The following is a 115,343-nucleotide window of genomic DNA, read 5'->3' on the forward strand; positions in this document are numbered from 1 at the left end:
GCGATTGGTATACTAATGACCGAGTGGGATTTTACCATACCCAGATTCTGAATAACGGCCAGAAACTGGAGCTGACATTGGAAAAAGATTTTGTCTGTTTGGATAATCGGACGGAAGACGAATCCGATAATTACCCCAATCCGAGAGGTCAGGAAAACATCGATTCGAAAGTTTTCAATCCCGAATAAAAATATTCTTTAAGAGTTTCGCGCCAATTCCGAAACTTGGAGATGGGTACCTTTGGAGTTTACCGCTCAATGAGTCGCCGTATTGATTTCTATCCAATAGCCATCCGGATCCTGTATATAAATTTGGTCCACCCCGTCAGAACGGTGTTTAATCGTGTTCTTCTTCCCCGTCCAGTCGTCGAAAATAACATTTTTGGTTTTTAAATGGGCACTAAGTCCACCCAAATCCTGTGTAGCCAAGGCCAGATGCATGGACTTATTTTTTTTAAAAGGTGCGAATTCTTTTTAGATGAGATGATTCTGGGTATTGTCGTTTATCATGAATCAACGAAATCCCGGTGTTTTATCAGGGTGGGGCATTTCTTCTAAATTCAGGACGCTAGCATAGAATTCCGCACTTTTATCTACATTGTCAACGACTATAGCGAAATGGTCGAACTGAAAATCGAAGGATTGGGCTTGGGTCAATAGGCAGTTTGCGGTCGCAGTTAGCAATACCAATATTTTCAAGTGTGATTTCATCGGCATGTTTTAGGGGTGTTTTTTAAAGAGGAGGAAGATAATAAAAAAACCTTTTGCATTATTTGACAGGTATTGAACAATATAAATACCATAGTAGCTGTTTAGTATCAAGGCGTTGGCCATAATCCAAATCGACCGACAGCGAACCAAACCTCATTTTATGAAAAATTTTAAAGGGCTTATCATTGTCCTATGTCTTTCAGTAGTTTTCTTCTCTTGCAGTTCAACGAATAGATTGACCATGAGTGCGGTAGAACCCGCTCGGATTTCTATACCCTCTGAGATCGTGAAAATCGGAATTATCAATCGCAGCTTACCATCGGATGCCAACCAAAACATCGATAAAATTGATAAAATACTTTCGTTGGAAGGGATTAATTTGGATAAGGAAGGTGCTGAATCTGCCGTATTAGGGCTGTTCGACGAGCTATCACAAAATGACAGGTTCGAATCAATTCGCATGATCGACAGTATCTGGGTACAGCGAAAGGGACTTGGCGTGTTCCCCGCCGCCCTTAAATGGGAGGATGTACAACAAATTTGTGAGGAATTCCATGTGGATGTCTTATTCTCCTTAGAATTTTATGATACGGATACTGAGGTCGATTATGAAATGGCCATGGTTCCCGTTCCAAATCAATTGGGTATCGACGTATCGCTTCCCGGGCATAAGGTCACCCTGAACACTTTGATTAAAAATGGATGGCGTGTCTATGATCCAAAAGATAAAAGGCTGCTAGACGAATTTGTTTCGAACGACAGAATTGTATCCGTTGGGCAGGGAATAAATCCGGTCAAGGCCATAGAAGCGGTTATTGGTCGAAAAGAGAGCGTTATGCAGGTAAGCTCCAATCTAGGGAATTTCTACGGATTGGATGTGCGACCACTACGAAAGCGTATTTCAAGAAACTATTTTGTTAGGGGCACGAATAATTTCAAGATGGCACAGCGTAGGGCCCAAACTGATGATTGGGAAGGAGCGGCGGATCTTTGGGAAAAGGAGTTGGACAACAAAAAGGAAAAGGTTGCCGGGCGCGCCCATTACAATATGGCCATCATCAATGAAATCAACGGCGATTTGGAAAGAGCGGTGGAGTGGGCATCTAAATCGTATTCGGATTACAGAAATAAAGATGGATTACGGTATGTAAATATTCTTCGGAACCGAATGGCAGAAGAACGGTTGCTAAACCAGCAATTATCGCGATAGAGCGCGTTGGGTTGAATGAGGGGTAATGAATATTAGATGCTCAATACGGAGAGTATGAAATTCAGCTCAGAAATTTTGGGGGTAATGTTGGTTTCTGACTATATTCAGCCCGCTTAAGACTTAGGTTGAGTATAAAAGATTTGGAATTTAGGGATTAGCTCACGGCTTCCTTGTAAACCTTTAGACAACGTTCCCGTGCCTCTTTATGGTCCACCATCTTATCCGGATAGGATTCTTGGTCATGTTCGGGCACCCATTTCGATATATACTTTCGATCTTTATCGAACTTGTCAACTTGCGTCATCGGGTTAAATATGCGGAAATAGGGAGCGGCATCAACACCACTTCCGGCGGCCCATTGCCAATTACCGACGTTGCTGCTCATTTCGTAATCCAACAATTTTTCGGCGAAATAAGTCTCGCCCCAGCGCCAGTCGATCAACAAATGTTTGCAGAGAAAACTGGCAACTAACATGCGTACGCGATTATGCATATAACCAGATCGGTTGAGTTCGCGAATACCGGCATCGACCAGTTTGAATCCCGTTTCGCCCTTTTTCCATTTTTCGAATTCCTGCTCATCGTTACGCCATTCGATACGGTCGTATTTTTTTCGGAAGGCCTCATTTGCGGTTCGGGGAAAATGCCAGAGAATCTGCATAAAAAACTCGCGCCAGATCAACTCGCTCCAAAACACCTCGTTTTTCTCACCAATGGCCTTTTTCATCATTTTACGAACCGATACGGTACCAAATCGCAAATGAGGACCCAGTCGGGAAGTCCCGTTTTCCTTGGCGGGAAAATTCCGGGTCTTTTCATAATTATCGATTAAGGTGGGTGTAACGGTGTACTCCGGGACTTTTATGGATGAGGTTTCGAAACCCATATCCGATAAAGACAGGTTGGGCAAGCGGGAATGCTCGATCAGATTGTTGAGATACTGGCTCGTATAGTGTATGGTCAAATGGGTGTCGGCATCGAAATGTTCTTTCCATTTGTTTTTATAAGGAGTATATACGACATATGGGTCTCCATCGTTTTTGACCACTTCATCTTTTTCAAAAATTACCTGATCTTTAAAGGTTTTGAATTCGACGTTTTTGTTCGTCAAAAATTCCCCGATTTTTTTATCCCGATCTTTGGCGTAGGGTTCATAATCATGATTGGTATAGACCTCTTGAACCTCATATTCGTTGAGTAAACCTTCGAAAATGGCTACCGGTTTCCCGTGAAATAAGGCTAGCGAACTACCCTGCTCTTTCTGAAGTTGGTCGCGCATACCCTGAAGTGTATTGTAGATAAAGGTGACCCGTGCGTCATCTTTGGGCAGTTTTTCTAAAATCTCGGTGTCAAAAATAAAAACGGGCAGCACAGGAAAATCACCCTTAAGCGCCGCCAGAAAACCGACGTTATCATCTAGACGTAAATCCCTTCGGAACCAAAAAATAGATATTTTATTGTTCATGTCTTGTTGCTATACGCATGACGCCGAACGCCATACGCTTTAATACATTTTTTTTTGAAATCGGTCGAATTCATGGGCGCACGGCGCTATGCGCTTAGCTAATGTTCAACGTAGACATTCCGCCATCGACACCGATAATCTGTCCGGTCATCCAAGTGCTGTTATCGCTGAGTAAAAATTGGGCAATATCGGCAATATCTTTCGCTTCACCAACCCGTTTCAAGGGATGTCTTTCCGCCATTTTCTCTTTCTTTTTATCATTGTTCAGCAAGCGTTCGGCAAGCGGCGTATCCACTAATGAGGGCGCGATCACATTAACCCTTAATTTCGGTGCATATTCTGCGGCCAATGACTTGGCAAAGCCTTCGATTGCGCCCTTGGCAGCAGCTACACTGGTATGGAAAGGCATCCCAACACCTACTGCGACGGTACTAAAAAGAACTATACTGCCACCATCCGCCATTTTGGGCAAGATTCCCTTAAGGACTTTGACCATCCCAAAAAAATTGAGTTGCATGTCCTCTTCAAAGGTGTCCATGCTCATCATTTTAAAGGGTTTCAGATTGATATTTCCGGGGCAATATACAAACCCATGCAGCTCGTCGGGTAGGGAAGAGGTGTCCAGTTCGTCGGAGGTAGCATCAAATTTGATGTATTCGACATCCAGACTTTCAAGGTCATCATTCGTGCGGGAAGCGATATAGACTTTATGATTTTCAAGTAACTGTTTCGCCAAGGAAAGTCCTATGCCGTGTGATCCGCCGATTAATAATATGTTCTTTTTCATGTATCAGTTTTATGAGTTTACAAAAGTTAGTGAGTGCTCGTTGGGCAGGTTCCCACGTTTATGAGTTAGGTGAGAAGGGTATTGCGTAGGTACAGGTTATTTAGGAGTTGATAATTTTCAATGTTAAAAACTGCAACTGCGAAGTTTTTTTATACCGAGGTAAAATGCAGCTCCTTTATGCTTCCTTCAATTGTACCAAAAAGCTCGATCAATTTTTGTTCCCGATGAGAGAAAATTTGCTGCAATTGCTTTTTAACTAAGATGGGATGCGCCAATTGGCCTAATATACCCAAAGGGAGCTTATAATCAATGATATCTTCCATCTCCGTTCCTCCCTGGATTTCATGTAGAAAATGCTTATGGTGCCATAACGCATACGGTCCAAAACGCTGCTCGTCGACAAAATAGTCCCCCTCCTTAACATGTGTAATTTCCGTCACCCATTTGGTGGAGTACACTGGAAAAGGGGATACATTATAGGCTATAATCTGACCGGCGAACATCGGCCTATCGCCTCCCGACAAAATGTTGAACCCCATGTGTTCGGGCGTAATGATCTTTAAATTATTGGGGTCGGAAAGAAAATCCCATGCCTCCTGTTTTGAAACGGGTAAAGATTGTTTGGAGTGTAATTGATAGAGCTTCACAATATTGTTTTTACAAATATAAATCCAATTTTGTTTAACGAAAAATTATAGTGGTTAAACAAATAATAAAGTCGGCTGGTGCCAATAGTAGGAAGGCCACATGAATCACGCTATCTAATCGGCAGATTACTCGGAACACCGTATGGAAGCGGAGTGAAATATGAATCGGATTTTACCCAAACGGGATTGATTTAAGATATCATTAACAGCTGTACTGGCTGTTTAGAGTAGCTTTGTCAAAACTTAAAAACGAACAGATGAAAAAATTATTACTATTAACAGCTTTTATTTTAGCGTCCTTGTCTTTGCAAGCGCAAATAGAGACTCCGGCGCCCAGTCCCTTCTCAAAAGTGGAGCAGAAGGTGGGCTTGACCGACATAACCTTGGAATATTCCCGCCCTGCTATGCGCGGCCGTACAATTTTTGGAGATTTGGTGCCTTATGATAAATTATGGCGCACCGGGGCCAATGCCAACACTAAAATCACCTTTGGCGACGATGTGACCATCGATGGCCAAGATGTAAAAGCGGGTACTTACTCCATATTCACCAAACCGGGAGAATCCAGCTGGGAAGTATTTGTGTACGCCCAAGACGAAGGTGGTTTGCCCAAGGAATGGGATGAGAGTAGGGTTGCGGCCAAGACCGTTTCGCAAGTGGTTTCTTTGCCTATGAAAATTGAATCTTTCACTATAGGTTTTGATGATCTGGAATCGGGTTCCGCTATTTTGGGAATGATGTGGGAAAATGTCTATGTACCGGTAAAAATCGAAGTGCCCACCGAAAAAATGGTCTCTGAAAGTATAGAAAAAACGATGGGGGGAAATCCTAAAGCTGAAGATTATTACACCGCTGCCGTATATTACCTAGACTCGGATAAGGATATCAAAAAGGCCCAGGAGTGGATGGGCAAAGCTATGGAAATGACCGATGATCCGGCATATTGGCAATTACGTCAGCAGTCATTGATCCAAGCCAAGGCAGGTGATACAAAGGCCGCCATCAAAACCGCTAAAAACTCCCTTGCCAAAGCCAAGGAGGCCGGTAACGATGACTACGTTAAACTAAATACGGATTCATTGAAAGAATGGGGCGCAGAGTAAAAGGCATCCTTTTTTAAAAAACAAGTTAAGACGAGTTCATTATAAACCCTGGTTTTTACAAGCCAGGGTTTATTGTTTTAGTGACCAAGTGGCTATTTCAAGAACATCCATTGGAACTAAATTTTCTGATTCAAGGACTTCTATTTCTTTGGTGTTGTTTTCATAGAGGGCAATTGCCAGTTTGCTTTTCGAATTAGTATCACCCGAAGTTTCTTTCAGTTTTGAAATATAGCCGGACAGCTTCCGATCTTCCCCCGATTTTTTCATCGCCAATAAACCGTATAGATGGTTTAAAGAATTTGAGTTCAGGTGATTTTGAGAGTATTCAACAATTCCATTAAGAAGCTCTTTACTTTTTTCGGTTTCCCCGGTTTCTTTTAGCGCTAAAGCCAATAGATAATCCTGTGCCCGTTCATCGGGAGTATAGGGCTTTCCCACACCGATGTTTTCAGGCCATTCTTTGGACTTTTCCAATATTTGTATCGCCTTCTTATAATTCTTACGCTCCAAATGCGATTTCGCAACACCTATATACGCCCTTTCGTATATATCACGACTTTCGCTGGCATGTTCGTAGGGCAGTACTTGAATATCCTTCAAAACAGATAGCACTTTTTCGAACCGACCTGTGTTTAGCAAAGCTTTGGCGTGGGCCAAACCGATAGTGTAGTTTTTCGGAAATTTTGAAAAGGCTTTGTTTGATAATCCATAGGCTTCTTTGTAATTGGCATTTTTAAGCTGGAATTGAATATTCTCTTCCCAGACCTTCCAGTCATTGGGCTGCACATCCAAAGCTTTGGTTAGGTCTTTCGATGCGCTTGCGGCATCATCATCCCCTGTCATCTTTGCTCGGAACCTGTAGAAAATATCGGAATCAGGTTTATCGCCCAAAGCCTTTAAGAGGGACTTCCCCTTTTCAATCTGTCCCACGGCCAAGTAGTTTTGTGCTAGGTAGTATACCACCTTCCAGTTATCGGATTGCTGTGCGGCCCATTCCATAACCGGAAGGGTTTCCCGGCGGTAGGGGGATACAAAGTCCACCTTCTCATTTGCGGTATCTTCCAGAAGCTTGCTGCTTTTTGTGGCATCCGTTTTTTGTAGTAAAAAGGCTTTCCAAATCTTATTTTTGGTATCTTTTTTATCTTGGTCCAATAGGTGAAGAGCTTCTTCCTCTAAGCCAAAACGTATGTATTGAATCGCAAGTCCCAAAAGGTTTTCCGACGGAAATTCATTGGTAAAGGCCAAGACGGAATTTTCTCCTTCCATAAAACTTTTTTCCGTTTGTATGAAATAATCCAAGGGAGCGATTTCTGAAATCGCGGTTATTTCTTTTTCGAATTTCTCTTTTTGTTGGTTCTTTCGTGCGGAGACGGCCAATACTTTTCTGGCATTTAGGGCATACCGGTTGAAATCTAATGCTTTTTGGCCATATATTTCAGCCCTTTGGTAGTTTTTCGATGCCAAATAGAGTTCCGCCATTTGCGCAAAGGCGACGGATCGGTATTTGACATCCCTGGCCGCCCAACCTAATGATTCTAGGGCGTTGATGGTATCGTTCATTGCGCGGTAAGTGATTCCCGCAATGTAATTGGCGCCGGAATTGTAGGTGTCCATTTTCAGCACGCTATTGGTATGTTGCAGGGCGGCACTGTAATCCGCTTTTCGATATTCGAGTTGAGCCAATTTGATAAGGCCAACCCGATGCGAAGGGTCCAACCGGACCAGTTCCGATAATTTCCTACGGGCCAGATCGTACTCGCGGAACTCCATGGCTTCCGTACCCTCGGCAAGTAATTGTTCCGATGGGGATACCTGTAGTTTTTGATCAGGATTAAAAGGCCTTTTCAGAAGGTTTGTCTTCGGATTGTTGGTATAAGACAGTTCGGTACCTTCGATAAAAACCCGTATGCTATCGGATGCCCGTACGGGAAGGGATTTGGAGAAAATTTCCATGGGCCGTAACTTCAGTTTTTCGGTGAGGGATGTTTCTCCATTGAGGACGACTGTAATTTTGGAATCGAGATTTTGCAAGGCGTTCAGTCCGATTTTAAGCTGACCCCCATCCTTTTCAACATTTAGGACCCCTTCCTCGGAAGCATCTACCATGCCCCCAATCTCTTTATAGGGAAACCAGATTTCGTGCCATTTGTCCATCATATAGGGGTCAAACCCGACTTGACTAATAGGGTTGATGGCCCCACCGGAATACTGGTCGAGCAACCTGCCCGCCTGAAATTCGATGTATTGCCCGTCGGAATCGGTCAGCAAATCTTCCCAAATACCACCGGAGCGGGACAAGGCCCACAGCCATAATTTTTGTCCTGGCATTTCTTCGTAAGGGGCCCATTGGCCGAAACCGAAGTTGCGATCGTGGTAATAGCCACCGAAAAAATCATTGTATTCCCCGACGACATGGTAAGATTTTGCAGGTCCGAAATCATTGTTTTTGTACAACGACAGGTTTCGGCCGTCCTCATCAATAGGCCAGGTATGGGCATTTCCATTATGCCCTACATAGGTATTGCCGGGAATGAAGAATTCAAGGTCATTGGTAGCCACCGCCGCGGCCGTCATCCAATTGTAATAGGATTCCGTTAAGGGGGATGCGTTATACCAAGAGGCGTTAGTCTCGAAATAGGCCTTGTCCTTTTCTAAACGGATTTCGACCGTCCAAGAGGTGTTTGACGGAAGGTCGGTAGCGCCCACAATACAGCTTACGCTGCCATCGGCATTGGTCCGAGTGATATAATCGACCGGGGTAGCCGTAGAAGGATGATGTCCGATAATACCGAAATTGAATTCGATACCGCCCGAGGTCCATGGGCCGCGCATGGCGATATTACGGAATTTGACGACTTCGTTCTTGTATAGAAATTCTTCCCCCGTACTTTTTTCGATGGCGCCCCAGACCTTTCCCCCAATTTCGGGAAGCACCATTACTTTGATATATTCATTTTCCAAGGTGACGACCTTCCAATCTTTCTTCTTGGACGTATGTTCGTATTCCTCGAACTTGAAATACGGGTATATTTTTGGATTCTCGGCAAGGATGGGCACGGGATTTGGTTTTGAGAACCCGTAGGTTTCCAAGGATTGTATTTCTTCCTTTATAGTTACGGATTGTGCCCGGGTTGCCGAACCCATTAGAATGGTCATAAAAAGGAATGCAAAGTAACTTAGCTGTCGAATCATTTTGATTGGGTTTGAAATTGGTAGAATTATACGAATTATTTCACTTCATAGGTTTTCACTCCCTCATCGTTTCTTGCAAAAAGGAGAAGTTGTTTTCCGTCTGCCATTTGAATGGAGGAGATATCCCTAATTTCCCCATCGATATTGAGTCCGCTTTCTTGCGTACTTACCGGTTCAAAATTGCCCTTGCCATTTCCTAATAACAGCAAGCCTTTATTGGCATCGTACCGACCGTACTTTACTCGGGTACCAAAGAAGTTGCCGGCGAGAATCACATCCAAATTTCCATCGGTATTAAAATCTTGGGCAAGTATGCCGTAAATAGGGGAAAACTGTGCGGGAGCGGGTAAGGGGCTTACTTTAAATTTATTGTTGCCCAGGTTTTCGATATAGCTGGTCGCGAAATTTTTGGCTTTCAGAATTTTTGCGTCGGAAAGTTCTTCGGATGTAAAGATGTCCGTGATTTTTTCATCGGCGTAGTCGGAATAATTCACGTACTTTCTTTTAAGGCCACTGAGCTGTCCCAGCAGGTCATCCTTTGAGAATACGGGATAACTCTCGCCCATGATATAGGAAGTCATAATCGGGTCAAGCGAACCGTTACCGTCAAAATCTTTATAGTACATCTGCACGGGTTCGTCAGGGGATGCTTTCAATTGGGAGTTGAGCCCGAAATTCCCCACGATATAGTCCATATCGCCATCGTTGTCAAAGTCACCTTGCGCGATGCGGTTCCACCAGCCTTGGGAATCCGTTAATCCGGAATTCACATTTAGTTCGGTCAATCGACCGCCCGTATTTTCAAAAGCGCGGATGGCCATAAACTCCCCAACTAGCATCAAGTCCGCTTTACCATCCCCGTTAAAATCGGTCCAAATCGCATCGGTAACCATTCCGGGGGATTCGAGAGCAGCGCTTACCGATGCGGTGATATCCTTAAAATTTCCATTCCCGTCGTTTTTAAGGATATAACTTCTTGTAGCGATCGGATATTGGCCGGGTATGCCCCTTCCACCAACGAACAGATCTTGGTCACCATCATTGTCAAAATCGTTGGCGGTCACGCATGAACCGCTAACGGCCATCGGTGGGAGGGAAGTGGGGTTGTTTTTAAACCCGCCCTTCCCGTTGTTGAAGTACAACCGGTCTTGTAGTTCCGGGGCATCGATTTCAAATTCGTTGCTTCCGCTGACCACGTAAAGGTCGAGATCACCATCGTTGTCGGCATCAAAGAAAAGGGCGTCTATGTCTTCCGATCCGGAATCGGCATCGAAAGCCTCCCTTGTTGTCTTGAATTCACCTTTTTTGGTCTGTAACAGCACTTCACCGGGACTTCCTTTGGCCCCTCCTATAAAAATATCATCCAGGCCATCGCCATTTACATCGCCCTTGGTCAATTTCGGGCCTTGGGTCGAGAGTTTGTGGGGCAGCAGTTGTTCGCGCTTAAAATCGGTATAGTTGTCCTCTATATGTATATATGGGATCAGACTATCTTGGGAAACATCTTTAAAATATATTTGATTGGATGCTTCTACCGTATTCTGAGCTTCTTTGTTCCGCACTTTTTTGGATTCACTTTGTTGGACCAAAAGCGTTTGATTCGTCTTGACATTTGTTAGGGTCTGTTTTCTGGTATCGGGCCATAACACGGTAAGACTATCAACCTGTTTAGCATCACTCAGACCGAAGACCAAGGTATAATCTACCGAAGATTGGTAGCCCCTGGTAGGTATCAGTTCTTGCACGAGCTTTTGTCCCCCGTTGTGAACGGTAACTTTAGATCCGATACCAAAAGTATTTTTGCCATCCCCTTTCAATTGAATTTTCAGGTAGTGGTTGTCAGTAAACTTTTCTGTATTGTTACGGTACACAAAGGCTGCGGACTCAATATTGTTGACCACCAGATCAAGATCCCCATCATTGTCCAGATCACCGTAGGCCGCACCGTTGGATAATGACTTTTGGTCAAGGCCCCAAGCGGAGTTTACCTTGGTAAAGGTCAAGTCGCCGTTGTTGTGATAGGTGTAGTTTTCTTCGATTGTAGACGGTATGTTTTTTAGGAGTTCCGTTATCGCGGTTTGTTTTCCGGTCTTGTTCTCCTTAAGCTTTTCTTGAACCGCAAAGTTCATAAAATCCATGTTTGTATAATCGCGTTTGTAACCGTTTGTAATGAATACGTCTTTAAAACCGTCGTTGTCGAGATCGGCAAAAAGGGACGCCCAGCTCCAATCTGTATTCGAAATGCCGGAAAACTGACCGATTTCGGAAAACGACTGTCCCTTATTGTTCAATTGTAACATGTTACGCATGGTCTGATTGTAAAATCCCGATTGGACCAATAGTTGGTATTTGTCGTAATTATCAGGTCCAGAAACCATTTTTTGACGGATATTGCCCTCGGGTAGCATATCCAATGTCATGATATCTGTGTAACCGTCATTGTTGATGTCGGCGATGTCGGATCCCATAGAGAACAAGGAGGTATGTCCGATAAAGTGCTCCAAGTTTTCAGAAAACGTGCCGTCTTGATTATTGATGTAAAGATAATCCTGTTCGTTATAGTCGTTGGATATGTATATATCTAACCAGCCATCGTCGTTGATGTCTGAAATGGCCAGGCCCAATCCGAAACCAAGAACGTTCGAAATTAACCCCGCCGCTTCACTTACATCCGTGAATTTTCCGTTATCGTTTCGATACAGTTTGTCTGAAAAGGACGGATTTTTTTTATTTTTTAAGGAAGCTGTTATATGGCCGAACCCAGCAAATTCTTGGGTGGAATGGTTCAAGACGTAAAGGTCAAGGTCACCATCTTTGTCATAATCAAAAAAAGTGGCCTGAGTGGAATACCCCGTATCGTCTATTCCGTATTCAGATGCTTTTTCCGTAAAAGAGACTTGTCCCGATTCCGCAGAAGGGCCGTTATTGATAAAGAGTAAATTTTTACGTTTGGAAGGGTTGGGAGCAGCCGAGCGACATACATAGATGTCCAACAATCCATCGGCGTTGACATCGGCCATTGTCGTTCCTGTGTTCCATAAACCCGCTGCGAAAACACCTGCTTCTTTCGCGATTTCCACAAATTCGAAATTTCCTTTATTTAGATAAAGATGGCTGCCGACCATGTTGCCCGTGAAATAAATATCGGGTAGACTATCATTATTGATGTCCCCGATGGAAACACCACCTCCATTATAAAGATAACCGTAGGTCAGTACATTGAATTCTTCGGTTTCCTGAACAAGGTTTTTGAAGTTTATACCTGTTGTTTTGGGGGATAGCAGCGTGAATTGTTTGTTGTCATCTTCCTGTTGGCAAGAATAGATTAAGGTGATTAGTAGACAAAGTTTTAAGATAGTACGCATAACATATTGAATAAGGGTACTGTAAATTTACTAGTTGGCAATTTCATTTTACAAAAAAGACCGCTTTAAAGCGGTCTTTTATTTAATAAAAATCTGAAATATTAGTTTTTTGCATCCCACCATAGTTTGGTTGTGCCCAAATCAGGTCCTCCCAATAAATTGGCAACCGCCGCTTCTGTTGCGGCGGTATTGTCAGCATATTCAGTTGCAGTATAGGTCACCCTTCTCGGTAACTTGTCTACTGGAATATTGGGGTTGATACTATTCAATCGATTATAAAGTGTAGGGTAGCCAGTTCTTCTACGCTCCGCATACGCTTCTTCACTATCCGGCCACAGTGCAATCCATTTTTGGGTAATAATCTGTTCCAGCTGTTCTTCTTGGGCGCCCCCTGCATTATAAGCCACGGGTACAGTAGATACAGGCGGCGTAGTGCCGTCAAATGATGATGGTGTCAACATACTGGTCACGTAATCTTCACCGGACAGGTTATTTCCGTCGTAACCGAGTTGTAAATGACTGGCAACGATACCTTGATTGTACAACTCTTCGGCCGTTCCTCCCATAGCCCAACCTCGAAGTGCACCTTCGGCTCTCAAGAAATAAGGCTCTGCTGAAGCCATCACCACCCATGCAGGGCCTGGATCTCCTCCCAATGTATATGGAGCTGCCATGTTAGAGGCCAAATCATTAAAATTAGTGGTTGCTTTAGATTCAGATGTTTGTCCGTTACGCATTCCTTCATAAGGAAAGTCAACACCAGCAGGGTCATCTGTCGGGTCTGGAATAACGGCAGGAGCAAAATAGCTAGCCATTCGGGGATCTTGATATCCTTTTAAGATACTTTCCATATCTGCACTCATTCGGAATTCTCCCCATTGAGTAATCGTGGTATAACTATTCTGGAAATTAATATCGGTTTTAATCATGGCATTATCGTCGTTAGATAGCATTACACCATCGGCGACCGCTTTTTCAGCATTACTTTGTGCAAGAGCTGGAGCCACATACGACACGCGCATTGCCAGACGCAAGCGTAACGTATTGGCAAACTTTAACCAAGAGTCTACATCGCCACCAAAAATCACATCATTTCCACCTAAAAACGAGGTTCCACCGGCATTGGCCTTAAGAACGGTCGCGGCCTCTTCCAGGGAAGTAAAGAAATCATTATAAATCGCTTCTTGTGAATCGTAAGGAACTTCTTTCTCCAAATTCCCGAAACTTAAGTAAGGGATAGGACCCCATAAATCCGTAATTCTATGATAGGCATAGACTCGCCAAACTTTCATCATTGCGTTTTCGACGGTAAAACCGAGCTCTTCAGCAGAGTCTTCGGAAAATTTAATAAGTGGAGCTGGTCGTTGATAGAAATAACTGTAAGCCCCGTTCAACCAACCTCCGACCAATTCAAATTGATCACTGCCAAAATTGGCCGCGGTAGTAGCAAAATAGTTGGCATAGATGTCCGGAAAAAGTGAGTGTCCCAACTGAAAAGGCCCCCTGGCCTGATCAAAAGGTAAATAATTTGGCGTATATAAAGCCCTTTTAAAAAACAAAGGATATTCAGCTGCCGTAACCGCATCTTCAGTAAAATTCTTGGGATCGGTGTTCAATTCGGTGAAATCATCGGTACAACTTGTGACATATGTTAGCAGTAATATGCCTAAACACAGTTCTTTTATTCTTTTCTTCATGTTTTTTCTTTTAAGATATTACAATTTTTTTTTAAAATCCAAAGTTGATCGAAACACCCACGCTGCGGGAAGTCGGTAGTGCGAAAGCCTCACGTCCTTCACTATCATTACTGACACTGTTAACGATTTCCGGATCAAAATTTTCTGCTTTGTTGGTAATAAAGAATAAGTTTCTTCCCACCAAAGAAAAATTGGCCGAGGTCAAAAAAGTGTCTGATAACATTTTTTGTGGTAAGGTATAGCCGAATACCATTTCCCGTAATCGTATATTGGAGAGTTCCCTGACAAATGCCTCACCTACAGGTGTATTTCTACCCCCTACCCGGTTGTAGTAGTCCTCTGCACTAACGGATATTGTATTTGGCGAGCCATCTTCCCTTACCGCTGTTTCCCCTGAAAAAATATTTTCGCCAAAGATAAGGCCTCCATCACGACCATTGGCAGTATAGTCCAGAACTCCATCTCTTGCAAGAATGGCCTCGGAAAAACTGGTTACACTACCCCCTTGTCGAATATCGATTAGCGTACTAAAATTAAAGTTCTTGTAACGGAACGAATTTCGAATACCACCCAACCAGTCGGGATTGAAGTTTGCCACCTTAACGGCATCGCGTCCAGGAGTAATCAGAGGAAGACCCAAAGCGTCTACGATTACTCGACCTTGATCGTCACGCTCAAAACCTCTTGAATAGATGTCGCCGTATTCACCGCCAACTTCCAGTACGTAATCACGGATAAAGTCGCTGTTAACCGTTAATTTGTCAAATCCTTCGGCTATTTCGAGAACCTCATTCTGATTGGTTGCAAAGTTCAAGTCTAAATCCCAAGAAAAGTTGTCATTGTTGACTATGGTTGCGCCCAATACAACCTCAACCCCTCTGTTTTCGATATTGGCGCCATTTTGAAAAACGTTGGCGATACCAGAGGCTACCGGTGTTGGTGTACTAAAAATCTGATCAAAGGTATTGGTCTTATAGTAGGTAACATCGAAACGCAGTCGGTTGTCGAAAAACCTTGAATCAAAGCCAAGTTCCAAAGACTGTGTACTTTCCGGTCTTAAATTTGTATTGGGTTGCGTTGGGTTGATATCTAAAGTACCGTTACGGATGTCTGCCCTTCGTGACAATCGAAAAGACCCCGTATCATTACCCACTTCGGCCCAGTTGGCCCGTAACTTCAAAAAGCTTAAACCACTTCCGAAATCGACCAAATCGCTCACCACCGCGGTGAGACCTACAGAAGGGTAGAAATAAGAGCGGTTACTTTCAGGTAAGGTAGAGCTCCAATCGTTTCTTGCCGTCAGGTTGAGAAAAATTGCATTTTTGTATGAAAATTCACCAAGGCCATAAATCGATTGTACCTCGAACCTGTCAAGAGCTTCGCTGGCGACTGGGTTTTGCGTGTTGCTTAATGCAAAGAAATTCTCTATGGTAAAATTAGTTCCTGAACCCGTCAACTCGTTCCTTTTATAAACTCTTTGGTTGGCTCCAGCATTTAGGCCTATTTTAAAATCTTCCGAAAGGTTTTTATTGTAGGTGATTAGCACATCAGTGTTCCAGTCGTACGAATTACTGGCTCTTTTGGTGTACTGTCCCAATGGTGCCTGCGTATAGGTGTCGTTATACCAAATCTGTTCTTCAGATCGACTGGTTCGATCCATCGCCGAGCGGGCAAATATCGCTAGGTCATCTGTAATATCATATTTAACGGACAGCATTGCCAAAACCCTTTCGTCCAATCGAGGTCTAATAACATTATTAATAGTCCAATATGGATTTCCGCCTCCGTTAAACTGTGGTAAGAAATAATGCTGTCTAAGTTTGCCCTCATCATTGATGAATTCGTAATGTTCAAAATCTTCCGTACGAATGTTCCTTGGTGTTTTATACAGATAACGAACTGGATTGTCGAAACCTTCCCCTGCGGAAAGTACATTTGAAAAATCGTCACGAATGTAATTGAGTTTAGCATCTATCTCTAATTTTTCGGTGACATTCGAATTCACCCTAGCAGAAATACTATGTCGTTTCAAATCGTTTCCTGGTACGAGACCTCCCGCATCAGTGAACGTATATCCTAAAAACACATTGGACTTTTCAGAATTGATATTGACCCCTAGATTTGTCGCCAACTCATGCCCCAGTTGAAAAAAGTCCTTAACATTATCGGGTTGGGCTTCATAGGCATACGTACCACCAAACGCGGAATAGTTGGGGTCATTGGACCAATGGGCTACTTGGCTACCATCAAAACGTGGGCCCCAAGAAGTTGTTGCTGTTGGGGAATAGGTTCCTGCGGAACCTTGCCCATACTCATTCTGAAAGTCTAACAAATGTATAGCACTTGTTATTGTAGATGCGAAACCCAGTGTGGCGGAAACCCCCTCGCGTGCTCCTTTGCCGGATTTAGTGGTGACGATAATTGCACCGTTCGCAGCCCTACTACCGTAAAGTGCTGCCGCGTTCGCACCTCTTAGTACGGAAATTTCCTGAATATCGTCCGGGCTAATATTATTAATATCACCATCGAGCAATATCCCATCTACAACGTATAAGGGTTGACTGCTTCCATCAATCGATCTATTCCCTCTCATGACTACCTTTACAGGGGCACCGACCCCCGAAGATGATCTAGTTACCGATACACCGGCAACTTTACCGCTTAATCCTTCCAAAACGTTAACCGATCTGGCTTTTGTTAGTTCGTCGGTATCTACCTGCTGATTGGCATAGGTTAGGGATTTTTCTTGTCGTTCCAAACCCAATGCAGTAACGACAACCTCTTCTAATTGGCTCGCATCTTCAACTAAAATCACGTCAATTGTACTCGAGTCCCCGATGTTCACACTTTGGCTTTTTGTGCCAATATAGGAAAATACCAAAATATCGCTGTCGGTGGCGTCGATGGCATAATTACCATCAAAATCTGTTTGGGTACCGTTCGTGGTACCTTGTACTAAAACATTGACCCCTGGCAGAGGCATTCCGTCCGCAGCGGAAGTTACCGTGCCGGTAATCGTTTTCTCTTGGGCATAAGTGCCCAAGCATAGAAACAACGCCCCGATAAAAAAGAAATAATTGAGTTTTCTGTTCATCTTAATGATGTTTAAGTGAGTTTTAGCTTTAAAGAATACGTTGGTTTACGAGCACGAAATTAACAACTTTTTAGGATTATGTATTATGTATGTTAATAAAATATAAGATCACCTTAGCACGTTATTTTTTAAGAATCTGATTAACAATTAGTTAATGTATTATAAACTTTTGTGATTTAGTTAAAAATACTTAAAATTTAGATTTTTTTTGGTTTTTAAAAACCAATTGAAATATTTTTCTTACCCTAGGGTTTGAATTTTGATTATTTGTCATAGGATAATTTTATATTTTCTGTAACACCTTGACTGCAAAACCCCCAGAGATCGCAAATTTTTCCCCACAGCCGATTTCATAGCCCCTTGTTCCCGGTATAATCTGATAACAGCTTATCATGGGGTAAACCTTCAGTTTCCTTAATCTTCCTGCGCACCTGTTTTTAAATGGTCATTTTCAGGTCATGATCTTATTTAGGGTTCGAATCCAATTGCCCCTGAAGATATTTTCCCTGTCCTTAGTTGCGTATCCCCTTTTTTCAAGAATGGCGTCGAATTTTTGGAGGTCGGCAATGGTATCGATATCATGCGGGGTTTGTTCCAAACCGAAAAGTCCGTCTAGATCACTCCCAAAACCGATATGCTCGCTATTGCCTGCCATTTGGCAGATGTGGTCGAAGTGGTCGACCAAAAGTTCCATGTGAATGTCGCGTTCCTTGGGATTGTCCCTGCCCAATTGAAAATCGGGATAGAGCATCCACGTATCCAAGGCACCTCCAATAATCCCGTTGCGTTCAAGAATACATCGGATCTGGTCATCAGAAAACTGGCGTTCTCCCGGAACGATGCTCCTACAGTTCTGGTGGCTGGCGACTACCGACCCCTGAAAGATGTCCAAAGCTTCAAAAAAGCCTTTGTCGGTAAGATGGGTCAAATCTAATTGAATAGGAAGTTGGTTCATTTCCCTCAATAGTTCCTTTCCTATGGGTGTCAGCCCGGTTCCGTCGGAATGTGTGCCGGCGGCATATCTGCCCGGACCGAAATGCGAGATTCCGATGGAACGGAGTCCCTGGTCATGATAGGTATGTAGATACTCGAGATCGACAATGGAATCGGCCCCTTCCAAGGCTAGGATATAACCAATAGGTTTTTTACGATTGTCATCGGGGCTTTGCGTCCACAGTGCTACATGTTCGGTCAATCCTTTTTTTGTGGTAATCTGCACCATTTCACCCAAAGCTTCCATTTCACGGTACCATGCCAACTGGCATTGCGCATGGGCATACGCCTGCCGGGGCGAGTGCCAGCCTTTCAAAGCCATGGTGTGCAAAGGACTTCCGTTTTCGGAATAGCGGGAAATGAGCGTGGCGAGTACAAGACCGACATTGCCTTCACGAAGTTCGGGCAAGGCTACGGTGCCTTGTCCGCGGTCTTGATACTCTTTCCATCCCAACAGTTGTTCCTTTTCCCTGATTTCATGTACCGTTTGTGTCAGGTCGCGGTTCAGGGTCATGGCATTGGTGGCTAGGTCTAAATGCCCGTCTACGATAAGAGGTACTTTGAGCGAATTTTTCAAGGTTACGTATTTGGAAAAAAATGATTAAAAAAATACTTTTATAATTTTGGCACATCTATTTTGCATCCTTATATAGAGTTGCCATAGATGGCTCATTCCGGTATCTCTTGGGAAGGAATTTTGGCTATTTCAGCGGCGTACTTTGCGGACAAGCGGTTCATGTCAAAGGCAAACCGATCAAAAGTTTCTGCCCATTTTTTCGCCTCCTCCGGGGTATATTCATAAAAGCCTTTCCCGTTAAAAACGCCATTGCCGTCCGCTTGAGCGATGTCGTCGATCAGTTTCGGAACGCTGGTCTGGCTGCTCAGTTCTGGAAAAAGATCTTTCATTACCGCGTGGTACGCTTGTAATCCCGTTAAATCCATATATCGGAAAGGTCCACAGAACGCCATCCATTGGCCCCCATTCTTGCAGGCGCGGTCGACATCGGCAATGGTTGCATGGCCCTTTTCTACCAAATGAAAAGCCTCTCGGTACATGGCATACATTATCCTATTGGTAATAAAACCCCTGATATCCTTTCGTACCAAGGTGGGTTCCTTTCCCCATTGTTTTGCGATTTCATGTAGTTGTTCGCCAATTTCAACCGGACTTTTATCACCACATATGATTTCTAAAAAACGGGAGGTATAGGCGGGGACGGCCCAGTGTATCCCAAAAAAACGTTCTGGAACCTTAAAAAAATTTTGTAGTATACTTATGGGTATGGCCGAGGTATTCGAAGTAATAATCACGTCGTCGGCCACATGGTCTTCTATTTTTTTAAAAACTTCTTGCTTGATATTCAGGTCTTCAAAAACAGATTCCATGACCAGCCAACAGGGTTGCAGATTGGCATAATCTGAGGTAAAGGTGATGTTCACCATCAGCTCTTCCGGTGTTTCTAGGGTCATGCCCTCCCGGAAACATTCCACCAAAGCTTGCCGTATACGATGGGGGGCTGATTTGTCTAAATCGGAGACTATCGGTGCCACGGCAATTACCTTTTGGCCATTTAGCAATAATGCCACAGCTATGCTGGTGCCCATCAGCCCTAGACCGACGATACCAATGGTAGCATTGTTATTCATTTGGGTTTTATTTTTGACGGTCCTTAGGTTTGTTTAGAAGCGGCTCATTCCTTGATCACTTTATAGGCAACCGCTGTATTACCGTAAAAAGTGGGTACTACCAAAAGATTTTGTTCGGGCAAATAAATGAGATCGGCCGCATTGAGGTGTTCGGCTTTGGTATCCAACAGCTTCTTTGTTTTACCGTTTGCCCAGACATAATAAACCTCCCCGTTCCAGTTTGAAATAATAAAATCGTCGCCAATGGGCGCTATACCGTCCCCACCCTGCAGACCCTCGGCAATTTTTCTCAAGGATTTTGTTTTTTTGTCTATTTCGTAAAAAATGCCTGCATTCATATCGATCATGTAAAACTTATTTTGATATGCCAAGAGGCCGTTCGGCTTTTGAAAGAAATCTTTTTCCAACCATACGCTGGCCTTATCGTTTTTAATTTGGTAGATTTTTTTGTTGTCGGAATCGGAAACATATACGATTCCTTTTTTGTCCACGGTAATATCGTTGAGCATACCAGCGCCCTCTACTTCGATCGTCTTGACCAATTTCCCCGTTTTGGTGTCGATTACTACCACTTTTTTCAGATCGGCTACATATAATAAGCCTTTGGAAAGACCAAGACCTTTCGGGGAATCCATTCCGCCGATCGCCCATTCTACTTCCAAAATTTTTCCTTCAGGTGAAATGCGTCCTATAGATCCATTACCATCCTTGCCGGCCTTTGGGTCATTGATATTCGACACATAGATTACGTTGGACTTCGCATCGAAAAGCACCGATTCCGGTTCTTTTAAAGTGGTAGGGGTTTCCCATTTTTTTTCCAAACGTATGTCCGTTTGGCCCATAACCGGCTCATAAAATGCTGAGCAGAGTGTGCATAGGCAGAAAAGCAAACTATTTTTAGGAGTAAGATTCTTCATGGTAAATTGATTTAGAAATGATAGTTAAAATCCGAAAAAATTTATGAACTTGTACGTGTCAACGAATATACAAAATGGATGCAACATAATATATAATAACATTGTGGCATATACCATAGACTACTGGTGGAATGCATGTGGGTCCTTATTACGAAGAGCGGAGGGGCGTTTGCACTTGAAAACATTTTCGGCTTGATATATACATGAAATAATGGTACTATGAAAACAGTAATGCTACTGGCAGGCTTTTTTATTCTAGCCAGTCAAAATCCATTGGAAATGCAAAAGGATAAAAAACTAATAGTAAAGGAAATCGAGCACAAGGGTGCGGCCAGTTTGAAAGAGGTTTCCACTTTACTGGAAGAGCAGACCGAACTGAACAGCATTGGCGTATTGAATTGGGAGGCATTCGCCTACGCTCCCAAGGTCCAATTCAGGATCGCCCGTAACAAAAATGACATTTGGTTGAAATACTACGTGACCGAAGATAATATTCTGGCCAAACATACCGACACAAACTCGGCTGTTTCAAAGGATAGTTGTGTTGAATTCTTTTTTGATCCGTTAGGGAACGGTAACTATTACAATTTTGAGATCAATTGCATCGGAACCATCCATTTGGCTTATGGATCTGGTCGAAATGATAGGAAATATGTGGATCCCATGGTGATACAAAAATATATCAAGGCCGAATCCAGTTTGGGAAACCGCCCCTTTGCAGAAAAAACGGGCGGCCATACTTGGGAAATGACTATCGTTATTTCGGCAGAAGCCATGACCCATAACAAAGGCATTTCATTAAAAGGCCTGTCTTCTAAATCGAACTTTTACAAATGCGGCGACGATACATCCCAAAAGCATTATATCACTTGGAATCCGATAAAGACCGCAAAACCCGATTACCACAGGCCCGAATATTTTGGGGATTTGGTTTTTGAATAAAGTATCCTTATTTAACGCTTTCAACTCTCCAGACGCGGATTCTTCAGCATCCTATCGAAGCCTTCAAAAACAAAGGCTACAAAAATAACCAGACCGCATCCGATAAAGTTGAGCCAAAGATACCCAAGTTTTTCCTCACCTTCGGGATAGTTGAATATCAGGGTGTAGAAGAGTACGAAAATGATCAGCTGGGTCAAGATGGCAGCAAAAAAGACGGCGTTACCTTTTACGAATTTGAAGAAAATGGCTAAAAGGAATATCCCGAGTACATTTCCGTAAAATATGGATCCGATGATATTGACCAGTTGGATCAGGTTATCAAAAAGATTGGCGATGCTAGCAATGCCGATGGCGATCAGCCCCCATACTAACGTAAAACCTTTAGTAGCTATGACGTAGTGTCGCTCGGTGAAATTTCCTTTTTTGTTTCTTTTGTAAAGATCCAGCGCGGTGATGGTACCCAATGCGTTGAGTTCAGAGGCTGTAGATGACATGGCTGCAGATAATATGACGGCCAGAAGGAGTCCGATCAATCCTGTAGGTAGGTTGTTGAGTATAAAATGAATGAACACATAATCCTTGTCGTTGGTTTCCACGACACTGTCGGACTGCGAAATTAAAGTCTTAGCGGCCTCGCGGTTGGCCCTGTCCTTTTTGTTCAAGGCGATGATCTGTTGTTTGGCCTCTTCAACGGCCGTATATTCCTTAAGCTCAAGCGCAGATGAAAATTTGTTCTGGGCCATTTTCTTTTCCTGCTCAAGTTTGGTCTGTCCCTCTTGAAGTATCTTATAATCCTTGGCATAGACCGAATTCATGACTGCGTTGGTCGCGGAAGGATTGAAGTTAAGGGGCGAGGGGTTGTACTGGTAAAAAACAAATACCATGATGCCGACCAAAAGGATAAAGAATTGCATGGGAATCTTTAAGATACCGTTAAATACAAGCCCCAATTGACTTTCGCGCACCGATTTGCCCGAAAGATAACGTTGTACCTGGCTTTGATCGGTCCCGAAATAGGCCAAGGCCAAAAAGAGACCTCCGGTAATACCGCTCCAGAAGGTATATCGGCTGGTGGTGTCAAAACTGAAATCAAGAATTTGAAGCTTATTGCTGGCACCGGCAATTTTTAGAGCTTTGCCGAAGTTAATATCCGCAGGGAGATATCCCAAAATATAAAAAAAGGTGACGAACATACCGGTCATGATGATGAACATCTGCTGCTTTTGTGTCACACTAACTGCCTTGGTGCCTCCGGATACCGTATATATAATAACCAAAACACCGATGATGACGTTCAGGGTGCGCAAATCCCATCCCAACACAGCGGATAATATAATGGAAGGAGCAAATATGGTGATGCCGGCGGCCAAGCCTCTCTGAATCAAAAAAAGGATGGCGGTCAACGAGCGGGTCTTTAGGTCGAACCGGCCTTCTAAAAATTCATAGGCGGTGTAGACCTTGAGCCGATGGTAAAGCGGTACGAAGACCAAGCAGATGATAACCATCGCCAAGGGTAGTCCGAAGTAAAACTGCACAAAACCCAGGCCGTCGTGAAAGGCCTGGCCGGGTGTGGACAAAAAGGTAATGGCACTCGCCTGCGTGGCCATGACCGATAGGCCGATGGTCCACCATTTGGCATCTTTACCGCCACCGACATAGTCGTCGACGTTTTTGCTCCCTCGCGTCCTCCAAACGCCGTAGCTTACTATAAATAGCAGGGTACTTGACAGTATGATCCAATCGAGTGTGCTCATATTAAGTAAAAGCGGTCATTATATAACTAAAGATCAGTACATACAATATGTTCAAAATAAGTACCAAAGTATATTCTTTTTTCCAATCGAATTTATCAAGCATTTTTTGGAAATTAATTGTTCGTTATCTTCAAATAAAGGAGCAGGTGTTCTAGAAATTTGTCGAGCACAAAAGTTTATGAGTTTATAGGTTTATGAGTTTATTATAAATAACATTGGCTATTGGCTACTATCCTTACCAACTGATAGCATATTAGCAAACAACTTGTAGGCTCCCGGAACTCCCGCCGGCAATTCCCTGAAAAAACTCAGTCCCGTGTAAATATAATGGCCCTTTCCGTACTTTGCTATCAAAAGGCTACCCTCTTTAGCGGATTCCCCATCATCTTTCATGGATAGTACAGGCGTAAATTCCTTGGCCCATTCGTTGGGGAAATACAGTCCCCGTTCCTGTACCCAGCCCTCGAAATCTGCCGGGGTAATGGTATTGGGAAAATTAATCAGCGGACTATCTTTTGCCACTATGTCCACTTCCGAATTTTCATCCGTCACCCTATCATGGGAAAGGGTAAGCGGGTAGGGCGCGATGTTCTCGAATTGCTCTTTCCATCGTCCAGCTGTATTATACTGCACAATCAACGTGCCACCATTTTTGACATAATCCATTAAAAAATGCTGTTTGAACTGGAGTTCGTCGACCACATTGTAGGCACGGATTCCAATAACCACCGCATCGTATGATTTCAAACTGCCCGCACTGATAGCGCTGGGCGAAATGGTTCGAACGCTATAACCGATTTGCCGCAGGCTTTCGGGCACTTCGTCTCCTGCACCGACAATATATCCGATCTGTTCCCCTGCCTTTTTAATATTAATCCTCACCGTTTTTGCTTCTGAGGGCAACAACACGGATTGCTTGGGTATATGATCGTAGGCTATGGTAACCAGTTCTTTAGTCGTTTCTTTGCCGTCAATTTTGAGAATCGGCGAAATGTAGTTCTCGTTTTCCTCGGCGGGAGGGGATAGGGTAAAGAAAACGGTTCTTTTGTCCCCTTTTTTGGCGATTTCAAATGTTTTGGTATCCGTATCGACCGACCAGCCTTCGCCGTGAATAAGTTGTATTTCTCCTTTGATGTTATCGGCGTGGGCCTCGATAGTAACAGGCACCTGTTTTGGTTTTCCATCGGCAAAGATCAAAACCTTATCCGAAAAGCTAGCCGTTGCCTTGGGCAGAACTTCAAAAGGCTGGTACAGTTCCCCTTTTTCCGGTTTTGCGTAATGGTAGATCACTGGTTTTTCAAAGTTGATTGTTGTGCCGTTGAAATCAATTTCGAACGCAGCCGTGAAAGCTCTTGGGGTTTCCGGTTTGCCGATAAGTTGCTGATCGAGGACTTTATACATGCCCAGACTTCCTTTTTCTTTTAACCAATAGGGGCTGGTGTATTCCGTATCCGAGGGCACATTTAGCGTCAATTCAAAGTTTTGTTTTGTATTGTTTTTCAGGGGGATGTTCGGATTCAAGGCGGCATCCGAAGAAGAAATCTGAATTGATTTTAGAACCATATCGGTATTACTTCGATTGATGGCCTCAATAGTGACTTTGACCTTCCCACCTGGATTTGTAGCGGCCGATTCCGAGGAAGCTTCCAGATAGAGTCCCGTTACATCGGCGATTAGGCTCTTCAATGCTTTGGATTTTACTTTTTTCCAATGATCATCCTGTATATTTTGGAGCAGGACATAGGCTTCCAAAAGCTGGGGCAGATGTTTTGTAGGATTTTCGAAATCGAAGTTTTTCTCCAGGGCGTTCAAGATAGTCCCGATAGCTTCACCGCCTTCGATACGGGACCACGACGTATCGATACCATCGAAAATGTTTGTTTTATCCTTGGGCAGGTCTCCCTTTAACAATTCCAGATATTCGTCTTGCACTCCTCGTTCCGACAACCTTCCAAAACCTTGGGACAGATGCTGGCTGCTGGCCAAAGCGGCAATTTCGTTGTTGGATGTTCCCAGAACGGGGTAGTAGTTTCCGACATCCAAATTCAGCATATTCGACTTGTCGGCTTTTTCAAATTTCTCCTCGCTACCATAGAACCACCAAGAGGTGTTGAAAAATAGGCGTTGGGGCTGCCATGTATCGGTAAGTTTCAGTTGTTCGGGGTAGGCGGTCTTGTCATTGGCCAGGTCAAAGGCCTCCACACTCAGCATGGCGGAAGAAGTGTGGTGCCCGTGGGTGGTACCGGGACTGCGATGATCGAAGCGGTCGATGATTACATCGGGCTTGAAATGGCGTATGGCCCATACCACATCCCCTAGAACGGCTTCCTTATTCCAGATTTCCAATGTTTCCTCGGGATTTTTGGAGTACCCAAAATCGTTCGCACGGCTAAAAAATTGTTCCCCGCCGTCGATCCGTCGGGCCGCCAACAGCTCTTCGGTACGCAGTACGCCCAAAAGTTCCCTAAGTTCTGGGCCAATAAGATTCTGCCCCCCATCGCCGCGAGTCAGTGAAAGGTATCCGGTGCGGGCGTGCATTCCGTTCGATAAATAGGATATGAGGCGCGTATTCTCATCATCGGGATGCGCCGCAACATAAAGCGCGGTACCCAAAAAATTCAGTTTTTGAAGGGAATGGTAAATCTCTGAAGAAGAAGGCTGGTGGGGCTTTTGGGCAAAAGCGGTATTGGAAAGGAAGAATATTCCTATCATACATACCAAAAAATGACGCATAGTGTTGGCTTTTTGCGGTAAACTATTAGTTAGGGAACCTTTTCAAATATAAGAAGAATACAAAGCTGCCCCGTTTTTTTGTATTTCTTTAACAAAAATCGTTCCGAGTTGTTCAAATACAACGTTAAGTTTTTTCGCTATACGCTATACGCTATACGCTATACGCTATACGCTATAGGCTATACGCCTTGAGCTTTGCGCAGCTTTTATAGCTTCAAGGGGGATGAATGGAAAAGCAAAAGGCATTTATCGAAATGGTTAAAGCCTAACTAGGTACCCTCTTCGTACATCACTTCATCTTTATATAATAGAGTAACCGCCTTCTGCATCATCAGGTTGTTGGGATAGACCAGCAGTTCGCCATTGTCTTTTCGAAGGCTTACGTGAAAGGCCCTGATATCTTCGATGAGGTAAGGTTCTTCCCCTTCAATATCCTTATCCATGATTTTGACGCGATCCCCTATTTTAAAGGGGAAGGAAAAGAAAAGAACGACCCCGGCCGTAATGTTGCTCAAAATGGACCAGCTGGCAAAAAGGGCGACCCCGATAATGGTAAAGACCGAGGCGAAGGCGATGCCGACGTCCTTGAATTTGATGTTCCAGATAAAAGTTAATAGTCCAAAGCCCAATATCGTAAGTAAAATCGAAACATATTTGGTAATCAACAAGGTACGGGCCTCGACAATATCGCTCATACGCCCCACCTTGCGAATGGCCTTCGTCAACACCAGTTTCAATATAAACAAAACTGCAATGAGAATGACGGTTGCTAGCAATTCCTGTTTGTAGGCAGCAAAAAATTCTTCCAACGATATCATAATTCTAAACTATCGCGCAAAGATAAATCCTTATTTCCGTTTTGTTGCCAATATGGGGTCTTTAAAGTTTTCATCTTGGTCGCTGTCGACGTCATCTGTTTCGCGTTTTTTCCAGACCCGCTTGTAGCGGTTTCCGTCCAACCTTGAATGGCGTAAGGAAAATCGGTGGAGAAATCGATTTTGAGTGTGCGTTCAAGTTCAGAATAGTTGATTTCATACGTGCTGATCCCTTCTGATTCGGTAAGGGCCAAACTAGCTTTGTAGGCCTTTACTTCTTTATGGGATAACCGAATATACTCCAAAGACGGAATCACATCGAAATCACCTGTGGGTAGACCTGCTGGGTCGATCCTGATTTTATTCCAAAGTTCGTTTTCCAGAATGGTCTTATCCAATTTCAGGTCTTGATCGGCCTCGCCTTCAAAATAGGAATGCGACATCAAATCAAACTGTTCCCTGTTGTTCAATTGTGCATAGACTTGTCCGCACCATTCCTGGGATGAAAAAGCGACCTTGATGGCGTGTTGGTTATCGTGTACGGGATAAAAGGTGCTGGTCATAATGGAGTAGGGGTAGATGCCCGTCACATAGTTTTTTGTCGCGTTCAGTTTGAGCACCGGAACATTATCCGGATGGCTTGCATCCGCTTTTACCTGAATTTCTGGCAAAAAAGGCTCGGTGACGTAAATAAGCACCGCTTCCCCATCGCGTGTTTCACCGTAACGCGCCTGTTGTAGTTTGTAGGAGGTGATTTCGGCTTCCCCCGCATACCAGTAGGTTTTGAAGGCTTCGGATAGTTGTTTTTTGGATGTTGACTCCGCTTTTTTCTCTTTTTGCGTTGTTTCTTGATTCTTAGCGGATTCTTTTTCGCTGCACGATGTTACTGACAGCGAAAGGGCGGCCAGGGTTAAAACAATGCGGTCTAATTTGATGTATGTTTTCATGTATTCATATTTTATTTTTCCGTAAGGCTTTGTGTTTCTCCACGAATTTCGGTGTAAAAGCTTACCTATTTAGGACACCGGGATTTGCCAAAGTAAAGTAGCCGAGTTTTCCGTCGGTATAACAAATTTACGAAATTACCCGCAAGCCATTATATCTAAAAGTGTCTCATAAACCAAATGCGTCGGCAGCCCGACCACATTCGGATACGATCCTTCGATTTTCTCGATACCGATTAATCCTATCCATTCCTGAATGCCGTAGGCTCCCGCTTTATCGAAGGGCTTGTAGTTTTCGATATAGAAACGGATTTCCTCGTCCTTCAATACGTTGAACTTGACTTTGGTGGTCTGGTTTACTGTCTTTTGGTAGTCTTTTGTAGTAAAACAGACCGAAGTGATGACTTCGTGCCAATCGCCAGATAGTGTTTTTAACATGGCGAAAGCTTCCCCCGCACCCTCCGCCTTTGCCAGCGAGATATTCTTGTGCCAAACTACGGTATCGGAAGTGATCAAGATTTCATTTGAAGCCAGGGTTCCCTCAAAAGCGGATGCCTTCAATTCGGCCAAATAATCGGAAATAGCGCTTCCTTCCAATTGATTTGGATAGATTTCCTCCACCGATTTGATACGGATCTCGAAATCCAATCCCATTTCCCGAAAAAACTGCTGTCTTCTTGGGGAAGCTGAGGCTAGTATGATTTTGTGATTTTTTAGTTTATCGGATAGCATACGTCTCGAATGGGATTACTGGATTTTTTCTCAATCATTCGCTGCATCAAAATTCGTCATCCAATCTCCCCTGACCTTCAAAACCTGTTCGATAACATCACGAACGCAGCCCTCACCCCCGTTTTTATGGGATACGTACTTTGAAATGGCCTTCACTTCCGGAACCGCGTTCTGCGGACAGGTGGGCAACGCCACCACTTGCATCGGGGGAATATCAGGAATATCGTCGCCCATGTACAACATGGTACTTGTGGATATTTCGTAGATATCCATATATTCTTCCAAAGCATCCATTTTATGGTGTGCCCCTAAATAAATATCCGTAACGCCCAAAGCCTTCAGGCGATTACGGACACCTTCGTTGGTGCCACCGGAGATAATACACACCTTATATCCTTTTTGAAGGGCCGTTTTTAGGGCATACCCATCCTTAACGCTCATTCTACGCAGCATTTCGCCCTCGGTAGTGATAATTAAGGTACTGTCGGTAAAAACCCCATCCACATCAAAGACGAACGTATCGATATGCTGCAGACTTTCTTTATAACTTTTTTCCATGTATTGGTTTCAGGTTAATGATGTTGCCCGTTGGTATCCTTCCCATATAATTTCCCTATCGACTTACTCAAAACCCCATAAACCTCCCCAAATCCGGATTTTTTCAACTCCTCCAAATGCTTTGAGATGGTCTCGGAATCTCCCCGACGTGCCGGTCCGGTCTGCGCTTGGTAAGGCGTCAACTGCTTCGTTTTATCCAAAGTTTCTTGAATTAAAGGTTGTAGAATCGCAAACGGTAATCCCTTTTCATCGCAGATTTCTTTTCCGATATGATAAAGATGGTTCGTAAAATTATTGACGAACACCGCTGCCAAATGAAGCACCTTCCGTTGTTCGGAATTCACTTCGTACACTTTGTCCGATAGTTTGCCCGCAAGATTTTTAAGCAGGTCCAGATCCGTTTCATCATGGGCTTCCAAACAATAGGGAACGGAATTCTTGGCTACTTTTCGGTCGTCGGTGAAGGTTTGTAAGGGATAGAAAACGCCATGGCGCCTTTGGCCTGATAATACATCCATCGAAACACTTCCAGAGGTATGCGCGATCAATCCTTTCTTATTTCTAAGATATTCGGAAACCGCTGCGATGGCATCATCCTTTACGGCAATAATGAAAATATCGGCATCCGAAATTTTTGAAAAATCCGAAAGGGTATCCACGGAGTTTCCGAAAATCTTTAAGGCAATTTTATTCCTTCCGATAATTTGGACAACTTTCACGTCCTCAATTTTCATAAAAGTAGCGAACAAGTGTTTCGCCACATTGCCGGTACCTAAAATACTGACGCGTATCATACGGCGAAAATAGGGAAAAATCGAGTTTATGGGTTTATCGGTTTACGAGTTTATTTTCAACGTTCAAGATTCCCAATTCACGAATTTGGCAATTCTCCTATGAATTATCGAATCCTGATTCAAATAAGACACATCGCTCATCTGGCATCTTAAATCCATTAATACCACACAGCCCAATTCCAAAATCACACTAAGGGAATCGGGCACCCAGCACCAAGCATCCATCGTTCCATCAAAAAACTTTCACTTAGAATTAACATTGCCATTCCACCGAATATGGCATTATCATCCCCAAAAATTACAAAAAGACCCGTATTTTTGCATCCTGAAAACCAATTCAGCTGCTGATGAAGGATTTGCTCAAAAATTTTTTCTTTTCCACTCGCCTAATGGCCATCCTTTTTATCGTTTTTGCCACCGCAATGGCCTTTGGTACTTTTATCGAAAGTAAATATAGTACGGAGACCGCCCGAATTTGGGTCTACAATGCTTGGTGGTTCGAGGCCATTATGGTATTTTTTGTTATCAATTTTATGGGTAATATGTTTCGTTACCGGCTTTTCCGATGGGAAAAATGGCCGGTACTGACCTTACACCTCTCTTGGATATTGATTATCATCGGTGCTTTCGTTACCCGCTATATCAGTTTTGAGGGAATGATGCCCATCCGTGAGGGCGAGACCGAAAAGGTGTTCTATTCCGATAAGACCTATCTGACCGCCTATGTAGATGGTCAAATCGACGGGCAACCGAGACGGAAGACCTTGCAGGAAGACCTAATCGTTACCGCCGAAGGGATCCAATCGGACCTGCCTTGGGATTCGGATTATAAGGGACAGCCCTTTACGATTTCGTTTGTGGATTTCATCGATGGCGCCAAGGAAGGCTTGATTCCCGATGAAAACGGCAAGCAGTATTTAAAAATCGTTGAAGCTGGCGACGGCCAACGCCACGAACATTTTTTGGAAAACGGACAGGTAGCCAGCATCCATGGGGTGCTTTTTGCCCTAAACAAAGACACGGAAGGCGCCATAAATATCATTTCAACCGACAGCATTTATCAAATCATTTCCCCGTTTGAGGGCAGTTTTATGCGGATGGCGGACCAGTTTCAAGGTCAGGTCGCCAAAGACAGCCTACAAGAATTTCAGTTGCGCTCACTTTACAATATGGCCGGGATGCAGTTCGTAGTTCCTGAATCCATTGTCAAAGGTTCGTATGGGGTGGTCAAGGTGCCCAAGAATGAAATGAACGAAGGTACCCTTGATGCCTTGATCGTTGAGGTAACGGCTAATGGCGAAACCGTGCAAAAGAAATTATTGGGCAGTAAAGGAACGGCCGATTTTTCCGAAAAATTCAATGTTGGCGGCCTTGATTTCAGTTTAAGTTATGGCTCGAAAGTATACGAACTGCCTTTCGGTATCAAATTGAACGATTTTATTGCGGAAAAATATCCCGGAACCGAAAAGGGCTACAAATCGTTTATGAGCAAGGTTACCGTAGAAAACGATCGTCCGTACGATTACGATATCTTTATGAACAACATTCTCGATCAAGGCGGATACCGCTTTTTTCAGTCCAGCTTCCATCCCGATGAAAAAGGTACCGTTCTATCGGTAAATCACGACCAATGGGGTACTCGAATTACTTATTTAGGCTATTTCTTGCTATATGCAGGATTAATGGGCATCATGTTTTTCGGAAAGACCCGTTTCAAAGATCTGGGCACATCCCTTGAAAAATTAAAATCCAAAAAAGCGGCACTGACTTCGGTCTTGGTATTTGCAGGATTGTTCGGACTGCAAGCGCAAGAGCCACAAAAGGCGACGGCCGGCAATGAACCTGAACAAGTATCCCTAGAACAGGCGGCCGATCTACAGGAGCATGCTATCGGTGACGGTCATGAACACAACACTGAGATGCCCACACAGGCGCAAATCGACTCGTTGATAAAGACTACCATTGTTTCTGAAGCACACGCCGAGAAATTTGGAAAGTTGGTTATTCAGGATGACGCGGGTCGTATGAAACCGATTCACACCTTTTCGTCGGAACTCTTGCGCAAACTGAGCCTCGACGACAAGTTTAAGGATATGAACGCCGATAAGGTATTTCTTTCGATGATGCTAACGCCGGCGGCGTGGTATAATACCGAATTTATAATTCTGGATAAATATGCTAAAAACGATAGTATTAGGCACGTAATAGGTGTTCCAGAGGGGCAGAAATATGTAAAGGCAACCGATTTTTTCACCAAAGAGGGTTCCTACAAATTGGAGCCCTTTTTGAAGCGGGCCACTACTACGAATATCCCCACGGAATTTGATCGGGATTTTAAGAGTGCGAATGAAAGAATAAGTCTTCTAGATCAGGCCTTAAGTGGCCGTATAGTGAAAATTTTCCCTTTGTTGAACGATGAAAATAACAAGTGGATTTCCGCGTTGGAATATCGTGGGGGGCAGTTCCAGATTCCCGACTCTTTGTATGCGAATTTTATTAAAAATTCCATTCCTTACTATTTGATGACCCTAAGAAGGGCGAACGAAACCGGGGATTATACCGATGCCGACAAGCTTTTGGATGCCTTTAAGCAAAACCAGAAAAACCATGGTAGCGAAGTACTGCCCTCGGAAGCGAAAATAAATACCGAGGTAATCTACAATAAACTGAACATTTACAGTTGGTTATGGAAAGCGTACGCAGTAGTAGGATTACTCATGTTTTTCATATTGATATTCCAGATTTTTAAGGACCGATCTATTTGGCGGATAGCCGTTTATTTTTTCAAAGGAACCATTTTACTTTTGTTTCTATGGCATACCGCGGGCTTGGTATTGCGTTGGTATGTCTCCGGCCACGCCCCTTGGACCAACGCCTACGAAAGTATTCTCTATGTTTCTTGGGCAACCATGGGCATCGGACTTCTATTTATAAGGAAAAACGATATGACGGTCGCCGCAACCGCATTCGTGGCCTCGATTCTTTTAATGATAGCCCATGGCAATTGGGTAGATCCAGCAATCGGCACCCTTGTGCCGGTACTTGACAGCTATTGGTTGATGATTCACGTGGCCGTAATCGTCGCCAGCTACGGCCCCTTGATCGTAGGCGCCATTTTAGGTCTGGTCTGCCTGCTTTTGATGATTCTCACCAACAAAAAGAACAAGGTCCGGATGGAAATGAACATTAGGGAGTTGACGATTATCAACGAAATCGCCCTCACCGTAGGCCTGATCATGCTGACCATCGGTAATTTCTTGGGTGGCCAGTGGGCCAACGAAAGCTGGGGCCGGTATTGGGGCTGGGATCCCAAGGAAACGTGGGCCTTGATTTCCATTATGGTCTATGCCTTCGTCATCCATACCCGTTTAGTACCCGGACTTCGGGGAAAATGGACGTTCAACTTTTTGAGTATGATTGCCATCGGTAGTATCATGATGACCTATCTAGGCGTTAATTTTTACTTGGTAGGCCTTCACAGCTACGGCCAAAGTGGCGGAGCGGCTATAACGCCCGATTATGTTTGGTACATTGTCTTGGGTGCCTTGATTTTAGGAGGCATCAGTTTTTGGCGGTATCGGGTGAATTATGGAAGGTAATATTAATCCAGAAATTGAGATTCATTCGCACTTCGGCAACTAAAACCTTTTCTCCCGAAAAAAACAAGCAAAAACGTTTGATACTCCGACCCTAGTTTTTTGCGTAGTACGCCAAAAGCTTTGGTAAGGTGCGCCTCTACTGTCTTGATGGAAACTTTAAGGTATTCTGAAATTTCAATATTGGTCAATCCCTCTTTTCTACTTAGGAGCAAAACCTCTTTACATCTTGGCGGTAGGTTTTCAATTTCGAGAGTTATTCGTGTCATCACTTTTTCCCAAGAGATATCATCGTGTTTTTGTACCGCTTTGTCCAAAGCCTCGAAATACTTCTGTTCCAACACCATGGTCGATCGGTTTTTCTTGTACTGGTTGATAAACTGGTTGAAAACTGACTTGAACAAATAGTTCTGAAGGGAGGTTGTGATACGCAGGGTTTTGCGCTTTTCCCACGTATTAAGAAAAACATTTTGAAGAATATCCTCTGCCAAAGTATGGTCGTTCGTCAATGTCAGGGCATACCCGAACAGTCTGCGGTTGTAAAGGTCTATTAGATGTATGAACGCCTTTTCTTCTCCATTTGTTAATCGTTCGATCAATTCTATATCTTCATTATCCATCGTCTACCATTGCTTTAAACACGATAAATATACTGGGACAAAATGTAATTGTGAAAGAAAAGTCAACTAAAAGTTAGGGTTATGAAAATTAGCTTTGTCTTATCAATATAGACCAGGCTAATTATGCTCGTCCGAGACACAGAAAATCGAATTGTCAAATATCTTCTGAACGAAGCAACAATTCAAGACTTGGATTTTTTATCCGATTGGATCTTGGTCGGGGACAACGAGCGGATTTTCGAAGAGTTCGCCCAGTCGCACTATGAAGCCACCACCGTTATGAACGAACCGGATAAGCATAAAATCAAGGAAGTCCTGATGCGGAGGATGAAGAAGGATAAAAACATCTTCCAACGCCAAAAAATTCGTTCGCTGTTGAAATATGCCGCAGTAGGGATGGTTTTCGTGACACTTGGTTATATTTTCCATGAGAACCAAACAAAAGACCCTGTTTCGGGTCTACTCGTACCCAAAGAAGAAGCGATAACCATCACCTTAGAAAACGGTACCGTTGAAACCCTAGATCCGTCGGCGAATAAAAATGTAATGGATTCACAAGGAAACATAATCGGGAACCAGAAAAGGTCTAAACTTACTTATAGTGGGTCTACTTCCAGTTTTGCCGAGTACGGCAATTCCAAAACTTTAGTTTATAACACCATAAAAGTGCCCTACGGCAAACGCTTCGACGTGATATTGTCCGACGGCACCCATGTTTTTTTGAACTCCGGTACGTCCTTGCGTTATCCGGTGCAGTTTCTAAAGGGACTTGGTCGAAGAGTATTTTTAACTGGGGAAGCCTATTTCGATGTGGCGAAAGACAAAGAACATCACTTCACGGTTCAAGCCGACGAACTGGACATCGAAGTGTTGGGCACCAAGTTCAACGTTTCCCATTATCCCGAAGACACCAATATCAATACCGTTTTGGTCGAGGGATCGGTTGAAATCAATATAAAAAATGAGAAGGATAAAAGCAGGGCAGGTATTTTGTTAGAACCAGGCTTTAAGGCCGAATGGCGAAAAGTGGGCGACGATATCTCTATCGAAAATGTTGATACCGAAATCTACACCGCTTGGGTACAGGGAAAACTCGTGTTTCGCAACACCCCATTTCGAAAAATCCGACAGGCCTTGGAACGCAAATACAACATAACTATCAAGAACAGGGATAAAGATTTGGACAAGCAATTGTTCGATGCAACCTTTGATATCGAGACTATTGAAGAAGTTTTGGAATCGTTTAATAAAAGTTATGCTATTTATTACAAAATAAATAACAATAAAGTAATAATCGATTAATATAAATTAAACAGCTTATGGATAAATTTGAATAGCTAAAAATCAATTCAAAAAGAAAAATCGGAAAATGCAGTCACATTTCCCGATTTGGTAAAACCGATTTAAATAAAACCGATAACACCACTTAATTATGAAAAAACGCTTTAAATTTTGGGATATTGCATGCAGTCTTCCTAAACTAAGCCGGAAAATGAAACTCACTTTATTGCTTACCATAATTTCTATGTTTCAGATTCAGGCGAACACCTATTCGCAAAACAAGAAAATCACGCTGGATATGCCAGATGCGACGGTCGAAGAAGTGATTCAGGAAATAGAATCCCTTTCAGATTTTAAGTTTTTATTGAATAGAAGGGATGTCGATATACATAGGGAGGTTTCCATAAAAGTTGAGAAGGAAAAAATCGCTACTGTGCTATCAGAACTATTTGCTGGTACTGACGTCGATTATGAAGTTTTGAAGAAACAGATAATTTTAAGGAAGGATGCTAAAAACACAACTCCGACCAAAGTGTCGAAAACTTTGCAGCCTAACAATACGGCAATACAATTTCAAGTCTCGGGTACCATATCCGATGCCAATGGAGCACCTCTACCCGGTGCGAACATTCTAGAAAAAGGTACGACAAACGGGGTACAGACCGATTTTGACGGTAACTTCTCCATTGAACTTTCCGACGAAAATGCAGTTTTAGTGGTCTCTTACATCGGTTTTGCTGAAGAGGAGGTAGCTGTCAATGGACAGACTACCATTAACGTGCAACTGGAGGAAAGTGCGCAAGGATTGGACGAGGTTGTTGTTGTCGGGTATGGTACAACAAACAGGGAAATGCTCTCTACGGCGGTTAGTACTGTCGAAACTGCCAACATTGCAGAACGCCCAATAGCCGATGTTTCTTCCAGTTTGCAAGGTCTTAGTCCCGGTCTAAACGTAACTCAGTCCACGGGTAAAGTTGGTGATGAACCAAGAATCAATATCCGCGGGTTTACGTCTATAAATGGTGGCCAACCATTAATATTGATTGATGGGATTGAAGGCAGTTTGAGTAACCTAAATCCAAACGACGTAGCATCCATTAGTGTATTAAAAGATGCAGGAGCGGCTGCAATATACGGTGCCAGAGGTTCTTTTGGGGTAGTTTTAGTTACCACAAAAGATGCTAAACAGGGTAATATTCAAGTTAATGTCGGTGTCACCACGGCCATCAGTTCACCGACCAACAATACCGATTTTGTTACTGACCCTTACCAAGCGGTATCTATCGTTGATGAAGCTTTTAGGAATAACAGCGGGGCTTCGTATACCGGTTATACGGAAGCTGATATGGCCGAGCTTTTAAAGGTCTCCCAAAATCCGTCACTGGCAAGGGTCATTGTCGATCAAAGGAATGGACGGGATCAGTATGTGCATTACGGGCATACGGATTGGTGGAACTATTTTTTTAGAAAAAACTATCCATCGCAAATCTATAATGCGTCAATTTCTGGAGGTTCAGAAAAAATAAAGGCAAATTTTTCTTATAGAAACTACAGGTCTACAGGTATCCTCAAAGTTCAGGATGATACGTATAAGAAATACAATCTAAGGGGGAAATTGGATATTGAGGCTACAGCTTGGATGACGTTTTCCAATAACATGCAATATAATAGTTCAGCGGATTTGGAACATGGCGGAAGCCAATACGGAAGCTATGGAAGGCCTTGGGGCAGCTTGATCTGGGTTCATGCCTTACCTTCTTATGTGCCCGTAAACCCGAACGGCGGAGCTCTCTGGCGTACAGAGTTGAACAACTACACAATTGGGGACGGGGTATATGCGGGGTTATTGCAGGGTACTTCAAAACAAGTAACGAATGCCGACGAATTTTCGAACATTGCTTCTGTTGAGATAAGGCCTTTTTCTTCAACTACTATCAATATGAACTATGCTATACGTAGAAATAATTTTAACCGGTATCAGCGTTCCACTAGAATTCCATATTCCATTTACCCCGAAGAGATAGGGCTCTTGGGCAACGATTATTTGAACGAGTACCGTACCGAAAGCAGCTATGATGCCTTTAATATTTATGGAGAGTACAGAGGGTCGTTCGGCGACCATAGTTTAAAAGTAACGGCCGGTTTTAACCAAGAGACATTTTTGACAAAAAGTATAGAGGCAAGCAAACAAAACCTGATTTCCAACGACCTGAATTCATTAGGATTGGCAACTGATAATCCCGAGGCGGGCGGCAGTGCTTCCGAATGGGCACTACAAGGTTTGTTTTATCGACTTTCTTATGATTTTAAGGATAAGTATCTTTTGGAATTCAATGGAAGATACGATGCTACCTCACGATTCCCGTCCGATTACCGTTGGGGCTTTTTTCCATCTGTCTCCGCAGGATGGTTAATCAACAGGGAAGGTTTCTTCGGGGAATCCAAAAACCTAAATCTTTTTAAACTAAGGGCTTCCTATGGCTCTTTGGGCAATCAAAATATTGATGATTATGCGTATTATCCCACCTTACCAAACGGTACTTATAGTTATCCTTTGAACGGCACGCGTTTGAATTATATAGAATCGCCCGGTCTGAATCCCTCCGAAATTACCTGGGAAGAAGTCAGCACTTTGAACTTGGGAACCGATATTGCCATGTTCAATAACCATTTGACCATGAATTTTGACTGGTTCCAGCGCGATACCAAGGGTATGTTGGCCCCGGGCGCAAGCCTACCGAGTGTTCTTGGGACGCAATCCCCTCTGGAAAACGCTGCTGATTTGAGAGCACGGGGTTTTGAACTTTCTTTGGGTTACCAAGATTCATTTGATTTAGATAATGACCCCTTCTCTTTTTCTATTACAGGAAATTTATCGAATTCCATAACTAAGATAACTAGGTTCGAAAATCCAAATAAAAGTCTTATAGACTTTTATGACGGTATGACTATCGGGGAGCTTTGGGGCTATCGAATCGAAGGCCTATTTCAGTCTGAACAAGAAATAGCCGACCATGCCGATCAGAGTTTTGTCTCTAATCGTATTTCATCTGGGGGTGGACTTAAGCCAGGCGACGTGAAGTATATAGATTTAAACGGGGACGGTTTTATCGGCGAAGGCGAAAACACGGTGAACGATCCCGGCGACAGGGAAGTTTTAGGTAACTCGGCACCCCAATATCTATATAGTTTTATTTTGGATGCCAAATGGAAAGGTTTTGATATTTCAGGATTTTTTCAAGGCGTGGGTAAACAGGATTGGTATCCCAATTCGGATTCCCGGTTCTTTTGGGCTCAATATAACCGGCCCTACAACTCTTACATTAGAAAAGATCTTGTTAACAATATGTGGTCACCGGATAATCCAGATGCTTATTTTCCACGGAACTATGGATATATTGCGTTGGGCGGTTCTTTGGAAAAAATAAACGACAGGTATTTACAAAGTGTGGCTTATCTTCGGTTAAAGAACTTGACGATTGGGTACACCCTACCCGGAGGAATAATTTCAAAATCCCCTTCCACAAAGCTAAGGCTTTATCTCAGTGGGGAAAATTTGTTCACCTTTTCGCCTTTGACCGATTATATCGATCCAGAAGCGGCCAGTTCTTCCGTGAACCTTAATAGTCCATCGGCATCTTCCAACAGGAGTACGGCACAAGTAAATCCTTTTTCCAAAACATATTCCTTGGGATTAACCTTTCAATTTTAAAAAAATCAAGTTATGAAAATTAAGCATATACTATCGATTGCGGCCCTTGCGCTGGGTTTATACGCCTGTAGCGATGATTATTTGGATAAGGAGCCCTTATCCGAGATTACAGCAGAAAATTTTTTCAATACCGAAGCTGATCTAAAACTGTATACCAATAGTTTTTACAGGATGTTTCCAAGCACTTCAATTTACGATGGGGATGCCATTACGGATAACATCATCCAGAATGAATTAAGTGAAGAGATGAGGGGCGCCCGTTTGGTACCAACTTCCGGAGGAGGTTGGGATTGGGCCTATTTAAGGGATATCAACTTCTTTCTTCAAGAATATGAAAAATCCGAGGAGGAAAATGCCAAGGCGCATTATGGCGGTGTTGCCCGCTTTTTCAGGGCCTATTTTTATTTTGATAAGTTACAACGTTTCGGTGCAATTCCTTGGTATGGTGAACCAATTGACCCAAAGGACTCCGAAACTTTGACAAAACCAAGGGATTCCAGACAATTTGTCGTTGATAAAATTCTGGAAGATCTTGATTGGGCAATCGCAAACATGAGAGCGGAACAGAATGTGTACGAGATTACTAAATACACCGCGTTGGCCTTAAAGTCTAGGGTCGGACTTTATGAAGGCACTTTTGAAAAATACCGGGGTATCGAAGGCTATGGGAAGTACTTAAACGCATCTGTAGCGGCTTCGGAAGAGTTGATCAATGACTCGCCCTATAAGCTCTATAGCAGCGGAAGCCCTGATGATGATTATAGGAACCTGTTCAATTCGCATGATGCCATAGCCGACGAAATAATTCTCTCGAGGGCCTATTCAGAGACCCTGAATATTGGCCATAATGTAAATTACTATACTACAACCAGTTCCTATGGTAGGCCTGGAATGCCTAAAGACCTTGTAGATAGTTATTTAAATGCGGACGGTTCCCGCTTTACCGATCAGGCGAATTTTGACCAGATCTTCTTTACGGAAGAAGTGGCCGACCGTGACCCGCGATTGTTCCAAACGATAAGGACCCCCGGCTATACACGGAAAGGGGAAGCAATCGAACGTGCGCCCAATTTAGGAGCAACGGTTACCGGTTACCAGATTATTAAATATGTGACCGAGCCCGTTTACGATACCAATGGCCAGTCGATTACCGATTTGCCTTTGCTCAGGTTCGGTGAAACACTTTTGAACCATGCCGAGGCAAAAGCGGAATTGGGGACTTTGACCCAGGAAGACCTCGATAAATCTATAAACCTATTAAGGGCGCGGGTTGATATGCCCGGTTTAATACTGGATGCGGCCAATAGCGATCCTGATTCCTTTATAGCCGATCAATACGTAGGGGTAGTGGGCGCAAATAAGGGCGTCATCCTGGAAATTCGGAGGGAAAGGCGTATCGAGTTATATATGGAAAATTTTCGGTGGGACGACATTGTCCGCTGGAAAGCGGGCGAAACCTTGACCCAGCCCATTCGTGGCCTATATTTTTCCGGTCCGGGGGAATATGATCTTACAGGTGATGGCGAAATTAACGTAGTATTATATGAAGGGGAACGACCGGACAATGTAATTACGGGAATCCAGTATTACCAATTGGAATCCGATACGTTTTTGGACAATCAAGGCTTAATAACGCCCCACCCCGATTATGAGAACAGGACCTTTGACGAAAACAAGGATTATCTCTATCCTATTCCAAGGGTAGAATTACAATTAAATCCGAACTTGGAACAAAATCCTGGATGGCAATGAAAAATATAATAGGTATCTTATGTCTCATTTGTGGTATTGTCGGATCTGCACAAAATACCGAAAAAAACCTGACGGTCATGACCTTTAATGTGAGGTATAATAACCCTGACGACGGCATTAATATTTGGGATAATAGAAAGGAATGGTTGACCAAGAGTATCCGGTTCTTTGAAGCAGACCTCGTTGGGGCGCAGGAGGTCACCTATTCCCAATTACAGGATATGGAGGCGTTATTGCCTCAATATGACCATGTGGGAGTCGGTCGGGAAGGTGGTAAAAAGGGAGAATTCACTCCTATTTTTTATAAGGAAGATCGTTTTGAACTTTTGGAGCACAATACCTTTTGGCTCTCGGAAACCCCGGAAAAGGTAAGTTCGAAAGGATGGGATGCCGCCCTGCCACGAATCGTAACCTGGGCAAAATTCAAGGATCAAAAAGGGGGCGAAGTTTTTTATTTTTTCAATACCCATTTTGACCATAGGGGCCAACAGGCAAGAAAAAAGGGCGCGGAATTGATTGCAATGGAAATCAAGCGCATTGCCGGTGAAAATACGGTGGTACTGACCGGGGATTTTAATACACCTCCAGATTCCGACCCCTATACGGTATTGACGGACCATGCCCTAAAAGATCCATTTTCTATGCTGGATGCCGAGAATACATATGGTACGAAATATACGACCAATGGTTGGGACATCGAGGCGGGGGAGGAACGCAATAGAATCGATTATGTTTTTTATAAAGGAAAACAAATAATTCCGATTAAGTACCATGTGCTTGATGGGCAGCGGGGAAAGCGATTTATCTCGGACCACTTTCCGATACTTGTCGATTTTAAGCTCAATGCCGTGAAATAAAGTTTGACGAACGTCGTATATTACAAACAATGAAATATCTATATCTAATCTTATTTTTCGGTACTATAGGTATCGCGAGCTTTTCCGGAATTTCAAAATGTTCCGGTTTTGATGAGACCAATAACCGCTTACATGGGGAAGAACGGCCGCTATGGATTATGGCTTACAATATCCACCATGCCAATCCGCCTTCCACGCCCGATTCCATCGATATTCCGGCCATTGTCCGTACCATAAGGGCACAGAATCCCGATATTCTGGCCCTACAGGAAATTGATGCGAACACCAAAAGGTCTGGACGGGGTAACCAAGCGGATATAATAGCGGACAGCCTTGGTATGAATGTATTTTTCGGCAAGTCCATCGATTTTGAAGGGGGAGAGTATGGCGTCGCCATTCTGTCAAAATTCCCCATTTCGGAAGGAACGGTTTATAGACTTCCCACGGCGTCCGGCACCAATGGCGAAAAAAGAATTCTGGCTACCGTAAAGATAGCTTTGCCCAATAATAGGTTTATCCGGTTCGGAAGTACCCATTTGGATTCCCAAAAGGAGAATACCAATCGTCTTCTTCAAATAAGGGAAATACAGCGCATTGCCTCGGAAGACGGTTTGCCCATGATAATCGCGGGCGACTTTAATGCTCCGCCCAGCTCGGAGGTCATCACCATTTTGGACCAAGGTTTTAAAAGAACTTGTGATACCTGTCAACCTACCATTCCCGTGGACCATCCGGAAAAGACCATTGATTTTATCGCTTTTAGACCCGAAAATTCATTTAAAATAATTAATCATAAGGTTATTAATGAAACCTATGCTTCAGACCATTTACCTATTGTGGCGTTACTTGAACATTAGCATATGATCATTTACTAAGCCATACGCTTGTACAAATCCTCCTTAAGTCCATGCCAACTTGAATTTTGACCCTACATGAACAAAAATCAAAAAATATCCCCAGAGAACAATGGCAGGAGAGGTTTTATAGGAAAGCTTTCTAAAGCTGCAATCATGGGCGCCTCTCTGCCTTTGAACCCGGTCATTGCCATGCCCACGATTTCGGAAGGGAACGGGGGCGGTCCATCAGAGGATTTGTTTGAGCTGTCGACCGCCCCCTATCTTCAGAATTTAACGGAAAGTTCCGTAACTATACTCTGTATTACAAACGCCAAAGCACATAGTTGGATAGAATTTGGCCCGAAAACCCTTAATCTCAGAACAGAAACCCATTCCGACGGTTTCGTGCAGGCAAATAACAGTCTACACAAAATACAATTATGCGGATTACAAGCGCATACTACCTACAAATATAGAGTGGCGAGCAGACCAATCGTCAAATTTGACCCATACGACCTTGTCTTTGGAGAAACCGTATTTAGCAACATGTTCAGTTTTACTACCCCAGCTACCCATGCGGATTCTGTTTCCTGTATAATTCTCAACGACATTCACGACCGCCCGTATTCTTTTTCAGATCTTCTTTCCCTATGTGGCGATTTCAAATATGATTTTGTAGCGCTAAATGGCGACATGTTCGATTTTCAGACCGATGAAAAGCAACTGATAGATCATTTAATTGAGCCATGCACAACACTTTTTGCCAGCGAAAGGCCTTTCCTAATGATAAGGGGAAATCATGAAACTCGGGGCAAATACGCAAGACATTTCAAAGATTACTTCACGTACAAGGATAATGAATATTACTTTTCATTTAAACAAGGCCCGGTGCATTGGATAGTTCTCGATACAGGGGAGGACAAAGAAGATAGTGCACCCGCTTATGGCGAAATCGTTTGCTTCGACCAATTTAGGGAGACACAAGCCATTTGGTTGGAAACGGAATTGGAGAAATTGGAATTCAAGGACTGTAAATATCGCGTCGTCCTCATGCATATTCCTGTATTCCATTCGGGAGATTGGCACGGCACTATGCACTGTCGGAAACTCTTCCATCCTATTTTCGAAAAACACGGGGTAGATGTGGTTATTTCAGGCCATACTCATACGTATGGCATTCACCCGCCAAACAATGAACATAGGTATCCGATTATTATAGGCGGAGGGCCTAAAACAGATACTCGGACCGTAATTCAGTTAAAGGCCGACAACCGGCAATTACAACTAAAAATGATACGGGATGATGGTTTAGTGGTTGGTGAGTATAGTATTGATTAGGAAATATGAAGAATTAGGAGTTCGGAATTGATGATAAACGATTTATATTTACGGAAATAAAACCTTGTTGATTGTCGAAAAAAGGACAAATACCGATATTGTTAGAAAATAAAATTAATATTAGCGAGATTCCACAATCCTTCTGATAGCCGTGCTGATTGCCACGGCGGACTTCCAACAATCTCTAATGCCTTCATTTCCGATTACGCTAAATTTGTACATGGACGTATTGCAACAACTTCTCGGCCGCTTACATCCCTTGATTGTGCACCTTCCCATTGGTTTTATCCTGTTGGGTCTGCTATTGCAATGGCATGACAGAAAAACCCGGCAGTACGGCAAAGTAATAGGTCTTATTTTTCTATGGGCGGGAATCAGTGCCGTTCTGGCTTGTAGCACGGGCTATTTGCAATATTTGGGAGAAGGCTATGGGTTCGATACCGTGAAATTGCATTTGTGGTCCGGTATCGCAACGGCCCTTTTTTCGTTCATAATGTACGCCCGCTTGAGGAAATGGAAACCAGCGGATTTCCTTGCTAAAATTCCGATGGTCGCATTTTCCATCCTCCTTTTTGTAATGATTTCATTTACGGGACATCAAGGCGGGAACATCACGCACGGCGAAGATTATTTGGTGGAACCTTTGCCCAACTCCATAAAATCGGCCTTGGGCTATGCGACTTTCGAGGAAAAGAAAATCGTGCTGAACGAACAAAATTGGGACGAAGCCCAACTTTATGAGGAGGTAATCGATCCTATTTTGAACAATAAGTGCATAAGCTGCCATAATCCCAAAAAAACTAAGGGCGAATTGCTTTTAAATTCAGAGGAAGGCATTTTGACCGGAGGTGAAAACGGCGAGGTGGTCGTGACCAACAGTGCTTCCGATAGTGAAATCTTTATTCGTATGAACCTGCCCAAGGACAATGACGACCATATGCCGCCGGAAGGCAAAACCCAGCCGTCAAAGGAAGAGATTGCCCTGATCGGTGCCTGGTTGGATGCGGGGCATCCTTTCGGGGGAACGATTGCGGAAAGTGGTCTGGGAAAGGAACTGTTCCGTCCATTTTTCCCCAAAAAAGTGGATAATGATTATCCTAATTTGGATATCGTCGCGGCATCCCAAGACAGTATCGACGCTATTAAAGACCAGGGCATCCATATCGATAAAATCAGTACGGCGGTTAATTTTCTTAAGGTTTCCTGCCTCAACAAGCCCTCATTTTCAGATTCGGATTTTGTCCTTTTGAATTCCTTAAAAAAACAGATAGCCGTTCTGGATCTGGGCGGCACCCGAGTATCCGACGCTATCTTCGAAAAGCTGGCGACCCTTCCCCATTTGACTATTTTGAATTTGGATGATACGGATATCACCGGAAAAGGTATCGAAAAGCTGGCGGACGCATCCGAACATCTAAAATCCATCAACCTCACCAACTCAAAATTCCAGGAGCCCTATCTGGAAAAATTGGCGGATTTCAAAAAATTGAAAAAGGTCTATGTCTTCAATAGCCAACTGGACGCCGACGGCACGAAAAGTCTAAAAGACGGACAGATTACCATTGATTATGGCAATTACGAACTGCCGGCAATCGCTTCCGATTCCATTGTTTATTGAAAAGAGTCGAGTTGAAAGAGGGCTAGCGGTTGCATTAGGCATCAGGGTCAGAAATCCTGCTTTATATTGAGAAGCTCATCGGTAAACCCGACCTCATTTTCGGGTGATATTTAGTAACTTTACGCCTTGCAAAAAATCAAACTCATGAATCCAAACAAAAAAGGTCTCAACACCATCTGCACCCACACCGGCGAAGTAAAGGACAAGCAGTTCAAGGGAGCGATATCCCCCTTATATATGAGCACTTCCTATGCATTCGAGGATGTAGACGTCAAACGCTATCCCCGTTATTTCAATACGCCCAACCAAGAATCCCTCTGCAAAAAAATCGCCGCTTTGGAACATGCGGAATCCGCCTTGATTTTCGGTAGTGGCATGGCGGCCATCAGCACTGCTTTGATGGCTTTTTTGAAAGCAGGCGACCATATTGTGCTGCAGCAGACCTTATACGGGGGTACCTATAATTTGGTGACAGAGGAGTTCCATAAATACGGCATCGAATATTCCTTTACCGAGGGATGGCAACCTGAGGCTTTTGAGGATAAAATTCAGGAGAATACCAAGGTCCTCTATATCGAGACCCCATCTAACCCGCTGTTGACGGTAACCGATTTGGATGCCATCGGCAAACTATCGAAAAAACACGGACTTATTTCCATGATCGACAATACATTCGCCAGTCCTGTCAATCAGAATCCCATTGATTTCGATATCGATATCGTCATCCACAGTGCCACGAAATATATGGGCGGGCATTCCGATATCTGTGCGGGTGCGGTGGCATCGACCGAAGAAAATATCAAACGGATATTTGCCCTGGCCAAGAATTTCGGGGGAAGCCTTAGTGATTACACGGTCTGGCTGTTGGAACGCAGTATGAAGACGATGGGCATTCGCGTAAGAGCACAGAACGAAAACGCACAGCGGATGGCCGAATACCTTGACGCACATCAAGATATCGGAGCGGTGTACTATCCCGGCCTACCAAACCATCCCGGTCATCGGGTTGCCAAAGCACAAATGAAAGGTTTCGGAGGGATGTTATCCTTCGAACTCCATGAAGGTCTGGACGCTTCCCAGTTCCAAAAATCCTTGCAACTAATAAAACCCTCCATGAGCTTGGCGGGCGTTGAAAGTACCGTACTTTCGCCATCGCAAACCTCGCATGCCCTTTTAGGAGCCGAAGAAAGGAAGCGACAGGGCATCAAAGATGGCCTGATCCGTTTTTCGGTGGGTATCGAAGAGACCGAAGATTTGATTGCGGATATCGAACAGGCACTCAATAAAATAAAATCAAAAGGTACTGCGGTAACCCGTTCATGACCTGTAAAATGTATCTCGGCCTTAAACCTGAGGGTCAAATATTGAACTTGAACTTAACATGAAACTAGACATAGTAGTATTCGGCTCCCACCCCGATGATGCCGAACTCGGTGCAGGGGCAACCATCGCCAAGGAGGTCGCCAACGGAAAAAAGGTCGGTATCGTCGATTTGACCCGGGGAGAACTTGGAACAAGGGGCTCTGCCGAAATCCGGGATAAGGAAGCGGCCAAATCCGCAAAAATTTTGGGCGTTTCGGTACGCGAAAATTTGGCATTTGACGACGGATTCTTTGTGAATGATAAAGCACATCAGTTGGGAATTATTCGTATGCTGCGAAAATATCGACCCGAAACTGTGCTTTGTAATGCCATCGACGACCGCCACATTGACCATGGAAGAGGTAGTAAACTGGTCAGTGATGCCTGTTTTTTAAGTGGATTGGTGAAAATCGAAACAAAACTTGATGCCAACGCTGAAGTACAACTTCCTTGGCGCCCAAAAGTGGTCTACCATTATATCCAGTGGAAAAATATCAAGCCGGATTTTGTAGTCGACGTTTCGGGTTATATCGAAAAGAAAACAGAGGCTATTCTAGCCTATTCCTCGCAATTTCACGATCCCAATAGTAAAGAACCCGAAACCCCGATTACGAGTAAGAATTTTCTAGATAGTGTAGCATACCGCGCAAGGGATTTAGGACGCTTGGTTGGCGTAGGGTACGGAGAAGGGTTTACCGTAGAACGGCACGTTGCCGTTAATCGCTTGGGCGATTTGAAATGAAACATAAATTTTAACCTGCTTCCCGTGACTAAAATTACACTAACTGCCACTAACGACCGAAATCACCCCGTCTTCCGATATGACTTCTTCGCCCGAGGCACTGTAAAATGAAACGTACTACCTTTTCTGAGTAAACTCTCCGCCCAGATGCTACCCCCATTTTTTTCGACCATTTCCTTACATAGCGAAAGTCCGAGTCCGGTGCCTTTTTCATTGTTGGTACCATAGGTAGTGTGATTGGAGTTCAATGCAAAAATCCTTTCGATGGTCTTAGCGTCCATGCCGATGCCCGTATCCCGAATGGAAACTTGCCAGTATTGACCTTTCTCTTGGGCCGAAATGGTTACCATTCCGTTTTTGGGCGTGAACTTAAGGGCGTTGCTGATGAGGTTCCTGATGACGATATCGATTTGATCACTATCTGACCACACCAGGGTATTCGTAGGTATTTGGCTTACGAGTTTGATGGACTTGTTCTGCGCGATTTCGGACAATAAATGGATGTTGTCCTTTACTATCGATTCCAGACCCACTACCGAAGGTTTCGTTACGGCACCGTTCATCTGCGTATGGCCCCATGTCAGTAAATTGTTCAAAGTAAAGGAGATATGGTCAATATCGTGCCGCAGTTTGGGTATGTATTCCATGAATTCGCTTTGGCTTATATCGCCTTCCTTGAATAGTTTTAGCAGCCCTTGGAATGCGCCGATCGGACCTCGCAGATCGTGACCAATGATAGAAAACAACTTGTCTTTCGTCCGGTTGATGTCTCGCAGTTCTTGCTCACTTTTCTCTAAATCTGTAGTTTTCCCTTTCAGTTCGGTGTTGAGATTCTTTTGTATTTTTTCACTTCGGCGTACCAAGAAGGTAATTACAACAAATATTAAAAGAATGGCCAACGCTGCGTTTACGTAGTTTCTTTGTTGTGCCAATTGCTTTCTGTTCACCTCGATCAGATCTTGCTTTTGCTTTTGATGTTCCATTTTGGTTTCTAGCAGGGTAAGGCTTTTTTTGTTCTCGTTGCTGGATAGGGAGTCCGACAATCTCTGATAAAGCTCGTGATATTCCAGCGAAGCGGCGAAGTTCTTTTTGTTCTTATGGATTTTGTACAAGGTTTTGGCACATTTTTGTTTACCCTCCATAAACTGTAGTTTGTCGGAAACTTCAAAGGCCTCGAGCGCATAACGTTCCGAAATATCATCCTGTTTTAGTCCGAAATAGGCTTCCGCCATTCCGTTGAGCAAATCGATTCTTCCACGATCGTCATCGAGATTTTTGTGCAACATTTCGCTTTGACTATACCAGTAGATGGCCCATTTGAACTTATTTTCTTTGAGATAGGTTTTCCCTTTTACTTGATAGGCAAAGGCGAGCCAATCCATAATTTCAAGCTTTTCGAAAACCGTGATACTACTATTGACGTTGTACATGGCATAGTCAAGTTGGCCCATATCGGCGTATAGCGATGCGATATTGCTCATGGTTTCCGCAGAATAGATTTCGTTACCGATTTCCTGATTTATTTTTTTTACTATTTTATAGAACTCAAGGGCTTGAACGTAATCTTTTTGCGAGATATAAAGATTGGCGATGTTTTCGCTCATTACAGAAAGCATTAAGGAATCGCCGTAGGCTTTCGCCAAATCAATTCCTTCCAAATAGCCGATCAAGGCTTTGGCATAGTCTCCTTTGTAACCGTATTCCCCTGCCAGGTTGTTTTGCGATTTCAAGATCAGTTCTTGGTTTTTAGTAGTTTTACCAAGTGATAGTGCCTTTTTATAATAAGTAATGCCCTTTTTGTGGGCACCTTTATCGGAGTAATAGTCGCCAAGGCCCAACAGTGCCTTATTTTCGCCCAATTTGTAGTCGGAAGATTTACTTAATTCCAGCGCTTGGTTCGACAGCTTAAAAAGGCTATCGCTGTTGTAAAATCGCATTTCGTTGCCTAATGCATTGATTAGGTCGATGTAAAGGGTGTCTTTGGTGGTGAACCTCGGTTGTGACCTCTTTATATGCAGCTGCTCTTTTAAACTATCCTTGACATTCTGCTGGGCGTTATTTTGAATGGGGACGAATAGGGCAACCCCTAAAATAAGCAGGTGTTTTTTTAAAAGGGAAGACAACGTCAAAAAGTAGGTTTTGACAATATTCATGCTTGCGACGAATTATAGACAATCGAAATTAGCCGTTGAAGCCCAGTCTAGGTAAATTTTGTTGTGAAACGCTATATTTTGTGTGTTTTGTCCGATTTGGGATGCATTTCATCGGAGTTTATCGGGTTTGGATACGAATTTCTGCTGGACCTAAAAAGCAAAAGTCCCATCGCAAAGCGACAGGACTTTTTGTTTACCTATTGGGTGGAAGACCGGTTTCGAACCGGCGACCTCTTGAACCACAATCAAGCGCTCTAACCAGCTGAGCTACAACCACCGTTTAAGAAGGCGCAAAGATATTTTTTTTGAGCGATCTTTCAAATTAAAAAGAAGGTTATTTTACAAGCACCGGCCACGCATAGCTCTAGCCTTTCCAACTTACTTACTCGCCTTATCGGCGACAATACGCTGTTCGCGATTGGCTATTTCCCAGGCGGTATAAAAAATTAACCTCGTCCGATTTTCTAACAGGTCGTAATTGATTTTGTCAGGCGTATCACCGGGTTTATGGTAATCGGCGTGCGTTCCGTTGAAGTAAAAGATGATGGGAATGTTGTTTTTGGCAAAATTGTAATGATCGCTACGGTAATAAAAACGGTTTGGATCGTTTTCGTCGTTGAATTTATAGTCCAACTCGATGTTGGTATATTTTTTATTCACCGCCTCGGATAGCTCGTGCAGTTCGGTACTTAGTTTATCGGAACCTATCAGATAAAGATAGTTTCGATTTCCTTTGTATTCCGGGTCAATGCGACCGATCATATCGATGTTAAGATCGGCGACCGTATTTTCAAGCGGGAATATCGGATCGAAATCGGTATAGTAACGCGAGCCCAAAAGGCCTTTTTCCTCGCCGGTAACGTGAAGAAACACGATAGATCTTTTGGGTCCCTGTCCGGCATCGGCAGCTTTTTTAAAAGCCTCTGCAATTTCCAAAAGAGCTACCGAACCCGAACCGTCATCGTCGGCACCGTTATTGATCTGTCCATCGGATGTGATGCCAATATGATCTAAATGTGAGGAGATTATTAAATATTCGTCCGGTTTTTCCGAACCTTTAATAATGGCCACCACGTTTTCGGAATTTACTTCCTTATTTTCACTTTTAATGGCGATGTTCAGTTCCACCGGTAAGACTTCGGGCGTGCCGTTCGTTTCGATACTCGGCAGTAGGGCCTTGGCCAGTTGGGCATCGATAAAAAAGTTGGCAAATCCCGCCTCCTGGTCATCGGCGAGTTCCATTCTGCCGCTATCGTTGTTCTTCATGTAATCGAATCGGCTTTTAAAACGGCTATAATTTGCCTCGTCAAAATAGAAAACGGCGGATGCACCTTTGCTGGAGGCCAGTTCCATACGCTTTCCAATAGATTCGGACATATTGCTCCATATCGATGGCTCGTTCGAACCGGATAAGGTATACGACCCATCTTGGTTTTTTGGCTCCCCGGCCTTGATCAAAATAACTTTTCCTTCGACATCCAATCCCTTATAATCGGAATAGTCGGCCTCCTCTATCCCATAGCCGACATACACGATGTTGTCATAGGTGCCTTCAGCTTGCGAGAAAGTCAAAAAACCATCCCCTAATGCATATTCTTTTCCGTTTACCGTAACCGAACCGGTAGGTACTTGGCCAACTTCTAAAGGTACTTTTTGAAAATAGTCCCCGTTTTTCTGCGCTGCGGGAATGTTTAGTTGCCCATATTGGGCCTTTAGGTATTCCACGGCCTTCTTTTGGCCCGGCTGTCCTGTTTCCCGGCCCTCGAATTCATCGGATGCATAGGTGTACAGATGTTCCTTCAATTCCGCTTCGGTTATCGTTTCCGCATAGGTCGTCGGATCTGAGACTTCCGTAGGAGTTAGTGTTTCGGTAGATTCGGATACTGCGGGTTGCGAAGAATTGCACGACATGGCCAACGCAATCGCCAAAAATGCGATATTTTTCATAGGGTTTCGTTTTGTCTAGAATAATGGGCAAAAATAGGCAAAACTAAAAGAACATTTTTATTTGAAGGCATACTGATTCGTGTACTTTGAAGGTACCATCCCCTTTAGCTTTCTGAACTGTCGATTAAAGTTCGATATCGATGAAAAGCCAGATCGCTCTGATATTTCCAAAACGGACAACTCTTCTTCATCCTTTACCAACAGCTGACAGGCGTGTTCAATTCGGAGTTCGATCAAGAACTGAAAGTAGGTCTTGTTCGTACGTTGCTTAAAATACCGGCAGAAAGCGTTCGGGGTCATGTGCACCAATCCCGCGGCTTCCTGCAAGGTAATGTCGTGCTGAAAATTCTTGATGGTATAATCGAAAATCAACTGCATCCGTTTTCCCTCCCTGATAGTGATTTCCTTGGGATACAGAAATTGTGTTAAGGCTTGTTTTTCGGAAGGGACTACTTTTTTTAGCAACAGAAGGAAGTTCATTAAACGTTCCAATTTCTCGGATTTTAAAATCCGAAGCATCAGCGCTGCGATTACTTTTTTGTTTCCTGTCAAACGAAATCCTTCTAAGGCCATATTGAAAAAAGGATACACCTCTTCAAGAACTGGAAGTTCAAAAAAGCCTTTCCCAAAAGTTTTCTCGGTAAAGAACAAGCTGATCATATGTACACCCTGCGGTGAAGGGTCATTGCTAAAAAGATGCGGACTGTGCGGAGGGATGGCGAAAAAATCACCGTCTTCAAACGGGTGCACACTATCGCCAACGATTAATTTGCCCTTACCTTTCACGATAAGGCTCAACTGCAGTTCTTTATGTTGGTGCAATTGGCCGTAGAACGTAGGCACCCGATCCTCCTGTACAATTAGGTTTTCATGTAGGGGTTTGGGAATTTGAAAAGGGAGGACTTTCATGGAGCTCTATCGGTAGTTTGTTGAGCAAATATATATCCAATTCCATCGAAAGCCGTATTAACTCGGTTAAAATAGTCTCAAATACGGATAAAATCCGATTAAAAATTGCGAAGATTCTGAAGTATTTTTGGACTCAAATTCTAAAACAGTACAACATGCAATTCGAATGGAAAGGGGTAATGCCCGCAATTACCACAAAATTTACGGATAACGATACCTTGGACATGAAAATGTTCGGGAAGAATATCAACGCACAGATCAATGCCGGGGTAACTGGCATCGTTTTGGGGGGTTCCCTTGGGGAGGCCAGTACCTTGACTTCTGACGAAAAAGTCGAACTTATTAAGGAGACCGTCAATTTGGTCGGAAAAAAAATTCCTGTGGTGATGACAATCGCCGAACAGGCCACTAATATTGCGATAGCCGAAGCGCAGAAGGCACAAAAAAACGGAGCAAACGCCCTGATGATATTGCCCCCGATGCGCTACAAATCAACAGACCATGAAACGGTCGAGTACTTCAAAGAGATTGCAAAAAGTATCGACTTGCCCGTGATGATCTACAATAATCCGGTGGATTATAAGATTGAGGTGACCGGTGATATGTTCGAAGAGCTTTTGCAATTGGAGAACATTCAAGCCGTTAAGGAATCCACCCGCGATATTATCAATATCGGAAGGTTACAGAACCGTTTCGGGGATAGGCTTAAAGTCTTGACCGGTGTAGATCCCCTAGCCCTTGAAAGCTTGCTGCTGGGAGCCGACGGATGGGTAGCGGGGCTAGTCTGCGCTTTCCCGGCCGAGACTGTAGCAATTTACGAATTGGCCAAGGCGGGATATGTCAAAGAGGCGACGGCGATATACCGATGGTTCTTGCCTTTGTTGGAACTAGATATAAGTCCGCAATTGGTGCAGAATATCAAGTTGGCAGAAGTAGCCACGGAAATCGGCACCGAAAATGTGCGAAAACCACGGCTTAAACTTCAAGGCGAAGAACGAAAAAGAGTACTGAAGGTTATCGAAGATTCCCTTAAAACCCGTCCCAATTTACCGGATTACAAGAATTTGGAGTCGATTGGGAGATTGGCCTCAGTTTAAACGTATCCGAAATACGTAAAGGTGACGGCATCCGAAATAAATAATTGTGATGGTCTCTATGGTCCCCGAAAAATAGGTTACAGGTCTGTTCGAGTGCAGTCGGGAACTTCGAGCTGCCGGCAGTTTCGGTCTCGATCGCGCTCGACCTGACAAACCTCGACCGTGGCTACCGAGTACATTGGCTACGCTAGGTACTGACGTAGCCAAGGTGCTCGACCTGACGAGCAGATGAGTCTCCATCTGATTAGTTTAACCTATCAGGTTTCACGTTACATGCGTTAAGTCATTATTAACAGCATTTCTCCTTCGCTTCTACTATCTTAGCGGAGAACCTAAAATTAGAACACACGATATGATTACCGGAAAAAACTACATTGGAAAAGAACTATCCTCCAAAGGAAGCAATACCTATACCACTTTCAATCCAAAGCTGAACTCCGATACGGAGTGGACGTTTCACGAAGCGACGAAGGAAGAGATCGATGCGGCCGTAAACAAGGCCTATGAGGCTTTCAAGGTGTACAAATCATTTTCGGGTGAAAAGAAAGCGGAATTTTTAATAGCCATTGCCGAGGAAATCGAAGCGCTGGGCGACCCACTTATCGAGGCCTATACCAAGGAGTCCGGTTTACCCGAAGGCCGTGCGAAAGGCGAACGGGGCCGAACCATGGGGCAGTTAAGAGCTTTTGCTACTTTTCTTAAAGAAGGCTCTTGGGTCGAGGCGACCATCGATACGGCACAGCCCGATCGTGAGCCGATGCCGAAAACAGACCTCCGTAAAATGCTATTGCCGATCGGACCTATTGCCGTGTTCGGTGCCAGTAATTTCCCCTTTGCTTTTTCTACCGCTGGTGGCGATACGGCCAGTGCTTTGGCCGCAGGTTGCCCGGTTATCGTAAAGAGCCATCCCATGCATTCCGGCACGGGGGAGCTAATATCCTCAGCCATTATAAAGGCTGCGGAACGAACGGGCATGCCCGATGGTGTATTTTCCAACTTAAACAGCAGTGGTATTGAGGTCGGCCAACAATTGGTACTGCATCCTAAGGTCAAGGGCGTCGGATTTACGGGTAGTGCCAAGGGCGGTACCGCGCTCTATAAATTGGCGAACGACCGTAAAGAACCCATTCCCGTTTTTGCCGAGATGGGGAGTATCAATCCCGTTGTGGCCCTGCCTTCCGCCCTGACGGATAAAGGAAGTGATTGGGCCAAGCAATATGCCGGTTCGATTATGTTGGGCGCGGGACAGTTCTGCACCAATCCCGGATTGATTTTAGGGATAAAAAGCACCTCTTTGGATAGTTTTATTGCCACTTTGGGAGCCGAAATTGAGCCGTTGGAACCGACCTGTATGCTGCACCCGAATATCCATAAAAATTATGAAAAGGGAAAACAGGAACTTTCCGGACAAGGGGGTACCAACGTTGTGGCCGCCTATGAATCGGATGTCGCACCCAACGTGGCCCAGCAAAAAGTGCTGACGGTAAACGGGTCGAATTTCCTGAAAAATCCGAAGTTGCACCAAGAGGTTTTTGGACCTTTTTCTATCGTAGTCCGCTGCGCCGATGCCGCAGAGTTGGAACAAGTGCTGAACAAATTGGAAGGTCAATTGACCGGCACCATTCTGGGCAATGCCGAAGAGATCAAAAAGTATGATAAAATCGTTGATGCCCTACAGGGTAGGGTAGGACGTATTATTTTTAATGGTGTCCCGACTGGGGTAGAGGTGTGCCCGTCTATGCAGCATGGGGGTCCGTTTCCCGCATCTACCGATAGTCGTTTTACTTCCGTGGGCACATCCGCGGCCAAGAGATGGGTACGGCCCGTTGCCTTCCAGAACTGGCCGGCAGCCGCGTTGCCCGATGCATTGAAAGATGAAAATCCGCTGGGTATTTCCAGGTTGGTCGATGGGAAACATACCGATGCCAAAATTTAAATGTCCAACACATTGACCCCAGCATCCCGAAAGTTCGTAAAACCAAACCACGATGCCACATAGTACTTTTGTCTGTATCGATGCCCATACGGCGGGTAATCCCGTACGTGTGGTGGCTAAAGGCGGTCCCGAATTGCAGGGCGCCGACATGAGCAAAAAAAGGCAGCATTTTTTAAGGGAATACGACTGGATACGAAAGGGATTGATGTTCGAACCTCGGGGCCATGATATGATGAGCGGTAGTATTTTCTACCCGCCATCCGACCCGAAAAACGATTTTGGCATCCTTTTTATCGAGACTAGCGGTTGTTTGCCCATGTGCGGCCACGGTACCATAGGTTCGATTACCATCGGCATCGAAGAGGGATTGTTGAAACCGAAAACTCCGGGAAAAATCCGAATGGAAGCTCCCGCGGGACTGGTTCAGATTGAATATGAATTAGTGGGAAAGAAGGTAGCGTGGGTAAAACTCACCAATGTAAAATCTTATTTGGCAGCCACGGAACTCACGGTGGAAAGCTCCGATTTGGGCGAGCTCGTGTTCGATGTGGCCTATGGAGGCAATTATTATGCAATTTTCGATGTGCAGAAGAATTTCTCGGGGATCAACACTTTTTCCGCCGGTAAACTGGTACATTTCAGTCAGGAAATTCGGGAAAAAATCAATCGGAAATATCCGGATAGGTTTATCCATCCAGAAGACGACACCATTCGCGATGTAACCCATCTGATGTGGTCGGGCAAGCCGATTTCCCCATTGGCCACGGCAAGAAACGCTGTGTTTTATGGGGATAAGGCTATTGATCGTTCCCCTTGTGGCACCGGCACTTCTGCCCGCATGGCGCAATGGTACACCATGGGAAAATTGAAGCTGGGAGAGGAATTTATTCACGAAAGTATTATCGGTTCCCAGTTTATAGGCAGGGTAGAAGAGGAGACCCTTCTGGCCGGTAAACCGGCAATTATCCCCAGTATTCAGGGCTGGGCGAAGATCTATGGTCATAACACGATTACCATTGACGACGACGACCCGTATGCGCACGGCTTTCAGGTCATTTGAGAATTGGAAAATTTTCAAGTCAATCATTTCGAAGCGTTGAAAACTGGCATGTTTACTGAATTTATTCGACACCGGACATCTTCAAATCTTCAAATCAACACATTTTCAAATTAAAACTATTGAAAAATATCATCATCATCGGCGGCGGCATCGTAGGTCTAAGCTCCGCCTATTTTCTGCAAAAGGAAGGGTATCAGGTCACCGTCATCGACAAATCGGATATTACCTCTGGGGCATCCTTCGTCAATGCGGGCTACATCACGCCTAGCCATATCATTCCTATGGCATCTCCGGGAAAAATTGCACAGGGCATAAAATGGATGTTCGATTCTTCGAGTCCCTTTTACATCAAGCCCCGCTGGGATATCGATTTCTTCAAATGGTCATGGTACTTTCATAAATCGTCGACCGCGGCGAAAGTAGAACAAGCCATTCCCGTAATTAAAGATATCAACATCCTGAGCCGTGGACTTTATGAGGATATAAAAGCTTCCGGCGATTTGGGAGATTTCCATCTCGAGCGCAAGGGTCTCTTGATGATCTACAAAACGGATGCGGCATTCGAACACGAAATGGAAGTGGCTCAAAAAGCGAGTTTTTTAGGGCTTGAGGTTGCCGAGCTGAACAAATCCCAATTGGAGACTATCGAGCCTGATATAAAGATCGACGCCAAGGGCGCTATCCATTATGAGTGTGATGGCCATATGTCACCCACCGAACTGATGCCCAAACTGTTGGCGTTTCTAAAAAGTGCCGGAGTTCAAGTAAAAACAAAGGAAGAGGTGCTCGACTTATCGGTTTCCAATGGGAAAATCAGTACTATTCGAACCTCAAATGGTTCATATACCGCCGACGAAATCATACTAGCCGCTGGTTCATGGAGCGGCATCCTATCTAAAAAGCTAAATATCAAACTCCCATTACAGGCCGGAAAGGGCTACCGGATAAACGTACCGCGCCCCCTGGGCATTTCGATGCCCTCTATTTTAATGGAAGCCAGTATGGCCGTAACCCCGATGCGGGAATTTACCCGCTTTGCAGGTACCATGGAGTTTTCCGGCATCAACACTACCATTCGAAAAGAAAGGGTACTGGCGATTGCCAACGGCGCTAAAAACTTCTATCCCGAACTGGAAATTACCCAAGAAGAAATCGCCGATGCCAAAACTGGAATGCGCCCTGTCTCCCCAGACGGACTCCCCTATATCGGCAAATCAAAAGATATCAAAAACCTGACCTTCGCCACCGGCCACGCCATGATGGGCTGGAGCCTCGGCCCCGCTACGGGAAAACTGGTTTCGGAAATTATGGGCAATAAAAAAACTTCTATGGATATTTCGGCGTTCGCGCCGGGTAGGAAATTTTGATTATTAACTGTTTGAAACTAGCCTCGCAATCTCCTTTGCCAGGTAAGGGATCTTTTAGTATTCATCGGATCAAATTTCTTATCAAATCCCCCTTCACTTCGTGGCCCCCTTTGAAAAGAATCTCTTCCGCTTTTCCGTCGAAGAGTTGTAGGATTTTTTCCGATTCCGTTTTTCGCCGTTCCTCGGTCACGTATTCATCATTGACGCCCACGATAACTGTAACTTTGGCATCCTTTTTAAAAAGGAAATCAAAATCGGATGACTGTAATTCATCGGGGATTCCGCCTGCATATAATACCAGCTGGTTACATTCGATTTTTCGCTGCGCAACCCAGCGAGAGGCAATGGAAACGCCTTGTGAAAAACCGAGGACGATGAGATTGCAATTTTCGGGAAGTTTTTCCGCGTCCAGTACACCATCCAAATAGGCCATGAGGTTTTCGGTTTCCCGCTGCGTATCTTCCTTGGTTAACCAGCTCGCCCCGACACGGGTGAAACTGGTGTTCAAATAATATTTTGAAGGGGCCTGAGGCGCAATGATATAGTTTTCATCCGCAGGGAGTCCGTCGAAATGTCGTATAAAATAGCGGCTCAGATACCCAAGGCCGTGCAGTACGATCCACACGTTCTTCGTACTCTCCGACAACCTATTTAAGGTAGTGTACGAATTGGTGCTGGTGTAGGTGAGGGTATTTTCCGAAGGAGTCATAAACAATTGCTTTAAAGGATGTCGATTTTGATATAGGATGATTATTTTTGAATGGATTTACGCCTGCTATTTCCGAATTCCCAAATTCGAAGTGACGCTGGAATAAAGTCCAAAAATAAAGGTTATGGATGATTACAAGGATAAAATACTCAAGGTTTGCAATAATTCCTCAAAAAATACCTTGATGGAAACCCTGCAAATCGAATATACCGACGTTGGGGCGGATTTTCTTATCGGCAAGATGCCCGTAAATTCCAAAGTCTATCAACCGGATGGGGTTTTGCATGGCGGTGCCATGGTAGCCTTGGCCGAAAGTGTGGGCAGCATGGCCTCGTATATTTTTCTCGATGCGCAAAAATTCTCCATTCGGGGTATCGAAATTGCGGCCAACCATGTGAGAAGTGTCCGCGATGGAGAGGTATTTGGCAGGGCAACAATGCTGCATAAAGGGCGTACCACCCAGCTGTGGGAGATCAAGATTACCGATGGCCAAGACCGTTTGGTTTCCGTCTGTAAATTGACCACGATCACATTGCCGAAGAAAACGTGATATCCGCTTGTAAATTGACTGCGATAGCCTGACCCACAAAATACTATGCCGTTGGATTTCTTTGAAAGTATTAACACACAGTATGGAAAAAGGCTTCCTTTCGTGGTCTACAGGAAACCTCAGGAGGATAAAGTAAAAGCCATCTTTCAGACCGACGACCGACTTCATCATCTCAAAAAATTCTCCGAAACGGGATTTATTTTCGCTCCTTTTGATGCAAGACATTCTACCATCCTTCTGGCGCCGGACGAATTTTTGGAGATTTCGGGTTACGAACAGCCGGCCAATACTACAAAACGGGATGTGGCCCTGTCGACATCCGGTCGAGAAGATGGGGCCATGCCGATGTCCGATAAAAAAGAAAAAGCGTCCCACATCCATCTTATAGAAAAGGGAATCTCCGAAATAACAAAAGGCACCTTTAAAAAAGTGGTACTTTCTAGGCAAATTGAAATGAGATCCACCGCATTGCCGCTAGATCTGTTTCAAAACCTTTTGGCCAACTATCCAAACGCCTTTTGCTATTTCTGGTATCATCCGAAAGTCGGTCTGTGGTTAGGTGCGACCCCAGAAATTTTGCTGATGCTCAGAAACCGTCAGTTGACTACGATGTCCTTGGCCGGAACACAAAAATATGCAGGGACCGAAAATCCGAAATGGGGTCATAAAGAACTTGAAGAACAGCAACTGGTCACCGACTACATTACCGACGCCTTAAAAGATCAGGTCGACCAACTCAGTAAGACAAAAACCGAAACCGTGCGTGCGGGAGAATTACTGCATTTGCGTACCAAAATCACCGGGCTTGTGGAAAAGGGAAATTTAGATGCCGTAGTAAAGGCGTTACATCCGACCCCTGCGGTCTGTGGTATGCCCAAGAAAAATGCACACGATTTTATAATGGATAACGAAAATTACGATCGGGAATTTTACACCGGTTTTTTGGGCGAACTGAATCTGAAGACCTGTAAACAAAGGAGTTTCCGAGGAAGAAACCAAGAGAACCAAGCCTATCGGTCCGTTGTCAATACAACCACCTTGTATGTCAATCTGCGCTGTATGCAGTTAAAAAATGATAAGGCGTACCTATATGTAGGCGGCGGCATCACCAAAGATTCCGACCCCGAACGGGAATGGGAGGAGACGGTGGCGAAAAGTAGCACGATGCTATCCATATTAGGATAATTTTAGATTTCCGTCCCGTGAAGGGTTCAACCCTTCGAGTTCCCTCAGTGAATGGGTTCAATTCTACCTTTGGCAGGTTCAAAATTCGAGGTAGCGTAAGAATTAGGTCAACTTTAAACCCTTGTATTGGGCAAAGTCGAAATATTGAACAGGTATGGAGTGGCGATTGAACTTTAAATATTACATACTTGCAATTTGCAACTACCACCGGTGATTCCTAATAATAAAAACAGCTTCTAATTATAGGCTTTCGATACCCTGAATCGTACTTTTGCAACCCTATGAGACACTCCAGCATTCCCTCGGCGCAATTGGTCGTGCAACATTGCAAGGCCAAACGGATCAAGAACATCATTATCTCTCCGGGATCGAGAAATGCCCCCTTGACTATCGATTTTACCGAGGATCCTTATTTTTCTTGTTTTAGTATCGTCGATGAACGTAGCGCGGCCTTTTTTGCATTGGGTATAGCTCAATATTTGAGGGAACCCGTGGCAGTAGTGTGTACTTCGGGCAGTGCGCTTTTGAATTATTATCCCGCAATAGCCGAGGCATTTTACAGTGGTGTTCCATTGGTGGTGATATCTGCGGATAGGCCGGTCTATAAAATCGATGTCGGCGATGGACAAACGATTCGCCAAGACGATGTTTTCCATAGGCATATCGGATATTCCGCCCCTTTGAAACAGGATATCGTACATGCCACGGACCGTGTCGAAAAGTACGCCCCCAAATGGCTTGAAGATGATTCGGAAGATGCGCTGCAAAAACGGATACAACAGCACAATGACAGCGAATTGAACACGGCCTTGAACGTGGCCCTAAAGGTAAAGTTGCCCGTACATATCAATGTTCCTTTTGAAGAACCCTTATATGATACTGCCCTTAAGCCAGCGGCAGTGCCCTTGGTAGTGCCGGCGGAAACAACGGAACACCCTGCGATTACGGATATCCAAATCTTTGTTGATGTGTGGGATGCCTCCGAACGAAAGATGGTGCTTGTCGGTGTCAATCCCCCCAACGCGGTCGAACAGCGATTTTTAGATCAGCTTGCGGCAGATCCTTCGGTCATCGTTTTCACGGAGACCACATCGAATCTTCATCATCCGAAATTTTTTGCCAGTATCGATAGTATTCTGGCGCCTATTGAAAAACGGGACAACCATGAAATGCTTTTCGAAAAATTAAGGCCCGATATTTTGCTCACGTTCGGCGGACTGGTGGTATCGAAAAAAATAAAGGCCTTTCTCCGGGAATATAAACCCAGACATCATTGGCACATTGATGCTTTAAAGGCGTATGATACTTTTTTCGCGTTGAACCATCATTTTAAAATGGCGGCCAATCCGTTCTTCCAACAGTTTTTTCCGGTTGTGAAGTCCAAATCAAGCGATTATTTTTCCTATTGGAATACCGTAAGAAACGCCTATGAGGAAAAGCGTGCAGCTTATTTTGATAGCATCCCCTTTTCCGACATGACCGCTTTTAAAATTCTTTTGCCCGGTATTCCCGAAGGATATCAGGTGCAATTGGCGAACAGCTCAACCGTTCGCTATGCCCAATTGTTCGATCTGCATCCCTCTTTGCATGTATACTGCAATCGTGGGACCAGCGGAATAGATGGCTGTACTTCGACCGCTGTAGGGTCGTCGGTATATGCGGAGAACCCAACGCTGCTTGTTACGGGCGACCTGAGTTTTTTTTATGATAGCAACGGATTGTGGAACAACTACGTACGTCCCGATTTCCGCATTATCCTCATAAACAATAATGGAGGCGGTATTTTTAGGATTTTACCGGGAAAGGAAGATACCGAAAACTTCCAGCGCTTTTTTGAGACGGTCCACCAAATGGATGCCGAACATTTGAGTAAGCAATTTGGCTTTGATTATGCGTCGGCGTCTGATGAAAAAAGTTTGAAAATGGAATTATCGGAATTCTATGCTGCCTCGGCCCATCCAAAAGTACTTGAGGTTCATACTCCTAGAATATTGAACGACAAAATTTTGCTCGGTTACTTTGATTTTATATCTTCGGATTATCATTAATTAGTAATAGGAATTTGTTTTCCCCGTTTTCCTTGGAATCGGCCCTCAAGACCCCGACTTGAGGTGAAATAACCGAAACAGGTTCATAAATATGACCGACAAATATGAGTAGCAAAAGAGATGAATTAATCGAGAAGTACGTTGCCGACATCAAGGACATCTTCGGCGAACAACCCGACATTGATCTGTTGACCAAAGTTGCCAAAGGTCTTGGACCGGCCATCTACAATATGGACGCCTCAAAAGTTTCCGGCGGTGATGACAAGGAACTGGAAACCGTTAAGAAGAATTACCTGATCAAGAAATTGGGTATGGAAGATGAACCAAAGCTTATGGAGGCCATAAAATCTGTCATGGACAAATACGGTGCATCGAATAGAAATAAGTATAGGGCGGTCATCTATTATCTGCTTTGCACCCATTTTGATAAAGCTTCCATCTATTAATGGATATTATTTTAAATGATAAACGACCGTTCACTGATTGTGAGCGGTTTTTTTTAACCCGTATCTTTGCACTATGATAGAACTGGGAAATTACAACGAGCTCGAGGTGTTACGCGATACAAGTGTGGGTCTGTTTTTAGGGAGCAAGACCGGCGTCGAGATTTTATTGCCGAATAAATATATTCCCAAAGACACGGAAATAGGCGACATGTTAAATGTGTTCTGTTATTTGGATTATGAGGAAAGACCGATAGCCGCGACCTTGACGCCTACGGTGATTCGACATAAATTCGGCTTTTTGCAGGTAGTCGAAGTCAATAACATTGGAGCATTTATGGATTGGGGACTCGAAAAACATCTTTTAGTGCCCTTTAGCGAACAGCGCGAAAAAATGAAGGAAGGCCAGTGGTATGTTGTACGTTGTTATTTGGATGATATTTCTTTCCGATTGGTCGCGTCAAACAAACTCGACAAGTTTCTTAGCAATGATGAGCTGAAGGTCAGGGAAAGGGAAGAAGTCGAAATACTTTTTACCCGAATGACCGATCTGGGGTGGGAGGTAATCATCAATCATCTGCACAAAGGTCTGGTGTACCACAACGAAATTTTCAAAAGTGTAGCGGTCGGAGATGTTTCCAAAGGCTTTATAAAGAACATTCGTCCCGATAACAAAATTGACGTCTCCCTACAACCGTTGGGAGAAAAAATTCTAGAACCGGCCGCCAATAAAATCTTCGAACGTTTGATGGCGCACGGGGGGTTTTTGCCGCTCCATGACAAATCCGACCCGCAACAAATCAAAAAAGAGCTCCAAATGAGCAAAAAAACCTTTAAAAAAGGTATTGGTACCTTATATAGGGAACGGAAGATCGAGATTCAGGAAGATGGGATTCGAATGCTCTGAAAACCAACATCATACTGATCTTTAACATCGTTTAAACCATTCTATACTACATAATTGGCTATTTTCGCAACATTCCGAGAGTGTATTTCATCGATCTTTCGGTATTTTGGTTAACTTTATCAACAAACTTACAGTCTGGTTCAAATAATTCTGAAAAAATAATAATATGCCCTTTATAGAAGAAAGCGATCTTTTAGAATTGCACAAAGATATAGACAAGGCGCAGATCATCAACGAACGTCTTCTCGATCAAATCAAGTTCAAGAACAAAGAGTTACGTAAGAATAAACTTCAGCGTAATGCCCTTGCTGGTATTACAGGCCTATTTCTCATCGGTACGCTGATCATATTTTCGTTTTCTGCCGGTAGAAGTGTTTCCAATAATTATGAAAGCCCGAGTAACCTGTTGGTTTCCATTGATAGTTTAGATGCTATAAAATCACGTATCAATAATTTAAAACAGCAGAACGAGGAATTGAGTTTGGTCAAGGAATTCTATTTGGCCAAGGAATTTCTACAAAAAGAGAAAATTTATTCCGTACAAATAAAGTCCTTTGTCGACAACAATATGACCTTGGCCTCCGAAGCGCTCACCAATACGATGTTCGTAAAAACCAATCCCTTTTATTCGTACTCGCTGGGCAATTTTGAAACCTTGAAAGAGGCTCAAAACTTTAGGGAGCAACTGGTAGACCTTGGGTTTCAAGATGCTTTTGTGGCATCGTACAAAGACGGAAAACGGGTTCAGATAGAAGACTCCGAATAGTTGGATTTTTTAAAGAAAATAGGGCCATGGCTCAATGCGGCTAGGTTAAGGACACTTCCGTTATCGGTTTCCGGAGTTTTGGTAGGTACGGGTCTTGCTAATTATTACGGTAAAAGCGATGTATTGATATTTATACTTTCCTTGTTTACGACCATAGGTTTTCAGGTTACGTCAAATTTTGCCAATGATTATGGCGACGGCGTAAGAGGCACCGACAATGATGATCGCATTGGTCCGAAAAGGGCACTACAGAGAGGTATATTAACACGAAAAGTATTGAAAAGAGGTATTTTGATTTCTGTAGTTATCGATGCTCTTCTGGTGATTTCACTGATTTATGCCGCCTTCGGCCCACAGAACCTACTCTTTTCGATTTTGTTTTTGATTTTAGGTGCTGCCAGTATTTGGGCCGCCTTAAAATATACCATTGGGGCATCGGCATACGGTTATAAAGGATTGGGCGATGTTTTCGTCTTACTTTTTTTTGGATGGGTGGCCGTTTTGGGAACCCTATTTCTATATACTAATTTTCTGACCCCTTGGGCATTCTTGCCGGCAACTGCCATCGGATTGCTCAGTGCCGGTGTACTGAATCTTAACAATCTAAGGGATCTCAATTCCGATAAAAAAGCAAAAAAAAATACTTTGGTGGTATTATTGGGTTTTGTAAACGGAAAAATCTATCATTATTTGTTGTTGGTTTCCGCTTTTGTCTGTATCGCCCTATTTCTGTATCTGAATTTCGAAAGCTCGCCAGTAAGCTACTTCCCCTTACTGGCCTTTATTCCTATATTCTTTCATCTAAGAAAGATTTATCTTACAAGTAGCCCCGATGTAATTGACCCTGAATTAAAGAAATTAGCTTTAAGCACCTTTTTTTTGGCAGTGCTTATGTACATCAATTGTAATATTTTTTCGTATTTTTAATTTTTAATATCAACTAAATTTGACCTATTTTGGAACAAGCCATTAAAATTCTTATCGTAGAAGATAATGTAATTATTGCCGATGATATGCAATCGATGCTCGAGGAAATCGGATATGAGATTGTCGATAATGTTATCGTTTACGAACAGGCAGAAGAAGTTTTGAAGAACCAACATGTCGATTTGGTACTGATAGATATTATTTTGGCCTCCGATAAAACAGGTATCGATCTTGGGAAGCACATTCGTGAAAACTACGATATTCCCTTTATTTTCGTAACATCCAACTCCGATAGAGCCACTGTAGAGAATGCAAAATCCGTTAAACCTAACGGCTACTTGGTAAAACCTTTTGAGCAACAGGATTTGTATACTTCCATCGAAATTGCACTTTCCAATTTCACACATTCCGATAAGGCTAAAGCTACTAACGAGGCGGATGAAGATATAGCGATGTCGAACACGGTGCTTAAAGATTCCATATTCGTCAAAAAACAACATCTGTATTATCGTATTCAGTTTGACGATATCCGTTTTATCAAGGCGGATAATGTATATTTAGAAGTAAATACAGTGGATAAGAAATTTTTGGTCCGCTCTCCATTAAAGGATTATTTGGAAAAGCTGCCCAAGAATAAATTTTATCGGGCCCATAAGTCCTATATCGTAAATGTAGACCATATCGATGCTATCAATTCGAGGGATATAATGATAAAAGATACGCTTATTCCGATATCCAAGGATTTCAAGGAGTTTATCATTTCCGCCATGAATTCATAAACTCGTTGCAATAAAAGCGAAGACTATTTTTCAAATAGTGTTCTCGTAAAGGGCCATGTCTTGACGGATAAGGCCTTTTTTAATTAAGGCGTTTATGGTACGTTCCTCTCGATAAACAAACCGTATTCGATACATCGAGGTAGCTTACCTATCTTTACCACGAAAAAACACAGTTTCACAACATAGGCCAATGGAGTTTATTAGCCCCCTATTGGATTTGAAGAACAGCCCAAAATGGTATACCAGTGTTCTGAAATCAAATGTAAATGCCTCTCGAGATCATTCGCCGTTTTGTTAACTATTTGTAAGTTAATAATTTAAAGGGAAAGAGATTGAAACTAATATCAGCTTGATTGGAAAAAGATTTTGACGAGATTTATCAAATTTGTCCGTTAAGGTTCTATTTTTGAGCTATAGATGCCAAACCTAACAATAGGCAGACAACAAAAATTAAGTAAAACTGCCGAATACCGCTACTTTTGGGTTTTTCCCCTGCTTACCGATATGATACAACTAAGAAGCAAGAAAACTTTTTTTATTTGGCTCTTTTTCCTGGGTGCCCTTTTCAGTAGGGCGCAGCAAGAAGTGGAGACGAAAAGGAACACTTTTGTCGAATTCCAAGATTTCGAATCTGCGGACGAACGCTTTAATTTCTTTTTCAATACGCCCAATAGGTATAGCGAAAATTCTACGTACGATTGGCTCGATACGGTAAACCTCTATCTCAACGACGCCATAAAAAATGGTGATACCGAACAGATCAGAAAATACGAGCTGTTACGTGCCCGAATTTATTTTGATCTTGGCGATTACGACAAGAGTCTGGCCATAGCCAAGGACCTCCACACCCATATAAAGGAATTCGATATCTATTTCAAATCCAAATTATTGGATCTGATGGACGATAATTATGGGCAATTGGCCATGTACCCCGAACAGGTAGATGTCAGAAACGAGATTCGTGAACTGGGTATTACCGACAATGTGGTCTTCTATGATATTTATTCCAATTTGGGAATGTATAGAAGGGCTATGGAAGATTATATCGATAAGGTCAAAAGAACTATTGAGGAAAACGACTTTTATGCCCAAGCGAAATACTATAATTCGCTAGGAAATTTTTTAAGGTTAGACGATTCGACGCCTACTGCCCTAACTAATTATAAAAAGGCCAAAAGTTTTATAACGGTTTTCTTGAACGATGCTACCCGCAAAAAAAACGAAAACGAATTGATTCAGGCTAGCTTGTTGAACGGTCTGATCGACGGTAACATCGGCAAATGTCATCTTCAGTTAAAACAATATAAAGACGCCATACCGCATTTGGAAAGTGCCATCTCGATCATCAAGGAATTCGGCAACGGCACCCTTCCCGATGAAATAACCGAAAACAGTCTGGCCATCTCCGAGTGCTACCTGCAATTAGAAGATTATGCCAAAGCTACCGACTACCTTAGCGATGACCTGAAAACGAGATCTACCGAGAACCTGCTTCGTAAAAATCGTCTGTTATCGATTTATTATGAAAAGACTGAAGATTATAAAAATGAGGCTATCTATCTGAGAAGAAACCATCGCATACGCGATTCGATTATCGGTTCCGAATCCCAACTGAGGAAACAACAATTGGCCACGGTCATGCAAAAAGACCTTGAACTTTCGAGAAATTTGGTGGCGAAGCAGAAGCTTGACCTTGAAAAATCATATAAAGATATGAACGAACAAAGGCGTACGAGCCAATTGGTATTAATCTCCTTCTTTTTTACGCTTTTGGGCTTCGCCGGCCTTGTTTATGCCTACCTCAAGAGTATCAAAAGCCAACGCTTGATCGCCGAGCAGAAATACATCATCGAGAACTCGTTGGTCGAAAAAGATTCCCTTTTAAAGGAAATTCACCACCGGGTGAAGAACAATCTACAGATGGTGTCGAGTCTATTAAGCCTGCAGACTAAAAATACGAGGAGCAAGGCCGCCATCGAGGCACTGGAGGAGGGCAAGAGCCGTGTAAAGGCCATGGCACTGATACATCAGAAACTCTATCAGAACGAAGATCTTTCCGTAATCGAGATGCAAAGCTATATCGAGAGCCTGATCAACAGTGTTCAGTCCGTTTACCGAAAGGGCGGCCACAATATCGAGATTACCATCGATGCCGAAGGGGTGGAGCTCGATATCGACCGGGCGATTCCTTTTGGGCTTATCCTTAACGAACTGGTTTCAAACTCCTTCAAATATGCTTTTCCGGAAGATAACGATGCCGATAAAATTTCCATTCAGATTCGTAAGACCGACGATCAGGAGGGCTATTTCGAGTATTCCGATAATGGTATCGGTCTACCTGAAGACAACGATGAACACACCAATGCTTCCATGGGTATTCGCCTGATGAACCGCTTGGCGAACCAGCTTCAAACGACCTTGAATGTCGATAACAATTTTGGTGGGGTTCGCTACTGGTTCAATTTTAAGTTGCCACCCGCTTCGAAACGCCCCTGAACGTCGATAGCAATGTTGATGGGGTTCGCTACGGGTTTAATTTCATGTAATCTTCCGATTCGAAACCACCTTATGTAAAAGTGTGGGAAAAAATCGTTTCAAATACACCCCGAAAACTTCCTTTTGGCCCATATAGACCTCAAGCTTTTTACGTTCGACGGCTTGGATTATCTTTTGCGCGGCGACCGCCACGGGAATTCCGTTCGCGATGGATTCGCTTTGTTCGTTTTTCGGACTGCCATCGCCCTTGAGCGCATTCTTCGCCACATTGGTGCGTACAAAACCGGGACAGACCAAGGTTACGTCAATATTATCTTTGGTATGTTCCATCCGCAGGGCATCGAAAAATCCGTGCAGCGCATGCTTTGCGGCACAATAACCGGAGCGTTGGGGCGAAGAAAACTTGCCCATCAAGCTGCTGATCGTGACGAAATGGCCTTTTTTACGTTTCACAAAATCGGGGAGTACTGCCTTTGAAAGAGCAACAGCGCCGAAAAAATCAACGTCCATAATCCTTTTGTAGACCTCCAGATCGGTATCGATAATCAAAGAACGTTGGCTGATGCCCGCATTGTTGATCAATATATCGATACCCCCAAAAGCGGCTTGTGCGGCGATGGCTTTTTCAGATAGGGTATCGAAATCCGAAACATCCAACGGAACAATCTTTACATTTTCGGGATGGGCACATTGCTTTTGGACCTTTTCGAGCGCATCCTTTTTTCTAGAGGATAAAATCAATTTACAGTCTCGCTCGCTCAGGGCATAGGCCAAAGCCTCACCGATACCCGACGATGCGCCGGTAATCCATATTGTTTTGTTTTCAAGTGTTGCCATTCTTGAAATATACTTAAATTTGGCCATTGCATGAAAGCATCCTATAAAAAATATATCCTCGATTTTAAACGCCCCAGCGGAACTTCGCGTGGGCTGCTCCGCCAGAAGGAAACTTGGTTTTTGGTTTTGGAGGAAAACGGTAAAAAGGGCATTGGCGAATGTGGTCTTTTAAGGGGATTGAGTTTTGATGATGTCGACGGATATGAGGAAAAACTTGCCTGGGCCTGCGCTAATATTGCCTTGGGACGCGATGCGCTTTGGGACGCCTTATCCGATTTTCCGAGCATTCAATTCGGGGTGGAGCAAGCTTTTTTATCCTTAAAATCCCAAAATCCTTTTATACTTTTTACATCCGATTTTTTGGAAAAAGGCCGTCCCATTCCCATAAACGGACTGATCTGGATGGGCGACGAAGAGTTTATGCACGAACAGATCCAACAAAAATTGGCGGAAGGCTTCCGTTGTATCAAAATAAAGATCGGGGCGATTGATTTCGAAACCGAGGTTTCGTTGTTGGCATCCATCCGAAGAAAATATTCCAAAGAAGAGATTGAACTACGGGTCGACGCCAATGGCGCTTTTAATCCAATGAATGCGCTTGATAAGCTCCATATATTGGCGCAATACGATCTGCATTCCATAGAACAGCCCATCCGGCAAGGCAACCCCGAAGCCATGCGCCGTCTTTGCGAGGTCACACCGATTCCGATTGCTTTGGACGAAGAATTGATCGGGGTAAGCAACGTAACGAAAAAGCAAACCCTGCTGCAAACCATCAAACCGCAGTACCTCATTCTTAAGCCAAGTTTTGTTGGGGGCTATCGGGGAAGCCGGGAATGGATCGATCTGGCCGAAAAACAAGCCATCGGATGGTGGATCACCAGTGCCCTTGAAAGTAATGTCGGTTTGAACGCCATTGCCCAATGGACGTACACGTTACATAGTCAAATGCCTCAGGGATTGGGTACGGGAAGTCTGTATACCAATAATTTTGAAAGTCCGCTTGAAATAGAAAGTGGCCAATTGTTTTATAAAAAGGATAAATATTGGGAAACCGATTTAATCGATAAATTATGTATATAGCGCAGGCGTACAAGGGTTTAACTGAGTCATGGAGATATGTTGTGGGTATCTTGGCCGTATTCTTTTGTTGGCAAATTTTGGGCGGTGTTCCGTTAATTGCCGCTTTAGTGCTTAAAGCCGATTCAATATCGGTCTTGGCAAGCGGTGACCTTGGTGCGATGGCCAAGGTATTGGGAACAAATCCGTTTTTATTCTATATGTTGTTGATGTTTGCGATCGGGCTGCTGTCGCTGTTCGTGTTTGTAAAATTTGTGCATAAGCAAAGTATTACACAATTGACGACCTCCAGAAAACGAATTGATTGGGGCAGAATAGCTTGGGCTTTTGGGTTATGGACGGTGATATCTACCCTTTTTATAATTATTGATATCCAACTTTCACCGGAAGATTATGTTTTCAACTTTAAACTGGAACCCTTTTTAGTTCTAGCGGTAATTGCGATAGTGATGATACCCATTCAGACCAGTATGGAAGAATATTATATGCGGGGCTATTTGATGCAAGGTTTGGGTGTAATGGCCAAAAATAGATGGTTACCTTTACTGGTAACCTCGTTGCTTTTCGGACTGGCACATCTTTTCAATCCCGAGGTCGAAAAATTGGGGTATGGTATTTTGGTTTACTATATCGGTACCGGTTTTTTCCTAGGGATACTTACTTTGATGGATGAAGGTCTGGAACTCTCCCTTGGATTTCATGCGGCGAACAACCTCACCGCTGCACTTCTCGTAACTGCCGATTGGACGGCTTTTCAGACCGATTCCCTCTACCTTGATGTTTCGGAGCCCGTTTTCGGATGGGATGTTTTGATACCGGTTTTTGCAATTTATCCCATCCTATTATTTATCTTCTCGCGAAAATATAAATGGAACAACTGGAAAGAACGCTTAACCGGCAAAGTCCCCTCGAAAGAACTTTTTTTAGCAGAACATACCGATGAAACCACTTTACCGGAAAATCCATAGCCATTTTAAGTTGAATGGCATTTCGTTATCGCATGACGAACTCAAGGAAGTCGCCTACAGCTTGATTAAGGAAGGCGAAACTTTCGAGAAAGAAATCGGTGACTTTCTGCTGGATTGGTTAGATGATAGTCCGACTTTGCAAGTGCATTCTTCAGGCTCGACTGGTAAGCCCAAGCCTATTATGCTACAGAAACGGCATATGGTCAACTCCGCCCTGGCCACCGGTGAATTTTTCGGACTGCTTCCGGGCGATACCGCTTTACTTTGCCTGCCCGCGACCTACATTGCGGGTAAGATGATGCTGGTCAGGGCGATGGTAATTGGGCTGGAGCTCGACTATGTAACCCCTTCTTCTAACCCGCTTGACGGCATACCCAACAAAACCTATACTTTTGGTGCGATGGTGCCGCTGCAGCTTGAAAATTCTTTGCATGACCTTGATCGGATTAATATTTTAATTGTCGGGGGGGCACCGTTGTCCCGTAAAGTTCAATCCCAAGTTCAAGATAGAGCTCGCCCGCCGGAACGGCAGGGCCAAAAGGTCCAAATACAGGCGCAAGCACGATCTACGGAACAGGAACTAACGGCCAGAAACTTTTCCACCGCCATTTTTGAAACGTATGGGATGACAGAGACCATTACCCATATCGCATTGAAAAAATTAAATTTCAGGCTGAGCGACCCTACAGGGCAAGGTCGAAGCACAGTCGATGCCCAAGTTCACAACCCCTCTTTCAAGACCTTGCCGAACGTAAGGCTATCGACTGATGAAAGAGGCTGTCTGGTCATAGTTGCGCCAACAATTACCGATGCTCCCGTTGTAACCAACGATGTAGTCGAACTGATTTCCAAAACAGAATTCAACTGGATAGGGCGGTTCGATAATGTCGTCAACTCCGGTGGTGTCAAGCTGTTTCCGGAACAGATCGAGGCTAAGTTGGCCACCGTTATCCCCTATCGTTTTTTTGTGGCTGGAATTCCCGATGAAGCATTGGGACAAAAACTGGTGTTGGTCATGGAAGGGGAAATTGAGGAAAAACAATTGTTTCAGGAAATCAAATTGCTAAAGCCTCTGAATAAATTTGAAGTGCCCAAAGAAATATTTACAGTTTCTGAATTCCAGCAGACCCAAAGTGGAAAAATTAAACGAGGCGAAACTCTGAAAACGATATTCCCATGAAAAAAGCCATCCTTCTTAGCTGTCTTTCAATCGTTGTTTCCCTAAACGCCCAGCGAATTTTACCCGAAGTCGAACGGGCCAGGATAGTCGATGAAATCCTCGCCGATCGTTTTGATACGCTGTTACCTAAATTGATGGATGAAACGGACATCGATATGTGGGTAGTCATCTCCCGGGAATACAACGAAGACCCCGTTTTGCGGACTATGCTGCCCGCTACATGGCTCAATGCACGAAGAAGAACGATTCTTTTGTTTTACAGGAACGCGGAGAACAACACTTTCGAGAAACTGGCGGTGGCTAGGTACAACGTAGGCGATCAGATAAAATCGGCGTGGGACAAGGAGAAGGAGCCGGACCAGTGGAAACGCCTGATGCAGTTGATCGAAGTCCGTAATCCGAAGAAAATCGGATTGAATTTTTCTGAAGATTTCAAGATTGCCGATGGCCTTGACAAAACGGATTATGAGGCTTTTATGGATAGGCTTCCGAAAAAGTTACATAAAAATGTGGTTTCCGCCGAGCCTTTGGCCGTACGATGGATCGAGACCCGTACCGAACGTGAGATGATCATATACAGTCAATTGGTCGATATTACACATGATATCATAGCTGAGGCCTTTTCCGAAAAAGTGATTACCCCGGGCATAACGACTACCAGTGAAGTCGAATGGTGGATGCGACAAAAGGTGACGGATATGGGATTGAACACCTGGTTTCACCCAACGGTCGATGTGCAACGCAGCCATGACGCTGTTGTCGGGCATGGCTATTCGTTTTCCAATCGCCCGGATGATACCGTGATACTGCCGGGAGATCTGGTACATTGTGATTTCGGTATTACCTATTTACGGCTGAATACCGATTGCCAAGAACTGGCCTACGTTTTGAAATCTGGCGAAGAAGAGGCTCCGGAATTTTTAAAGGAAGCATTGAAAGTTGGAAATACGGTGCAGGATTTCCTCACCCAAAACATGAAAAAAGGACGTACCGGAAATGAAATCTTGGCAAATTCATTGCAAGAGGCAAAAGCGGCGGGGTTGCGACCCTCGATTTACACACATCCTTTGGGATTATACGGCCATTCCGCCGGGACAACTATTGGTATGTGGGATTCCCAAGGCGGAGTGATGGCCGCCGATGGGGAAAGCTACCCTTTGAATGAGAATACCGTTTATGCCATTGAGCTGAATACCACCATAACCGTTAACGAATGGAAACGGGATATTCGCATCATGCTCGAAGAAGCGGGATTTTACGGAGCGGAAGGTTTCCGATACGTCAACGGCCGACAAAGGGAACTGCTTTTGATTCCCAGGATAAAATCACATCAGAAAAACTAAAACCCTCAACTTAATCTTTCAATTCCATTTCAGTTGCGAATCCCTTGCACTACTTTTGCCGGATGCAAAAAGAAAATGTAAAACCCAACTTTGAGTTTATCGCGTTAATGGCCTCTTTGATGTCGATCGTTGCCTTGGCCATCGATGCGTTGTTGCCTGCAATTTCAAGTATCGGAATTACCATCAACAGTCTCGATCCAACGGAAAACCAGTTGTTGATTACCATGATTTTTCTGGGATTGGGCGTCGGGCAACTGTTCTTTGGTCCGCTGTCCGACAGTTTTGGTCGAAAACCCATTGTTTACATGGGCTTCGGACTTTTTGCCGTGGCGAGTGCCATTTGCGTATTCGCACCCTCATTGGAAATTATGATTATTGGGCGGATATTGCAGGGTATCGGGCTGTCGGCACCGCGTACTATTGCTATCTCCATCATTCGAGATACCTATAAGGGCGATTACATGGCCAGGATAATGTCGTTCGTTACCGCCTTTTTTATTTTGATCCCAGTGGTCGCCCCGGCTATCGGCAAATGGATTATGGATGCTTATGGATGGGAAGCTATTTTCTATGTACAGCTCTTTTTTGCCTTGGTGGTCGCCATTTGGTTCTGGAAGCGGCAGGTAGAAACCTTGAGGCCACAGTACAAGATTGCCTTTTCCGGAAAGGTTTTTGTAAACGGACTCCGGGAATATTTGAAATATAAGGAAACGGTTGCTTTTACCTTCACCTCGGGATTTATTACGGGAGCATTTTTGGTCTATTTAAGTGCGTCGCAGCACGTTTTTGAAGACCAATACGGACTCGCAGCTTCTTTTCCCTATATTTTTGCGGGATTGGCATCTTCCGTTGGGTTATCCACATTTTTGAACGGCACTTTGGTGATGCGCTTTGGTATGCGAAGGTTGGCCTTGATGGCACAAACCGCATTTTGCGCGATTGCGGTCACCTACGTCATCGTTTTTTACGGCAGTCCGAATCCGAATGTGGTGGTGCTCGTGTTGTTTTTGTTCACCCAGTTTTTCTGTCTCGGCTTTTTATGGGGTAATTTTCGTTCTATCGCGATGGAACCTATCGGGCATATCGCGGGCATTGGGGCGGCGATTAACGGTTTTGTATCCACGATCATGGCCGTTCCTATTGCCAATTATATCGGCAGTTTTGTGCAGGAAACGGTTTGGCCGATGTTCGTCGGCCTGGCCCTTTGTGGATTGATATCGTTGGGCATTATGTTGCTGGTCAGGAGGAGGCGGGTCATAGCTACCGCCTAATGCGCTCCTAAAGCGAGTTTTCCATAATTTCCTCGATTACCTCCGGGTTTAGCAAGGTGCTGGTATCCCCAAGATTTGACGTATCCTTTGAAGCAATTTTTCTTAGGATGCGCCGCATAATTTTGGCACTCCGGGTTTTGGGAAGTCCCGAAACGAATTGGATTTTATCCAACTTGGCAATCGGACCGATATGTTCGGTAATCTGTTGGTTGATTTCCTTTCTCAGGTTGTCACGGTCCCTGCTTTCCCCTATTTCTTTTAAGATGACGAAACCGTAAAGTGCATTACCTTTCACATCATGTGGGAAACCGACAATGGCGCTTTCCGCCACCGCAGGATGTTCGTTGATGGCATCCTCGATGGGAGCGGTGCCTAAATTGTGTCCCGAAACGATAACTACATCATCGACGCGGCCGGTGATACGGTAATAACCTACAGCATCCCTAAGCGCCCCGTCCCCAGAAAAATACATATCCTTATAGGCTGAAAAATAAGTGTCCCGATAGCGATCATGGTTGCCCCAAATGGTACGGGCCATACCCGGCCAAGGAAATTTGATGCAAAGGCGTCCCTCTACCTTGTTGCCCTTGAGCTCTTTGCCATCTTCATCCATAAGTGCAGGTTGTACGCCGATAAAGGGTAGCGTCGCGTAGGTGGGCGTGGTAGGTGTTACATAAGGAATCGGTGTAATCATGATGCCTCCAGTCTCCGTTTGCCACCACGTATCGACGATGGGGCTATTGTGTTTGCCGACATTGGTATTGTACCAGTGCCAGGCCTCTTCATTGATAGGCTCACCAACGGAACCCAAAACTTTTAGGCTCGAGAGATCGTGTTTTTCGACAAATTCAAGACTTTGTTTGGCCAGCGCACGAATGGCGGTCGGGGCGGTGTAGAATTGATTGATTTTGTGCTTCTCAATGACATCCCAAAACCGGCCAAAATCTGGGTACGATGGCACGCCTTCGAACATCACTGTGGTGGCGCCATTGGCCAAGGGGCCGTAGACAATATAGGAATGTCCGGTAATCCAGCCGATATCCGCGGTACACCAGTAAATATCATTTTCACGGTACTGAAATACGTTTTTGAACGTGTAGGCCGTGTAGACCATATAACCGCCAGTGGTATGCACCATACCTTTAGGCTTACCCGTCGAACCTGAGGTATAAAGAATGAATAGCGGATCTTCGGCGTCCATAATCTCGGCGACGCAATCTGAGTAGGCTGCATCTAATAGGGGTTGCAGCCATTTGTCCCTTCCTTCTTTCATTTCAATGTCGCTGTTGATACGATTGACCACTAATACATTCTCGACACTAGGGCAGTCGTTCAAGGCTCTGTCCACGATTCCCTTTAAATCTATGGTTTTTGAACCACGATAAGAACCATCCGAAGTCAATACCATTTTACAATCTGAATCATTGATACGGCTTGCCAACGCATTGGAAGAGAATCCCGCAAACACCACGGAATGGATGGCCCCGATACGCGCGCAGGCCAAAAGTGAAATGGCCAGTTCGGGAATCATGGGCAAATAGATACAGACCCGATCCCCTTTTTTGATACCGTGATCTTTCAGAACGTTCGCCATTCGGCAGACCCGTTCGTGCAATTGGCGATAGGTAATGTGCTCTGCGGCTTCATTTGGATCGTTGGGTTCAAAAAGCAGGGCGGTCTTTTCGCCACGGGTGGTCAGGTGGCGGTCGATGCAGTTCTCCGTAATATTGAGTTTCGCCCCCTCGAACCATTTGATTTCGGGTTTTGAAAAATCCCAATCCAGCACATTGTCCCATTTTTTACGCCATAAGAAATGCTCTTCCGCGATTTCTTCCCAAAAACTTTCGGGGTTTCTGACGGATTTTCGGTACACTTGAAAATATTCTTCTAGGTGTTTAATGTGATAGTTGCTCATGTCTGGAAATAGTTAATGCATTATAAGGCTAATTGTAAAAAGGGATTTATACAGTTTCCTAATTTCAATTATCTCTGGTTATATTTAGTAAAAATTTCTTTAAGGGATAAGAACTCAATTAGTAACAGGGAAGTTACTGAAAAATCTGGTTACTGTCCAATTAAATTCAATGCCCCGTAGCCTCACCTGCCCCACTGGGAATACGGATATCCTCTACAATTTCTTGCACGAGTAAAGGTGGGTCCGGTGTGAATTGCATGACGCCAATGGCCACTGCGAAATTAAAGACCATGGCTACAGATCCAAATCCCTCTGGTGATATTCCGAACCACCAGTCATCAGGAGTACCTCCTCCGAACATGTCGAATTTAAATTTCATCATGTACAGGAGCATGGACACGATACCGACAATCATGCCCGCAATGGCACCCTCTTTGTTCATTCTTTTATAAAAAATGCCCAAGATGATGGCGGGAAAGAACGAGGCCGCCGCCAAACCGAAGGCCAAGGCTACGACAGCCGCTACAAATCCGGGGGGATTAATCCCGAAATATCCGGCGATGATCACCGCTACGGAGGCAGAAATACGGGCCGCCCAAAGTTCGCCCTTCTCCGAAATATCGGGTCGAAAGGTTTTTTTAATCAAATCGTGCGATACCGAGGCGGAGATTACCAAGAGCAAACCGGCCGCCGTAGATAACGCCGCCGCGAGTCCGCCTGCCGCCACAAGGCCGATGACCCAAGCCGGTAGTTGGGCAATCTCGGGATTGGCCAATACCATGATATCATTATCAATCGTTAGTTCGTTGGCTTGGCCGTCCGCCACGTATTGTATTACTCCGTCCCCGTTTTTATCTTCAAAAGTTAACAGGCCTGTAGTTTCCCAGTTCTTAAACCAGACCGGCATATCGGCGTATGCGGTATCGCTCACGGTGTCGATCAGGTTCGTTTTGGCGAAAATGGCCACCGCGGGGGCGGTGGTATATAGAATGGCGATCAACAGCAAGGCCCATCCGGCGGATTTACGGGCATCCTTAACGCGTTTTACGGTAAAGAAACGAACGATGACATGGGGCAGACCCGCTGTACCGACCATCAGGGCCAAGGTAATGGCAAAGACATCGATAACGGATTTTTTTCCTTCGGTATAGGCGGCGAAGCCCAGCTCTGTCGATAATCCATCCAACTTATCCAACAAATAGGTCCCCGAACCATCGATCAAGGTAGATCCCATACCCAGTTGAGGCACGGGATTCCCGGTCATCTGTATGGATATAAAAATGGCCGGTACCATAAAGGCAAATATGAGCACGCAATATTGCGCGACTTGGGTATAGGTGATGCCTTTCATCCCTCCTAAAACCGCATAAAACAGTACAATAATCATCCCTATGACGACCCCGGTATCGATATCCACCTCTAAAAAACGGGAAAAGACCACGCCGACCCCGCGCATCTGTCCCGCTATATACGTAAAGGATACGATCAAGGCGCAGATTACCGCAACGATACGGGCAGTTTTGGAATAGTACCGATCACCGATAAAATCGGGAACCGTAAACTTCCCGAATTTCCGAAGATACGGCGCAAGTAGCAATGCAAGAAGTACATAACCGCCGGTCCATCCCATCAAATACACCGAACCGTCATACCCCGCAAAGGAAATAATACCGGCCATAGAGATAAAGGAGGCGGCGGACATCCAATCCGCGGCGGTGGCCATACCGTTGGCCAAGGGCGATACCCCGCCTCCGGCGATATAAAATTCACTGGTCGACCCGGCCCGCGACCAAATGGCGATACCGATATATAGGGCGAAGGTAATGCCGACGAGCAGATAGCTCCAAGTTTGTACATCCATAAATAATAGTAGTGGTTAGTTGGTTAAAAATCTACTCATCAAAGCCATACTTCTTATCCAACTTGTTCATTAAACGGATATAGACGAATATAAGGATGACAAAAGCATAAATGGAACCCTGCTGTGCGAACCAGAAACCCAGTTTGAAGCCGCCGATACGGATACTATCCAGGGCATCTTTAAAAAGGATGCCCGCACCATAGGAAACGACGAACCAAATGGTCAAAAGAATAAAGAGATATCGGACGTTTTCTTTCCAATAGGCGGAGGCGTGTTTTTGTTTTTCTGACATGGGATTTTATTTTGATTGGAACAAGATAGGGATTTATGATAGACTTGCAATGCCTTGATTTCTTCACTTGCAGGTCAACTCGGTAAAAAAACCACTCCACTAGAGGAATCCCTCTTAGCCCCGGTCACCGAGCTCAAAACGTTGGTTTTCAATTCCGTTCGAAGCACGCCCATCAAGGCAAATACCAGCGCCTCCTTAAATTCGATCAATTTTTTGTCGGGGACGACCACTTGAGTGTCGCTGCCCAATTTTTCTTGCAGGGTCTGTATTAGAAAATCGTTCAAAGCGCCTCCGCCCGTAACCAAAAGAAGGTTGTCGGATTTGCGAGAATTGACCTTCACCTGAGTGGCAACCTGTTCGCAGATATGATGGATTCCGGTACACAAAGGATTTGCCATACTATCATCGGTGCCATCCACCAATGGAACGACCTTTTCCACAAACCATTCATAGCCGGTAGATTTGGGATAGGGAAGGTGATAGTACTCCAAATGGTTCAGCTGGGTCAGCAGTTCTTTATTTGCCCTTCCGCTACTTGCCAATTGCCCGCCTTTATCGTAATCTAGCCCGTTTTTTCGGGTAATATGGTTCAGGATCATATTGGCCAGACCGATGTCGTAGGCGATACGTTGGCCATCTTTGTCGAAAGATACATTGGCAATGCCACCCAGGTTCAGGCAGAAGTCGTATTCACCAAAGAACAAAGTATCGCCGATGGGTACCAGCGGAGCGCCCTGTCCGCCCAGGGCCACATCGTTCGTGCGGAAATCGCAAATGACCTTTTGTCCGCTGGCATTGGCCAAATGCTGTCCCGATCCGATTTGAAAGGTGAGTCCCATTTCGGGGCGGTGGTGCGTGGTATGGCCGTGACTGGAAATACATTCAACGTTCAAGGCGTGTTCCTCGATAAAGCCCTTGGATTGCTCACCCAACCAAGTGCCGTAGGAATTATGGAAACTCAACAGTTCCTCTGCGGGGAGAAAAATGGAATTCCGCAATTTTGATTGTAATTCAGGAGAATAGGAAACGCTCTTGGTTTCCTTGATCTTGAATTTCCAGTCTGTGCCCGACTGCCAGATGTGGCAAAAGGCCAGGTCGAGCCCGTCTAATGAGGTGCCGGACATAAGGCCTAGTATTTGGTATGTTTTCATTTTCTGTTTTTTGTTCTCCTACCTGCCTCGCCGGTAGGCCTGTTTTCAAAAGAGGAGGAGAGCTTTCACAATTCACGCTCTTATCTTGACCGACAATTTTCCTTTCGCCTCCAAGTTGCCCATAAAATGTTCCGCAGCAATTTCCTGAAACACCTCAAAATTTTGATAGGCGATTACCACGGCCTTTGTTTTTTCGTAATTGATATGGTTCAGCACATAGGGATTTCCAAATAGATAAAGCACAACGTTTTTAGTCTGAATAAGTTCGTTGATAAAGATAAGTTCCTCCTTAGCGAATCCGAATTTATGAGTGGGTTTTACCTGCGGTGGAAATAGCGCCAAAAGAATGTTTGCCCTTTCCTTTAGCACTCCATCAAACGATGAAATCGATTTAAACGCTATATTAGGGTTGATATTTTTAAAAAATTGATTATCCATTTTTTCTGGAAAACAAGCCCCTAAAAAATCAGTTTCCCTAAAATCTGAAATGAGCTTTGCCGAACCTTTGTATAGCGTCAGGCTTTCCACAGCAATTTTCCGATTTAATGTATTGGGACTTATTAAGTTTGAATTCGAGGTCAAACTTGAACTTGAACTCGAACTTGGTCTAGAACTCGAACTCGAACTCGAACTCGACACTTGGGTGTGCACTTTTAGCTTCCAGACCCGTTCAAAACTTTCCTCGATCTGTTCTTGGGAGGCATTTTTCAGGATGGTTTCGATGCCTTCCGCGATATGTTCGGCGAAACAAAGCACATCGTTGCCGGCATCGAAGGCCAACCACTCCAGTTCGCCTTTCAGGGGATGATTTTTAGCTACGGCGTGCATGTTGAGCGCATCGGAAATGACCACGCCTTTGTATCCCATATGCTCCCTCAGTATTCCTTTGATGATTTTTTTGGATAGACTTGAAGATTGGATTTTGCCACCTGACAGTGCCCGAACGGAAAGGTGCCCCACCATGACGGAATCCACGCCTTCATCGATCAACTTTTGAAAGGGATACAGTTCGTTTTCGAAGAGTTCCTCTTTCGATTTGTCGATAAGCGGAAGGGTTAAGTGCGAATCCGTCGCCGTATCGCCGTGGCCTGGAAAATGTTTGATGCTGGTCAGGATACCCGCGCTTTGCGTGCCTTTGATAAAGGCCAAAGCCTTTTCGGTCACCTTGTTTTTGTCGGCCCCAAAAGAGCGATAGCCGATGACGGGATTGTCGGGATTGTTGTTGATGTCGACACAGGGAGACAGATTCCAATGTATGCCTGCTGCCCGGCAATCTTTAGCGATATTCTCCGCGACTTTATAAATTAAATCGGATTGGTCATCCGCCAAGGCTCCCAAGGTAATGGCATAGGGATATTGCGGCGTGTTTTCAATACGCATGGCCAAGCCCCATTCAGCATCGATGGCAATCAGCAGCGGATATTTGGCCGCCTTTTGATAGCGCTTGATTAGGCTTTTCAGCGTCTCATAACTGTTCTCATTATGAACTACGGCTTTGACCCCTTCGAAATTGGTCGCCGCACTGGCGCGGCTATGAAAAAAACAGAGGCTCCCAACATCCTGGTTAGAGATCAGTTTTTCCAACTTCTGTATTTCTTCCTCCGTATCATTGATGAAAGCGGAAGGCATAAATAACTGTCCGACTTTCTCCCTGAGAGTGAGCTGTTTATTTGATTGTGTACAAGAAATTATGTTACGCATCCGCATCGTTGGTTTTCTTCCCGAAATCCGCGGGATATTCGATAAATTTTAATAAGAAAACGGCGGGTAGGGCGGCGATGACCACCCAAACGAAAAATCCGCCATACCCTAGCCATTGTTGCATATAACCGGATATCATTCCCGGAAGCATCATGCCCAGTGCCATAAAACCGGTGGCGATAGCGTAGTGGGAGGTCTTTGATTTTCCCTCGGCCACATAGATGAGGTACATTAAAAAGGCGGCAAAGCCGAAGCCATAGCCGAATTTTTCGAAAATAACGGTAGCGGTGACGGCGTAAACATTTGTGGTACCGGTCATCGCCAGAACGGCATAAAGAATGTTGGGTATATTCAGCGAAAGTACCATCGGAAACATCCATTTTTTCAGGCCGTCCCTTGAAATCAGGATACCGCCAAGTATCCCTCCGAGCGAAAGAAAGATGACCCCCACTGCGCCAAAAATCGTTCCCAGTTGTTCGGTGGAGTAGCCCAAGCCTCCTTTTTCGGGAGCATCCAACAAAAAAGGCGCTGCCATTTTCACCAATTGCGATTCGCCCAATCGAAAAGTCAAGATGAATGCCAAGGCGATGCCAATATTCTTTTTTTGGAAGAAGGATGCGAAAACGGCAAGAAACCCTTTAGGTTTGGCCTGGGTGATAGCGGTAGAGGATTCGAATTTAGGAGTCGTAAAAAAGTTGGCTACGGTCAAGGCCAGCATCAAAAATGCGGCCGCAGTCATGGTGATGCTCCAGGCTTTGGTATTATCGCCGTACTCGTTTTCCAGAAACCCCGCAATAACTACGATAAGACCTTCGCCCGTAACCATGGCTAGACGGTAAAAGGTGCTTCGCATACCGACGAAAAAGGACTGCTTTTGTTCCGTAAGTCCGATCATATAGTAACCATCCGAGGCGATATCGTTGGTCGCGGAGGCGAAGGCGGCCATCCAAAAGCAGGCTAGGGTAGTGGTAAAGAACATACTGGTCGGTAGGGTCAATCCTACACCCAATAGGGCAATCGCTATCAACAACTGCATCCCTAAAAACCACTTCCGTTTGGTGCTTTTGAGGTCAACGAAAGGGCTCCATAAGGGTTTCAAAACCCAGGGAAGATAGAGCAAGCTGGTGTACAGCCCGATATCTTCGTTGCTGACACCCAGTTTTTTATACATGATTACCGATACGGTCACCACCAGTACATAGGGCAGCCCCTGCGTGAAGTAGAGGACGGGCACCCAGGCCCAGGCCCATTTGTCTTTTTTGATCAAATTGTTAGTTTTTGTTCAATTTTATCTTAAATCTACAACGATTGGTTCGGATTCACGACCAAATCGATCAATTAAAATTACCGCAATCTGTTTTCGTTTTCCAAGGATTCTCTTGGGAAGAATTATCGAGCTGCTATCGACTATTGGGAATTTTACCAGCAGCTTTTTAATCGGATAACGGGATTGTAATTTCTTTACTGATGGATAAATCGTAATAAATTGAAAGGGTTTTAAATCCCTAAAATTAATGACGATAGCGTCGTTGGTCTTTTGTGTAGATTTAATTTCAAGATGGGCCGTTGCTCGACCGGACATCCACGGAGATGTTGGGGGAAGGGCTTCTCGCTTATAGTATTTTCGGCGCAGGTGTTTGACTACATCCGCTTTACTTTCCATCAGGCTTTTGGCACTGAAAAAAGCATTGCCCTGAACCCCTTTCGTATCTCTGGCGAATCGCAACTGTTTGGGCAGTTCGTTCTTTTTGTCCCATGCCTTGTCGTTATTATTGCGAATTTTATAGGGTCCGTTACCTATGTAGAGATTACTGTTTGTGGTGTTTTCGGCCCACCAGTGCACAATCTTACGGTGGGATGCAACCGGTAGGTCCATGCTCCAGTACACTTGCGGCACCAAATAGTCAAGCCATCCTCTTTTCATCCAAAGCAGGGGGTCGGCGTAGAGGTTTTCATAGGTGGTCTGTCCCGCTTGTGTATCCGAACCTCTCGGATCTGTGGATTTATTTTTCCAAACGCCAAAGGGACTGATACCGAACTGCACCCAAGGCTTTCGGGCCTTTATGATTTCATAGCTGTACTTGACCAAAAGATTGATATTGCTACGCCGCCAATCCCCCATCGATTGATTTTCGGATGCATATTTATCAAAACTCAGCGAATCGCCAAAAACCTCACCGGTAATGGTGTAGGGATAAAAATAATCGTCGAAATGAACGGCGTCGATATCAAAATTGGAGACCAGCTCGTCGATAACCGAGACCATGCGTTCACGCACGTCCGGCAGGCCGGGGTCATAATAGTATTTTTTTCCATATTTCAGCATCCATTCCGGATGCCGGTGGTAATCATGCTCCGGACTCAAAATTTCCGTATTCAGATCAAAAGTCGCTCGATAGGGATTCAACCAAGCGTGGAACTCCATGCCCCTTGCATGCGTTTCCGCTATCATCCATCCCAAAATACTTTCATCCGTTTGGGGAGCTTTACCTTCTTCCCCTGTTAAAAATCGTGACCATGGGGCATATTTGGAGGCATAGAAAGCGTCTCCCGCCGTGCGCACTTGAACGATGGCCGCATTGAAGTTGAGACTATCGTAAAAATCGAGGATTTTCAGGTAATCCGCTTTCTGCTTTTCGACGGGGTCGGAACCACTTTTGGGCCAGTCGATATTTACCACTGTGGCGACCCAAAACCCACGAAATTCCCGTTCTGGTTGCGCGATGGGGTTGAAAATCGCACAAGAATTCAACACCAACACTAAGAGTAGCAAGAGAGGAGTATACTTGACCATATAGCAAATATAAAGGTCTATTTGAATCCAAAAATAGACCTTTAGATATAGACAACGTGCCTAAAGAGGCATAGAACTAGTTCCAAAAACGGTTCTTTTTTCGCTTCTGATTCCGAAATTCCTCTCGGAATTTCAGTGGTTTCATTAAAACTTATACCTAACAAAGGCCTCCATCGCCGCATAATCGGCCAGGCCAAGGGCATGGTAGCGCTCGGCGGTCTCTTTGTTACGCTCTTCGGCACGCATCCAGAATTCCCGCGAATCGTCGCCTTGGAACATGACCCCGTCTTTTTGGGATTGGTGCGCGAAAATGGCGTTCCGCTTTCGCAATACCTGACCGGGACTCATAGGCACGGCCATTTCGATCTCGTTGATATCCCATTCATGCCATGCGCCGCGGTACAACCAGACCCAGCAGTCTTTCATGAAAGGTTCCGATTTTAAGCGTTCGATGGCCGCAAATATGGCATCTAGACATACCTTATGGGTACCATGGGGATCGGCCAGATCACCGGCGGCATAAATTTGGTGCGGCTTTATCTCTTTAATGATGTCGATGATAATCTTGATATCGGCTTCCGAAAGAGGATCCTTTTTGACGCGTCCCGTTTCGTAAAAGGGAAGGTCCAGAAAATGGACATTGGCATCGTCAAGACCGAGATATCGGACGGCGGCCAGAGATTCCCCTCTCCGAATATCCCCTTTCAATCGCAACACCTGTTTCGAGTCGTAACTACTTTCTTTTTTGGCTTTGATGTAATCGATAATTTCTTGGGCCTCTGTCGATTTGTAAATTCGCTTTGAGATCTCGGCAAATTTCAAGGCCTCTTTGTCGGATACGGCGATATTGCCAGAGGTCTGAAAGGCGACATGTACCTCATGGCCCTGATCGATTAATCTATCGAACGTACCGCCCATGGAAATGACATCGTCATCGGGGTGCGGACTGAATATAATCACCCTTTTTTTCGTAGGTTCTGCGCGTTCGGGCCTATTGGTATCATCGGCATTGGGTTTGCCGCCGGGCCAGCCGCTAATGGTATGCTGTAGCTTATTGAACATTTTGATATTGAGGTCGTAGGAATCCTGTAACGCCAATAGGCCAGACATGCCGTTATCGTTATAATCTTTGTCCGTTAAGCTTAAAATGGATTTGCCGGTCAGGGTGCAGAGCCAGACTACGGCCTTTCCGGTGAGTTCTTCCGTCCATTCCAACGATTCATCGACCAACCAAGGCGTTTTGTTTCGGGTAAGCAGGTTACCCGCCCCGGTATCAAGAACGAACGTACAGTTTTTGTGCTCCTGAAGATAGGTTGCCGGAACTGCGGATGAAATTTCGCCTTCTATCGTCTCCTGAATAATTTCTGCCTTGTTCTGCCCCCAAGCGAGCAAGACGATGCGTTTGGCATTGCGTACCGTAGCGATTCCCATGGTAATGGCCTTTCGCGGAACATTGTCAATACCGAAAAAAGCAGGACCGGCATCTACGCGAGTGATATAATCTAATGTAATTACCCGCGTACCGGAGTTGTAATGGGATCCCGGTTCGTTAAAACCGACATGTCCCGTACGACCAATACCCAATAGTTGGAAATCGAGTCCCCCATGCTTTTTGATTTCTTCTTCATAGGATAGGCAATAGTCGATTACGGCATCGCCTTCAACCGTTCCATCAGGTATATTGATATTTTCTTTTGGAATATCGATATGGTCGAACAAATTTTCGTGCATAAAATACCAGTAGCTCTGGCGGTTTTCCTTTTCCATGGGAAGGTACTCGTCGAGGTTGAAAGTGACAACGTTCGAAAAGCTGAGTCCCTCTTCCTTATGCATCCGTACCAGCTCTTCATAAACCCGTAGGGGGGAAGAACCCGTGGCCAGACCCAACACGCATTGTTTGTCAGCCGCCTGTTTTTTGCGGATAAGGGCCGCAATTTCTTCCGCAACCTTTATCGAAGCCTCGTTAGAATCGGAGAAAATTACATTATGGATTTTCTCAAAACGGGTCTCCTCGAATTGGCCGACCGGTTTGTAGCCGATATCTATATTTTTCTTTTGTAAAACTGTTTTCATATTTTTCTGTGTTTTTGGACGGAACTGCAAATGTAGCTAATAAATGAATGTATTGCAGTTTTATGCTTCTTATTTTGCGTCTTTTTGCTAGTTTTTAGATTTTCAAGATTTAAAACTGTAAAAAACGGCATATTGTTTTAATTCTTATCTTTGAACGAGAATTAAAGTTACAAACTGATTTTTGTTCGTTGGATAGGATTGTATAAAAAAATTCAAACATAAATTTTAAACATCCAAAATGCTAAAAGAAGAACGCCAACAGACTATTTTAAGCGAGGTCGAGCTTCACAACCGGATATTGCTCACTGACATCGCCGAGGCATTGGATGTCTCCATTGATACCATTCGTCGCGATGTAAAGGAACTCGATGGCGACCACAAGCTGCGCAAGGTACATGGCGGTGCCATATCGTTGGGGTTTACCACGAACAGCACCCGAAACAATAATATTTATAGGCTGGAGGACAAAAGTACCATAGCCCAAAAAGCCCTGGCATTGCTTAAAGACGGGGCCGTAATCTTTGTCGACGGCGGTACCACCTGTTTGGAGCTGGCCCGGTTATTGCCGACCGAACTTGACCTAACCTGTTTTACCCATAGCCTTCCGGTCGCTATGGAACTGTTGACTAAACCCAATGTTACCGTAATCATGGTAGGTGGACAAGTTTCTAAGGAATCCCAAACCGCAATCGGCGCCAACGCCATACACAATCTCTCCGAAATTAAGGTAGATTACAGTTTTATAGGCACGGGCTACGTAGACTCCCAATATGGATTGACCGAATTTGATTGGGATATTGTTCAGGTAAAAAAAGCCGTCATCAAATGCGCCAAAAAAACGGTACTTTTATCCATCTCCGAAAAATTGAACTCTCAGCATCGCTACAAGACCTGTGAGATCAATGCCATTAATACGATGATAACGGAGTTACATCCTGAAAACAAACTTTTGAATCCGTTCCGGGAACATGATATTCGGTTATTATAAGTCCAACTACAATCCACAACCCTTTAAAGATGTATAAAAAAATCACAGAAACCCCCTCGAACCACGATAATCTAGAGCAGTTGGATACCCTTTCCATCCTGACCAAAATGAATGAAGAGGATAGAAAAGTGGCGGATGCCGTGGCATTGGCCATTCCCGAAATCACGAAATTGGTCGATGCTTTGGCCGAACGTTTTGAACGGGGCGGGCGTTTATTCTATATCGGGGCGGGTACCAGTGGGAGGTTGGGTGTTTTGGATGCCTCTGAAATTCCTCCTACCTACGGAATGCCGCATACCCGGGTCATTGGAATTATCGCCGGAGGGGATACCGCCATCAGGAAATCCGTGGAGCATGCCGAGGATGACACGAAACAAGCTTGGCATGATTTGATGGCCCATGCCCTCGATGCCCATGATGTCGTTGTAGGTATCGCGGCTTCCGGTACGACCCCATACGTTCTTGGAGGAATCGATGATGCCAAGAAAAACGGACTATTGACCGCGGGAATTACCAATAACCCGGGTTCGCCTTTGGACGAATCTGCAGACATCGGAATCGCCGTCAATGTAGGTCCGGAATTCGTGACCGGAAGCACCCGTATGAAAAGTGGCACCTCCCAAAAATTAGTATTGAACATGATCTCCACCGCATTAATGATAAAGATCGGAAGGGTCAAAGGCAACAAGATGGTCAACATGCAGCTTAGTAACAACAAACTCGTCGATCGAGGTACGCGCTATGTAATGGAAGGGCTGAACGTGGATTACAGCGCGGCGGAGCAGTTGTTGAAAAAGCATGGTTCCGTAAAGGCGGCGTTGGAGGCGGGGAGGTAGCCGGCCGCAGTAATTGCGAGCAATATAGTAGTTTGAACCCGGAAAAATCATGAATGCGACGTGGCAATTCTAGCACCCGGCATAATGAAAACCGCAGCAATCTGTTGAGGCCGTTCAGAGTCTTCAATAGATTACTCAACTCCGTTTTCTAGTGGGGGTTTGGGGCGCAATTACTGGGGATATTCAATTCTCAGAAACGCTCTCGACCTCCGCTACGGTCACCATTTCCTCCGAAACATTTCCCCAAGAATTAAGAATGTAGTTCATGACATCGGCGACCTCCTCGGCTTCCAGTCCCGGATCGGGCATGGCGGTGTTGTAGGTGACGCCGTTCACTACAATTTCTTGTTGCTGCCCGAATTTTACGCCTCGGATACTGGCTTCCCGATTGGCCATCAGATAATCCGCGCCCGCAAGTGGGGGAAAGGTGTTCGTCACGCCCTCGCCTTCCTGCAAATGACAGGTTACGCAGAAGTCCGAATAAATTTCACTGCCCCGCTGCATACTTTCCGCAAGCGCTGCGTCTTGATTTTGGAAGAGGTAGAGGGATAGTGTAATAATGGCAGAAAAATAGATTAGTAGGAATGTTTTCATTGCTATTTTCTATTAGGTTGTTGGTATCGGTAATTGCGAGCGAAGCGCGGCAATCTGTTGAACCCGGCAAAATCTTTAAGGCGACGCTGTAATCTGTTGAACCTACTAGAATGTTCAACAGATTGCCGCGTCGTTCGCCTAAAGGCACACTCCTCGCAATTATTTCTTCGGAACTAACTTGTATACTCCCTTCCCCTCGACGGCCACATAAATCAAACCATCCGGTCCTTCCTCCACATTGCGTACGCGACCCAAACCGGGCATGAGTTCTTCCCGTTTGGTCACCGTGTGTCCGTCCATCGCCAGACGTTCAAGGTATTGGAATTTTAAGGAGCCGACCAGCACGCTTCCTTTCCAATCAGCCCCATATGTATCCGAAGAAATAAAGGCCATTCCACTAGGCGCAATACTGGGTACCCAATAGTGGATGGGCTGGGTCATACCTTCCATTTCGGTCTTGTCGGTAATCGGGGTGCCGCTGTAGTTGATGCCGTAGGTGACCACAGGCCATCCGTAGTTCGCGCCCGGTTCGATAATGTTAATTTCGTCACCGCCTTGGGGACCGTGTTCGTTATCCCAAATTTCCCCGGTTTCCGGATTTTTTGCCAAGCCCTGAGGATTCCGGTGTCCATAGCTGTAAATAGCTGTTTTCGCACCATCCGTACCGACGAAGGGATTATCCTCGGGAATACTACCGTCATCGTTGAAGCGGTAGATTTTTCCACCATCCCTAGTGATATCCTGGGGATTGTGATCGCGGTCGCCACGCTCCCCAATAGAAAGAAAGAGATAGCTGTCATTGTCGAAAGCGATACGAGATCCAAAGTGCTGGCCCTTGGTGGTATTCGGTGTGGCCTTGTACAATTGCTCGATATCTACCAACGCGTTATCCTTTAATTTGGCGCGCATCAAAGCCGTATGTCCCCCTTTTTCCTTGCCTTCATCCGAAGCATACGAAATATAGATCCATCCCTTATTTTCATAATCAGGGTGCGTGGCAACATCCAAAAGTCCGCCTTGGCCTCTTTTATAGACTTTCGGCGCGTTAGAGACCTTAGTTTTTTGTCCATCCTTATAATGAATAAGATCCCCCGAGATTTCGGTCACTAGCATACTACCGTCAGGCAAGAACGCCATTCCCCATGGAACGGGTATTTCATCGATTAATAATTCTGCCGTAAACGGTATTTTTTCAGGTGTATCTACCTTGTTTACAGTATCCTGTGCACAAGATAGATTGAAGGTTAGAATGGATAGACCAAGAAGAAGTACACTATTTTTCATGATTTGACGTTAAATGTAGTATTAAGATGACTGTAGAGACGGTCTCAAGGCTAAAGATAAACAGATTTTTATAAGTTCATAAAATTACACGAAGAATTTGTCGCCACCCAAATCGCGCCTGTTCTTGCCCAAATACGACTTAACCTATGCTTCCAAAAAAACCACGGCAACTTTTGTATGCCCTCATATTGCTTATTTTTTCTGCAGTAGGTACCACAGCCATCGCCAATACTAAGGTCCACGCCATTTTCACTGAGGTCGCTTCCGTTATAAAGGAGGTTGCTTCGCCGGAAATGAAAGAGACTGCCAAAGCTGTGCCTGAGCTCAAGGAAACCACGGTAACTAAAAGTGCTGCGGATATTAGTGCGGCTGCGCCGATGTTCGCTACTATTATTCTGGGGGCAGATGATGTGGTAACCTGTAGTAACGATGGTGCTACCGTCGCCCGATTCAACCTATGTGGTGATTCCGACGATCGAACGATTTCACTTTCCGGTGCTTCAGGTCCTATTTCTTGGCAGAAATTGGGCGGTTCATGTAGTCCCGATATTAACCAAAACTGTCCGAATACTACGGGTTCATGTTACACCACAGTGGGCACGGGTTCCACATTTAATCTTGACGCCAGTGGTATCTCTGCCACGACAGGGGGCGAGTTTAGGGTCGTGGCCAATGGCCAGCCCTATTATTTCAAGGTTAAGAAAAGTACGATTACCCAAAGCTTTGTTAAAAATGACTTTGTTTGTGGCGTACCGGGCAGGATACAGATAACCGGACTTTCAAGTGCCTACGAATTCAGTATTGACAATGGTGGTGGATTTGGCCCATGGCAGGGACCAATTTTCAATAATCTGATGCCCAACACCTACATTGTAAAGGCGCGCTTGCGCAATACGGCCAACACCTGTGAATATCCGTATGCGCCGATCCTCATTGAGCAGCAAGATATCGCTATCGATGTCACCTTTACCGATGCCCAGTGTTCGGGTGAGACCGGTACCGTCACGGTAACCGCAGGTAACGTACCGGGGCCATTTAAGTATACCTTGTTGGACGACACCGGAACAGCACAAGAGTTTACCGCTTTTATTCCCGATAATCCCTACACCTTTTCGGCCGTAGGTTTTGGTACATATACGGTACAGGTAGAAACAACGCAATGTACTGGCGATCCCTTGGCTGGAATCGATCCGCCGAGACAGGATAGGGATACCTCGAACAATCCTATAATTATAGGTGCTGGGGTTTCGGCCTTGGATGCCCGGGCGGAACCTAATAACAGCTTTAGTACCGCCTGCGGTATCAGCAGTGTCGATATTACCGTGTATACGTCGGGAGGAACGGCGCCCTATACCTATATCGTGAACGGAGCAGGACCCTCGAGTCCCAATTACGCTGCTTCAAGAGTCGAAACGGTGAACAGTCCCGGTACCTATGAATTTTTGATTACCGATGCGAATGGATGTACGATTACGGCCTCTGCCAACGTCGCCGAACTTACTCCGCCGGATATTACCGTAGCTGGAGTTGACGGAACCTGTACCAATGGTGGGGCACGCCTTGAATTTTCGATTATCGATGCAAAAGGGTATGACCTACAGTTTAGGGCCGCTCCGGGTGATCCTTGGAGCAATAACCTCATATTAACCGTAACTGCTGGAGCCTATAACAGCATTGAGGTGCAATATGAATCGGGTGCCTTCAGCTGTATTTTGGCTATGCCGAACACGGTAGCGGTCACCGAAGTCGGAACGATTACCGGTGACGCGATTAAAAATTTCGATGTTTCCTGTAATTTGGGAGGCGGCACCACGGGTGGCGAGATTGAATTTACCGGTCCGTTTACGGGAGGCTCGGGCACCGGCTATCAATTCAGCCTTGACGGCACCAATTTTTCGGCTACCACATTATATTCCGGACTTTCCGCAGGGGTATATAACCCAGTTATCATCGATGACAGTGGTTGCCGGAGAGTTTTGACAGCAATTACCATTACCGGGGTAACGCCCCCGACAAACCTCGATTTTGCCCAGAGTAACATCAATTGTGGGTTGGGTTCATCCGATGTGCAGTTGACACCGACGAGTACCAACACCATTTCCACCTACGAAATTGTTAGTCCAATTACGGCGAGTAACGGCACTGGACTTTTTACCGGCCTTAACACTGGTACCACCTATACGTTTCGTATAACGGACGATAGAAACTGTAGTTATACCGAAACCTTTACCCCTGTAACCATCAGTTCAATTCGGGCGCGGGTAAAATCGGGCGGTGACCTACGGGTCTGTACCGGTGCAACGGACGGTTCCGGCACGTATCTGATAGATGGATTTGGAAATAACTATACGTATAATATTAACGGAGGCCCTGAAAGTGCTCCGCAAAATGATGCAGAAGTAGACTTGCCACCGTCTGGCGCAGGTACCTATGTAATTACCGTCACCGATGCCGATACCGGATGTACCGATACGGCTAGTTTCGATATAGTAGAACCAGGTGCTCCGATAGATCTTACGGGTACTGTTAGAGACATGAGCTGTGCCAATGGCAATAGTGGCCGAGTTATCGGCAACGCTACCGGAGGCTGGGGCGCTTATCGTTATACATTGACCTATCCAAATGCAAGTACGGTCGGGCCAAGATCGAACCGTACGTTCAATAACCTAACGGCAGCCGGCAACTATCGGCTTAGTGTCGTGGATGCCGAAGGATGTACCGATACCTTTGATTTTACATTAACCCAGATTGATGCGCCGGCCATTGCCTTAGATGCCGCGGCATCCGATTACTGCTTTGTTCCCGGAACGGGAGCTACCGTTGGCGTAACCTCTACGGCGGGCTCCGCGCTATTGGCTACCCATCAATACCGCATCAACGGAGGAAGCCTACAGGGGAGCCCTGTTTTTACAGGGCTTACGCCTGGAAACTATACCATCGAAGTAGTCGATGGTAATAATTGTAGGGATGCCGTTAATGTTACGGTACGTCCGCAGTTACGTGTGAATACAAGTATCGACACCGATATTCCCTGTGGGGGATCACCAGGTCAGATCCGGGTAAGTATTACCGGAGGCTATTTGGCCAGTGCCGCGCCAAAGGATTATCAGGTCAGTGATGACAATGGTGCAACTTACGGAATTGCGCAGCCCTTGATTGCGAATAGCTTTTTATATCCGGTAACCACTGGAGCTACTTATGTTTTTAGGGTTACGGATAACGAAGGCTGCGAAGCGTTTTCTTCTCCGTTGGTAGTAGATCCTGCGCAGCAGATCGCTGCCGCTGCAGTCGACGTAAAGGATGTAAGCTGTGCCAGAACGGATAATGGAATAGTTACCATACGGCCGGATGCCACTAGCGGAATACCTCCCTACGAGGTCAGTTTTGACGGTGGGGCGTTTACCTCCCAAACCGTGTATTCAAACTTGACCGTTGGCACCTATCCTTTTGTGGTGCGCGATGCACGTGGTTGTGAAACTCCTGCTGCCGATGCGGTAGTCGGCACCGACAACACCCCCGCACCTGATGCTACGGTCAGCGAGTTGAGCGCCACCTGTAGTCCCGGCGGCGCTGTGTCCGGGGGCATCCGGATAGACAATGTGACCAACGGTTCGGAGAATTTTTCCTTCCGTATCGAGGATAGCACAGGCACGATTGTGGTCCAAGAGGATGATATTGCCCGCGCAGATATTATTCCCTATGACATCACCGATTCGGCATTAATCCCCGGCATGTACACCGTCATTACTTTGGATGCCAATGGTTGTAGGGATATTGATATCGTTGAGATTACGCAATCGGAAGTAACGGTAACACCATTGCCCGTACCTTCACCATCTTGTACTATCCTAGGTTTCAGCGAAACGGTGGATATCGTGGGCGGAACCGGACCTTTCTTGATCCGGTTAGAAAATGATCCTGCCGCACCGGTCAGTCCTAACGTTTCGCCAAGAAGACATACGTTTAACGGACTTCAATTCGGTGTGACCTATACCGTAGAAGTTACCGATACGTTTACAGGATGCATTTATTTGGATGAGATCCCCCCTGTTTCCGGGCCATCCCTTTTAGCGGTTACCGCAACTTCAACACCAGGCGCCTGTAATATAACGAATAGAAATGGTGAGATTACCTATGAGGTTACCGGATTTAATCCCGGTACGGACAATCTCCGAATTGAGCTAATGGACAATGAAGACGGTTCCCTTACGCTGATCGAAACGGTTACTCCCGTTTCCGACCCCTACTCGAACACGTATGGTGCGCTCGCCGGTGACTATCAAATTATTGTTACCAATTTAACCGACAATTGTTCCAACGCAACGGCGGTGCTTATAGATGAAAACTTGCCTGCCATCGATATCCTGGCCGAAGAGGCCGCAAACTGTAATGCAGCGGGACAGATTACGGTGCAGGGCCGGGGAGGTGATGGGGGTCCCTATGAATTCGCCTATTTAAACCAAGGCGCACCGGAACCATCGGTTGCAGATCCGGCCTGGACCACGGAGACCACCTTTGTTGCCATTGCAGGTAATTATGATATATATGTACGCGACGGTAGTGGCTGTACCTCATTTGATATTGCAACGGTGATTCAATTAGATCCCGATTTGGTGCCCCCGACTGTCGATGTGGTGAACCAATGTATCGTTACGGCAACGGCTTTTGATATCACGGTCTCGATGCCACTTACGGTAAATACCCCACGATTTACGCTTGCTGGCGATACCCAATTAGGTACTGACATCGGTAACGGTGTTTATGAATTTACCTATCAGGTGGCTAGTCCCGGTTCGTATGTCGTCGATGTTACGGATGCCAATGGATGTACCAGCCAAGCGACCGCCGAGGTTTACGAATTTCTTTCCGCTTTTGGTGATTTCAGTACGATGCCCACTTGTAACGCGGCCGATGGAACAATTACCATGAACGTGATCGGCGGTAGCAATGATTTTGATTATCAATTGCAGGACAGCAGCGGAACGACGGATATCGGAGCACCGATTACAGGTACCCGATTGGACGGTATCATCACCGGGGTCGCCCCGGGTACCTATAAGGTCGAAGTGACCGATAACGAGACCGGTTGTGTTTTTGTTGGAGATGTTCAATTGATAGCGGCCATACCTCCGGTAATAAATACCGAAGACCATCAAGATATTACCTGTCATGATGTGAATGACGGCACCATCAACATTACGCTTCAAAGCGGTACGGATGTCGATACGCCCATTGAATTTATTTTAAGAAACGTTCCCTCGGCAAGCGAGGTGACGCGAAATAATGCGGGATCCTTTGATAGCTTGGGCGAGGGCGATTATCAAGTGGAGGTTTTGACCGCAAGAGGATGCTCCGTACTTTCCTCCATCATTACCATCGATAATCCCGCCGATTTCATTATTACGGCCAATGCACCGGACTTTACCTGTGAGCCCGCGGCCAATCGTTTTAGTTCTACACTAATTACGGTGACTGTTGATGGGACAAATCCAGGTACTGTCGGCGGTGGCTATCAATACAGTATTGAAGGCTTTACCAATTATCAGACGGCGAATACCTTTGAGATCGTCGACGATGGTACGCCTAGAAATATTACCGTGTATGCTATCGATGGTAATGGTTGCCAGACCACTTTTGATTTGCCGACAATTAATCTGCCATTAGATGTAGTTCCTACGCTTAACGTGATTGCTCCGTTGAACTGTGCGAATCCCGAAGAAGTTGAGATATCCGTGACCGGTACTGCCGATTTTACGGTAATCACTACCGGACCTGTTACCACCAGCGTAGCCGACGTTTCGGTTATCGGTGGAAGCATTGCTACCGTTTCCTTGCCCGATGCCGGCGATTACTTCTTCGTAGTACGGGATGATTCCCCAGGCGGATGTAGTTACCCTTTACCGGTACACTCGGTCGAGATTCCTATTAACCCGACCGTGACTATTACCCCGGCCAATCCCGTAATATGTGCCATGCCCGGTAATGATGGTGCTCTTTTTATCGAGGTATCCGATTATGTGGGAACGTATGATTATCGCGTATATGAGGCTTCCGATGTAGGTAAAACAACGATTATAGCCACAGGTAATTTCGATACCGGCAACTTCCCCGATGTCAATGGGGATGCCGCGCGGATTACCGGACTACCCGGCGGTAATTATTTTGTAGAGGTAGTTGCCACGGATGTGCCTTTTTGCTCTTCCGATAGTGGTGTGGCCACCATTCGCGTACCGAACGGGCAACTTGATGTGACCGCCATAGAGATAGGTAATGTAACCTGTAGCGATAATTTAGGAACAATTTCAGCGACCGGAAGCGGGGGTTGGGATACTGATCCGTATGAATATCGCTTACTACAGAATGGTGTTGAAATCGTTCCTTTCGGTACGGTAAATATATTTAACAACTTGTCAAGTGGGGACGATTATCAAGTCGAAATTCGCGATTTTGAAGGTTGTACCGATATCTTTGACATTGATTTGCCTTCGATACCCGCGATTAACGCCGGAATACGTGAACCACAGAATCTGGTTTGCCCCGGGGGTAATAATGCAGTTTTGGAAGCCTTTAATATGACCACGGGCAATCCTGGTGCAGAAGGCGGTGTATCGGGTGCAGGTTATAAATATCAGTTGATCTACTTGGATAGTGACATGACGGGAATGCCCACACCAAGTGGACTCGACGAGCGAGATCGCAGCGGCTTGCAGGACAGTCCTACTTTTACGGGAACATCCGGCGGTGTGATCAGTGCCGGATGGTACGCCATTGAAATCACGTCGAGCTTTAACTGTAATTTTGTTACACCACCTTATGAAGTTATTCCGCCACCTCCCGTTCGGCCACGATTGGTTCAGACCCAGGTACCCGGTTGTGGTGGCCGTGGTGAAATGGAACTGGCCATTGAAAATCCCGATCCCGACCCGAGCGTTGTCTATGAATATGTATTGGTGGAAAATGGAGTGCAAATAGGTGTTTATGCGGATATGGCCGGCACAAGCTTCCGATTTCCCGGGGATGCAGGTATTACGTACCAAGTCGATGTACGTAAGAAAAACCTGAGCAACGTGTGCACGGCAGTTCGTTCGAATGGTATTACCATGACCGACGCTTCGGGGATTACCTTGCTACCGAATGCTCCAGGTGATATTTCCTGTGCCTCCGAAAATGATGGCCGTATCGAATCGTTTACTAACGGTGGGGTGGGCAACGAAGAGTTTCGCTTGTACATCGGTGATCCCGTAGATGCTTTTAGTCCCGATTCGGGAGCACGGTTGATCCGTACGCAGGATTTTGGCACCTTTGAAGGTCTGGACGAACAGTCGAACGCCTATTACATAGCAGTGACCAGTGGGGTAACCTGTAGTGATATATTTGGACCTATTTCCATTCTCAGACCAGACCCCATAGTGTTCACATCGACCGAAACACCGGTGAGTTGTACCGGGGAATCCGACGGTTCGATTACCCTAGAGGTTACCAGCGGTGGTGAAGGCCTTATCCAATTTGCAATAGCCCCGAACTTTAACGAGTTCTTTACGGATGTCACCAATCCGGGAGTATATACTTTTGAGGATTTGGCAGCCGGAGATTACGAAATCTTGATTCAAGACGAAAATGGTTGTTTTGAAAAAGACCTCATTACCGTCATAGAACCTGCTCAACTGATGGTGGCCGATGTCGCCACGAATCCGGAAACGTGTATCTCCGCGGCAGACGGTTCGGCGCAGTTAACGGTAACCGGAGGAACGCCGTTTGTCGATCCCATTACGTTGGCACCCTATTACGAAACTAAATTGATGGGTCCCGGTTCCGATGGTAGCGAGGTGTTCGAAAGAAATGACAATCTGTTTTTTGACAATCTGGCCGGTGGTGTAAGCTATCTTGTTTTTATTCAAGATGCGAATAGGTGCGAGACTTTTGTCGAGGTGCCGATTGAAATCGGTGTCGATTTGACCGCCGAGCCCATCTTACAGTACGGTTGTGAGGGTATTTTCCCGAACAGCACGACGCGTGTCGAGTTGCAGGATACTAGCCGTATCTCGGAAATCCTGTTCGCCCTGGATCCCATCGACCCGTCGGATGCTATTACTGCATTGGCCACGGACGAACGTGCATGGGGCGACCTGCCGGTAGGTAACCATATCGTGTATATCTATCATGAAAACGGATGTACCAATACTGTGGAATTCGAGATAGACGCGTATGAACCGCTGACCTTGGACGCGCAAAAAACAGGTCCGAACGAACTGACTGCGATTGCGGCCGGTGGTTTCGGCGGCTACGAATATTTCTTTAACGGGCAATCCTACGGGAGCGAGGGCATTTATACCACCACCGATAGCGGTACCGTCGAGGTGCGCGTGGTCGATGAAAGAGGATGTGTCGTGGTAGCTTCCATTCCCTTCGAATTTACCGGTATGCTGGAAATCCCTAACTTCTTTAGCCCGAACGGTGACAATGAGAACGATTTTTGGTCCCCGAAAAACAGGGAGTTCTTCCCCAATATCGAAGTGATCATCTATGATCGTTACGGTAGAGTAGTAGCAGAACTGAATCAGGTCAGTGAATGGGACGGGCTGTACGACGGCAAAGAATTGCCCTCCGGTGATTACTGGTACGTGGTTAACCAGAACGATAAACGTTCGACGCGGTATGTGGGGCATTTTACGCTCTACCGCTAGTAGCTGAAACATATTGGACTTTAAAATAACGGATGTTCCTTCGGGGCATCCGTTTTTTGTTAGCTAACCGTACATGTAAGGTGCTATTTAAAACTTTTTCATAAAAATATAATTAAAGCGTAGTACTTAGTTCTTTCATCGGCATACCTGCTCGCCCAACTATTTCCTATCCATAATTTGATACCTTTAGGACTTAAAATCAAATCTTCGGATGTCTAAAAACATAATTTTTCTTCTACTCATTGCACTAACCTTCCAAAGCTGCTCCGCCCAAGCGAAATACCGCTTGATCGATGCCGAACAGGAGGTGGTTACCAAGGAAAACTTCAGCTACTATCTGTATTATCCGGAGGATTATGGGGATATTGAGGATACAACGAATAATGACGATACAAGGGATAACGGAGCTGTCGGTGATAGAAAGGATATAGCCGATAAAAAGGATGTCGCCGATTCTGCTGAAAAAAAATTCCCCTTATTATTGTTTCTCCATGGCGGCGGCGAGTCGGGGGATAGCTTGGTCAAAGTGAGACGTAACGGACCACCGAAATTGATTGCCCGCGGCAAGAAATTTCCTTTTTTGATACTCGCGCCCCAAAATCCCCATAAAAAGAAATGGTGGGATACCAAGGCGATCAAACAATTGTTGGATACCATTGTAGCGAACAACCGAGTGGATAAAAGCCGTATCTATCTGACCGGATTAAGCAGGGGAGGGGGCGCAGCATGGGAAATGGCGGTGCAATATCCCGAAACTTTTGCCGCCATGGCGGTCGTCTGCGGCATGACTCCAGTTCCATATGCTTCTTGGATCGATAAGACCATGCCCATTTGGGTCTTTCATGGAATAGAAGATCAATCCATCCCCATTTCGGAATCCGATGAAATGGTCAAAAAATTGCGGGAGATGGGGTATAATGTACGCTTTACAAGATACAAGGGAGTGGGCCACGATTCGTGGATACAGGCCTACGAAACCGAGACTTTGTACGATTGGTTTGTGCAGCAAAAACGTAAAGCCAAATAAATTTGCAAGGTTTGAGGCCGAGCACCCGGATACCTTTCAGATCAGCCTTTCATGAAAAACCGTGTTGATGGTCGTCCAAAAAAGGGTTCAACAAATGATTTTACCGATTTTTTCGTTAAATTCCCCTTCCAAAGCAAGTATCCTCCTTCAAAAAAGCCATCCCATGAAAAAACTCAAATTTTTAACAGTACTAACCTGCATTCTTTTTTTCGCAGGCAAGACCCAAGCCAACACGGATCCTGAAAAACCATCCAAAAAGAAACCCAGAAATGTCATTTTTATCCTCACCGACGACCATCGCTATGACTATATGGGTTTTACGGGAAAAGTACCTTGGCTCGAGACTCCAAATATGGATAGGCTGGCATCCGAGGGAGCTTATTTGCCGAATACCTTTGTCACCACTTCGCTGTGTTCTCCCAGCAGGGCCTCTATTTTAACCGGACAATTCTCTCATTCCCATACCATAGTAGACAATCAGGCCCCGAACCCTGGAAATTTAACTTTTTTCCCTGAATATTTGGAAAAGGCCGGATACCAAACGGGATTTTTCGGCAAGTGGCATATGGGCGACCATGGCGACGAACCCCAACCGGGCTTTACCCATTGGGAGAGTTTTGTAGGGCAAGGGGTGTATTACAACCCTACCTTAAATATCGATGGAAAGCGAACGACGTATACAGATTCTACCTACATAACCGATCTCTTGACCGAACATGCCGTGGATTGGTTGGACAAACGGGACAAGAAAAAACCGTTCTTTATGTACTTGTCCCATAAAGCCGTACATGCGGGTTTTCAGCCCGCCCGTCGTCATAAGGGAAGGTATAAGGGCAATACCATAGCACTGCCCAGCACCTATGGCCAAACGCTAACGGGAGAATACCGCGACCTAAAATGGCCCGAATGGGTCGCTAACCAGCGGGTAAGCTGGCATGGGGTGGACTATATGTACCACGGATTTAACGATTTGAACGAAATGGTCGTCGATTATTGTGAAACGCTTTTAGGGGTCGACGAAAGCATCGGAACGGTGATGGACTACCTAAAAAAAGAGGGCCTCGACGATTCCACTTTGGTCATTTATATGGGCGATAACGGGTTTAGTTGGGGCGAACACGGGCTTATAGACAAACGCCATTTTTATGAGGAATCGGTAAAAGTGCCGCTATTGGTGCGCTGTCCAGACCTTTTCGAGGGCGGGAAGACGCCGAAACAGATGGTTCAGAACATTGATATCGGTCCTACGGTATTGGCGGAAGCGGGTGTAAAACAACCGGACAATATGCCCGGGGTCTCTTTTATTCCGATTTTGACAGGGGATACCACTGCAAAATCCCGCGATGCCATTTTTTACGAATATTATTGGGAATACGATTTTCCCATGACCCCCACGGTCTTCGGTATGCGAACGGACAAATATAAATACATTAAATATCAGGGCATTTGGGACAGAAACGAACTTTACGACCTTGAAAATGATCCCGATGAAATGTACAACCTAATTGCCGACCCCGATAAACAGGATATCGCCAAATCGATGGCCACCGATATTTACGATTGGCTCGAAGAAACGGGTGGTATGCAGATACCGCTAAAGCGAACGGTAAAGTACCGGTTTGGGGATTTTAAGCATGAAGGGGAATATTGATCTAAGAGCTTAGTAGGAATAAAATGGCTATAGAAAAGTATCTTTGCAGTAATTTATGAACAACAGCCTTTTTTCTTGCCTAGCGATGCTTTTCTTACTTACTGGAATTTCCTGTTCAAATTCTGAAGGAACCAAGGGGAAAGTAATATATGAGGCACAATGCGCAAGTTGTCATATGCTTCCTGCTATCCAAGACCTGCCGAAAAACTTATGGAAAGAAAAAGTACTACCCGAAATGGGGGCACGAATGGGAATTCGGGATTCTACCTATAATCCATACAAGGGGTATTCTTTTGAAGAACGATATGCAGCGACACGAACCGGGGTGTACTCTGTGGTGCCTTCCATCTCAAAAGAAGAATGGCGAATGCTCGTTGAATATGTGGTTTCCAATGCACCGGACAGCTTGCGTAAAAACGATGAGGTCGGTAGTTTAAAATCGATAACTCAATTTTTACCGCATTTAGTAAATGTCGATAGCATTCGGGGCAGTTATATCACTTTTGCCGAATTCGACCCGAAAAAAGATAAAATGATAACAGGCGATATCCGGGGAAGAGTTCTTGAATACGACGCCGTTAAAAACACTATCGAGAAAAAGTTCACCCTTGATAACGCCATTACCGACCTTATCGAAACTGACAGTACAGTTTATATTACCACTGTAGGTATTCTTGAACCTTCGGAGATTTTAGCAGGTAAGATTCATAGGGCTTCTAAGGGGTCAAGCGTCCCATTGCCTTTTGAATTTCATCGTCCCGTACATACCTTGGCCCATGATTTTAATAAAAATGGTAACCAGGAAATAGTCGTTTGCGAATTCGGAAATCTCACGGGCCAGCTTTCGCTTTTAGTGAAAGGGAATGATTCGGTATTCGAAAAAAAAATACTGTTGAACCATCCGGGTGCACTGAGAACGATTGTTCGTGACATGGATGGAAATGGCAAGGATGATATTATCGTTATGACGGCCCAAGGCGATGAAGGCATCACTATTCTTTATCAGTTCGGCGACCTTGATTTCAGGGCAGAACAGGTCATTCGTTTTAGTCCACTTTACGGTAGCAGTTGGTTTGAAGTCTTGGATTATGATGGTGACGGGGATCAGGACATTATTACGGTACACGGCGATAATGGCGATAAAACGCCGGTACTAAAACCGTATCACGGACTACGGATTCATTTAAATGATGGGTTCAACCATTTTTCCGAAGCTTTCTTCTATCCCTTGTATGGGGCAACACGCAGTGTCAGTAGGGATTTTGATCAAGATGGGGATATTGATATCGCACTGATTTCCACTTTCCCCGATTATGATTCCCGGCCCGAAAAATCGTTTGTGTATCTGGAAAATATAAGCAGTTCCGATTTTAGTTTTCAGCCGTATGGTTTACCTGAAAATGTTTCCGGACGATGGTTTCTGATGGATGCGGGTGATGTCGACAAAGATGGTGATGAAGATATTGTACTGACGTGTTTCACTTATTCTTTTACCCCTGTTCCTGAGGATTTATCAAAAAAGTGGCGCGAATCCGATTTTGATATGGTTATTTTGGAAAATGATTTGATTGATTAATTATTGATTTTCTTGACTCGCGTTTCTTTTCCAAAAGTGTCATAAAAACGGATTTCCAAGGCTTGTAGGGGTACCGTTACCGATCGGCTTGATTGCGATTGAAACGTACTGCCCCAGTAAAATTCCGAAAGCTGTTTTTCTCCGTTCTGAAAGCTGATCTCGGTCTTGACTTCATTAGGCCGTAATGGAATGATTTCACCCGGATATTTCTGATAACGCTCGAATACCTTTAGCGAATCATTGTTTTGGGAAGCCACTATCAGATTTTTTTCATTGTTGAGATTTAAGCGGATAAGGCTTTTGCCATCTCCGGGCACGAAGAATTGACTTTTATCCAGAGGAATAGGTTCAAAGCTGCCATTTCCTTTATTTTTAAGGGCAAGTCCAACCAGTGCGTCTGCAGGTCCTTGTTGGACTTCCATTCCGAAATCGTTGCCGACTAGCAAGAGGTCCATACTCCCATTCCCGTCTAAATCTTGTGGAAGAATTCCATAAATCGGGGCGATTTGGGCAGCAATGGGCAGGGCGTGTATTTTGAATTTTTCACCTCCTAAGTTTTCTATCCAGGCTGTTTTCATGTAGTTCAATGAAAGTACGGTAGCATCGTCCAACAATCCATCGGGAAACATTTCGGGTAAGGTCGATTCCCCGAATTCCCCGTACGAATTGAACCTTTTTCGAATACCCACATATTGTTTGGTTACGTCTTGCCATGGGTGGTACAAATATTCTTTTTTGGTTCCAACGCTGTCCCTAAGATAAAAGGAAATCAATGGGTCCACGGAGCCATTGCCATCAAGATCTTTGGCATATATGCGAACGGGCTCCTTTTTAGTGCCTTTGAAATTGATATTCTCACCTACGTTACCGGCAATGTAGTCGATATCGCCATCGTTATCGAGGTCGGCCGCGGCCAGGCTGTTCCACCATCCCAACTCATTTGCGATTCCGGTAGCTTCCGTTACCTCTACCAGTTTCCCCGATTCATTTTTAAAAAATCGAAGGGGCATCCACTCACCGGCCAAGATAAGATCGGGCCAAGAATCGCCGTTAAAGTCCGTCCACAGGGCGTCGCTGATCAACCCGGGAAATTCCAGTTCGGGGGACATATCTTTTGTAATATCCACAAATTTGGGATGGCCCTTGCTGCTTTCATTTCTAAGGATATACGAACGGTCTGGCTTCGGGTAAGCGAAAGGCAAGACCCTACTGCCGACAAATAAGTCTAAGTCGCCGTCATGGTCAAAGTCTGCCGCCTTAACCGCGGAGGAATTGGTTCGCATATCGGGTAGACCATTTTGTGAATCGGTGAAATTGCCTTTGCCATCATTGATCATCAGTACATCGGTATAAAACTCATGGCCTGAGGGATATTGGGCGCAGCCACGGGCGATGTAGAGGTCTAGGTCGCCGTCATTGTCGGCATCGAAGAGTAAGGTGCCGGCGTCTTCTTCGTATCGTTCAGGGGAATTCTTATAGACCACTTCTTGCTGAACAAAGCGTTGGTCTTTTTGTTGGATAAACCATTTTTCCTTAAAACTACGGCTCGCCCCAACGAATATATCGTCAAGGCCGTCGTTGTTAATATCGCCAACGGAGAGTGCGGGACCGTATTGTGAGAATTTATGGGGTAAGGTGGCTTGGAAATTAAAGTCGATAAAATCCTGATCTTCGGCCAGATGGTTTAGGTTGTACTTTGTGTCTGCCTTTTGAAAAAGGACGGCAACAGTAGTATCCTTACTTGTTTGCTGGATGGTAGCCGATGGATTATAGGCAATGGTAAGCACGGTATCTACAGCGATTCTAACTAACTTTTGACTTTTGCCGTCCGGCCAATATATGCTAAGACTATCGATTGAACTTCTTTTCCCCAAACCGAAGTGCAGGATACTTTCGGGTTGCGAAAGATACCCACGACCGCTCAAGAGCGATTTTTTTTGACGGAGACTGTCCGCAAAAATTTCAACGGTGGCCCCGATGCCTGCCGGATTTTTTTCGGTGCCCTTTAGTTTTATCCGAATATAATGGTCGTCGCTGTTGAGTTCGTTCGTCTTGTTTTCAAGTAAGAGGGCATTTTCGTTGATGTTGTTTACGACTAAGTCCAGATCACCGTCTTGATCGAGGTCTCCATAAGCAGCCCCGTTCGAATAGGTCGGGAAATTAAGGCCCCATGCTTCGGTAGTATCTTCAAATTCATAGTTTCCTTTGTTGCGGAACATAAAATTGGGAATCTTGATCTGGGGAATGGCGGATATGAGCTTTTCCTTACTTACAAATTGTTTGGCCGTGGTCCGGAAATCACTAAAATCACGGTCCGTAACATCTTTGGGAAAACCATTGGTGATAAAAAGATCCTGCAGGCCATCATTATCATAATCGGCGAATAATGGCGCCCAGCTCCAATCGGTTTCCTTGACGTTGGCGAGCATGCCTATCTCTCCGAAAACCGGGAGTCCCGTCTCGGGATTGATGCCTTGGTCGATTTGTAGCGTATTGCGGGTATATTGTTTTTCGTAGTCGAATTTTTTGGTAAAAATTTCCTTTTGATAGTTACTGGGTCCTTGAAAAAGTTTTTTACGCTTGTTATAATAAGGCTGCATCTCCGTCGTGTACAGCGACATTTGTCCATCGTTGTTCACATCGGCGATATCGCTGCCCATGGAGGAAAGGCTGAAATGCTTGAACATATTTCGCGCTTGGTTGGTAAAAGTGCCATCTTGGTTATTGATATATACTAAGTCGTTGCTCAAAAAATCGTTCGCAACGTAGATATCGGGCCAACCATCTTTGTTGAAGTCGTTGATAAGGGTGCTGTGGCTGTAGCCATGGTACCGTATACCCGCCTTTTCGGAAACATTGACAAAATTGGGATGTCCCAAACTGTCGTTTTCCTGGTTTTCGTACAACCGATCTTTGCTCAAGGAGGAGCCATCATCGTCTAAAGGTCTGAACTGGGTAGGGTCAATGCCTTCGATACGATTCACTCCAATGAAAAGATCGAGGTCACCGTCGTTGTCATAATCGAAAAATTGGGCATGCGATGAGTAGCTATCGTCGGCAACCCCATAAGCTTCTGCCATTTCTTCAAATAGGGGAATGCCATCTGCAGTGTTCCCTTGGTTGATATAAAGAAGATTTTTACGCCGTGTATCTCGTTTTCGAAACGTATTGCAGATATAGATATCCAATTTTCCATCGGTGTTGATATCGACGATAGAAACTCCGGAAGACCACTGAAGGGTATCGGTTTTTCCAATTTTAGAGGGTGCGGAGCTATCTTCAAACTTGAACTTTCCTTTGTTCAGAAAGAGTTTGTTGTCTACTTGATTGCCTGCAAAAAAAACATCGTCCATTCCATCTCCGTTCAAGTCCCCTAAGGCTACGCCCGCACCGTTGTATACAAATTCACTATCTATAATGTTGATGGAATCGTTTTCGGAGAGTTGGTTGTTAAAATCAAGGCCCGATTTTGAGCTATCGATTTTTACGAAGCGGGTAGAATCCTCAGAATCGGTACAGCCGTAACTAAAAATCAAAAAAAGCACCACTGTGATGTAACGGAAATTGATAGAAATTTGACGTAAAACTTTCATTCGAACTTTTGATTTATAATGAACTCGTCTTGAGTTGCTCTTTTACCTACGATTTTCACATTTTGCGCTCTAATTTCATCTTTTTTTCTCACCATAGCTTTGGCTATGCTGATTAAAACCTTTCATTAAAGCACAAAAGCCGAAAATCTCGGTTCCAAACAACAACTCAAGAAGAGTTCACTTCGGGGAATCACCGAACAAAGATGCGGCAATGTCTAAAAAGAAGCAAAAAAAAGCTGCCCGAAGAGGCAGCTTTTAAATAAACTAGTGAATTTTGATTACCAACCCGGGTTTTGGGTCAATATTCCAGGTTGTAAATCTAGTTGAGTCTGGGGTATCGGTAAATATTCGTTCTTTCCTGCCGTAAATTGACCGCCTGAATAGGCCGAGGACAAATATTGCTTTTCATAATTGATATAATCATTAATTACTTCGTCGGCAACGCCCCAACGGACCAAGTCAAAGAAACGGTGGCCTTCGCCCGAAAGTTCCAATTTACGTTCGAAACGTAAAGCCTGGGTAGCCGATTCTTTCGAGGCAAACTGTGACGGAGCGTATTCGGCAATTACATAATTAGCGGCATCAGTACCATCATCGTCCTTAACCCAGAATTCCGATTTGGCTGCCCTGGCACGTACTTGATTGACGTAGGTTCGCGCCTGCTCCAAAGAACCGGCTTCGATTTCAGCCTCTGCGGCCATCAATAGTACGTCCGCAAATCGGATTATGGTGTAGTTCATCGTAGCGTAACCGCGGGTCCATGAACTGGCATCGGTATACACCCCGTCTTGATTGACATAATAGACATATTTTTTTGGTGCATAAGGACCGCCGTAGCTCTGTACCCGTATCCAGGAGGCGCCTGGAAAAGGTTGCCATCCCAAATAGGGGATGCTTCTTCTTCCAATCGAAAAGTCGATTCGTGGATCTAGAGGCCCTGCATCAGCGGTGAAGGCTGCATCCGCAGCAACTCCCATATCCGTTACCAATTCATTTCCAGGGCTTCTGTAGGATTTATCCAATAAGGGGAGACCAGCAGGGGTCGTCCTAAAAGAATTGGCCAGTTCAAAACTGGGTTGAAAGAAACCGCAGCAATCGCCTGGGCCAGAACTACCTGTTTGATAGGGGTAGTTCAAGTCGTCCCACCAATTGGCGTTTAGTACGCTCCCGGTTTCGTTCGAAGACTCCACATCCATAACCACTTCGGCATGGTTATCGTTATCCGCATTAAAAATTTGTTGATAATCATCTAGCAGTTGATATTTGAGACCATTTGAGGTCTGCCCATTGGCGATTACATCATCGAACCAGGTTTTGGCTTCCGCAAATTTTTGTTGGTACAATTTTGCTTTGCCCATATAGGCCGCAGCGGCCCATTTGTTTACCCTACCTGCATCCGTTACTTCGTTAAGATTATCGTAGGCAAACTGAAAATCTGCTTCGATTTGTGCCCAAGCGTCCCCGTTATTGGGTAGCTCTGTAATCTCTGTTGACGACAAGGTTTCGTCGAACACCACGATATTGTTAAAGTGTTTTTTCAAATCAAAGTAAAAATGACCCCTCAACATTCTGGCTTGCGCCTGTAAACTTGCGGCCTTTTCGGCAGGTATCAAGTCGATAGATTTCGCAATGGTGGCCAATACGGCATTACACCTGCTCACGCCCTCGTAGCGAGCTCTCCATAGGTCATTAAACCTTCCATAGGTCGGATCGTTCTGGAATCGCTGTATGGTGGCCAGTTCGGCATCGTCTCCGGGATCCGTACCTTTGTTGGCATCCCCGCCGAGGATGGATCCGGTAATCCAATGGTTCGGCGCTGCCGCACGGTTCCCGTTCAAGTTTCCATTGATCATGGAGTAGGCACCTATTAAAAGGCCTTCAATACCATCAAGGGTACTGACTTGGGCATCCGCTAAGGTACCGGTGGGCGCCACCTCTAAAAATTCATTGCTACAAGATACCCCAGCGAGCAGGAGGATACCACCTGTAAGGGCAATGAATTTTTTTGTTCTACGTATTGTTTTCATAATTTTTTTTGTTAAATATAAACTTTTTTATGGAAATGAATATCACAGTTTTATCACGGATACCTAAATTCCTATTTCAAAATTAATAAGATATTGTGGAGCTACCGGATAGTTTCCGACATCGATACCAAAATTGGTATCTGCCGCGCCACCAATTCCCGGATCTTGACCGCTATAATTGGTAATCGTCCAAATATTGTTGGCGGCTAGGCCAATTTTCATTTTGGTAAGTCCGAGTTTTTCGGTCAGTATGCCCCGAAAGTCATAGGAGAGCGACAAACGTTGCAAACGTACATAACTACCATCTTCTATATACCAAGAGTTACCTACGGAATTGGTGCTAAAATTAGAAGCACTTTCCCAAATCGGTGCTACGGCATCATTGCCCAACTCGGGGGTCCATGATTTAAAGGCGGCTACTCCCTTGGCCGAACCTTCGAAAACCCCGTAGAAGTCAGTGTACCATTTGGATTGGTTCCAGACTTCGTTACCGAAAGAACCGTACCAATAGGTTTCGAACTCAAGCGCCTTGTATTTTAAATTTAGGGTGATGCCCCCGGTATAATCCGGTACCGGACTTCCCAAAAATTTACGGTCTTCAGGGGTAATTACACCGTTGCCATCGACATCTTCATATCTGAAACGCCCCAAGCCTTTACCATCTTGTTCAGGGGAATTCTCGACTTCGGCCTGGGTATTATAATATCCAACCACGTTATAGCCGAAAAAAGAGGAAAGGGAGTGCCCTTCAGCATTTCGTGTCGCTACAATATTACGAATAGATGGACCATCGAAAAACTCAAGGCCTGGTGCCAGAGAGGCAATCTCGTTTTTTAGGAAAGAGTTGGTCATACTCACTTCAAAACTAAAGTCCTCCGTAAAGTTTCCTCTTCCTATAATTTCAAAATCCAATCCCTTATTCGACATTGCGGCGATATTGACCGAAGGAGCGGAAGCGTAGTTGCCAGTAACACCTGGCAAGGGCAGTTGATATAGTAAATCTTCCGTATCCTTAGTCCACCAATCCAAAATAAATTCCAGTCTATTGTTAAAGAAACTGGCATCGAACCCAAGGTTTAATGTGGTACTGGTTTCCCATTTGGCATCGGGGTTACCGATACGGCTTTGCGCAAAGCCTTCATCAGCACCCGAGGCCTGGCCAGTTGTCTGATAAAAGGTATTGGCCCTATCGGAAGCATATAATGAATATTGGTTGTTAGGATCGACGTTATTGGAATTCCCCATTTGGCCCCAGCCTCCGCGGAATTTAAGATCCGTGATCACATCTTGATTCTGCATAAATGGTTCGGCAATGACACGCCAGGCGGCGGATACCGCAGGGAAAACACCATACCTGTTATTTCCTCCAAAACGGGAGGCGCCATCGCGACGTAATACGCCGGTAACATAGTATTTCTCATCAAAATTGTAATCCAGTTTTCCGAACACGGAAAAGAAATTAACGCCTTTAAATTGATTGCTATTAACTACGGGACTCTGAACTACACTCAAGCTCTGAAAGTCGGGATCGGTTGAAAACGGATTCAATCCAGAACCACTAATGTTTCGACCGATACCCGTATTCAACGCTTCTACACCTGCCAAAGCCTTGATGCGATGCACACCGAATAGTTTGTCGTAACTGGCCGTATTCGTAAAGGTCCAATTGAAATTATAACCACTACCTTCACCGTAACTATTGTTTGCCTCGGGCTCGGCATCTCCCAAGTATTTATAATTATAATTATTGTAGTAATAATTGCCGTAGCCTCCACCTACGCTTGATCTTAGGGTAAGACCATCAACAGGCTTTAGAAGTACGTATATATTACCGGTACCTCCAATAGAATAACTTTGGTCATCGCCATCATTATTTTTCAATTGTCTTACCGGGTTTCTCGCATTACCGAAACCTGCGGCCTTGGTACTCGCAAAACTGCCGAATTCGTCATACACGGGTATGATACTAGACATACGGAAAGACGAGAGAATAAAAGATTCGTCGCTCGCACCTCCGATGCCTCCTGCACCTCCAAATCCGCCCGTCAACGAGCGATACGTCACCTGAAAATTTTCACCGATGCTTAACCATGGGGCAATGTCCCATTCGGAGTTAAACCTTGCGGTATATCTTGAAAAATTATTTTCTATCAGGATACCATTCTGATTCTGCCCCGAAATACTGGAATAGAACCTCCCATTTTCAGTACCTCCCTTGAAGCCTACCGTAAACCGGCTTATAGGGGCTATCCTAGTGATTTCCTTGTACCAATTCGTACCTCTCAAATTCGGTCGGATCAGAAAAGTGTTATCCGGATCGTTTTCATAGGCCTGTCTAATTTCAGCTACATTGACCTGACTTGCAGAGACTCCGCTCGGGCCATTCGCATACAGGTAGTCCGGTAAGGTAGGTGTTGGGTTGGTGCCGTATTGTGGGTGGTTATATACGACCGGCTCGCCCAAGGCTGCGGCATTATTCTCATAGGCTATGTGCGTGTATCTCGCCTGATCAATAGGGCTCAGTATCTGTTTTGCACTTCCGGCGTTAGGATCGGAAACACCGCTGGAGATATTTACGGTAACTTCCGTTTTCTGTGTACCCCTAGAGCCTTGTTTGGTGGTATAGACCACGACCCCGTTAGCTGCCCTAGCCCCGTAAATCGAAGCCGCGGCCGCATCTTTCAGAACGGTAGTTGTTTCAATATCATCGGGACTTAAAAATTCGGTACTGCCCACGGGCAACCCATCCACTACATATAAAGGTTGGTTACCGCCAAAAGCGCCGAAACCACGAATACGTATTTGACTCGTTGTACCCGGTTGACCGTTGGTAATAACGGTTACACCGGCGACACGGCCTTGCAACTGCTGCTCTACGTTACCGGAAGGCACCGCTGCTAGCTCTTCGGCCTTTACAATGGATACCGCTGCAGTAGTTTCACGTTTGGTCTCCGTCTGATAACCTGTTACGATAACCTCGTCCAAGGCAGCAGCATCTTCAGCCATAGTTACATTGATTGTTGATTGACCATCAACCGCAACCTGCTGCGTTTGAAAGCCAATGTAGCTCACCACCAAGGTGGCACCATCCTCGACCTCCAAAGTAAAATTACCGTCAAAATCGGTTTGGGTACCATTGGTCGTCCCTTTTTCTAGAACGTTGGCACCTGGTAAAGGAACACCATCACTATCGAGTACTGTACCAGTTACCGTGGATTGAAGAACATCAATCGTTTTACTTGTAATCGTTGTCGCCGAATTGGCAAGGGCAAATTGAGACCCTAGACAAAGCAGCATTGAAAATAGCCCGATACCGAAAGAAATACCTTTCCCTTTGGGCCGTAACGCATAATTTGTACGCTTTTGATTCATAATCATCGTTTGTTTGTTAGTGAAAATTTAGTTGAGTTTCCGGTTTTATTAATGGCTTGAAGATTCAATTGTGTTAACAAAAACCAAAACCGACCGTAATAATACTAAAATTTTATGAAACTTTGGATGGAAAAATTTAAATCTTAATTTTTGCCATCCCTAAAAAGGGGAAGTCTTTATTCTGATATACATTTAATTTCCTGATATAGTTGAGGATATGCTATTTTGAGCTATTGTTTTTTCTGAATGTTAAATCTTCTTTGATTGTTAACGAAAACAGCCTTTCTAAAGATTTTTCTTTCACGATTGAATTGAGGTAAGTGATTACGAGATCCGAATAGTTCACGGAAAGCCTTTCAAGTTTTTGTACAATATAATACGGTTCGAACCTCGTTTTTATCGGTAACAAAAAATAGGTACCTATCTCCACCATCGGCAATTTTAAATTTCTTTCGTATTTCCGCCACGCTTTCCGAAAAATTGCGAGTGCTGATATTTGCCTTGTCCAGACCCAACCGCTTGAGGTTCCTTTTTGAATAGGGGAAAGCCATATCCAATCTAAAACGTCTTCCCGGAAAATCGACAAGGGTATCGGAGGTGTAGAGATGGGTATGCACATGTAATTTATATAAACCGTAACGATTGCCGACCATCCGAAAAGCCCCGGATTTTAAGATGGCTGCATTGGGCACATACACATAGGAGAGTGGTAACGAATAGGTTGGGCTCGCATTTTTTTCTTCATGTAGCCTAAATTGAAAGGTTTCTTTGCCAGTTTTCGAAAGGTTAATCGTTTTAACAGCGATTTCGGAAACGTATCCTTTACGTAACAGCCAAAGCAACTCTTTTACTTCGTTGTTTACCGCAATTACATGTATTTCCTGTACGTTTTTTAATTCGGCAATACCGATTGAAAAGTCCAGAAGCGGAGAGGTTTTTAATAGGATGTTATCCGATTTGGTAAATAATAATTCCAGGTCATCCAAAACGTTAGGTAAACAATCGGAAAGGCGGAATACTTTTCCTTTGCTATCATTTCTTCGGGAGGGATCGAGATAGATCCAATCAAAACGCGTTTCGGCATCCTTTAAAAATTCCATCCCGTCCGTTGGGATGGTCTTACTATTTTCCGCACCTAAAACTCTAAAATTATGGGCGGCGATTTGGGATAGGTTTTTATCGATTTCACAGTGGAAAACCCGCTCAATTTTTTGACTGAAATAATAGCTATCCACACCGAATCCCCCGGTGGCATCCAAGAGGGATTTTCCGGTAACGATTCCGGCTTTGTATCGGGCCGTAATTTCAGACGAGGTCTGTTCGATATTTAGTTTAGCGGGGTAGTAGATTTTCGGTGTTCCGAACCAAACAGGCAGTTTCTTTTCACACTTTTTTCGGGCTTCGAGCTGTTGGGCGAGTTCTTGGTTCGAAATTCCCTCGAATATAGGCTTTTTAAGAAGAACTGACATGATGTCAGTATTCTTATTATTCATTATAAATTTTTGAACACCAGTATGTAATATCTTTTTATTCAAACTTAAACTATAAACTTCTAGTGAGAGATTTCACGAGCTTATTATCGGCCAAAAACTCCTTCAAAATTACTTTTATAGCGGTATATACGGGTACCGCGACTATCATTCCAACGATCCCAAAAAGCAATCCGGCGATGATAATGATTAAGAAAATTTCCAACGGGTGGGACTTTACGCTATTGGAAAAAATAAAGGGTTGGGAAAAGAAATTATCGACCAATTGGCCTACGGCCAGACCGATGAAAACATAGCCGGCTTTCGGCAGGATAACGGTACTAAAATCCAACCCCAAATTACTGGTCATAGTGAGGAGTATCATGACCAGCCCACCGATGATGGGACCAACATACGGAATGATGTTGAACAGGGCGCATAAAAATGCAATGACGATAGCATTCTCGATACCAACAATCAGCAATGTGACCATGTAAATAACAAAGAGTACAAAAATCTGGAGCAGCAGGCCGACAAAATAGCGCGATAGCAGGCCGTTGATTTTGTCAATGGAGTGCGTGGTCCTGGTCTCTTTGGATTCCGGTACCAATGCCAAAATTCCTTTTTGCAGCAACAGGCGATCCTTCAAGAAAAAAAACGAGATGAAGAGCACCGAAAACAATC

At 44.7% G+C, this 115,343-nt stretch carries 78 protein-coding genes and 1 tRNA gene (2 of these 79 cut by a window edge); 38 read left to right on the forward strand and 41 right to left on the reverse strand.

Going from position 1 to position 115,343, the window contains the following annotated elements:
- On the forward strand, positions 1-188 hold the final stretch of the coding sequence (locus BLT07_RS14125) for a DUF7009 family protein (protein ID WP_091870052.1). It extends 211 nt beyond the left edge of the window; only the last 188 of its 399 coding nucleotides appear in the window; its start codon lies beyond the left edge, outside the window; its stop codon occupies positions 186-188.
- Positions 189-254: 66 nt separating this feature from the next.
- Here BLT07_RS14125 and BLT07_RS14130 read toward each other — a convergent pair whose 3' ends face one another.
- Both BLT07_RS14130 and BLT07_RS14135 read right to left on the reverse strand, forming a co-directional pair.
- Positions 255-440: a VOC family protein gene (locus tag BLT07_RS14130; RefSeq protein WP_091870055.1), complete on the reverse strand. Its 186-nt coding sequence runs from the start codon at positions 438-440 to the stop codon at positions 255-257.
- Between the two features lie 72 nt (positions 441-512).
- On the reverse strand, positions 513-710 hold the full coding sequence (locus BLT07_RS14135; protein ID WP_091870057.1) for a VOC family protein: 198 nt from the start codon (positions 708-710) through the stop codon (positions 513-515).
- Between the two features lie 160 nt (positions 711-870).
- On the opposite strand from BLT07_RS14135, the gene BLT07_RS14140 reads away from it, so the two are divergent.
- Positions 871-1,920, forward strand: a complete 1,050-nt coding sequence (locus BLT07_RS14140; RefSeq protein WP_091870060.1) for a DUF6340 family protein — start codon at positions 871-873, stop codon at positions 1,918-1,920.
- Positions 1,921-2,074: 154 nt separating this feature from the next.
- On the opposite strand, the gene BLT07_RS14145 is transcribed toward BLT07_RS14140, so the two are convergent.
- The 3 genes from BLT07_RS14145 to BLT07_RS14155 form a co-directional block, all read right to left on the reverse strand.
- Positions 2,075-3,385 (reverse strand): cryptochrome/photolyase family protein, encoded by a 1,311-nt coding sequence (locus BLT07_RS14145; RefSeq protein ID WP_091870063.1) that lies wholly within the window; start codon positions 3,383-3,385, stop codon positions 2,075-2,077.
- Positions 3,386-3,479: 94 nt separating this feature from the next.
- Positions 3,480-4,172, reverse strand: coding sequence for an SDR family NAD(P)-dependent oxidoreductase (locus BLT07_RS14150; RefSeq protein ID WP_091870066.1), 693 nt, complete (start codon positions 4,170-4,172; stop codon positions 3,480-3,482).
- 149 nt (positions 4,173-4,321) lie between these two features.
- A complete protein-coding gene (locus BLT07_RS14155; protein WP_091870069.1) occupies positions 4,322-4,819 on the reverse strand; it encodes an SRPBCC family protein in 498 nt (165 codons plus the stop codon).
- Between the two features lie 257 nt (positions 4,820-5,076).
- Between BLT07_RS14155 and BLT07_RS14160 the strand changes: the two genes are divergently transcribed.
- On the forward strand, positions 5,077-5,922 hold the full coding sequence (locus BLT07_RS14160) for a DUF2911 domain-containing protein (RefSeq protein WP_091870072.1): 846 nt from the start codon (positions 5,077-5,079) through the stop codon (positions 5,920-5,922).
- A gap of 69 nt (positions 5,923-5,991) precedes the next feature.
- Here BLT07_RS14160 and BLT07_RS14165 read toward each other — a convergent pair whose 3' ends face one another.
- From BLT07_RS14165 to BLT07_RS14195, 7 genes are all read right to left on the reverse strand, one after another.
- Positions 5,992-9,114: a DUF5107 domain-containing protein gene (locus tag BLT07_RS14165; RefSeq protein WP_091870075.1), complete on the reverse strand. Its 3,123-nt coding sequence runs from the start codon at positions 9,112-9,114 to the stop codon at positions 5,992-5,994.
- Positions 9,115-9,149: 35 nt separating this feature from the next.
- Positions 9,150-12,479: a VCBS repeat-containing protein gene (locus BLT07_RS14170; RefSeq protein WP_091870082.1), complete on the reverse strand. Its 3,330-nt coding sequence runs from the start codon at positions 12,477-12,479 to the stop codon at positions 9,150-9,152.
- A 101-nt stretch (positions 12,480-12,580) separates the two neighbouring features.
- The gene (locus tag BLT07_RS14175) at positions 12,581-14,176 is read right to left on the reverse strand and encodes a SusD/RagB family nutrient-binding outer membrane lipoprotein (protein ID WP_091870085.1); all 1,596 of its coding nucleotides are present in this window, start codon (positions 14,174-14,176) and stop codon (positions 12,581-12,583) included.
- A 31-nt stretch (positions 14,177-14,207) separates the two neighbouring features.
- The gene (locus BLT07_RS14180) at positions 14,208-17,270 is read right to left on the reverse strand and encodes a SusC/RagA family TonB-linked outer membrane protein (RefSeq protein ID WP_091870089.1); all 3,063 of its coding nucleotides are present in this window, start codon (positions 17,268-17,270) and stop codon (positions 14,208-14,210) included.
- 451 nt (positions 17,271-17,721) lie between these two features.
- Positions 17,722-18,840 (reverse strand): dipeptidase, encoded by a 1,119-nt coding sequence (locus BLT07_RS14185; protein ID WP_245726559.1) that lies wholly within the window; start codon positions 18,838-18,840, stop codon positions 17,722-17,724.
- A gap of 92 nt (positions 18,841-18,932) precedes the next feature.
- Positions 18,933-19,910 carry a 3-hydroxyacyl-CoA dehydrogenase family protein gene (locus tag BLT07_RS14190; protein ID WP_091870092.1) on the reverse strand — a complete coding sequence of 326 codons (978 nt, stop codon included), beginning with the start codon at positions 19,908-19,910 and terminating at the stop codon, positions 18,933-18,935.
- 44 nt (positions 19,911-19,954) lie between these two features.
- On the reverse strand, positions 19,955-20,827 hold the full coding sequence (locus tag BLT07_RS14195) for an SMP-30/gluconolactonase/LRE family protein (RefSeq protein ID WP_091870095.1): 873 nt from the start codon (positions 20,825-20,827) through the stop codon (positions 19,955-19,957).
- 219 nt (positions 20,828-21,046) lie between these two features.
- Between BLT07_RS14195 and BLT07_RS14200 the strand changes: the two genes are divergently transcribed.
- Entirely contained in the window at positions 21,047-21,769 is a 723-nt protein-coding gene (locus BLT07_RS14200; RefSeq protein ID WP_091870098.1) for a carbohydrate-binding family 9-like protein, read from the forward strand.
- Between the two features lie 20 nt (positions 21,770-21,789).
- On the opposite strand, the gene BLT07_RS14205 is transcribed toward BLT07_RS14200, so the two are convergent.
- The 7 genes from BLT07_RS14205 to BLT07_RS14235 form a co-directional block, all read right to left on the reverse strand.
- Entirely contained in the window at positions 21,790-23,523 is a 1,734-nt protein-coding gene (locus tag BLT07_RS14205) for a sodium:solute symporter family protein (protein WP_091870101.1), read from the reverse strand.
- Positions 23,524-23,742: 219 nt separating this feature from the next.
- Complete coding sequence (locus tag BLT07_RS14210; protein ID WP_091870104.1) at positions 23,743-26,256, reverse strand: PIG-L family deacetylase; 2,514 nt, start codon at positions 26,254-26,256, stop codon at positions 23,743-23,745.
- A gap of 269 nt (positions 26,257-26,525) precedes the next feature.
- Positions 26,526-27,074 carry a mechanosensitive ion channel domain-containing protein gene (locus BLT07_RS14215; RefSeq protein ID WP_091870108.1) on the reverse strand — a complete coding sequence of 183 codons (549 nt, stop codon included), beginning with the start codon at positions 27,072-27,074 and terminating at the stop codon, positions 26,526-26,528.
- Positions 27,071-28,018: a septum formation inhibitor Maf gene (locus BLT07_RS14220; protein WP_091870111.1), complete on the reverse strand. Its 948-nt coding sequence runs from the start codon at positions 28,016-28,018 to the stop codon at positions 27,071-27,073. The genes BLT07_RS14215 and BLT07_RS14220 overlap by 4 nt, the downstream gene beginning before the upstream one ends.
- Before the next feature lie 135 nt (positions 28,019-28,153).
- Positions 28,154-28,747, reverse strand: coding sequence for a Maf-like protein (locus BLT07_RS14225; protein WP_091870116.1), 594 nt, complete (start codon positions 28,745-28,747; stop codon positions 28,154-28,156).
- Between the two features lie 30 nt (positions 28,748-28,777).
- Positions 28,778-29,305 (reverse strand): KdsC family phosphatase, encoded by a 528-nt coding sequence (locus BLT07_RS14230; RefSeq protein ID WP_091870121.1) that lies wholly within the window; start codon positions 29,303-29,305, stop codon positions 28,778-28,780.
- 14 nt (positions 29,306-29,319) lie between these two features.
- Positions 29,320-30,099, reverse strand: a complete 780-nt coding sequence (locus BLT07_RS14235; protein ID WP_091870125.1) for a Rossmann-like and DUF2520 domain-containing protein — start codon at positions 30,097-30,099, stop codon at positions 29,320-29,322.
- A 347-nt stretch (positions 30,100-30,446) separates the two neighbouring features.
- Here BLT07_RS14235 and ccsA point away from each other — a divergent pair, with 347 nt between their 5' ends.
- The gene (gene ccsA / locus BLT07_RS14240) at positions 30,447-33,698 is read left to right on the forward strand and encodes a cytochrome c biogenesis protein CcsA (RefSeq protein ID WP_091870129.1); all 3,252 of its coding nucleotides are present in this window, start codon (positions 30,447-30,449) and stop codon (positions 33,696-33,698) included.
- Positions 33,699-33,700: 2 nt separating this feature from the next.
- Here the strand turns inward: ccsA and BLT07_RS14245 are convergent, their stop codons facing one another.
- Positions 33,701-34,315 carry an RNA polymerase sigma factor gene (locus tag BLT07_RS14245; protein ID WP_091870134.1) on the reverse strand — a complete coding sequence of 205 codons (615 nt, stop codon included), beginning with the start codon at positions 34,313-34,315 and terminating at the stop codon, positions 33,701-33,703.
- A 123-nt stretch (positions 34,316-34,438) separates the two neighbouring features.
- On the opposite strand from BLT07_RS14245, the gene BLT07_RS14250 reads away from it, so the two are divergent.
- From BLT07_RS14250 to bshB1, 9 genes are all read left to right on the forward strand, one after another.
- The gene (locus BLT07_RS14250) at positions 34,439-35,617 is read left to right on the forward strand and encodes a FecR family protein (RefSeq protein ID WP_091870137.1); all 1,179 of its coding nucleotides are present in this window, start codon (positions 34,439-34,441) and stop codon (positions 35,615-35,617) included.
- Between the two features lie 190 nt (positions 35,618-35,807).
- On the forward strand, positions 35,808-39,308 hold the full coding sequence (locus tag BLT07_RS14255; protein ID WP_245726560.1) for a TonB-dependent receptor: 3,501 nt from the start codon (positions 35,808-35,810) through the stop codon (positions 39,306-39,308).
- Between the two features lie 12 nt (positions 39,309-39,320).
- Positions 39,321-41,060 (forward strand): RagB/SusD family nutrient uptake outer membrane protein, encoded by a 1,740-nt coding sequence (locus tag BLT07_RS14260; protein ID WP_091870140.1) that lies wholly within the window; start codon positions 39,321-39,323, stop codon positions 41,058-41,060.
- The gene (locus BLT07_RS14265; protein WP_175455335.1) at positions 41,057-41,917 is read left to right on the forward strand and encodes an endonuclease/exonuclease/phosphatase family protein; all 861 of its coding nucleotides are present in this window, start codon (positions 41,057-41,059) and stop codon (positions 41,915-41,917) included. The genes BLT07_RS14260 and BLT07_RS14265 overlap by 4 nt, the downstream gene beginning before the upstream one ends.
- A 29-nt stretch (positions 41,918-41,946) precedes the next feature.
- Positions 41,947-42,774 (forward strand): endonuclease/exonuclease/phosphatase family protein, encoded by an 828-nt coding sequence (locus BLT07_RS14270; protein ID WP_217633323.1) that lies wholly within the window; start codon positions 41,947-41,949, stop codon positions 42,772-42,774.
- A 75-nt stretch (positions 42,775-42,849) separates the two neighbouring features.
- The gene (locus BLT07_RS14275) at positions 42,850-44,091 is read left to right on the forward strand and encodes a purple acid phosphatase family protein (protein WP_091870147.1); all 1,242 of its coding nucleotides are present in this window, start codon (positions 42,850-42,852) and stop codon (positions 44,089-44,091) included.
- A 220-nt stretch (positions 44,092-44,311) separates the two neighbouring features.
- On the forward strand, positions 44,312-45,709 hold the full coding sequence (locus tag BLT07_RS14280; protein WP_091871007.1) for a c-type cytochrome domain-containing protein: 1,398 nt from the start codon (positions 44,312-44,314) through the stop codon (positions 45,707-45,709).
- Positions 45,710-45,853: 144 nt separating this feature from the next.
- Positions 45,854-47,032: a trans-sulfuration enzyme family protein gene (locus BLT07_RS14285; RefSeq protein ID WP_091870152.1), complete on the forward strand. Its 1,179-nt coding sequence runs from the start codon at positions 45,854-45,856 to the stop codon at positions 47,030-47,032.
- 58 nt (positions 47,033-47,090) lie between these two features.
- The gene (gene bshB1, locus BLT07_RS14290; RefSeq protein WP_091870156.1) at positions 47,091-47,813 is read left to right on the forward strand and encodes a bacillithiol biosynthesis deacetylase BshB1; all 723 of its coding nucleotides are present in this window, start codon (positions 47,091-47,093) and stop codon (positions 47,811-47,813) included.
- 62 nt (positions 47,814-47,875) lie between these two features.
- Here bshB1 and BLT07_RS14295 read toward each other — a convergent pair whose 3' ends face one another.
- From BLT07_RS14295 to BLT07_RS14310, 4 genes are all read right to left on the reverse strand, one after another.
- Positions 47,876-49,966 carry a tetratricopeptide repeat-containing sensor histidine kinase gene (locus tag BLT07_RS14295; RefSeq protein WP_091870161.1) on the reverse strand — a complete coding sequence of 697 codons (2,091 nt, stop codon included), beginning with the start codon at positions 49,964-49,966 and terminating at the stop codon, positions 47,876-47,878.
- Between the two features lie 202 nt (positions 49,967-50,168).
- A tRNA-His gene (locus BLT07_RS14300) sits at positions 50,169-50,244 on the reverse strand.
- Positions 50,245-50,344: 100 nt separating this feature from the next.
- The gene (locus BLT07_RS14305) at positions 50,345-51,913 is read right to left on the reverse strand and encodes a M28 family metallopeptidase (protein ID WP_091870165.1); all 1,569 of its coding nucleotides are present in this window, start codon (positions 51,911-51,913) and stop codon (positions 50,345-50,347) included.
- Positions 51,914-51,970: 57 nt separating this feature from the next.
- Positions 51,971-52,822: an AraC family transcriptional regulator gene (locus BLT07_RS14310; RefSeq protein ID WP_091870169.1), complete on the reverse strand. Its 852-nt coding sequence runs from the start codon at positions 52,820-52,822 to the stop codon at positions 51,971-51,973.
- Positions 52,823-52,977: 155 nt separating this feature from the next.
- Here BLT07_RS14310 and BLT07_RS14315 point away from each other — a divergent pair, with 155 nt between their 5' ends.
- From BLT07_RS14315 to BLT07_RS14330, 4 genes are all read left to right on the forward strand, one after another.
- The gene (locus tag BLT07_RS14315; RefSeq protein WP_091871011.1) at positions 52,978-53,919 is read left to right on the forward strand and encodes a dihydrodipicolinate synthase family protein; all 942 of its coding nucleotides are present in this window, start codon (positions 52,978-52,980) and stop codon (positions 53,917-53,919) included.
- 352 nt (positions 53,920-54,271) lie between these two features.
- Positions 54,272-55,855: an aldehyde dehydrogenase (NADP(+)) gene (locus BLT07_RS14320; RefSeq protein ID WP_091870172.1), complete on the forward strand. Its 1,584-nt coding sequence runs from the start codon at positions 54,272-54,274 to the stop codon at positions 55,853-55,855.
- Between the two features lie 52 nt (positions 55,856-55,907).
- Positions 55,908-56,915 carry a 4-hydroxyproline epimerase gene (locus BLT07_RS14325; RefSeq protein WP_091870175.1) on the forward strand — a complete coding sequence of 336 codons (1,008 nt, stop codon included), beginning with the start codon at positions 55,908-55,910 and terminating at the stop codon, positions 56,913-56,915.
- 119 nt (positions 56,916-57,034) lie between these two features.
- Positions 57,035-58,282 carry an NAD(P)/FAD-dependent oxidoreductase gene (locus BLT07_RS14330; protein ID WP_245726561.1) on the forward strand — a complete coding sequence of 416 codons (1,248 nt, stop codon included), beginning with the start codon at positions 57,035-57,037 and terminating at the stop codon, positions 58,280-58,282.
- A 61-nt stretch (positions 58,283-58,343) separates the two neighbouring features.
- Here the strand turns inward: BLT07_RS14330 and BLT07_RS14335 are convergent, their stop codons facing one another.
- Entirely contained in the window at positions 58,344-58,991 is a 648-nt protein-coding gene (locus BLT07_RS14335; RefSeq protein WP_091870183.1) for an alpha/beta hydrolase, read from the reverse strand.
- 124 nt (positions 58,992-59,115) lie between these two features.
- Here BLT07_RS14335 and BLT07_RS14340 point away from each other — a divergent pair, with 124 nt between their 5' ends.
- From BLT07_RS14340 to BLT07_RS14380, 9 genes are all read left to right on the forward strand, one after another.
- Positions 59,116-59,541 (forward strand): PaaI family thioesterase, encoded by a 426-nt coding sequence (locus BLT07_RS14340; protein WP_091870188.1) that lies wholly within the window; start codon positions 59,116-59,118, stop codon positions 59,539-59,541.
- 102 nt (positions 59,542-59,643) lie between these two features.
- Complete coding sequence (locus tag BLT07_RS14345; protein ID WP_245726562.1) at positions 59,644-60,726, forward strand: chorismate-binding protein; 1,083 nt, start codon at positions 59,644-59,646, stop codon at positions 60,724-60,726.
- A 281-nt stretch (positions 60,727-61,007) separates the two neighbouring features.
- On the forward strand, positions 61,008-62,774 hold the full coding sequence (menD, locus tag BLT07_RS14350) for a 2-succinyl-5-enolpyruvyl-6-hydroxy-3-cyclohexene-1-carboxylic-acid synthase (protein ID WP_091870194.1): 1,767 nt from the start codon (positions 61,008-61,010) through the stop codon (positions 62,772-62,774).
- Between the two features lie 104 nt (positions 62,775-62,878).
- The gene (locus tag BLT07_RS14355; protein ID WP_091870198.1) at positions 62,879-63,220 is read left to right on the forward strand and encodes a DUF2853 family protein; all 342 of its coding nucleotides are present in this window, start codon (positions 62,879-62,881) and stop codon (positions 63,218-63,220) included.
- Positions 63,221-63,293: 73 nt separating this feature from the next.
- The gene (locus BLT07_RS14360) at positions 63,294-64,124 is read left to right on the forward strand and encodes a CvfB family protein (RefSeq protein ID WP_091870202.1); all 831 of its coding nucleotides are present in this window, start codon (positions 63,294-63,296) and stop codon (positions 64,122-64,124) included.
- A 166-nt stretch (positions 64,125-64,290) separates the two neighbouring features.
- On the forward strand, positions 64,291-64,890 hold the full coding sequence (locus BLT07_RS14365) for an SPOR domain-containing protein (protein ID WP_091870207.1): 600 nt from the start codon (positions 64,291-64,293) through the stop codon (positions 64,888-64,890).
- Positions 64,891-65,817 carry a 1,4-dihydroxy-2-naphthoate octaprenyltransferase gene (menA, locus tag BLT07_RS14370; protein ID WP_175455336.1) on the forward strand — a complete coding sequence of 309 codons (927 nt, stop codon included), beginning with the start codon at positions 64,891-64,893 and terminating at the stop codon, positions 65,815-65,817.
- Between the two features lie 29 nt (positions 65,818-65,846).
- The gene (locus BLT07_RS14375) at positions 65,847-66,596 is read left to right on the forward strand and encodes a LytR/AlgR family response regulator transcription factor (RefSeq protein ID WP_091870210.1); all 750 of its coding nucleotides are present in this window, start codon (positions 65,847-65,849) and stop codon (positions 66,594-66,596) included.
- 417 nt (positions 66,597-67,013) lie between these two features.
- Positions 67,014-69,092: a sensor histidine kinase gene (locus tag BLT07_RS14380; protein WP_245726563.1), complete on the forward strand. Its 2,079-nt coding sequence runs from the start codon at positions 67,014-67,016 to the stop codon at positions 69,090-69,092.
- Positions 69,093-69,134: 42 nt separating this feature from the next.
- On the opposite strand, the gene BLT07_RS14385 is transcribed toward BLT07_RS14380, so the two are convergent.
- Positions 69,135-69,929, reverse strand: a complete 795-nt coding sequence (locus BLT07_RS14385) for an SDR family oxidoreductase (protein WP_091870215.1) — start codon at positions 69,927-69,929, stop codon at positions 69,135-69,137.
- Positions 69,930-69,959: 30 nt separating this feature from the next.
- Here BLT07_RS14385 and BLT07_RS14390 point away from each other — a divergent pair, with 30 nt between their 5' ends.
- The 5 genes from BLT07_RS14390 to BLT07_RS14410 all read left to right on the forward strand — a co-directional run bounded on the left by BLT07_RS14390 (position 69,960) and on the right by BLT07_RS14410 (position 75,771).
- Positions 69,960-71,012, forward strand: a complete 1,053-nt coding sequence (locus BLT07_RS14390; RefSeq protein ID WP_091870218.1) for an o-succinylbenzoate synthase — start codon at positions 69,960-69,962, stop codon at positions 71,010-71,012.
- A complete protein-coding gene (locus tag BLT07_RS14395; RefSeq protein ID WP_091870223.1) occupies positions 71,003-71,977 on the forward strand; it encodes a CPBP family intramembrane glutamic endopeptidase in 975 nt (324 codons plus the stop codon). The genes BLT07_RS14390 and BLT07_RS14395 overlap by 10 nt, the downstream gene beginning before the upstream one ends.
- On the forward strand, positions 71,949-73,157 hold the full coding sequence (locus tag BLT07_RS14400; protein ID WP_091870228.1) for an AMP-binding protein: 1,209 nt from the start codon (positions 71,949-71,951) through the stop codon (positions 73,155-73,157). The genes BLT07_RS14395 and BLT07_RS14400 overlap by 29 nt, the downstream gene beginning before the upstream one ends.
- Positions 73,154-74,500, forward strand: a complete 1,347-nt coding sequence (locus tag BLT07_RS14405; protein WP_091870233.1) for a M24 family metallopeptidase — start codon at positions 73,154-73,156, stop codon at positions 74,498-74,500. The genes BLT07_RS14400 and BLT07_RS14405 overlap by 4 nt, the downstream gene beginning before the upstream one ends.
- Before the next feature lie 62 nt (positions 74,501-74,562).
- Complete coding sequence (locus tag BLT07_RS14410) at positions 74,563-75,771, forward strand: multidrug effflux MFS transporter (protein WP_091870237.1); 1,209 nt, start codon at positions 74,563-74,565, stop codon at positions 75,769-75,771.
- A gap of 7 nt (positions 75,772-75,778) precedes the next feature.
- On the opposite strand, the gene acs is transcribed toward BLT07_RS14410, so the two are convergent.
- The 8 genes from acs to nagB form a co-directional block, all read right to left on the reverse strand.
- Positions 75,779-77,686, reverse strand: coding sequence for an acetate--CoA ligase (gene acs / locus BLT07_RS14415; protein ID WP_091870242.1), 1,908 nt, complete (start codon positions 77,684-77,686; stop codon positions 75,779-75,781).
- A gap of 166 nt (positions 77,687-77,852) precedes the next feature.
- Entirely contained in the window at positions 77,853-79,547 is a 1,695-nt protein-coding gene (locus tag BLT07_RS14420; RefSeq protein ID WP_091870246.1) for a sodium:solute symporter family protein, read from the reverse strand.
- A gap of 31 nt (positions 79,548-79,578) precedes the next feature.
- The gene (locus BLT07_RS14425; protein ID WP_091870251.1) at positions 79,579-79,839 is read right to left on the reverse strand and encodes a DUF4212 domain-containing protein; all 261 of its coding nucleotides are present in this window, start codon (positions 79,837-79,839) and stop codon (positions 79,579-79,581) included.
- Between the two features lie 74 nt (positions 79,840-79,913).
- Complete coding sequence (locus BLT07_RS14430) at positions 79,914-80,990, reverse strand: anhydro-N-acetylmuramic acid kinase (protein WP_091870255.1); 1,077 nt, start codon at positions 80,988-80,990, stop codon at positions 79,914-79,916.
- Between the two features lie 72 nt (positions 80,991-81,062).
- Positions 81,063-82,697 (reverse strand): glycoside hydrolase family 3 protein, encoded by a 1,635-nt coding sequence (locus BLT07_RS14435; protein WP_317040768.1) that lies wholly within the window; start codon positions 82,695-82,697, stop codon positions 81,063-81,065.
- Positions 82,684-83,958, reverse strand: a complete 1,275-nt coding sequence (locus BLT07_RS14440) for an MFS transporter (protein WP_091870263.1) — start codon at positions 83,956-83,958, stop codon at positions 82,684-82,686. Before BLT07_RS14440 ends, BLT07_RS14435 begins: the two co-directional genes overlap by 14 nt.
- Before the next feature lie 21 nt (positions 83,959-83,979).
- The gene (locus BLT07_RS14445) at positions 83,980-85,485 is read right to left on the reverse strand and encodes a glycoside hydrolase family 10-like protein (protein ID WP_091870267.1); all 1,506 of its coding nucleotides are present in this window, start codon (positions 85,483-85,485) and stop codon (positions 83,980-83,982) included.
- A gap of 144 nt (positions 85,486-85,629) precedes the next feature.
- Positions 85,630-87,558, reverse strand: a complete 1,929-nt coding sequence (gene nagB / locus BLT07_RS14450; protein WP_091870271.1) for a glucosamine-6-phosphate deaminase — start codon at positions 87,556-87,558, stop codon at positions 85,630-85,632.
- A gap of 238 nt (positions 87,559-87,796) precedes the next feature.
- On the opposite strand from nagB, the gene BLT07_RS14455 reads away from it, so the two are divergent.
- A complete protein-coding gene (locus BLT07_RS14455; protein ID WP_091870275.1) occupies positions 87,797-88,546 on the forward strand; it encodes a DeoR/GlpR family DNA-binding transcription regulator in 750 nt (249 codons plus the stop codon).
- Between the two features lie 29 nt (positions 88,547-88,575).
- The gene (gene murQ / locus BLT07_RS14460; RefSeq protein WP_091870279.1) at positions 88,576-89,382 is read left to right on the forward strand and encodes an N-acetylmuramic acid 6-phosphate etherase; all 807 of its coding nucleotides are present in this window, start codon (positions 88,576-88,578) and stop codon (positions 89,380-89,382) included.
- A 183-nt stretch (positions 89,383-89,565) separates the two neighbouring features.
- Here murQ and BLT07_RS14465 read toward each other — a convergent pair whose 3' ends face one another.
- Positions 89,566-89,976, reverse strand: a complete 411-nt coding sequence (locus tag BLT07_RS14465) for a c-type cytochrome (protein ID WP_175455337.1) — start codon at positions 89,974-89,976, stop codon at positions 89,566-89,568.
- Positions 89,977-90,135: 159 nt separating this feature from the next.
- A complete protein-coding gene (locus BLT07_RS14470; protein ID WP_091870283.1) occupies positions 90,136-91,260 on the reverse strand; it encodes a PQQ-dependent sugar dehydrogenase in 1,125 nt (374 codons plus the stop codon).
- Positions 91,261-91,406: 146 nt separating this feature from the next.
- Between BLT07_RS14470 and BLT07_RS14475 the strand changes: the two genes are divergently transcribed.
- The 4 genes from BLT07_RS14475 (at position 91,407) to BLT07_RS14490 (ending at position 104,198) form a co-directional block, all read left to right on the forward strand.
- Positions 91,407-99,944, forward strand: a complete 8,538-nt coding sequence (locus tag BLT07_RS14475; RefSeq protein WP_091870287.1) for a T9SS type B sorting domain-containing protein — start codon at positions 91,407-91,409, stop codon at positions 99,942-99,944.
- Positions 99,945-100,155: 211 nt separating this feature from the next.
- A complete protein-coding gene (locus BLT07_RS14480) occupies positions 100,156-100,971 on the forward strand; it encodes a carboxylesterase family protein (protein WP_091870291.1) in 816 nt (271 codons plus the stop codon).
- A 163-nt stretch (positions 100,972-101,134) separates the two neighbouring features.
- Entirely contained in the window at positions 101,135-102,622 is a 1,488-nt protein-coding gene (locus BLT07_RS14485) for a sulfatase family protein (RefSeq protein WP_091871025.1), read from the forward strand.
- Positions 102,623-102,797: 175 nt separating this feature from the next.
- Positions 102,798-104,198, forward strand: a complete 1,401-nt coding sequence (locus BLT07_RS14490; protein ID WP_175455338.1) for an FG-GAP repeat domain-containing protein — start codon at positions 102,798-102,800, stop codon at positions 104,196-104,198.
- Here BLT07_RS14490 and BLT07_RS14495 read toward each other — a convergent pair.
- The 5 genes from BLT07_RS14495 to BLT07_RS14515 all read right to left on the reverse strand — a co-directional run.
- Complete coding sequence (locus BLT07_RS14495) at positions 104,195-107,791, reverse strand: VCBS repeat-containing protein (RefSeq protein ID WP_091870300.1); 3,597 nt, start codon at positions 107,789-107,791, stop codon at positions 104,195-104,197. The genes BLT07_RS14490 and BLT07_RS14495 overlap by 4 nt on opposite strands.
- Before the next feature lie 278 nt (positions 107,792-108,069).
- Positions 108,070-109,818: a RagB/SusD family nutrient uptake outer membrane protein gene (locus BLT07_RS14500; protein WP_091870304.1), complete on the reverse strand. Its 1,749-nt coding sequence runs from the start codon at positions 109,816-109,818 to the stop codon at positions 108,070-108,072.
- 63 nt (positions 109,819-109,881) lie between these two features.
- A complete protein-coding gene (locus tag BLT07_RS14505) occupies positions 109,882-113,190 on the reverse strand; it encodes a SusC/RagA family TonB-linked outer membrane protein (RefSeq protein ID WP_217633324.1) in 3,309 nt (1,102 codons plus the stop codon).
- Between the two features lie 356 nt (positions 113,191-113,546).
- Positions 113,547-114,683, reverse strand: a complete 1,137-nt coding sequence (locus tag BLT07_RS14510; protein WP_317040769.1) for a class I SAM-dependent methyltransferase — start codon at positions 114,681-114,683, stop codon at positions 113,547-113,549.
- A gap of 49 nt (positions 114,684-114,732) precedes the next feature.
- Positions 114,733-115,343, reverse strand: the 3' portion of a protein-coding gene (locus BLT07_RS14515) for an AI-2E family transporter (protein ID WP_091870313.1). The gene runs 490 nt beyond the window's last position; the window shows 611 of its 1,101 coding nt (coding positions 491-1,101); its start codon lies off the right edge, out of view; its stop codon occupies positions 114,733-114,735.

Origin of the sequence: Pricia antarctica (assembly GCF_900101815.1) — a bacterium.
GTDB lineage: Bacteria > Bacteroidota > Bacteroidia > Flavobacteriales > Flavobacteriaceae > Pricia > Pricia antarctica.

Bases quoted from the DNA above. Each gene is read 5' to 3' on its own strand.
- BLT07_RS14260 (WP_091870140.1), top strand. From the start codon at position 39,321: ATGAAAATTAAGCATATACTATCGATTGCGGCCCTTGCGCTGGGTTTA.
- BLT07_RS14225 (WP_091870116.1), bottom strand. From the start codon at position 28,747: ATGCTATCCGATAAACTAAAAAATCACAAAATCATACTAGCCTCAGCT.
- BLT07_RS14195 (WP_091870095.1), bottom strand. From the start codon at position 20,827: ATGAAGAATCTTACTCCTAAAAATAGTTTGCTTTTCTGCCTATGCACA.
- BLT07_RS14455 (WP_091870275.1), top strand. From the start codon at position 87,797: ATGCTAAAAGAAGAACGCCAACAGACTATTTTAAGCGAGGTCGAGCTT.
- BLT07_RS14480 (WP_091870291.1), top strand. From the start codon at position 100,156: ATGTCTAAAAACATAATTTTTCTTCTACTCATTGCACTAACCTTCCAA.
- BLT07_RS14435 (WP_317040768.1), bottom strand. From the start codon at position 82,697: ATGCGGATGCGTAACATAATTTCTTGTACACAATCAAATAAACAGCTC.
- acs (WP_091870242.1), bottom strand. From the start codon at position 77,686: ATGAGCAACTATCACATTAAACACCTAGAAGAATATTTTCAAGTGTAC.
- BLT07_RS14245 (WP_091870134.1), bottom strand. From the start codon at position 34,315: ATGGATAATGAAGATATAGAATTGATCGAACGATTAACAAATGGAGAA.
- BLT07_RS14400 (WP_091870228.1), top strand. From the start codon at position 71,949: ATGAAACCACTTTACCGGAAAATCCATAGCCATTTTAAGTTGAATGGC.
- BLT07_RS14405 (WP_091870233.1), top strand. From the start codon at position 73,154: ATGAAAAAAGCCATCCTTCTTAGCTGTCTTTCAATCGTTGTTTCCCTA.
- BLT07_RS14220 (WP_091870111.1), bottom strand. From the start codon at position 28,018: ATGAAAACATACATCAAATTAGACCGCATTGTTTTAACCCTGGCCGCC.
- BLT07_RS14325 (WP_091870175.1), top strand. From the start codon at position 55,908: ATGCCACATAGTACTTTTGTCTGTATCGATGCCCATACGGCGGGTAAT.
- BLT07_RS14180 (WP_091870089.1), bottom strand. From the start codon at position 17,270: ATGAACAGAAAACTCAATTATTTCTTTTTTATCGGGGCGTTGTTTCTA.
- BLT07_RS14190 (WP_091870092.1), bottom strand. From the start codon at position 19,910: ATGAATAACAATGCTACCATTGGTATCGTCGGTCTAGGGCTGATGGGC.
- BLT07_RS14395 (WP_091870223.1), top strand. From the start codon at position 71,003: ATGTATATAGCGCAGGCGTACAAGGGTTTAACTGAGTCATGGAGATAT.
- BLT07_RS14275 (WP_091870147.1), top strand. From the start codon at position 42,850: ATGAACAAAAATCAAAAAATATCCCCAGAGAACAATGGCAGGAGAGGT.
- BLT07_RS14465 (WP_175455337.1), bottom strand. From the start codon at position 89,976: ATGAAAACATTCCTACTAATCTATTTTTCTGCCATTATTACACTATCC.
- BLT07_RS14475 (WP_091870287.1), top strand. From the start codon at position 91,407: ATGCTTCCAAAAAAACCACGGCAACTTTTGTATGCCCTCATATTGCTT.
- BLT07_RS14230 (WP_091870121.1), bottom strand. From the start codon at position 29,305: ATGGAAAAAAGTTATAAAGAAAGTCTGCAGCATATCGATACGTTCGTC.
- BLT07_RS14285 (WP_091870152.1), top strand. From the start codon at position 45,854: ATGAATCCAAACAAAAAAGGTCTCAACACCATCTGCACCCACACCGGC.
- BLT07_RS14500 (WP_091870304.1), bottom strand. From the start codon at position 109,818: ATGAAAACAATACGTAGAACAAAAAAATTCATTGCCCTTACAGGTGGT.
- BLT07_RS14340 (WP_091870188.1), top strand. From the start codon at position 59,116: ATGGATGATTACAAGGATAAAATACTCAAGGTTTGCAATAATTCCTCA.
- BLT07_RS14335 (WP_091870183.1), bottom strand. From the start codon at position 58,991: ATGACTCCTTCGGAAAATACCCTCACCTACACCAGCACCAATTCGTAC.
- BLT07_RS14425 (WP_091870251.1), bottom strand. From the start codon at position 79,839: ATGTCAGAAAAACAAAAACACGCCTCCGCCTATTGGAAAGAAAACGTC.
- BLT07_RS14360 (WP_091870202.1), top strand. From the start codon at position 63,294: ATGATAGAACTGGGAAATTACAACGAGCTCGAGGTGTTACGCGATACA.
- BLT07_RS14215 (WP_091870108.1), bottom strand. From the start codon at position 27,074: ATGATATCGTTGGAAGAATTTTTTGCTGCCTACAAACAGGAATTGCTA.
- BLT07_RS14135 (WP_091870057.1), bottom strand. From the start codon at position 710: ATGAAATCACACTTGAAAATATTGGTATTGCTAACTGCGACCGCAAAC.
- BLT07_RS14365 (WP_091870207.1), top strand. From the start codon at position 64,291: ATGCCCTTTATAGAAGAAAGCGATCTTTTAGAATTGCACAAAGATATA.
- BLT07_RS14445 (WP_091870267.1), bottom strand. From the start codon at position 85,485: ATGGTCAAGTATACTCCTCTCTTGCTACTCTTAGTGTTGGTGTTGAAT.
- BLT07_RS14305 (WP_091870165.1), bottom strand. From the start codon at position 51,913: ATGAAAAATATCGCATTTTTGGCGATTGCGTTGGCCATGTCGTGCAAT.
- BLT07_RS14130 (WP_091870055.1), bottom strand. From the start codon at position 440: ATGCATCTGGCCTTGGCTACACAGGATTTGGGTGGACTTAGTGCCCAT.
- BLT07_RS14470 (WP_091870283.1), bottom strand. From the start codon at position 91,260: ATGAAAAATAGTGTACTTCTTCTTGGTCTATCCATTCTAACCTTCAAT.
- BLT07_RS14270 (WP_217633323.1), top strand. From the start codon at position 41,947: ATGAAATATCTATATCTAATCTTATTTTTCGGTACTATAGGTATCGCG.
- BLT07_RS14315 (WP_091871011.1), top strand. From the start codon at position 52,978: ATGCAATTCGAATGGAAAGGGGTAATGCCCGCAATTACCACAAAATTT.
- BLT07_RS14160 (WP_091870072.1), top strand. From the start codon at position 5,077: ATGAAAAAATTATTACTATTAACAGCTTTTATTTTAGCGTCCTTGTCT.
- BLT07_RS14505 (WP_217633324.1), bottom strand. From the start codon at position 113,190: ATGAATCAAAAGCGTACAAATTATGCGTTACGGCCCAAAGGGAAAGGT.
- BLT07_RS14170 (WP_091870082.1), bottom strand. From the start codon at position 12,479: ATGCGTACTATCTTAAAACTTTGTCTACTAATCACCTTAATCTATTCT.
- BLT07_RS14145 (WP_091870063.1), bottom strand. From the start codon at position 3,385: ATGAACAATAAAATATCTATTTTTTGGTTCCGAAGGGATTTACGTCTA.
- BLT07_RS14265 (WP_175455335.1), top strand. From the start codon at position 41,057: ATGAAAAATATAATAGGTATCTTATGTCTCATTTGTGGTATTGTCGGA.
- BLT07_RS14280 (WP_091871007.1), top strand. From the start codon at position 44,312: ATGGACGTATTGCAACAACTTCTCGGCCGCTTACATCCCTTGATTGTG.
- BLT07_RS14410 (WP_091870237.1), top strand. From the start codon at position 74,563: ATGCAAAAAGAAAATGTAAAACCCAACTTTGAGTTTATCGCGTTAATG.
- BLT07_RS14430 (WP_091870255.1), bottom strand. From the start codon at position 80,990: ATGAAAACATACCAAATACTAGGCCTTATGTCCGGCACCTCATTAGAC.
- BLT07_RS14255 (WP_245726560.1), top strand. From the start codon at position 35,808: ATGAAACTCACTTTATTGCTTACCATAATTTCTATGTTTCAGATTCAG.
- BLT07_RS14485 (WP_091871025.1), top strand. From the start codon at position 101,135: ATGAAAAAACTCAAATTTTTAACAGTACTAACCTGCATTCTTTTTTTC.
- BLT07_RS14320 (WP_091870172.1), top strand. From the start codon at position 54,272: ATGATTACCGGAAAAAACTACATTGGAAAAGAACTATCCTCCAAAGGA.
- BLT07_RS14205 (WP_091870101.1), bottom strand. From the start codon at position 23,523: ATGAGCACACTCGATTGGATCATACTGTCAAGTACCCTGCTATTTATA.
- BLT07_RS14175 (WP_091870085.1), bottom strand. From the start codon at position 14,176: ATGAAGAAAAGAATAAAAGAACTGTGTTTAGGCATATTACTGCTAACA.
- menD (WP_091870194.1), top strand. From the start codon at position 61,008: ATGAGACACTCCAGCATTCCCTCGGCGCAATTGGTCGTGCAACATTGC.
- BLT07_RS14200 (WP_091870098.1), top strand. From the start codon at position 21,047: ATGAAAACAGTAATGCTACTGGCAGGCTTTTTTATTCTAGCCAGTCAA.
- BLT07_RS14510 (WP_317040769.1), bottom strand. From the start codon at position 114,683: ATGAATAATAAGAATACTGACATCATGTCAGTTCTTCTTAAAAAGCCT.
- BLT07_RS14310 (WP_091870169.1), bottom strand. From the start codon at position 52,822: ATGAAAGTCCTCCCTTTTCAAATTCCCAAACCCCTACATGAAAACCTA.
- BLT07_RS14210 (WP_091870104.1), bottom strand. From the start codon at position 26,256: ATGCGTCATTTTTTGGTATGTATGATAGGAATATTCTTCCTTTCCAAT.
- BLT07_RS14355 (WP_091870198.1), top strand. From the start codon at position 62,879: ATGAGTAGCAAAAGAGATGAATTAATCGAGAAGTACGTTGCCGACATC.
- nagB (WP_091870271.1), bottom strand. From the start codon at position 87,558: ATGAAAACAGTTTTACAAAAGAAAAATATAGATATCGGCTACAAACCG.
- BLT07_RS14165 (WP_091870075.1), bottom strand. From the start codon at position 9,114: ATGATTCGACAGCTAAGTTACTTTGCATTCCTTTTTATGACCATTCTA.
- BLT07_RS14495 (WP_091870300.1), bottom strand. From the start codon at position 107,791: ATGAAAGTTTTACGTCAAATTTCTATCAATTTCCGTTACATCACAGTG.
- BLT07_RS14420 (WP_091870246.1), bottom strand. From the start codon at position 79,547: ATGGATGTACAAACTTGGAGCTATCTGCTCGTCGGCATTACCTTCGCC.
- BLT07_RS14490 (WP_175455338.1), top strand. From the start codon at position 102,798: ATGCTTCCTGCTATCCAAGACCTGCCGAAAAACTTATGGAAAGAAAAA.
- ccsA (WP_091870129.1), top strand. From the start codon at position 30,447: ATGAAGGATTTGCTCAAAAATTTTTTCTTTTCCACTCGCCTAATGGCC.
- BLT07_RS14150 (WP_091870066.1), bottom strand. From the start codon at position 4,172: ATGAAAAAGAACATATTATTAATCGGCGGATCACACGGCATAGGACTT.
- bshB1 (WP_091870156.1), top strand. From the start codon at position 47,091: ATGAAACTAGACATAGTAGTATTCGGCTCCCACCCCGATGATGCCGAA.
- BLT07_RS14390 (WP_091870218.1), top strand. From the start codon at position 69,960: ATGAAAGCATCCTATAAAAAATATATCCTCGATTTTAAACGCCCCAGC.
- BLT07_RS14295 (WP_091870161.1), bottom strand. From the start codon at position 49,966: ATGAATATTGTCAAAACCTACTTTTTGACGTTGTCTTCCCTTTTAAAA.
- BLT07_RS14140 (WP_091870060.1), top strand. From the start codon at position 871: ATGAAAAATTTTAAAGGGCTTATCATTGTCCTATGTCTTTCAGTAGTT.
- BLT07_RS14235 (WP_091870125.1), bottom strand. From the start codon at position 30,099: ATGATACGCGTCAGTATTTTAGGTACCGGCAATGTGGCGAAACACTTG.
- murQ (WP_091870279.1), top strand. From the start codon at position 88,576: ATGTATAAAAAAATCACAGAAACCCCCTCGAACCACGATAATCTAGAG.
- BLT07_RS14380 (WP_245726563.1), top strand. From the start codon at position 67,014: ATGCCAAACCTAACAATAGGCAGACAACAAAAATTAAGTAAAACTGCC.
- BLT07_RS14385 (WP_091870215.1), bottom strand. From the start codon at position 69,929: ATGGCAACACTTGAAAACAAAACAATATGGATTACCGGCGCATCGTCG.
- BLT07_RS14250 (WP_091870137.1), top strand. From the start codon at position 34,439: ATGCTCGTCCGAGACACAGAAAATCGAATTGTCAAATATCTTCTGAAC.